The sequence below is a fragment of the Pseudomonas sp. B35(2017) genome, assembly GCF_002113645.1.
GTDB classification, from domain to species: domain Bacteria; phylum Pseudomonadota; class Gammaproteobacteria; order Pseudomonadales; family Pseudomonadaceae; genus Aquipseudomonas; species Aquipseudomonas ekonensis.
Map to the genome: position 1 here is coordinate 1 of NZ_NEIZ01000022.1, position 81,649 is coordinate 81,649.

General features: G+C 66.1%; 81 protein-coding genes, 1 pseudogene and 1 riboswitch. Of the genes and pseudogenes, 41 read left to right on the forward strand and 41 right to left on the reverse strand.

Translation table 11 applies throughout. The annotated features are described in order from the left end of the window. From CAG41_RS28700 to CAG41_RS25415, 6 genes are all read right to left on the reverse strand, one after another. Positions 1–120: hypothetical protein (locus CAG41_RS28700; protein WP_170930301.1), on the reverse strand; the 120-nt coding region annotated here is incomplete at its 3' end. 186 nt (positions 121–306) lie between these two features. After that, on the reverse strand, positions 307–1,071 hold the full coding sequence (locus tag CAG41_RS25395; RefSeq protein WP_085583625.1) for an ABC transporter ATP-binding protein: 765 nt from the start codon (positions 1,069–1,071) through the stop codon (positions 307–309). 15 nt (positions 1,072–1,086) lie between these two features. After that, on the reverse strand, positions 1,087–1,797 hold the full coding sequence (locus CAG41_RS25400; protein WP_085657090.1) for an ABC transporter permease: 711 nt from the start codon (positions 1,795–1,797) through the stop codon (positions 1,087–1,089). Further along, on the reverse strand, positions 1,794–2,522 hold the full coding sequence (locus CAG41_RS25405) for an ABC transporter permease (protein WP_085633518.1): 729 nt from the start codon (positions 2,520–2,522) through the stop codon (positions 1,794–1,796). Before CAG41_RS25405 ends, CAG41_RS25400 begins: the two co-directional genes overlap by 4 nt. Before the next feature lie 355 nt (positions 2,523–2,877). Beyond that, the gene (locus tag CAG41_RS25410; protein WP_085583631.1) at positions 2,878–3,651 is read right to left on the reverse strand and encodes an ABC transporter substrate-binding protein; all 774 of its coding nucleotides are present in this window, start codon (positions 3,649–3,651) and stop codon (positions 2,878–2,880) included. Positions 3,652–3,752: 101 nt separating this feature from the next. Continuing rightward, positions 3,753–4,946, reverse strand: a complete 1,194-nt coding sequence (locus tag CAG41_RS25415) for a M20 aminoacylase family protein (protein ID WP_085583633.1) — start codon at positions 4,944–4,946, stop codon at positions 3,753–3,755. Positions 4,947–5,090: 144 nt separating this feature from the next. On the opposite strand from CAG41_RS25415, the gene CAG41_RS25420 reads away from it, so the two are divergent. Next, the gene (locus CAG41_RS25420) at positions 5,091–5,984 is read left to right on the forward strand and encodes a LysR substrate-binding domain-containing protein (protein ID WP_085633514.1); all 894 of its coding nucleotides are present in this window, start codon (positions 5,091–5,093) and stop codon (positions 5,982–5,984) included. Between the two features lie 13 nt (positions 5,985–5,997). On the opposite strand, the gene CAG41_RS25425 is transcribed toward CAG41_RS25420, so the two are convergent. After that, the gene (locus CAG41_RS25425; RefSeq protein ID WP_085583637.1) at positions 5,998–6,654 is read right to left on the reverse strand and encodes an O-methyltransferase; all 657 of its coding nucleotides are present in this window, start codon (positions 6,652–6,654) and stop codon (positions 5,998–6,000) included. A 138-nt stretch (positions 6,655–6,792) separates the two neighbouring features. Here CAG41_RS25425 and CAG41_RS25430 point away from each other — a divergent pair, with 138 nt between their 5' ends. Beyond that, positions 6,793–7,446, forward strand: coding sequence for a TetR family transcriptional regulator (locus tag CAG41_RS25430; RefSeq protein ID WP_085707620.1), 654 nt, complete (start codon positions 6,793–6,795; stop codon positions 7,444–7,446). Here the strand turns inward: CAG41_RS25430 and CAG41_RS25435 are convergent. From CAG41_RS25435 to CAG41_RS25460, 6 genes are all read right to left on the reverse strand, one after another. After that, positions 7,425–8,144: a DUF2182 domain-containing protein gene (locus CAG41_RS25435; protein WP_085707621.1), complete on the reverse strand. Its 720-nt coding sequence runs from the start codon at positions 8,142–8,144 to the stop codon at positions 7,425–7,427. The genes CAG41_RS25430 and CAG41_RS25435 overlap by 22 nt on opposite strands. A gap of 2 nt (positions 8,145–8,146) precedes the next feature. Beyond that, positions 8,147–9,721, reverse strand: a complete 1,575-nt coding sequence (locus CAG41_RS25440; protein WP_170930302.1) for a tyrosinase family protein — start codon at positions 9,719–9,721, stop codon at positions 8,147–8,149. A gap of 195 nt (positions 9,722–9,916) precedes the next feature. Beyond that, entirely contained in the window at positions 9,917–11,437 is a 1,521-nt protein-coding gene (locus tag CAG41_RS25445) for an amidohydrolase family protein (RefSeq protein ID WP_085707623.1), read from the reverse strand. A 62-nt stretch (positions 11,438–11,499) separates the two neighbouring features. Then, positions 11,500–12,756: a voltage-gated chloride channel family protein gene (locus tag CAG41_RS25450; RefSeq protein WP_085707624.1), complete on the reverse strand. Its 1,257-nt coding sequence runs from the start codon at positions 12,754–12,756 to the stop codon at positions 11,500–11,502. Positions 12,757–12,836: 80 nt separating this feature from the next. Next, positions 12,837–12,905: riboswitch (Fluoride riboswitch) on the reverse strand. Between the two features lie 51 nt (positions 12,906–12,956). Beyond that, on the reverse strand, positions 12,957–13,985 hold the full coding sequence (locus tag CAG41_RS25455) for an AbrB family transcriptional regulator (RefSeq protein ID WP_085583650.1): 1,029 nt from the start codon (positions 13,983–13,985) through the stop codon (positions 12,957–12,959). Beyond that, positions 13,985–15,172: an MFS transporter gene (locus CAG41_RS25460; RefSeq protein WP_085583972.1), complete on the reverse strand. Its 1,188-nt coding sequence runs from the start codon at positions 15,170–15,172 to the stop codon at positions 13,985–13,987. The genes CAG41_RS25455 and CAG41_RS25460 overlap by 1 nt, the downstream gene beginning before the upstream one ends. 93 nt (positions 15,173–15,265) lie before the next feature. Between CAG41_RS25460 and CAG41_RS25465 the strand changes: the two genes are divergently transcribed. Beyond that, entirely contained in the window at positions 15,266–16,153 is an 888-nt protein-coding gene (locus tag CAG41_RS25465) for a LysR family transcriptional regulator (protein WP_085583652.1), read from the forward strand. Here CAG41_RS25465 and CAG41_RS25470 read toward each other — a convergent pair whose 3' ends face one another. Next, positions 16,154–16,759: a glutathione S-transferase gene (locus tag CAG41_RS25470; RefSeq protein WP_085633501.1), complete on the reverse strand. Its 606-nt coding sequence runs from the start codon at positions 16,757–16,759 to the stop codon at positions 16,154–16,156. Between the two features lie 12 nt (positions 16,760–16,771). After that, entirely contained in the window at positions 16,772–17,041 is a 270-nt protein-coding gene (locus CAG41_RS25475) for a hypothetical protein (RefSeq protein ID WP_085633499.1), read from the reverse strand. Between the two features lie 106 nt (positions 17,042–17,147). Between CAG41_RS25475 and CAG41_RS25480 the strand changes: the two genes are divergently transcribed. The 3 genes from CAG41_RS25480 to CAG41_RS25490 all read left to right on the forward strand — a co-directional run bounded on the left by CAG41_RS25480 (position 17,148) and on the right by CAG41_RS25490 (position 19,974). Next, on the forward strand, positions 17,148–18,068 hold the full coding sequence (locus CAG41_RS25480; protein ID WP_085583658.1) for a LysR substrate-binding domain-containing protein: 921 nt from the start codon (positions 17,148–17,150) through the stop codon (positions 18,066–18,068). 103 nt (positions 18,069–18,171) lie between these two features. Further along, a complete protein-coding gene (locus tag CAG41_RS25485; RefSeq protein ID WP_085583660.1) occupies positions 18,172–18,945 on the forward strand; it encodes an SDR family oxidoreductase in 774 nt (257 codons plus the stop codon). Positions 18,946–19,038: 93 nt separating this feature from the next. After that, on the forward strand, positions 19,039–19,974 hold the full coding sequence (locus CAG41_RS25490; RefSeq protein WP_085640781.1) for a LysR family transcriptional regulator: 936 nt from the start codon (positions 19,039–19,041) through the stop codon (positions 19,972–19,974). Positions 19,975–19,995: 21 nt separating this feature from the next. Here CAG41_RS25490 and CAG41_RS25495 read toward each other — a convergent pair whose 3' ends face one another. Together CAG41_RS25495 and CAG41_RS25500 are read right to left on the reverse strand one after the other, a co-directional pair. Next, on the reverse strand, positions 19,996–20,574 hold the full coding sequence (locus CAG41_RS25495; RefSeq protein ID WP_085640779.1) for a GNAT family N-acetyltransferase: 579 nt from the start codon (positions 20,572–20,574) through the stop codon (positions 19,996–19,998). Then, entirely contained in the window at positions 20,571–21,101 is a 531-nt protein-coding gene (locus CAG41_RS25500) for an RNA polymerase sigma factor (protein ID WP_225927243.1), read from the reverse strand. The genes CAG41_RS25495 and CAG41_RS25500 overlap by 4 nt, the downstream gene beginning before the upstream one ends. Before the next feature lie 293 nt (positions 21,102–21,394). On the opposite strand from CAG41_RS25500, the gene sctW reads away from it, so the two are divergent. The 13 genes from sctW to CAG41_RS25565 all read left to right on the forward strand — a co-directional run bounded on the left by sctW (position 21,395) and on the right by CAG41_RS25565 (position 37,601). Next, positions 21,395–22,495: a type III secretion system gatekeeper subunit SctW gene (gene sctW, locus CAG41_RS25505; RefSeq protein WP_085583669.1), complete on the forward strand. Its 1,101-nt coding sequence runs from the start codon at positions 21,395–21,397 to the stop codon at positions 22,493–22,495. Next, positions 22,492–24,585 carry a type III secretion system export apparatus subunit SctV gene (gene sctV / locus CAG41_RS25510; protein WP_085633497.1) on the forward strand — a complete coding sequence of 698 codons (2,094 nt, stop codon included), beginning with the start codon at positions 22,492–22,494 and terminating at the stop codon, positions 24,583–24,585. The genes sctW and sctV overlap by 4 nt, the downstream gene beginning before the upstream one ends. Before the next feature lie 12 nt (positions 24,586–24,597). Beyond that, entirely contained in the window at positions 24,598–25,527 is a 930-nt protein-coding gene (locus tag CAG41_RS25515; RefSeq protein WP_170930303.1) for an FHA domain-containing protein, read from the forward strand. Continuing rightward, positions 25,527–26,882 carry a FliI/YscN family ATPase gene (locus tag CAG41_RS25520; RefSeq protein WP_085707626.1) on the forward strand — a complete coding sequence of 452 codons (1,356 nt, stop codon included), beginning with the start codon at positions 25,527–25,529 and terminating at the stop codon, positions 26,880–26,882. Before CAG41_RS25515 ends, CAG41_RS25520 begins: the two co-directional genes overlap by 1 nt. Further along, positions 26,869–27,321: a type III secretion protein gene (locus tag CAG41_RS25525; RefSeq protein ID WP_085633493.1), complete on the forward strand. Its 453-nt coding sequence runs from the start codon at positions 26,869–26,871 to the stop codon at positions 27,319–27,321. The genes CAG41_RS25520 and CAG41_RS25525 overlap by 14 nt, the downstream gene beginning before the upstream one ends. Beyond that, positions 27,318–27,884 (forward strand): type III secretion system HrpP C-terminal domain-containing protein, encoded by a 567-nt coding sequence (locus CAG41_RS25530; RefSeq protein WP_085589517.1) that lies wholly within the window; start codon positions 27,318–27,320, stop codon positions 27,882–27,884. The genes CAG41_RS25525 and CAG41_RS25530 overlap by 4 nt, the downstream gene beginning before the upstream one ends. 1 nt (position 27,885) lies before the next feature. After that, positions 27,886–28,920, forward strand: coding sequence for a FliM/FliN family flagellar motor switch protein (locus CAG41_RS25535; RefSeq protein WP_085707627.1), 1,035 nt, complete (start codon positions 27,886–27,888; stop codon positions 28,918–28,920). Beyond that, a complete protein-coding gene (gene sctR, locus CAG41_RS25540) occupies positions 28,917–29,570 on the forward strand; it encodes a type III secretion system export apparatus subunit SctR (protein WP_085633489.1) in 654 nt (217 codons plus the stop codon). The genes CAG41_RS25535 and sctR overlap by 4 nt, the downstream gene beginning before the upstream one ends. 7 nt (positions 29,571–29,577) lie before the next feature. Next, on the forward strand, positions 29,578–29,838 hold the full coding sequence (gene sctS / locus CAG41_RS25545; protein ID WP_085583685.1) for a type III secretion system export apparatus subunit SctS: 261 nt from the start codon (positions 29,578–29,580) through the stop codon (positions 29,836–29,838). A gap of 1 nt (position 29,839) precedes the next feature. Next, positions 29,840–30,640, forward strand: coding sequence for a type III secretion system export apparatus subunit SctT (sctT, locus tag CAG41_RS25550; protein ID WP_085707628.1), 801 nt, complete (start codon positions 29,840–29,842; stop codon positions 30,638–30,640). A 47-nt stretch (positions 30,641–30,687) separates the two neighbouring features. Next, positions 30,688–31,779, forward strand: coding sequence for a type III secretion system export apparatus subunit SctU (sctU, locus tag CAG41_RS25555; RefSeq protein WP_085640765.1), 1,092 nt, complete (start codon positions 30,688–30,690; stop codon positions 31,777–31,779). Positions 31,780–31,896: 117 nt separating this feature from the next. Beyond that, on the forward strand, positions 31,897–36,930 hold the full coding sequence (locus tag CAG41_RS25560) for an AvrE-family type 3 secretion system effector (RefSeq protein WP_085707629.1): 5,034 nt from the start codon (positions 31,897–31,899) through the stop codon (positions 36,928–36,930). Positions 36,931–36,989: 59 nt separating this feature from the next. Then, complete coding sequence (locus CAG41_RS25565) at positions 36,990–37,601, forward strand: aspartyl/asparaginyl beta-hydroxylase domain-containing protein (RefSeq protein WP_085583694.1); 612 nt, start codon at positions 36,990–36,992, stop codon at positions 37,599–37,601. A gap of 72 nt (positions 37,602–37,673) precedes the next feature. Here CAG41_RS25565 and CAG41_RS25570 read toward each other — a convergent pair whose 3' ends face one another. From CAG41_RS25570 to CAG41_RS25630, 14 genes and pseudogenes are all read right to left on the reverse strand, one after another. Next, complete coding sequence (locus CAG41_RS25570; protein ID WP_085583696.1) at positions 37,674–38,072, reverse strand: type III secretion system chaperone; 399 nt, start codon at positions 38,070–38,072, stop codon at positions 37,674–37,676. A 101-nt stretch (positions 38,073–38,173) separates the two neighbouring features. Continuing rightward, positions 38,174–38,524, reverse strand: a complete 351-nt coding sequence (locus tag CAG41_RS25575; RefSeq protein WP_085583698.1) for a negative regulator of hrp expression HrpV — start codon at positions 38,522–38,524, stop codon at positions 38,174–38,176. 291 nt (positions 38,525–38,815) lie between these two features. Next, positions 38,816–40,837: a type III secretion system outer membrane ring subunit SctC gene (sctC, locus tag CAG41_RS25580; RefSeq protein WP_085695325.1), complete on the reverse strand. Its 2,022-nt coding sequence runs from the start codon at positions 40,835–40,837 to the stop codon at positions 38,816–38,818. After that, complete coding sequence (locus CAG41_RS25585; protein ID WP_085583702.1) at positions 40,830–41,252, reverse strand: type III secretion system chaperone; 423 nt, start codon at positions 41,250–41,252, stop codon at positions 40,830–40,832. Before CAG41_RS25585 ends, sctC begins: the two co-directional genes overlap by 8 nt. Further along, the gene (locus CAG41_RS25590; RefSeq protein ID WP_085583704.1) at positions 41,239–41,460 is read right to left on the reverse strand and encodes a serine kinase; all 222 of its coding nucleotides are present in this window, start codon (positions 41,458–41,460) and stop codon (positions 41,239–41,241) included. Before CAG41_RS25590 ends, CAG41_RS25585 begins: the two co-directional genes overlap by 14 nt. A gap of 85 nt (positions 41,461–41,545) precedes the next feature. Further along, positions 41,546–42,142 carry a type III secretion system stator protein SctL gene (sctL, locus tag CAG41_RS25595; protein ID WP_085583706.1) on the reverse strand — a complete coding sequence of 199 codons (597 nt, stop codon included), beginning with the start codon at positions 42,140–42,142 and terminating at the stop codon, positions 41,546–41,548. After that, positions 42,093–42,674, reverse strand: a complete 582-nt coding sequence (locus CAG41_RS25600) for a hypothetical protein (protein ID WP_085583709.1) — start codon at positions 42,672–42,674, stop codon at positions 42,093–42,095. Before CAG41_RS25600 ends, sctL begins: the two co-directional genes overlap by 50 nt. Then, positions 42,671–43,465, reverse strand: a complete 795-nt coding sequence (gene sctJ / locus CAG41_RS25605; RefSeq protein ID WP_085583711.1) for a type III secretion system inner membrane ring lipoprotein SctJ — start codon at positions 43,463–43,465, stop codon at positions 42,671–42,673. Before sctJ ends, CAG41_RS25600 begins: the two co-directional genes overlap by 4 nt. Positions 43,466–43,474: 9 nt before the next feature. Continuing rightward, positions 43,475–43,831 carry a type III secretion system inner rod subunit SctI gene (sctI, locus tag CAG41_RS25610; protein WP_085707630.1) on the reverse strand — a complete coding sequence of 119 codons (357 nt, stop codon included), beginning with the start codon at positions 43,829–43,831 and terminating at the stop codon, positions 43,475–43,477. 32 nt (positions 43,832–43,863) lie between these two features. Next, positions 43,864–44,847, reverse strand: coding sequence for a DNA-binding protein (locus CAG41_RS25615; RefSeq protein ID WP_085583715.1), 984 nt, complete (start codon positions 44,845–44,847; stop codon positions 43,864–43,866). A 69-nt stretch (positions 44,848–44,916) separates the two neighbouring features. Next, positions 44,917–45,177: pseudogene (locus CAG41_RS25620) on the reverse strand (hypothetical protein); the annotation flags it as partial. Positions 45,178–45,267: 90 nt separating this feature from the next. Beyond that, positions 45,268–46,209 (reverse strand): sigma 54-interacting transcriptional regulator, encoded by a 942-nt coding sequence (locus CAG41_RS25625; protein WP_085583719.1) that lies wholly within the window; start codon positions 46,207–46,209, stop codon positions 45,268–45,270. Then, a complete protein-coding gene (locus tag CAG41_RS28440) occupies positions 46,163–46,423 on the reverse strand; it encodes a hypothetical protein (protein ID WP_139831397.1) in 261 nt (86 codons plus the stop codon). The genes CAG41_RS25625 and CAG41_RS28440 overlap by 47 nt, the downstream gene beginning before the upstream one ends. Before the next feature lie 130 nt (positions 46,424–46,553). Further along, positions 46,554–47,477, reverse strand: coding sequence for a LysR family transcriptional regulator (locus tag CAG41_RS25630; protein WP_085583721.1), 924 nt, complete (start codon positions 47,475–47,477; stop codon positions 46,554–46,556). Positions 47,478–47,598: 121 nt separating this feature from the next. Here CAG41_RS25630 and lysA point away from each other — a divergent pair, with 121 nt between their 5' ends. Next, positions 47,599–48,837: a diaminopimelate decarboxylase gene (lysA, locus tag CAG41_RS25635; RefSeq protein ID WP_085583723.1), complete on the forward strand. Its 1,239-nt coding sequence runs from the start codon at positions 47,599–47,601 to the stop codon at positions 48,835–48,837. A gap of 3 nt (positions 48,838–48,840) precedes the next feature. Here the strand turns inward: lysA and CAG41_RS25640 are convergent, their stop codons facing one another. Further along, positions 48,841–49,731 carry a LysR family transcriptional regulator gene (locus tag CAG41_RS25640; RefSeq protein WP_085583725.1) on the reverse strand — a complete coding sequence of 297 codons (891 nt, stop codon included), beginning with the start codon at positions 49,729–49,731 and terminating at the stop codon, positions 48,841–48,843. A 136-nt stretch (positions 49,732–49,867) separates the two neighbouring features. On the opposite strand from CAG41_RS25640, the gene CAG41_RS25645 reads away from it, so the two are divergent. The 3 genes from CAG41_RS25645 (at position 49,868) to CAG41_RS25655 (ending at position 52,644) form a co-directional block, all read left to right on the forward strand. After that, positions 49,868–50,857: a zinc-dependent alcohol dehydrogenase family protein gene (locus CAG41_RS25645; protein WP_085707631.1), complete on the forward strand. Its 990-nt coding sequence runs from the start codon at positions 49,868–49,870 to the stop codon at positions 50,855–50,857. 170 nt (positions 50,858–51,027) lie between these two features. Next, positions 51,028–51,648 carry a LysE family translocator gene (locus CAG41_RS25650; RefSeq protein WP_085583729.1) on the forward strand — a complete coding sequence of 207 codons (621 nt, stop codon included), beginning with the start codon at positions 51,028–51,030 and terminating at the stop codon, positions 51,646–51,648. 9 nt (positions 51,649–51,657) lie between these two features. After that, positions 51,658–52,644 carry a quinone oxidoreductase gene (locus CAG41_RS25655; RefSeq protein WP_256576470.1) on the forward strand — a complete coding sequence of 329 codons (987 nt, stop codon included), beginning with the start codon at positions 51,658–51,660 and terminating at the stop codon, positions 52,642–52,644. Positions 52,645–52,663: 19 nt separating this feature from the next. Here CAG41_RS25655 and CAG41_RS25660 read toward each other — a convergent pair whose 3' ends face one another. Continuing rightward, positions 52,664–53,545 carry a LysR family transcriptional regulator gene (locus CAG41_RS25660; RefSeq protein ID WP_085695326.1) on the reverse strand — a complete coding sequence of 294 codons (882 nt, stop codon included), beginning with the start codon at positions 53,543–53,545 and terminating at the stop codon, positions 52,664–52,666. Between the two features lie 111 nt (positions 53,546–53,656). On the opposite strand from CAG41_RS25660, the gene CAG41_RS25665 reads away from it, so the two are divergent. The 3 genes from CAG41_RS25665 to CAG41_RS25675 are packed head-to-tail and all read left to right on the forward strand — an operon-like array spanning position 53,657 to position 56,499. Next, complete coding sequence (locus tag CAG41_RS25665; RefSeq protein WP_170930304.1) at positions 53,657–54,793, forward strand: fatty acid desaturase; 1,137 nt, start codon at positions 53,657–53,659, stop codon at positions 54,791–54,793. A gap of 2 nt (positions 54,794–54,795) precedes the next feature. Next, the gene (locus CAG41_RS25670; protein WP_085583733.1) at positions 54,796–55,251 is read left to right on the forward strand and encodes a cobalamin B12-binding domain-containing protein; all 456 of its coding nucleotides are present in this window, start codon (positions 54,796–54,798) and stop codon (positions 55,249–55,251) included. A 42-nt stretch (positions 55,252–55,293) separates the two neighbouring features. After that, positions 55,294–56,499, forward strand: coding sequence for a methylaspartate mutase (locus CAG41_RS25675; protein WP_085583735.1), 1,206 nt, complete (start codon positions 55,294–55,296; stop codon positions 56,497–56,499). Positions 56,500–56,554: 55 nt separating this feature from the next. On the opposite strand, the gene CAG41_RS25680 is transcribed toward CAG41_RS25675, so the two are convergent. After that, the gene (locus CAG41_RS25680; RefSeq protein WP_085707632.1) at positions 56,555–58,123 is read right to left on the reverse strand and encodes a winged helix-turn-helix domain-containing protein; all 1,569 of its coding nucleotides are present in this window, start codon (positions 58,121–58,123) and stop codon (positions 56,555–56,557) included. Between the two features lie 253 nt (positions 58,124–58,376). Between CAG41_RS25680 and CAG41_RS25685 the strand changes: the two genes are divergently transcribed. The 4 genes from CAG41_RS25685 (at position 58,377) to CAG41_RS25700 (ending at position 62,328) form a co-directional block, all read left to right on the forward strand. Continuing rightward, entirely contained in the window at positions 58,377–59,141 is a 765-nt protein-coding gene (locus CAG41_RS25685) for an SDR family oxidoreductase (protein WP_085633469.1), read from the forward strand. 34 nt (positions 59,142–59,175) lie between these two features. Next, positions 59,176–59,598 carry a cupin domain-containing protein gene (locus tag CAG41_RS25690; RefSeq protein WP_085583741.1) on the forward strand — a complete coding sequence of 141 codons (423 nt, stop codon included), beginning with the start codon at positions 59,176–59,178 and terminating at the stop codon, positions 59,596–59,598. 73 nt (positions 59,599–59,671) lie between these two features. Further along, positions 59,672–60,754: an HlyD family secretion protein gene (locus CAG41_RS25695; protein WP_085707633.1), complete on the forward strand. Its 1,083-nt coding sequence runs from the start codon at positions 59,672–59,674 to the stop codon at positions 60,752–60,754. Continuing rightward, positions 60,751–62,328: an MFS transporter gene (locus CAG41_RS25700; protein WP_085707634.1), complete on the forward strand. Its 1,578-nt coding sequence runs from the start codon at positions 60,751–60,753 to the stop codon at positions 62,326–62,328. The genes CAG41_RS25695 and CAG41_RS25700 overlap by 4 nt, the downstream gene beginning before the upstream one ends. A gap of 34 nt (positions 62,329–62,362) precedes the next feature. Here the strand turns inward: CAG41_RS25700 and CAG41_RS25705 are convergent, their stop codons facing one another. The 4 genes from CAG41_RS25705 to CAG41_RS25720 form a co-directional block, all read right to left on the reverse strand. Beyond that, positions 62,363–63,601: a DUF2599 domain-containing protein gene (locus CAG41_RS25705; RefSeq protein WP_085707635.1), complete on the reverse strand. Its 1,239-nt coding sequence runs from the start codon at positions 63,599–63,601 to the stop codon at positions 62,363–62,365. A gap of 30 nt (positions 63,602–63,631) precedes the next feature. Continuing rightward, the gene (locus CAG41_RS25710; protein WP_085633460.1) at positions 63,632–65,323 is read right to left on the reverse strand and encodes a DUF2599 domain-containing protein; all 1,692 of its coding nucleotides are present in this window, start codon (positions 65,321–65,323) and stop codon (positions 63,632–63,634) included. Positions 65,324–65,422: 99 nt separating this feature from the next. Next, on the reverse strand, positions 65,423–65,878 hold the full coding sequence (locus tag CAG41_RS25715) for an SLATT domain-containing protein (RefSeq protein WP_085657075.1): 456 nt from the start codon (positions 65,876–65,878) through the stop codon (positions 65,423–65,425). Positions 65,879–65,983: 105 nt separating this feature from the next. Further along, a complete protein-coding gene (locus CAG41_RS25720; RefSeq protein WP_085707636.1) occupies positions 65,984–68,161 on the reverse strand; it encodes a tetratricopeptide repeat protein in 2,178 nt (725 codons plus the stop codon). 145 nt (positions 68,162–68,306) lie between these two features. On the opposite strand from CAG41_RS25720, the gene CAG41_RS25725 reads away from it, so the two are divergent. The 7 genes from CAG41_RS25725 to fusA all read left to right on the forward strand — a co-directional run bounded on the left by CAG41_RS25725 (position 68,307) and on the right by fusA (position 75,680). Beyond that, positions 68,307–69,215 (forward strand): hypothetical protein, encoded by a 909-nt coding sequence (locus tag CAG41_RS25725; protein WP_085657073.1) that lies wholly within the window; start codon positions 68,307–68,309, stop codon positions 69,213–69,215. Between the two features lie 146 nt (positions 69,216–69,361). Next, on the forward strand, positions 69,362–70,195 hold the full coding sequence (locus tag CAG41_RS25730) for an oxidoreductase (RefSeq protein ID WP_085707637.1): 834 nt from the start codon (positions 69,362–69,364) through the stop codon (positions 70,193–70,195). Between the two features lie 22 nt (positions 70,196–70,217). After that, a complete protein-coding gene (locus tag CAG41_RS25735; RefSeq protein WP_085707638.1) occupies positions 70,218–71,156 on the forward strand; it encodes an AraC family transcriptional regulator in 939 nt (312 codons plus the stop codon). Between the two features lie 99 nt (positions 71,157–71,255). Next, positions 71,256–72,131: an AraC family transcriptional regulator gene (locus CAG41_RS25740; protein ID WP_085707639.1), complete on the forward strand. Its 876-nt coding sequence runs from the start codon at positions 71,256–71,258 to the stop codon at positions 72,129–72,131. A gap of 32 nt (positions 72,132–72,163) precedes the next feature. Continuing rightward, the gene (locus tag CAG41_RS25745) at positions 72,164–72,571 is read left to right on the forward strand and encodes a DUF2000 family protein (protein ID WP_085633448.1); all 408 of its coding nucleotides are present in this window, start codon (positions 72,164–72,166) and stop codon (positions 72,569–72,571) included. Between the two features lie 107 nt (positions 72,572–72,678). After that, on the forward strand, positions 72,679–73,302 hold the full coding sequence (locus CAG41_RS25750; RefSeq protein ID WP_085633446.1) for a LysE family translocator: 624 nt from the start codon (positions 72,679–72,681) through the stop codon (positions 73,300–73,302). Between the two features lie 242 nt (positions 73,303–73,544). Then, entirely contained in the window at positions 73,545–75,680 is a 2,136-nt protein-coding gene (fusA, locus tag CAG41_RS25755; protein ID WP_085583767.1) for an elongation factor G, read from the forward strand. 60 nt (positions 75,681–75,740) lie between these two features. Here the strand turns inward: fusA and CAG41_RS25760 are convergent, their stop codons facing one another. Beyond that, a complete protein-coding gene (locus tag CAG41_RS25760) occupies positions 75,741–76,202 on the reverse strand; it encodes a VOC family protein (protein ID WP_085583769.1) in 462 nt (153 codons plus the stop codon). Between the two features lie 146 nt (positions 76,203–76,348). Here CAG41_RS25760 and CAG41_RS25765 point away from each other — a divergent pair, with 146 nt between their 5' ends. Both CAG41_RS25765 and CAG41_RS25770 read left to right on the forward strand, forming a co-directional pair. After that, positions 76,349–76,624 (forward strand): hypothetical protein, encoded by a 276-nt coding sequence (locus CAG41_RS25765; protein WP_085583772.1) that lies wholly within the window; start codon positions 76,349–76,351, stop codon positions 76,622–76,624. Positions 76,625–76,729: 105 nt separating this feature from the next. Next, the gene (locus CAG41_RS25770) at positions 76,730–78,856 is read left to right on the forward strand and encodes a TonB-dependent receptor domain-containing protein (protein WP_085707640.1); all 2,127 of its coding nucleotides are present in this window, start codon (positions 76,730–76,732) and stop codon (positions 78,854–78,856) included. Positions 78,857–78,885: 29 nt separating this feature from the next. Here CAG41_RS25770 and CAG41_RS25775 read toward each other — a convergent pair whose 3' ends face one another. Together CAG41_RS25775 and CAG41_RS25780 are read right to left on the reverse strand one after the other, a co-directional pair. Beyond that, positions 78,886–79,566 (reverse strand): phytanoyl-CoA dioxygenase family protein, encoded by a 681-nt coding sequence (locus CAG41_RS25775; RefSeq protein WP_085707641.1) that lies wholly within the window; start codon positions 79,564–79,566, stop codon positions 78,886–78,888. A gap of 76 nt (positions 79,567–79,642) precedes the next feature. Further along, positions 79,643–80,338 carry a tRNA (adenine(22)-N(1))-methyltransferase TrmK gene (locus CAG41_RS25780; RefSeq protein ID WP_256582659.1) on the reverse strand — a complete coding sequence of 232 codons (696 nt, stop codon included), beginning with the start codon at positions 80,336–80,338 and terminating at the stop codon, positions 79,643–79,645. A 154-nt stretch (positions 80,339–80,492) separates the two neighbouring features. Between CAG41_RS25780 and CAG41_RS25785 the strand changes: the two genes are divergently transcribed. Both CAG41_RS25785 and CAG41_RS25790 read left to right on the forward strand, forming a co-directional pair. Continuing rightward, entirely contained in the window at positions 80,493–80,921 is a 429-nt protein-coding gene (locus tag CAG41_RS25785; protein WP_085640747.1) for an anti-virulence regulator CigR family protein, read from the forward strand. A gap of 164 nt (positions 80,922–81,085) precedes the next feature. After that, positions 81,086–81,646 (forward strand): TetR/AcrR family transcriptional regulator, encoded by a 561-nt coding sequence (locus CAG41_RS25790; protein WP_085707642.1) that lies wholly within the window; start codon positions 81,086–81,088, stop codon positions 81,644–81,646. Positions 81,647–81,649: the final 3 nt, after the last annotated feature.

Below are 81,649 nucleotides of genomic sequence, written 5' to 3' on the forward strand. Positions count from 1 at the left end.
CGGGTCGAGGTTGTTCATCAGCATGCGCAGCGGCGCTTCGGTCAGCCAGCTCTTGGCGGTCAGCTGGTTGCCGCGGGGGGCGCGGATTTCGACGTCGCGAAAACAGGTTGGCTTGCTCACCGTGAATCCTCTTGAATCGGCAGTCGTGCCGTTTTGTTGTTGTGGATTGGAGTAAATACAAACATGTATATACAGGCTCAATCAAGCGAAATTTGACGACCTGTGCGTTACCTGTCGCTTAGGGTGAAAGGAATGGGCTAACGATGGAAAACGAGCGGCCGGACGGCCGCTCAAAGGGGCAGAACGTTACTTCAGGTTGCCGCTGAGGAACTGCTGCAGGCGCTCGCTCTTGGGGTTGCCCAGCACATCCTCGGGCGCGCCCTGCTCTTCCACCCGTCCCTGATGCAGGAACAGCACCTGGTTCGATACCTTGCGGGCGAAGCTCATTTCGTGGGTGACCATGATCATGGTGCGCCCCTCTTCGGCCAACCCCTGGATTACCTTGAGCACCTCGCCCACCAGTTCCGGGTCCAGCGCTGAGGTCGGCTCATCGAACAGCATGATTTCCGGCTCCATGCTCAGGGCCCGGGCGATGGCGACCCGCTGCTGCTGGCCGCCCGAGAGAAACGCCGGGTACTGGTCCGCGACCCGCGCCGGCAGGCCGACCTTGTCCAGGTAGCGCCGGGCCCGCTCCTCGGCGTCCTTCTTGCTGACGCCCAGCACCCGGCGCGGGGCCAGGGTGATGTTCTCCAGCACCGTCATGTGGCTCCACAGGTTGAAGTGCTGGAACACCATCGCCAAACGCGTGCGCAGGCGTTGCAGTTCGTCGGCGTCGGCCACGCGCATGCCGTGTCGGTCGTGGACCATGCGGATCGGCTGGTTGTCCAGGCTCATGGCGCCGTCGTTGGGCGTTTCCAGGAAGTTGATGCAGCGCAGGAACGTGCTCTTGCCCGAGCCGCTGGCGCCGATCAGGCTGATCACGTCGCCGGTCTTGGCGCTCAGCGAAACGCCCTTCAGGACTTCGTGGTTGCCGTAGCTTTTGTGCAGGTTTTCAACGGTCAGTTTGTACATGGCAAACCTCCTGAATTAATGGGCCGGGCCAAGGAAGGACAACCAGCGCCGTTCCGCCAGGCGGAACAGGCTGACCAGCGAGAACGTGACGGCCAGGTAAATCGCGGCCGCGATGCCGAAGGACTGGAAGGTCAGGAACGTCGCCGAGTTGGCGTCCCGCGCGACCTTGAGGATGTCCGGCACGGTGGCGGTGAACGCCACGGTGGTCGAGTGCAGCATCAGGATCACTTCGTTGCTGTAGTACGGCAGCGAGCGGCGCAGGGCCGACGGAATGATCAGGTAGACATACAGCTTCCAGCCGCGCAGGCCGTAGGCCTTGGCGGCCTCGACTTCGCCGTGGTTCATGCTGCGGATCGCCCCGGCGAAGATCTCCGTGGTGTAGGCGCAGGTGTTCAGGGCGAAAGCCAGGATGGTGCAGTTCATCGCGTCGCGAAAGAACGCGTCAAGCATCGGCTGGGCGCGTACCGCCGCGATGCTGTAGATCCCCGTGTAGCAGATCAACAACTGTATATACAGCGGCGTGCCGCGGAACAGGTAGGTGTAGAACTGCACCGGCCAACGCACCAGTGGATTGGACGAGACCCGGGCGATGGACAGCGGCACCGACAGCACGAAACCGATGAAGATCGAGGCGCTGAGCAGCCACAGGGTCATGGCCAGGCCGGTGATGTGGTAGCCGTCGTGGAACAGGAACGGTTTCCAGTATTCCTGAAGGAGCTCGATCATCGTACGGCCTCCCGGGTGCCGGCGGCGTAGAAGATCTCCAGCCGACGCAAGACGTAGTTGGAAACGGTGGTGACCAGCAGGTAGATCAGGGCCGCCAGCAGCAGGAAGAAGAACAGCTGATACGAACTCTTGCCCGCGTCCTGGGCCACCTTGACCAGGTCGGCCAGGCCGATGATCGACACCAGCGCCGTGGCCTTGAGGATGACCATCCAGTTGTTGCCGATGCCCGGCAAGGCGAAACGCATCATCTGCGGGAACACCACCAGGCGAAAGCGCTGCATGCGGGTCAGGCCGTAGGCGGTGGCGGCTTCCATCTGCCCGCGGGGCACGGCGAGGATGGCGCCGCGGAAGGTTTCGGTGAAGTACGCCCCGTAGATGAAGCCCAGGGTGATAACCCCGGCGCTGAACGGGTCGATCTCGATGTACTCCCAGCCCATCGCTTCGGTCAGGTTGGTCAGCCAGGTCTGCAGGCTGTAGAAGATCAGCAGCATCAGCACAAGGTCCGGCACGCCGCGGATCAGCGTGGTGTAGGCCTGCGCCGGCATGCGCAGCAGGGCCGTGCGCGACAGCTTGGCGCTGGCGCCGATCAGGCCCAGCAGCACGCTCACCAGCAGGCACAGAAAGGACAGTTTGACCGTCATCCAGGCGCCTTCCAGCAGCAACGGGCCGAAGCCTTTCAGGCTGAAGCCCGACAGCCCCAGCAGCTGCAGCAGTTCATCGAACATCGCGCACCTCCAGGGCAGAGGCGCCAGGCACGCAGGGGGCTTGAGGGCAGCGTTGCGGGAAAGGCAGTGGAGCAAGGATCAGAAATGTTTTTTTCATTGTTATTTCCTGAAGACCGACAAGGGCGCTTGCGGCGCACGGGTACTGTTCATGGAACGCAGATGAGGCGATGACACGCAGACACCCCGACCGGGTCTCGAACCGATCCGTGTGTCGAGGTGTGCGGCCGACTCTAATGCACCTATATTTACTTGTACAGACAGGCTTAAGCATTTGGTCGGTTTGTTCGTCATCCTGTCGGGAACCGTGCAAGGCACCCTCCCCGACAGGCCCGATCGCGCCCCGTCTGCCGTCGGATCAGCCGTTGTCGATATCGAAGTCGAAGTACTTCGCCCGGATCTTCTCGTAGGTGCCGTTGCGGCGGATCTCGGCCAGGGCGGCGTTGATGGCCTGCTTCAGCTCGGTGTCATCCTTGCGCAGGCCGATGGACGCGCCGACGCCCAGGGTCTGGGTGTCGTGCACCGCCTCGCCGGCGAAGCCGAAGTCATGGCCTCGATCGGTTTTGAGGAACCCCATGTCCGACTGCACCGTGTCTTGCAGCGCGGCATCCAGTCGCCCCGAGAGCAGATCCTGATACACCAGGTCCTGATTCTGGTAGGACAACACGTCGACACCGTTCGGCGCCCAGTGGGCCTTGGCGTAGGCTTCCTGGGTCGAGCCCATCTCCACGCCGATGTGCTTGCCTTTGAGCGACTCGATCGCAGGCTTGATGTCCGAGCCTTTGCGGGCCACCAGGCTGGACGGGGTGTGGTAGATCTTGTCCGAGAAGTCGATCTGCTGAAGGCGCTTCTCGGTCACGCTCATCGACGACAGGATGCCGTCGAACTTTTTTGCCTTGAGCCCCGGGATCACGCTGTCCCAAGGGCTTTCGACCCACACGCACTTGGCCTTGAGCTGCTCGCAGATGGCGTTGCCGATGTCGATGTCGAAGCCCACCAGCGTGCCGTCGGGCGCCTTCGATTCGAACGGCGCATAGCTGGGATCGACGCCGAAGCGGATGACGGTCCAGTCTTTGGCGTGGACGCCGCCGGCAGCCAGGAACAGGACGAGCGAGAGGATGATTTTGTTCATGTCGGTCTCCGAGGACACATTCGTTCAAAGCGGGGCTTTGAGGTAAGGCCAGCCTGGGTAGTTGGACTCATTGTCAGAGGCTGGTCGGGGGAAGCATCAGGTCAGGGCTGCGCCAGAAACCGCTCGACCAGGCGCGCCCAATAGGCGGCCCCGACCGGCAGGTTGCTGTCGTTGAAGTCGTAACCGGGGTTGTGCACCATGCAGCCGTCCGCGCCGACGCCGTTGCCCAGGCGCAGGAAGCAGCCAGGACGGGCCTGGAGCATGTAGGCGAAGTCTTCGCTGCCCATCAGCAGGTCGGTGTGCGGCACGACCCGGTCGGTGCCGAGCAGCTCTTGCGCCACCTCAATCGCGAAGTCGGTTTCGCGGTCGCTGTTGATCACCACCGGATAGCCCATGCGGTAGTCGATCTCGACTTCGGCGCCGTAGCTGGCGGCCTGCTGCTGCACCAGTTCGGTGATGCGCGACTTGAGCAAGGCACGCACCTGGGCGCTGAACGAACGCACGCTCAACTCAAGCCGGGCGGTGCCGGGGATGACGTTGTTGGCGGTGCCGGCCTGCAATACGCCGACCGTCACCACCGCAGGTTGGGTGGGCTCGACGTTGCGCGCCACGACGGTCTGCAACGCCATCACGATGCTGGAGGCCACCACCACCGGATCCACCGTCAGATGGGGCCGCGCCGCATGGCCGCCGTTGCCCTTGACGGTGATGTAGACGTTGTCGCCCGCCGCCTGCAGCGGCCCGCGACGGAACAGCATGGTGCCGGCCGGCGCGCCCGGATGGTTGTGCAGGCCGAACACCGCGTCGCAGGGAAAACGCTCGAACAGGCCGTCCTTGATCATGCTCAGCGCGCCGCTGTCGATGCCGTGTTCCTCGGCCGGCTGGAAGTACAGGTGCACGGTGCCGGAGAAGTTGCGCGTCTGCGCCAGGTGACGGGCGGCGCCCAGCAGCATGGTGGTGTGGCCGTCATGGCCGCAGGCGTGCATCTTGCCGTGATGCCGGCTGGCGTAGGGCAAGCCGGTCTGCTCCAGGATCGGCAAGGCGTCCATGTCGGCGCGGATGCCGATGCTGCGCGGGCCGTCGCCGACCTTCAGCGTACCGACCACGCCGGTTCTCCCGACGCCGGTGGTCACGGCGTAGCCCCACGCCTCCAGCTTCTTGGCCACCAGCCCGGCCGTCTCCAATTCCTCGTAGGCCAGCTCGGGGTGCTGATGCAGGTGATGGCGTATCGCACGCAGATCGTCGGTCGATTCGGCAAGGTCGGCGACCTCGCAATAACGTCGGGTAGTGTCCATATCGCTTGGCTTCTCTTTGTGATTCCCCCCGTCTGACGGGGGTGTGAAGCCACAGTAGAGATTGCCGGGTGCGCTGAGAAGATGTAATTTTTTTGCCAATGATCAGCTTTATTTATCACCAGAAACCCGTGGAAGGCAGTGCCCGTGAAGATCAACCAACTCCAGGTGTTCGTGACCGTCGCCGAAGAAAAGAGCCTGCGCGCCGCCGCCCGCTGCCTGAACCTGACGCAGCCCGCCGTCACCCGCAGCGTGCAGGAACTGGAAAGCGACCTGGGCGTGGTCCTGATGACCCGCAATGTGCAGGGCATCACGCTGACCGAATGCGGCAAGGCGTTGCAGATCCGCGCGCACCAGATCCTTGAGGATGTGCGGCGAGCCCGGGAAGAGCTCGACCAGATCACTCACAACATGCGCGGCAAGGTCACGGTCAGCGCCACCTCCACCATCGCGCTGAGCCTGCTGCCCAAGGCCCTGGAGCAATTCCAGAAGACGGCCCCCGATGCCGAAATGACGTTCATGGAGGTCAAGTTCCCGCTCGCGGCCCAGCACCTGCGCGACGGCTCGCTGGATTTCGTGGTCTCCCACGAACTGCCCGACATGCTCGGGGACGACCTGATCAGCCTGCCGCTGTTCTCGACCGACTTCGTCGTGATGGCGCGGGCCGGGCACCCGTTGGCGAACGCGCGCCACCTGCGCGAACTGACCGACGCGCAATGGCTGAGCACGGTGCCGTCCGGCGGTTTCCAGCACAGCGTGATGGAGACCATGTTCGGCCACGCCGGGCTGCCCCTGCCCCGGCGCATCGTCCATTGCTCATCGTTCGCCATCGCGCTGGGCCTGGTCACCGGCACGGATTCCCTGGTGCTGTTCTCGCGGCTGCTGGCCGACAGCATCGCCAGCTTCGGGCTGCAGCGGATTCCGCTGGAGCAGAAACTGCCGGCGCTGGAGATGAGCATCATCCTGCGCAAGGGCACCCTGCTCACACCGGTGGCCCAGCGTTTCATGGAGTGTTTGCGGGCCGTCGTCAAACACCGTTGAGGGCGGCCCCTCTTCAGGCCAAGCGCATCGACACCTCGATGTCATCGGCAAACGGCACCGAAACGTAACCGTTCTGCGGCGAACGCACGTGGGCCACGAACTCGGGGCAGTAATCGGTGTTGTCCGCCACCACCAGCGCGCCTGGCCGCAGGTGTTTCTCCACCAGGCCCAGCACGTCACCGTACAGCGCCTTGGCGCCGTCGAGCAGCAGCAGGTCGACCGATCCGGGCAGGTTGCTCGCCAGCGTGACCAGCGCATCGCCTTCGCGGATCTCCACCAGGTCGCTGACCCCGCCTTCCTCGAAGTGATGCCGCGCCAAAGCGATCTTCGACGGCTCGAATTCGCTGCCGATCAGCACACCGCCGCCGTTGTCCCGCAGGGCCGCCGCCAGGTGCAGGGTGGACAGCCCGAACGAGGTGCCGAACTCGACGATGGCTTTGGCCTTCGTGCTGCGGGCGAGCATGTACAGCAGCTTGCCGGTGTCGCGGGACACCGGCAGCCACAGGTCCTTGAGCATGGCGTAGAGCTGGCGGTACTCGGTCTTGCTGTGCATCAGGCGCTCGCGCTCATCGCGCGACAACGTCTCCAGCACCGGGCTGGTGGCGGTGCTGGCCTGGGTGTAGAGGCGTTCGATCAGGGGCGCCAATGGCGCAGAGGTCAGGGTCGTCATGATTGCTTTCCGTCGGTTGCTTTGTGTGGGTTCGGCGCTAGAGTTGCGAACCAAACGCGAGTGATTCATCGCATTCAAATGATGCGAGCGATTCGCGCCCGCCGCTATTCGCGTTCTCCACCCACCGTTGGGGCTCTCATGACAAACCGCCAGACCGCCCGTATTTCCTCACGCAAACAGCCGCAGCAGGTGCGCTCCACTGAGCTTGTGGGCGCCATCCTGGAGGCGGCTGTTCAGGTTTTGGCCAAGGAAGGCGCCGCCCGCTTCACCACCGCACGGGTGGCGGAAAAGGCCGGCGTGAGCATCGGCTCGCTGTACCAGTACTTTCCCAACAAGGCGGCGATCCTGTTCCGCCTGCAGAGCGACGAGTGGCAGCAGACCACTCAGATGCTGCAGCGGATCCTGGAAAGCCAGGCGCAGCCGCCGCTGGAGCGCCTGCGCGCCTTGGTGCATGCGTTCATCCGTTCGGAATGCGAGGAAGCGCAGATGCGCGGCGCCCTGAACGACGCCGCCCCGCTCTACCGCGACGCCCCCGAGGCTCAGGAAGTGCGCGCGGCCGGCAAACGGATCTTCGACGCCTTCATGCTGGAGCTGCTGCCCGACGCCGCAGAGGACGTCCGCGCCCAGGCCTGCGACCTGATGCTCAGGACGTTGAGTTCGGTGGGCAAGGACTTTTCCGGCACCCCGCGCAGCGAGGCGGACATCAGCGTGTGCGCCGACGGCATGGCGGACATGTTTTGCGCTTATGTGGGGATGCTCAGGGCGCCGGCTCAGCCAGCGACCCAGGCTTGAGGCGCCGGCGGTCTCGTCCGTTCGTGGGCCACCCATATGGCGGCGAACAGCATGAACGGCAGATGCCCCGCCGGCAGGCAGAGCGGCAGCAGCATCAGCGCCCAGCAGGTGCAGACGCACCAAAAGCCGTGGATTGCGCCGAAGCGCAGCGGGTCGGCCAGCGCCGGCCAACCGAACACCGACAAGCGCGGGCGCAGGTGACAACGCGCCAGACAACGCCGGCGCGCCCTGCTCACCTGCCACAGCAGACCGCCGGCCAGCACGATCGATGCCGCCGCCAACGCCGCCCCCGTACGGGAAACCAGCACCAGCGCGATCATGAACAACAGAGCGCAGGCCGCCAGCCACACCAGAAAGTACGCCAACAGAAACAGCGCCACTGCACGCCAGCGGTGACGCGTCAGCGAGCGGAACCAGAGGTGCAGCAAGGGGCCGGCCAATGCCGGCACCATCATGGCGACCAGCATCGTCAGCATCCCGCCGGTCAGGGCGGCGGCATCCACCGTTGCCCCGGCCAGCCGCAGATAGGCGATCCCTTCGGCGAGCACCGGCCTTGAGCCGTCCACGCACAGTTGCATCAGTTCGGCATGAACCCTGTCGTTGACGGCCATCAAGGCGAAGGCCGACAGGCTGATCCCCCACAACAAGCTGGCGAGGGGATCACCCCCCGCGTCCCTCAGGCGTTGAGCCAGGGCCATGGTCAGGTCGACTGGCGGTAAATGCTGACCCGCTGGATCGAAACCCCTTCCGTGCAATGGACCGGCACGAACAGCACCGGCAGTTTGCTCAGGTCGCTCTGGCCGGTCAGGTGCAGCCGGTCGATGGTGGCGGTGATTTCGATCACTTTGCTCAAGCCCGCGCCGCCATGGGGTTTGGCGAGGCTGCTGGCTTCGCCGACGCCGAACAGCGACACCACGCCGGCCAGGTTCTCCGGATGTTCGGCCGGATCCTGGCCTTCGGCCAGACCGACATAGACGTCGAAGATCGCCGCATCGTTGGCCCCGGTGATGTTCTCCAGGTTGAGGAACACCCGGTCGGGTTCCGAGGGCGCCTGCAGCGCGAAGCTGGCCATGCTGAAGCTTTGGGTGAGTTTGGCGGTGGTGGGCTTGTCTGTCTTGACGAGCGTCGCGGACGGGGCGCTCCCCAAGGTCAGCGCCTTGCTGTTGGCGCCGAGCAGCTCGACCGTGGGTTTTCTGGGCACGTCAGCGACCTCCGCAAAGGTGAACGTTACGGGGGCGTCCATCAGTGTCTTCAGCGAATCCATGCGCAGCGCCACACGCTGATGGCCGCCCAGAGGATCAGAAATGTCCTCGTACACATAGTCGAGCCCCGGTGCTTTGGTGTCCAGCATGTCTTTGGGGGCAAACGACTTGTGGCTGCCGTCGGCCTGCGGCAGCACGAAACGCTGCTTGCCGGAGGGGCCGTCGAGCCAGGACTTGAGCACCGGGTTGGTGAAGCGCGGATTGCGGTTGCGCCAGACCTCCCAGAGCCGGTCGATGTTGGCGTGGTGCAGCCAAAAGATCGGATCCAGCGCCGCCGTCAGCGGCATCGACATCAACCCGTAGTTCCTCCAGTCCTGCGGATCGGTGTTCTGCACCGCGCCCCCGACCAGGCCATGCACCGGATCGTGGGGCCCCTGCTCCAGCACGCCTTCGTTCGCCCGGTCGGCATTGTGCTGAAAGGGCGTGCGCACGCCGCCGAATCCCGGGGAGCCGTTGGGCAGGCCTTCGTAGTCGGGGTCGCTGAGCGCGGCGGTCAGGTCGACATCGATGGCGCGGATCACCACCACCCCATCGCCACGGCCGAAACGGCGTGCTTCAAAGAGCGGGTTGTCGCCGCCGTCGGGCCAACTGTTCTTGGCGAAGGCTTCCGGCAACTGGCGGGGGTTGGCGGCGGTGGCGTCGTTGTAGTTCCAGTAAGGCAAGGCCCAGTCGGACGGCGCGCCGGGCAAGGTGCGGATGGCGGCACGCACCATCGACTCGAACGCGGCCAGGTAGCCCCGGTGCCAAGGCAGGAAGTACCAGCTGTGATGTTGGCACTGGTTGCTGTCCTGCTTGAGGAACTGGGGTGTGGTCGGCAGTTTCTCGGTCGGCTTCAACCAACCGAACTGGCGCCAGACATCCTCGTTGACCCCGTGAATCGCCGCCTGGTAGCGCCAACTGGTGACGTCGGCGAAGGGCCGCGCCTTCATGATCTTGACCCCGCGCGCATACCAGAGCAGTTCGGGGGGCCACGGTTGCTTCAAACTCCAGACATTGCGCCGTGTGTACGTCATCGCCTGTACCTCCATGTCGTCGGGTTCGGATCCTTCACCGTCAAACGTCGGACGCTGTGTCACCAGACTATAGGCCCCCCTCTGGGGGCCGTTGCGCACGAGGCGGCGAATCCGATGAACGTACGCACTGCGCAGCGCCGGCGCCTTCGGCCTGGCCCGGCCCGGCCCGGCCCGGCCCGGCCGGCACGCTTGGGCTCATTCAGGGAGCTTCAAGTACCGGTAGGCGTTCTGCCAAAAGAACCTGTCGATGTACGTGCGATACGTCTCCCGGTTCATGATCTTCAAGAAAGCCTCGAAGTAGCGTCGGGTGTTGTCGACCATGTCTGGCATTTGCCAGTCGGTGCCGTAGGCGATCTTGTCCATCAGGTCATAGGGCCTGCCCGCCTTCGCGGCGGCCGCCCGGGCACGTTCCAGGTTCGCCGTGAAGGTGGCCCCGTTGTCCGGATCGAGCATCGGGAACATGTTGGCGACTTCGCAATACACATTCGGGTAGGTCGTGCACAGTTCCGTGACGATCCGGGCAAAGTTGTCCTTATCGTTCCATTCCTGTTCGTTCGCAGCCATCCACCCGGGCGAACGGGTGTCCTGGGTCACAACGCGCTCGCCACCGGCGTGCCCGAGGCAAAGCCGCAGATTGGCCCACCTTTTGTCCTCCAGAACCGTTTTCCAGTTGTCCGGGTGAGCGTTCCGCCCTTCCTTGAGACGGGTCTGAAACCCCTGCGGCGTGCAATGGGCAAAAATCGGATGGTCGCCCTTGACGCAGAAATCAAAGAAGTCATCGATGATCTTCTGAAGCTCGGGTGCGTTTCCCGAAGGCTTGTAGCCCAGGGGCGGATAGAACTTGAATCCGAGGAAACCCTTGCCGATGGCATCCTGGCAACGTGACCGCCAATCGCCCGGTCTGCGCGGATCGAAGGCACAAAAGCCGAACAGGTCATTGGGGTGCTTGCGCTGCAGGTTTTGCATGAACTCGACCTGAGTCGGAAAGAACGGGTAAAAAGGCGCCTTATCGCCCTTCCCGTAGGCCATCTGCATATCCATCATGAAGTGAACGGCCTGAAGCGGCGGCAGGCCCGCACCATAACCGCCCTTGAGCGCCTCAAGCATTTCCTCCTCCGATTTGAGCAGCGTCAGGAAAAACTCCAGGTAGTTTTCAGCCTTGCCCCATGCCATCGGATCCATCAGTTCCACCACGGACCGCAAGGCCTTCTTGACGGTCAGCTCTGCGTTGTCGAGGACAGAACCGAAGTCCAAGTCGAGGCTGAACACTGTCACGCCGGCGGCCGGCGGCGGGGTCGCCGGTTCCTCGTCAAGGCCTTCGGCCAGGTAATCGATGTTTGCCAGCTCATCGATGATCCCGGCGATGTCACTGGTGGGGATCCGGCTCAGGATCTGCGAATCGAAAGACAAATCCCGAAACGCCTGCGGCCCTTTTGCCATCGCCTGCTTCGATGCGGATCGGGACAGCAGTTCATGCTGGGTGATTTTCCATATCTGATCGATCAGGTAATCGTTCTTCGCGTCTTCGCTGCCCGCAAAGAACGTTTTTTGCGCCTTGTAGGAGGAGCCGGTGACGGCATACAGCAGACTGGCGACATGCTTGGCCAGCGCACTGTCTGGCTTGTTCATGGCGTCCGCGATGACGCTCTCCAGCGGCAGATAGCGGGCGTTGAACAGATGCGTATGCAGATCCACGATCCGGCGAGGGAGTTCCATGGGGCGGCTCCTTGTGTCGTCATACTGGCCAATGGGGTTTGCGAAAGCGTAGATGACCCGCCCTAAACCCGCGCCTGCGTGGCATCCGCCGCCTGCCGGTGATGCTTGGCGCTCACCCGCTGCGCCCGGTAGATGCCGGCATGCCCGGAAAACAGGTACGCCGTCACGCAGCCGACCGCCGCCAGCGGCCCGATGCCGGCGCCGAACAGCTCCATCGCCATCAGCGTCGTGGCGATGGGCGTGTTGGCGGCGCCGGCGAACACCGCCACGAAACCGATGCCCGCCATCAGGGCGAACGGCATGTCCAGCAGCGGCCCCAGCACGTTGCCGAGGGTCGCGCCGATGTAGAACAGCGGCGTCACTTCGCCGCCCTTGAAGCCGCTGCCCAACGAGGCGACGGTGAAGGCCAGCTTGCCCGCGAAGTCGTAGGCCGGCATCGGTTCCTGGAACGAGCGGACGATGCCGTCGAGGCCCAGGCCGATGTAGGGCTGAGCGTCCAACCCCCACACCGCCAACGCGATGACGGTGCCGCCCAGCAGCGGACGCAGCGGCGCGTAGGCGATCCGCCGTTTCATCAGCGCGCCGAGCCGGTGGGTGGCGCCGGCGAACAGCATACCGACCAGACCGAACACCACGCCCGCGATGACGACGGCCATGACGCTGCCGGCGCTGACCGGCACCAATTCGCCGATGGCGTAAGGCGTGTGATGCACGCCCCAGGCCAGGCAGACCCGGTCCGCCACCAGGCTGGCGGCGATGCAGGGAAACAGCGCGTCGTAGCGCAGACGCCCGATGGCCAGCACCTCCAGGCCGAACACCGCCCCGGCCAACGGCGTGCCGAACACCGACGAGAACCCGGCGGCGATGCCGGCCATCAGCAGCACGCGCCGGTCGACGCGATCCAGCTTGAACAGGTGCGTGAGCTGATCGGCCAGCGCCCCGCCCATCTGCACCGCCGTGCCTTCACGGCCCACCGAGGCGCCGAACAGGTGCGAAACCACCGTGCCGCCCAGCACCAGCGGCACCATGCGCAGGGGGATCACGCGTTGGGGATCGTGGATCTCGTCGATGATCAGGTTGTTGCCGGCGTCGACGGCCTTGCCGAACCGGTGATAGATCAGGCCCACCGCGAAACCCGCCAGCGGCAGCAGCCAGATGATCCAGGGATGGCCCTCGCGCCAAGCCGTGGCCTGATCAAGCGAAAGCAGGAAAAACGCCGACGCGCTGCCGGCCAGCACCGCCACGGCAGAGGCGATGGCCAGCCACTTGGCCAGGTAAGGCAGCATCCGGAACGGTTCGAAACGATTGAGGATTGGCATGGGTCATGAGCTCGAAAGGATTCGGGCTGACCGACGGAGGGGAACGTGACGCGAACGCCTACAGCCCCGACGTTGGTCAGGTCTCTGTAGGCGTCATCAGCCGCGTGCGATGCGGCGGTTCAAGGAGGAACACCATCTCCTGCGGGCGATGCTAACCGGACCCAGGGGATGAGGCCACGGCTTTTTTGCGCCAGGGCGCCTCAGGTCTGCGGCCGTTCCTGCCACAAGCGCTTGGGCAGCACCGCCGGCGACGCATGGATGATCGACATCCGCACCACGTGGTTGAGCATCACGAAGGCCGGATCGAGCTTGAGCAGCAAGGCCGCCGCCGTCATCACCTCGACCCCGCCGGGCACCCAGGACATGAACAGCGCCAGGAACGGCCGCCCCGTCACCTGGCTGAACGCAGCGGCCACCAGCAGCGTGGCGCAGAACGTCAGGGTGGTGACCGCAAGGCCGGCGCGCACGTAACGCAGCACGTCCTTGAGGGTGATGTCCTTGAGGCGGATGCCGATCAGCCCGCCGAGCAGCACCAGAGCGACCACGGCCAGCGGATCCGGTACATGCAGCGCCGCCTGGGGGAACTCGACGTTGAACGCGGCGGTGTACAGCAGGCCGGTCAGCATGTACGGCGCCGGCATGTCGAGGCGTTCCAGCAGGTAGCCGGTGACGACGGCCGCGGATGCCGGCGCCAGCACCAAGAGGTAATCGTGCAGCGACCCGACCGTGGGCGCCGCGCCGCCGGGGTGCCCGCCGGCGATGAGCGTGACCACCAGCAGCAACGCCAGCAGACGGACGATGTGCACGAACGCAATGCGCCCGGAATCGGTTCCCTGCCCGCCCGTCACCGTCATGACCGCCGCCATGGCGCCGGGCACGGAGCCGAGCAGGCTTTCGACATGCCCCCATTTTTCCGCGCGCCGCAGCCAGTGGTAGCCGACCAGGATCTGCACGCTCATGCAGATGAGCAGACCGCCCAGGATGCTGACGTCGCCCAGCTCGCCGATCATCGAGACCGTGACGATGGAACCGACGCTGATCCCCAGCAGCAATTGCACGACGGCCACGAACGGATGCGGCATGCGCAGCGGCACGCCCAGCTTGCTCACGGCCGTGACGGTGCAGATCGCACCGATCAGCTCGCCGAGGGGCAGCCCGGTCAGGTGGCCGATCCAGGCCCCCAGCGCCGCCACCGGGATGGGCAACAGGCATTCGAACAGTGTTTTCATCAAGACTCCGGCGTATCGGTGGGCAAACGGGATTGAAGAGTGGCGTTGCCGGGCTTCCAGGACCGCTGGGCGATCAGCAGCGGCAACACTTGGAACAGCACGATCACGGCGGCGCATCCGGGCCAGCCCCAGCGCTCCCAGGCCGCGCCCGGCACAAAGGCTCCCAGGCTGCCGCCCAGGTAATAGCAGGTCAGGTACAGCCCCAGGGCAGCGGCCTTGTTGTGCCGAGCATTGGCGGTGATGAAGGCGTTGGCGGCGGCCTGGGCGAGGAACACCGCGGTGGAGCTCAACGCCAGGCCCGCCACGATCCAGCCCAGCGACGGCGACAGGGTCAGGGCCGTGCCCGCCACGCCCAGGCACGCGGCCACTTTCACCAGATCGACCTGGGGCCGGCCCTTGCCCAACCGTCCCGCCAGCGGCACCACCACCAGCGCCAGCAGGAACACCGCATAGATCGATCCGAGCGCTGCGCTGCCCAGCGAAAACGGCGCCCTTCCCAGGTGCAGGCCGATGTAGGTGAACATCGCCACTTGGGCGAACAGCACACAGAACCCCACCGCGCAGGCGCCCAGCAGCGGTGCGGAAAACAGGCTTGACCGAGCGGCCTGGACCGGCCGCTCCGGGGCTTTCGGATTGGCGGGCAATAACAAGGCAATCGCCAGCCCGGTCAACAGGCTCAGGCCCGCCAGCGAGGCCAGCCCCAGGCGCCAGTCGCCGACTTCCGTCAGCAGCCCGGTCAGGAAACGCCCGAGAAAGCCGCCCAGCACCGTGCCGGCGATGTACACGCTGGTGACCTCGGTGACGGCGCCGCCGCTCCAGCGCCCGCCGATGTAGGCGACGCTGGTGGCGAACACGAACGGAATCAGCAGCCCCTCGACCGAACGCCAGAACAGGAAAGCACCGAAACCGCCGGCCCACGCCGACATCGCCGCCGGCAGCGCCAGCAGCAGCGCGGCCACGACGATCACCTGCCGTTGCGGCCAACGGGCCGTCATCCGCCCTACAAAAGGGGCGCACACCGCCACGGCCAGGGTGGTGGCCGTGATGCTCCAGCTGGCCTGCCGGGCAGAGATCCGGAAAGCGGCCGACAGCTGATCGAGCAGCCCCTGGGTGGCGTACAGGTTGAGGAACGCCGCGCAACCGCAGAGGAACAAGGCGATTTTCGGGCAATGCAGGCGTGGCTTCATGGGAATGTTCGTCAGCGGACCGAACATTTTTATAAGATGGGCCGCCTTCAGGATCCAATACCGATTTCCGACCGATCGATACCAAGGACGAACATGCTCGACCTGCGCCGCCTGCGTTGCTTTCTGGTTGTCAGCGAAGAATTGCACTTCGGCCGCGCCGCGGCGCGCCTGCACCTGTCTCAGCCGCCGTTGACCCGGCAGATCTCGGCGCTGGAAGCGGAACTGGGCTTTCGCCTGTTCGACCGCAGCTCGCGCAACGTCACGCTCACCGCCGAAGGCCGGCACTTTCTGCCCTACGCGCGGGCGTTGCTGGAACAGGTCGAGCGCACGGCCGCCATCGGCCACAAGCTGGCCGCCGGCAGCGTCGGCCATCTGGCCCTGGGCTTCGCCAGTTCCATCGCCCTGTCCGACCTGTTCAGCCAGGCCGTCCGGGATTTCTGCTCGGCCCACCCGCAGGTGCAACTGACGGTCGAGGAAGGCGCGTCCACCGCGCAGTGGTCGCAGATCGCCGAGGGACGCCTGGACGTCGGCCTGGGCCGCCTGCATCCGCCGGCCGACCGCTCGGACATCGAAGTGACGTGCCTGGGCCAGGAACCGCTGATCGCCGCCGTGGCCAGCGACAGCCCCCTCGCCGCGCAGAAACGGGTGTCGCTCAGCGAATTGAGCGAACACCCATTGATCGCATTCCCGACGGACTACGGCTCCGGGCTCAACGAAAGCATCGAAACGCTGTACCGCCGCCACGGGCTCACGCCCCGCCGGGCGCCGACCGGCAAGCAGATCACCTCGCTCATCGCCCTGGTGGCAGCGGGCCGGGGCGTCGCCGTCGTGCCGCAGTGCGTGCAGACCCTGGCGCGGCACGGCGTCACCTACCGCCCCCTGGCGGAAGCCCACGCCACCGTGCCGCTGCTGGCGATGACCCGCCGAGAGGAGCGCAGCCCGCTGGTGCGCGCCTTCGTCGAGATCCTGCGCCGGAACTGATCAGAGCATCGGGTAACGCTTGAACAGCGCGGTCTGCTCCAGGCGCTCGGCATGGGCCTTCAGGGCCGGAAAGTCAGCGGCCTTCACCACTTCCGGCAGCACCAACTGGATGAACGACCACGCCACGGCGCTGGTCAGTGCGGCCTGATCGGGCCGTTCGTGCACCGGCCGCACCGCCAGCCGGCGATCCAGCTCCGCGCAGGCTGCGAGCAACTGCCGGGTGACGCGCTCCACCCACGGCTGATGGCGCTTTTCGGCCGGCCGCAGATTGTCCTCGTACACCCGCTGGACGGCCTTCTCGCAGGCCGCCAGCGCCAGCCCCAACGTGCTCAGCACTTCCACCAGCGCCTGCGGGTTCTGCGGCAGGCACCGGAAGGCCGGCGCCACGAGGGATCTGCCGTACTCGATGATCAGCGTCGAATCCATCAGCACGGTGCCGTCGTCCAGCAGCAGTGTCGGTGCCTTGACCACCGGGTTGACCGCGGAAAACGTCTCGAAGGCTCGGAACACCGACAGCGGCTCATGTTCGAACGGCACCCCCAGCAGGTCCAGGCTGATCGCCACCCGCCGCACGTAAGGCGAGTCCAGCATCCCTATCAGTTTCATGGCGTTCGCTCCCTAGTAGACATTGATTTTCAGTAGCCGCGAACGCCAAGGGCGCCCATCGATCCGGCGCCCCGCCGAACGCAGCTGCAACAGCCCCTCGCCGTCGATCAGGGCAAGCCCGGCCGAGAGCTTCAATTGTTCGCCGGGGCCGATCAGGTAATCGACGCCGTCGGCGCTGATCCAGTGCGTGCCGCTGACCGCCTGGGTGTACAGCGCCCGGTCGGCCTGCACCGACAGCAGTTGAGATTTGGCCAGTGCGACCTGAAGCCATTGCCGTTCCATAGCGTTGTGCCTCCTTAGGGCTGATGGTTTACTGTCCCTTACAGTAGAGAAACCGATGGCGCCAAAACATCGGTATTTATTACCAAAACGCGTAAGAAAAAGTGACATGTCGACCATTCCACCCATCACCTGCCTGCGCAGTTTCGAGGCCGTCGCGCGGCTGGGCAGCGTCACGGCGGCCGCCAAGGAGCTGCACGTCACCCATTCGGCGATCAGCCAGCAGATCAAAGTGCTGGAGGAACTGCTCGGCGCCACCCTGCTGGTGCGCGAGGGGCGCGGCGTCAGGGTCAGCGAAGACGGGCGGCTTTACGCGTTGCAGATCCGCGAATCCCTGGGCGGCATCGCCGAGGCCACCCGGCAGATCAAGACCCAGCCCAAGGCTTCCGAGCTGGTGGTGGCGGTGGTGCCGTCATTCGGCTGCCATTGGCTGTTGCCGCGCCTGACTAGCTTTCGGCAGGCGCACCCGAACGTCAGCGTGCGCCTGCAAGCGAGCCTGGCGGTGTCGAACCTGAACCGGGAATCGGTGGACGTCGGCATCCGCATGGGCAAGGGCGATTGGGAAGGCCTGGACAGCCATCTGCTGTTCCACGACGAAACCGTGGTGGTGGCGGCGCCGCACTTCAACGCCGGCGCCCTGCCGCAATCCCCCGAAGAGATCGTCGGCAGCCGGATCATCTTCAACATGGAATCCTGGCAGCCCTGGTGCCAGGCGGCGGGCCTGGACATCGACGTGCCACGCTCGGGCCTGTGCAGCAACGATTCCAACCTGGTGCTGCAAGCGGTGCGCCTGGGCCAAGGCATCGCGCTGGAGCGGCGCAGCCTGGTGCATGACGCGATCCGCCGGGGGGAGCTGGTGCAGCTCAGCGAATACACGGCCCCCTACCCCTTCCCCTACTGGCTGGTGGTGCCGGGCCGCGAGCGCTCGCCGGCCCGGCGGCAGGCGTTCTGCGGGTGGCTTTGCGACGAGGTCGAGGCCTACCTGAACGAGCTGAACCCCGGTGCGGCGGACAGCGAACCTGGCCTGTGATTGTTCGCGATCCCTGGATGCACCATCCAGAAAAGCGGCGCTGATCCGCCCCCCAAGCCTCCCTATCCTGAGCGCTCTCAACCCAGCCATCAGGAGTACACCCATGCCCAACCACAGCATCCAGGACAAAGTCGTGCTGATCACCGGCGGCGCCAAGAACCTGGGCGGCCTGCTCGCCCGCGATCTCGCCGCCCACGGCGCCCGTGCCGTGGCCATCCACTACAACAGCGACGCCAGCCGGGCGGCCGCCGAAGACACCGTGCAAGCCATCCGCGCCGCCGGCGCCCAGGCTCTGGCGATCCAGGCCGACCTCAGCGGCGCCGCCGCCATGGAAAGGCTGTTCGCCGAGGTGGTCGCCACCTTCGGCCGGCCGGACATCGCCATCAACACCGTGGGCAAGGTGCTGAAGAAGCCGATCGCCGAAGTCAGCGAGGCCGAGTACGACGAGATGGCGGCGGTCAACGCCAAGTCGGCGTTCTTCTTCCTGCGCGAGGCCGGCCGCCAGCTCAACGACAACGGCAAGGTCTGCACCCTCGTCACCTCGTTGCTCGGGGCGTTCACGCCGTTCTATGCGGCCTACGCCGGCACCAAGGCGCCGGTGGAGCACTTCACCCGCGCCGCGGCCAAGGAATTCGGCGAACGCGGGATTTCGGTCACCGCCGTAGGGCCGGGCCCGATGGACACGCCGTTCTTCTACCCCGCCGAAGGCGCCGACGCCGTGGCCTACCACAAGACCGCTGCGGCGCTCTCGGCCCTGTCGAGCACCGGCCTGACCGACATCGGCGACGTCGTGCCCTTCATCCGCCACCTGGTCAGCGACGGCTGGTGGATCACCGGCCAGACGATCCTGATCAACGGCGGCTACACCACCAAGTGATGCCCTCCGGGGCCCGGCGCAACCTGCGCCGGGCCTTTTTCTTTTCTGGCCGCCCTATACTCGGCACCACCGCCACCCCAGGAACGACAGGGTATGGACAAGCTTGAGCGCTACAGGATCTTTGTCCGCGTGGCGGAAATGGGCAGCTTCATCAAGGCCGCCAACCTGCTGGAGTTGCCGCGGGCGACCGTCTCCGCCGCCGTGCAGCGGCTGGAGAGCGAACTCGGCGCCCGCCTGCTGCACCGCACCACGCGCAACGTGCAACTGACCGCCGCCGGCACGCAACTCTTCGAACGGGCCGTGGAACTGCTGGCCAGCGCCGAGGCCATCGACCGGCTGTTCAAGGACCAGCAACGCCAGGTCAAGGGCCGCCTGCACGTCGACCTGCCCAGCCGCATCGCCCGCCGCGTGGTGGCCCCGGCGCTGCCGCAGCTGCTCGGCGAGTACCCCCATCTCCAATTGCTGCTCGGTTCCAGCGACCGCGCCGTGGACCTGGTGCGCGAAGGCATCGATTGCGTGCTGCGGGTCGGCCCGCTCACCGACAGCAGTCTGGCGGCCCGTCCGCTGGGGATGATCGAGCTGATCAACTGCGCCAGCCCCGACTACCTGCAACGCCACGGCACACCCGAAAGCGTCGAAGACCTGGCGCAGGGGCATCGGATGATCGGCTATGCCTCGCCGCTCTCCGGCCGGGAAATGCCCTGGGAACATGTCGATGCCCAGGGCCAGGCACACACGCTCACGTTGCCCAGCCAGGTGACGGTCAACAATGCCGAAAGCTACATCGCCTGTTGCCGGGCGGGCCTGGGGCTGATCCAGATCCCGCGCTACGACGTGCAGCACCTGCTCGATGCCGGCGACCTGTGCGAAGTGCTGACGGACGCGCGCCCGGCGCCGTTGCCGGCCACCCTGCTCTATCCGCACCGGCAGCAGCGTTCGGGGGTGTTGGAGGTGTTCGTGGACTGGTTGCAGGGGGTCTTGGCCCCCTGCTTGGTCAATCGGCAGCCAGGCCGCCGTCCATCGCCGTGAACGGTCGGCCCGGTGGCGGCGTCAGGCGCCGGGCGGGTGGTCGTCGGGTCGCTGGGGCAAGCCTTCGTACAGCGGCAGGCCGTACAGCAGCACGTCGGCCCGCTCCTCGCCGAAGCGCGCGATGTTCGGCAGGCGGGCCCACAGCACCGCGCCGATGGACTGCACGATCTGCTGGCTGGGCCGGTTGGCCGCCATGATCCACGCCACCAGGGTCTCCAGGCCGAACTGGCGGCCGAGGATCACCGTCGCATGGCCCAGGCGCACGCCGATGCCGCTGCCGTGGCGGTCGGCCCGCACGTAGATCGCGGTCTCGCCGGTGTGGCGGCAGGCCTGGGTGCCCCAGCTGAAGCGGTTGATCGACAGCCAGCCCACCACCTCGCCGCCGCGTTCGAGCACGTACACCGGCAGCCCGTCGCGCTTGTAGAGGTTGATGTAGAACGTCACTTCCTCCAGCGTCATCGGCCGGGTCACCGGCGAGTTGGCGCCGGTGCCGGCGGTTTCGTTGAAGATCTCCATCATCGCCGGCAGGTCGGCGTCGCAGGACTCGCGCACGCCGCGCGGCAGGGTCGCGGGCAAGGCCCGGCGGTTGAAACCGTTCATGCGCCGGCCTCCTCTGCGAAGACGCTCATCTTCAGTTGGCCCCGGGCCCGGGCCAGGCGCGAACGCACGGTGCCGATGGGCACCCCCAGCTGCACGGCGGCGTCCTGATAGCTGATGTCGGAATCAACCAGCAGGTCGATCACCGCGCGCATGTCCACCGACAACCCGTCGATGGCCTCCACCGCGCGGCTGAGCAGGCGCTGGTGTTCGCTGACGTGGCTAGGGTCGTGCCCGTGCTCCAGGCTTTCGATGCCCGACTCTTCCAGCACCGCGCATTGCGGGCGGCTGTACAGGCTCTTGAAATGGTTGCTGACCAGGTTGGAGGCGATGCCGAACAGCCAAGTCTCCGGCCGGGACGCGCCGGCGAACTTGTGCTGGTTGCGCCAGGCCTCCAGGTAAGTCATTTGCATCAGGTCATCGACGTCGGCCTGGTTGAACACCCGCTTATTGATGAAGCAGCGCAGTTTGCGTTCGCTGCTGCGAGCCAGGCCTCCCAGGTCCAGCTTGATCGCGCCAATCACTTTCATGTCCGTTTGAACGGTATTCGAATCCACGCTTGATCCCTCATGTCTCACGCTATGCCGACAGTGGCGGGAGAGACAGAGAGCAGCGAACGTACCAACCTCGATGCATTTTCAAGTTATTGATTCATAAGGATTTAATTTTCGAGAAACGCCGATTCGGGCAACTTGTTGCACTTTCGGAAAAATCCCCGTGCCAGTTCTTGCACGCCGTTTTCGCGCCAAAGAATGTCCAGGGAACCGGATGCCGCCGCGCGCCACTCAGAGCTCACCTGCACTGCGGTGGAAAGCGCGCCTCCATGAAAATCAACAGCTACAACGACGTCCTGCCCCTGGACCTGCCGGGCCGGTTTCCCTTCCCCGCCGACACGACCGTGGCCACGGCGAAAAACCCGCTGATCGACTCCATGGAAGAAGTCGCGCTCAAGTTCAGCGAAAGCGTCGAGCGGCACAGCAAGAGCCTGGACGAACGCCTGATCAGCGAATCGACGCGGGGCCAGCGGGTCGAGCGCATCGAGAAGCTCGCCGAGCTCTACCGCTTGCTCGACCACGGCGACCAACCGAGCCTGGAGCAACAGGCCCGGCGCATGCAGATGCAACTGCAGCAGCAACCGTCGCTGCAGACCGCGCTGGGGCTGGCCGAGCAGGATCCGGCGCGGGCCGACATCCTGTTGCAGCAGGCCTTGCGCCTGTCCTTGCAGGAAGGCCGGGAGACCGATGCGCAATCCACCCGCAGCCTGATCGACGAGCTGCGCCAGCTGCACGGCGACCGGATCCGCGCCGGGTTCAACACCGCCGGGGCCATCGCCCTGTTCACCCGCGACCCGCAGCAGCGCGCCGCGATGCGCCAGCTCTACTACAAGGCCATCGTCGGCCAGCAGCCGTTGGCCAACCTGCTCGAAGGGCTGCTCGAACAGTTCAGCGAAGAGCAGTTCGGCCGGGGCCTGCGCACCTTGCAGCGGGCACTGGCCGACGACATCGCCGCCCTGTCGCCGTCCCTGCCCGGTGGCGTGCTGGGCTCGATGCTGCGCGGGCTGGGTTCCTGCGGGCGGCTCAACAGCCTGCTCCAGGCCTGCCAGGCGTTGCTGGAGCGCCTGGGCCAGCGGCACGGCGGCATGACCTCGCTGGGCATGAGCAAACGGCTGCTGCGCTTTTGCGGCAACGGTTTCTTCGCCCGGGACCTGACGCTGCTGGGCGATGACACGTTGGGGCCGGCCTCCGACCGTCAGGCGTGGTTCTTCAATGCCCTGTATCCGTTGCTGCAACAGCTGCCGCTGGTGCTGTGGAAAGACCTCAAGACCCGCCAGAACGGCCTGCGCCTGCTGCAGGGCCTGATGGAAGAGATGGCCCGCCAGGAGCGTCAGGCCCTGGGCCTGGACGATGGCCGGAGCCCGCGATGAACCGACTGATCCAAAGCCTCAACCGCCTGGCGCTGGCGGTGATGCGGCGCACCGAGATCGTCGGCGCGGTGATGGTCATGGCCATCGTGTTCATGATGATCCTGCCCTTGCCCACGCCGCTGGTTGACGTGCTGATCGCCCTGAACATCTGCATTTCCTCACTGCTGATCGTGCTGGCCATGTACCTGCCCCGGCCCCTGGCGTTTTCCACGTTTCCGGCGGTGCTGCTGCTGACCACCATGTTCCGCCTGTCGCTGTCGATCGCCACCACCCGCCTGATCCTGCTGCAGCAGGACGCCGGGCACATCGTCGAGGCGTTCGGCAGCTTCGTGGTCGGCGGCAACCTGGCGGTGGGCCTGGTGATCTTCCTGATCCTGACCATCGTCAACTTCCTGGTGATCACCAAGGGGTCGGAACGGGTGGCCGAAGTGGCGGCGCGCTTCACCCTGGACGCCATGCCCGGCAAGCAGATGTCCATCGACAGCGACCTGCGGGCCAACCTGATCACCGTCCGCGAGGCGCGCCAGCGGCGCGAGCAGCTGTCCAAGGAAAGCCAGCTGTTCGGCGCCATGGACGGGGCCATGAAGTTCGTCAAGGGCGATGCCATCGCCGGCCTGGTGATCGTGTTCATCAACCTGATCGGCGGGTTCTCCATCGGCGTCCTGCAGAACGGCATGGAAGCCGCGGACGCCATGCACCTGTACTCGGTGCTGACCATCGGCGACGGCCTGATCGCGCAGATTCCGGCGCTGCTGATTTCCCTCACCGCCGGCATGATCATCACCCGCGTGGCGCCGGACAGTCAGGCCGGCGACGCCAACATCGGCCACGAAATCGCCGAGCAGCTGACCAGCCAGCCCAAGGCCTGGGTGTTCTCCTCCATCGGCATGCTGGGTTTTGCGGCCATCCCCGGCATGCCGGGCCTGGTGTTCGTCAGCATCAGCCTGGTGTGCCTGTCCGGCGGGCTGTTCCAGCTGTGGCGCATCCGCCGCCGGCAACTGTTGCAGGAACATGCCGGCGCCGCCCGCAACGCCGCGCCCGAGCTCAACGGCCGCGAGGACATCCGCCGCTTCAACCCCTCGCGCCCTTACCTGCTGCAATTTCACCCCGCTCACCAGGGCAGCGCCGAGGTCGAGCGGCTGGTGTCCGGCATCCGTCAGCGGCGCAACACCCTGGTGCACCGGTTTGGCCTGACCCTGCCCTCGTTCGAGCTGGAGTTCACCGAGCGCTGCGCCGAGGACGAATTCTGCTTCTGCGTCTACGAGGTGCCGCTGATCCGCGCCACCTTCGACAGCCGCCGGGTGGCGGTGCCGGTGCATCAGGTGGGCGAACTGCATGACGGCGAACGCGGCTCGGCGGAGCGCGACGAAGGCCAGTGGGTCTGGCTCGAACCGGAACACACGCTGCTGCGCATGACCAGCGTGGAGCCGGCGAGCGCCGAAGAACTGATCCTGGAACGCATGAGCCGCGCCTTCCAGGCCACCGGCCCGCGCTTCATCGGTTTGCAGGAAAGCAAGGCGATCCTCGGTTGGCTGGAAAGCGAACAGCCGGAACTGGCCCAGGAGCTGCAGCGTACCCTGCCGCTGGCCCGCTTCGCGGCGGTGCTGCAACGGCTGTCGGCGGAACTGGTGTCGCTACGCGCCGTGCGGCCGATCGCCGAGACCCTGATCGAGCAGGGCCAGCACGAACGCGACCTGAGCGCCCTCACCGACTACGTGCGCATCGCCCTCAAGGCGCAGATCTGCCATCAGCACGCCGACCAGGGTGCGCTGAACGCCTGGCTGCTGAACCCTGAGACCGAAGTGCTGCTGCGCGACGCCCTGCGCCAGAGTCAGAGCGAAGCCTATTTCGCCCTGGAGCCCGAGCTCGGCGGCGCCCTGCTGGAGCAACTGCGCGACGCGTTCCCGCTGCGGGCCCGGCCGGCCCCGGTGCTGCTGGTGGCCCAGGACCTGCGCAGCCCGCTGCACGGCCTGCTCAACGAGGAATTCAACCACGTCCCGGTGCTGTCCTTCGCCGAACTGCTGTCCAGCGTGCAGGTGCAGGTGCTGGGGCGTATCGATCTGCAAGAGGCACAGGCCATGCTGGCCTGACGGAGTGCGACCATGAAACCCCAGATGCTCTATGAACTGCGCGTGCTCACGGGCCTGCACCGTGGCGCGGCCCTGCCGCTGACCGGCGACGAGTGGAGCATCGGCTCCTCCAACGGCGCCGACCTGGCGCTCTACGATCCCGGCATCAAGGATCGCCATTGCCTGCTGCGGCTGGTGGACGACACCTGGTCGCTGTCGCGCAAGGACGGCGCAGTGACCGACAGCGAAGGGCACAAGGTCGACGCCATCGACACCCTGGAGCCGGGCACGCCCTTCTCGCTCAACGGCGTCTGGCTGTCGGTGGTCAGCGCCAACACCGAATGGCCCGAGGACGAGGAGCCCGTCGCCGACGCCTTCGCGCCCGAGGCCTTGCCGCTGAACGCCGAACCGGATGACACGCCCCGGCCGCAAGCGGTGGTGCAGTCCCGTCCGCTGCTCGGGCCGCTGCTGTTGCTGGGCGCGTTGGCGCTGTTTCTCGGGGCGCTGATCTGGGGGCTCAGCGCCGAGGATCCGGTGCCGCCGGTGCCGGTTGCGCCGGCCCGCACGCCGCTCAAGGATGCCGCCGCCGTGCGCGGGGTGCTGGAGGACATGCTCAAGGAACGGGAGCTGCAAAGCCGCATCAGCATCGTCGAGGAACAGGGCAAGCTGCTGCTCAAGGGCCGTTTCGAAGAGGACGACCTGCTGCAATCCACCGAACGCATGCTGCTGCGCTTCGAGCAACAGTACCGCAGCCCCCTGCCGGTGCAGAGCGCCCTGCCCCCAGCCACCGATGTCTTGCCGTTCACCGTGGTGCAGATCAGCAATGCGCGGTTGCCCAGCGTGCTGACCAGCGACGGCCGCCGGCTGTTCCTCGGTGACGAGGTCGCCGGGGTGCGGCTGGTGGACATCAGCGACCACACGGTGGTGTTCGAAGGCGACCAACGCGTCGAGCTGAGCTGGTGATGCAGGCCGCGCTCGAACGCCTGGCCCAGTGGCAAGGCCAGCACCAGGCCCGCCTCGGGCACTGCGCGGCGGTGGAGATCCGCGGGCGCATCGTCGGGGTCAGCGGCATCCTGCTGCACAGCCGCATGCCCCGGGCGCGGATCGGCGACCTGTGCCGGATCCGCCGGGCCGACGGCGGCGAGGTGATGGCCGAGATCGTCGGCTTCGACCGCGACCACACCCTGCTGGCGGCCCTCGGCCCGCTGGACGGCATTGCCGTCGGTGCGCCGGTCACGCCGCTGTTCCAGCCCCATGGCCTGGTGGTCAGCGACCGGCTGCTCGGCACCGTGCTCGACGGCTTCGGCCGCGCCCTCGGTGGCGAAGGCCCGGAAGCCTTCGCACCGGCCGGCACGCCCGGCGCCCTGCCGGTGATCCGCGATGCCCCGGCGGCAACCGAACGGCCGCGCATCGAGGCCCCGCTGCCCACCGGGCTGCGCGCCATCGACGGCCTGCTCACCCTGGGCGAAGGCCAGCGCGTCGGGGTGTTCGCCGGGGCCGGCTGCGGCAAGACCACCCTGCTCGCCGAACTGGCGCGCAACACGCCGTGCCAGGCCATCGTGTTCGGCCTGATCGGCGAACGGGGCCGCGAACTGCGTGAATTCCTCGACCATGAACTGGACGCCGAACTGCGCAGCCGCACCGTGCTGGTCTGCGCCACCTCGGACCGCAGCAGCATGGAGCGGGCCCGTGCCGCCTTCACCGCCACGGCCATCGCCGAGGGGTTCCGCGCACAGGGCCGCTCGACGCTGCTGATCATCGACTCGCTGACCCGCTTCGCCCGGGCCCAGCGTGAGATCGGCCTGGCGAGCGGCGAACCGGCCGGGCGCGGCGGCCTGCCGCCCTCGGTCTACAGCCTGCTGCCGCGCCTGGTGGAACGGGCCGGGCGCACCGGCGACGGGGCGATCACCGCGCTGTACTCGGTGCTGATCGAACAGGACTCGATGAACGACCCGGTGGCCGACGAGGTGCGCTCGCTGCTGGACGGCCACATCGTGCTGTCCCGGCGCCTGGCCGAGCGCGGGCACTACCCGGCGGTGGACGTGCTCGCCAGCCTGAGCCGGACGATGGGCAACGTCACGGGAACCGAACAGCTGCACGGCGCCACACAGTTGCGCCGGCTGATGGCGGCCTACCAGCAAGTGGAGATGCTCCTCAAGCTGGGCGAATACCAGCCGGGCAACGACCCGTTGACCGATTGCGCCGTGGATGCCCGGGCGCGGATCGACGCTTTTCTGCAGCAGTCGCTGCGCGAACCCGTGTCGCTCGACGACACCCTCGACCATCTCTTGCAGGTGACCGCCGATGTCCCACTCTGATTCCGACACCCTGTCGCCGGCCGGCGACGCGCTGCTGCCGACCCTCGACCTGCTGGCCCCGATCCGCCGCCACCGGCTGGCCATGGCCGAACAGGCCTGGCGCCGCCAGCGCGACGTGCTGGCGGCGTTGCAGACGCGCCTGACGCAAATGGCCGACGAGCTGCAACGGCTGCGCCAAAGCCAGCAGCAGGAGCGCCAGGAGCAGCGCGAGCAGCACAGCCACCGCCGCCTGCCGCTGCACGAAATGAACCGCTGGCTGGCCGGCGAGCAGCAGGCGATCCGCCGCATCGAGCGCTTCGAGCAGCACTACAAGGCCTTGCAGCAAGAGCACCGGCAACAGCAGCACTGGACCGACGACAGTCGCCAACAGCTGCGTCGGCGCCAGCGCGACCTGGAAAAGCTCGACTGCCTGCGCGACCTGTCCCGGGAGGCCTCATGAGCGCACGTCCTGCCTTGCTCAAGCCGCCGCCCCGGCCGGCGGAGCCGCCCCGTGCGCGCCAGGAGCCGCAAGCGCCCGGTGCCTGGCCGGCCCGGCACGGCGCCTCCCGTGAACTGCGCGGCGAAACCCACGACGACGGCGACCGCTTCGAACAACTGCTGGCAGGCATTGACGGCCCAAGTCCGGCAGACGTCGGCCAAGGTGCGGTGGCGGACTTCGGCGGCGGCGACCGCCAGCCCTCCGGCCAGGATCCGGAGCGATCCGCCGGCGCCCCCCTGCCCCCCGGGCCGTCGGCGGGCCTTTGGCAAACCCTATTGGCGCGCCTGGAGGAACGGCTCCAAGCGCTCGACGCAGGACCGCTCGACGTCCAGTTGCACATGCCGACCCTCGGCACGGTGTCGGCGCGGATCAGCCAACAGGGCGACGCGTTGGAGATCGCCCTGGGTTTCGCCAAGGACAGCGCCCGGCGCTATTGCGACGCCCGGCGCCAGGCCAGTGCCGATTGGCTCGGCCGGCAGTTGGGCCGCCGCGTGCGCCTGACCCTGCACAGTGAGGCGCACTGACATGCCGGCCCATGCCCTGCGCCTGCCTGGCCTGCCCGCCGCCGACGCCCAGGCCCGCCTGCAATTGGGCGCCGGCCTGGACCTGCGGCTCGCCGCGCCGTCCTCCGCCACGTTGACCCTGCGCCTGGCCCCCGAGCCCTTCGTCCGCGCACCGGGCAACGCCCTCGAAACCGCCTGCGGGCGGCTGTGGCTGGACGATGCCCAGCCGTTGCTCAGCCGACTGTCGCAGTGCCCGGCGATCCTGGATCCGGTGCAACCGGCGTCAGACGACAACGACTGGTACTGGCCGCTGTACAACCATTACCTCGCTGCCGAACTCCAGCCGCTGCTCAGCCCGTTGCGGACGGTGGCGGCAGTGCCGGATGGGGGCATCGATTGCCTGCTGGGGCTGCACGAGGACAGCGCGACCGCCCTCATCTGCCGTGCGCGGATACCCGCCGCCACGCTGCTGAACCTGATCCGTGGCGCGCCCTGGCAACGGCTATCGAGCCATGACGCAGCGCCGGACTGGCCGCTGCGCATCCCCCTGCCGCTGGGCCACTGCACGCTGAGCGCTGCGGAGCTGGCCAGCCTGCGGACGGGCGATGTGCTGCTCGCCGAACAGTCGCTGTTCACCCCCGAGGGCCTCGGCCACCTGCAACTCGGCGCCTGTCGCCTGCACCTGCGGCTCCTGCCTGCAACGGATCTGCGTTTTACCCTCACTGAACTGGAAGACCTGCCCATGAACGCCTCCCTTGACGCTTTCGCCCTGGCCGACAGCGAGCCGCTGTACGCCGCGTCCGAATCCTTCGACGCGCAGCCCGACCCGGGCCGTTTCGACGACCTGCCGCTGGCCCTGACCCTGCGCGCCGGCAGCGTGAGCCTGAGCCTGGGCCAGTTGCGTCACCTGAGCGTCGGTTCGGTGCTGGCCTTCAGCGGCTGCGCACCGGGCCAGGCCAGCCTGTTCCAGGGCGAACGCGCGCTGGCCCACGGCGACCTGGTGGACATCGACGGCCGGCTGGGCCTGCAGATCACCCGCCTGGAGCCGCGCCCGTGAACCTGCAGGATGTCGATCCGCTGACGCTCGCGCTGTTTCTCGGGGCGCTGTCGCTGGTGCCCCTGCTGATGATGATCTGCACCGCGTTCCTGAAGATCTCCATGGTGCTGCTGATCACCCGCAACGCCATCGGCGTCCAGCAGGCGCCGCCGAACATGGCGCTGTACGGCATCGCGTTGGCGGCGACGCTGTTCATCATGGCCCCGGTGTTCAGCGACATGGGCCAACGCTTCAGACAACTGCCCCAGCGCATGGCCGACTACCCCGCGATGGAGAGCGCCGCCGGCCAAGTGGCCGAACCGCTGCGCAAGTTCATGTCGCGCAACGTCGACCCGGACATCCAGACCCACCTGCTGGAAAACACCCAGCGCATGTGGCCGGCGGCGATGGCGGCCAAGGCCAGCCGCGACGACCTGCTGCTGGTCATCCCGGCGTTCGTGCTCTCGGAGTTGCAGGCGGGTTTCCAGATCGGTTTTCTGATCTACGTGCCGTTCATCGTCATCGACCTGATCGTCTCCAACATTCTGCTGGCCCTGGGCATGCAGATGGTGGCGCCGATGACCATCTCGCTGCCGCTCAAGATCCTGCTGTTCGTGCTGGTGGACGGCTGGACGCGGCTGCTCGACGGCCTGTTCTACAGCTACCTGTGAGGACGCCATGGAAACCTTGACCCTGTTCAAGCAGGCCATGTTGCTGGTGGTGGTGCTGTCGGCGCCGCCGCTGATCGTGGCGGTGATCGTCGGCGTGCTGACCTCGCTGCTTCAGGCGGTGATGCAGCTACAGGACCAGACCCTGCCGTTCGCCGTGAAACTGGTGGCCGTGGGCATCGCCCTGGCGCTGACCGGGCGCTGGATCGGCGTGGAGCTGATCCAACTGGCGCAACTGGCCTTCGCCATGATCCCGCAGACGAGGGCCTGAGATGTTCCAGGCGGCCTTCAGCGACATCAGCGAATCGATCATCGCCCTGACCGTCGGCATGGCGCGCCTGTACCCGTGCCTGTTCCTGGTGCCGGCGTTCGCCTTCCGGGAGATCAAGGGCGCGCTGCGCCACGCGATCGTCCTGGCGCTGGCCCTGGTGCCGATGCCGGCGATCCGCGCCAGCCTGGCCGGGCGCGACCTCGGCTGGCTCGACCTGAGCGGGCTGATGCTCAAGGAAAGCCTGATCGGCCTGCTGCTGGGGCTGTTGCTGGCGATGCCGTTCTGGCTGTTCGAGTCGGTCGGCTGCCTGTTCGACAACCAGCGCGGCGCCCTGATCGGCGGGCAGATCAACCCGGCGCTGGGGGACAACACCTCGGAGCTGGGGCACATGTTCAAGCAGGTGCTGATCCTGCTGCTGATCCTGGGCGGCGGCTACGCCAGCCTCACCCAGGTGATCTGGGACAGCTACGGCCTGTGGCCCGCCAGCCAGTGGCTGCCGATGCCCGCCGTGGACGGCTGGGGCCTGTACCTCAAGCTGCTGGCCAGTACCTTTCGCTTCATGGTGCTGTTCGCCGCGCCGCTGGTGGGCCTGTTGCTGCTGATCGAGTTCGGCATGGCGATCCTCAGCCTGTACAGCCCGCAGTTGCAGGTCTCGACCCTGGCGATGCCGGCCAAGAGCCTGATCGGCCTGGGCTTCCTGGTCCTCTATCTGCCGATGCTGTGCTGGCTGGGCAACGGCCGGCTGGCGGAACTGGCCGACCTCAGGCACCTGCTGCCCTTGCTGCTGCGCCCTACCCCCTGAGGCCTGCCCCCTGACCTCTCTGCCATGAAACCTGACGAGCACCGCCCGTGAGCGAAAAGACCGAACAGCCCACCCCCAAGAAACTCGCCGACGCCCGCAAGAAAGGCCAGGTCGGCCAGAGTCAGGACGTGCCCAAGCTGCTGATCTTCGCGGCGCTGCTGGAGCTGATCCTGGGCCTGGCCGGCGGCGGCATCGGCAAGCTCGAAGGTCTGGTGATGCTGCCGCTGCGCCAACTGGACCGACCCTTCGCCGCGGCGGTCGGCGAGGTGCTGACCAAGGCCGGCTGGGACCTGCTGCTGTTCATGCTGCCGGTACTGGGCATCGCCGTGGCCATGCGCCTGGCCGGCGGCTGGGTGCAGTTCGGCCCGCTGTTCGCCACCGAGAGCCTGAAGCTCGATTTTGAGCGGCTCAACCCGCTGAACCAGTTCAAGCAGATGTTCTCCTCGCGCCAACTGTTCAACCTGCTCAACAGCCTGTGCAAGGCCCTGCTGATCGGTGCGGTGCTGTATTGGGTGCTGCCGCCGGCCCTCAACGACCTGATCGGCTTGGCCAACACCGACCTGGACACCTACTGGCAGGCGATGATCGCCCTGTTCAGCCGGCTGTCGCGCACCTGCCTGGGCGTGCTGCTGGTGCTGGCGGTGGCCGACTTCGCCTTGCAGAAGTACTTCTTCATCAAGGGCCAGCGCATGAGCCACGAGGACGTGCGCAAGGAATACAAGGAGATGGAGGGCGACCCGCACATGAAGTCGCACCGCAAGTCCCTGGCCCGCGAACTCACCCAGCAGCCGGCCGGCGCCGCGCCGGCCAAGGCGCCGGTGGAAGACGCCGACCTGCTGCTGGTGAACCCGACCCACTACGCCGTCGCGCTGTTCTACCGCCCGCAGCAGACGCCGTTGCCGCGGATCATCTGCAAAGGGCACGACGCCGAGGCCCGGGCGCTGATCGAGCGCGCCCGCCAGGCCGGCGTGCCGGTGATCCGCTTCGTCTGGCTGGCCCGCACGCTGTACCGCAGCGAGGTGGGTCACTTCGTCCCGCGCGAGACCTTGCAGGCGGTGGCCCAGGTCTATCGCCTGCTGCGCGAACTGGACGACGCCGCCCACGGCGAACTGATCGAGATGCCCGGCGTGCCGTACTGACGCCCCAGAGCTGGAACCAGGCCGCGAGCGCTGCCACTCAGGGCAAAGGAATCTTTCCTGAACGCCCCCGGCGAGCCTAACGAACTCGCCCTGTCAGTCCATGACACGGAGAACAGCATGCCGTCACCGGTTCACGCCAACTTCAGCGCGGTCACTACCCCGATCACCGCGCCGGTCACCGCCCCTGCCGGGCAAAACCCCCAGGGCCTGGAACAGCGCCCCCAGGAGCCGACCCAACGCAGCGCCCATTCCTTGCGCCACATGGGCCAGCGGCTGATGCGCAACATCGGCCAACTGTCCCAGGACCTGCGGGCCCTGCCGCGCCCCTGGGGGCGCAGCCAGAACACGGCCCCGACGGGCAACCTGGCCCCGGCCACCGGCGCACCGCTACAGCGCGGGGCGGCGCCGGCGAGCGAGACGATCGAACTGCAGGAACACCCCAGCGAGGCCGCCGAGGCGTCCGGCTCCACCCCGCGCCTGAACCGCAGCAACGCCGGGCGCTTCGACAGCCACAGCGAACGCATCCAGCGCCAACCCACGCCCGAACCGCCCTCGGCGGGTATCCGCCTCGACGCCAAGGGCAAGCCCGAGTTCCAGCACTTCCAGCCGTCGGCGGTGGGCGACCTGCTGCAAAACGCATTGGGCCAGTCCGGCCAACGCTATCAGGCGCAACACAGCGCCGGCGACGGTCGGAACCATTTGCTGCTGGACCGCCAAGGCCACTTGCTGCACGTGAAACAGACCCCGACAGCCTTGGTCACGGTGCGCAGCAGCCGGGCCGAAGGGCCGGTGGCGGACAAAGCGGCGGCCGCGCCGGGCCTGACGCTTGAGGGCAACGCCGCCAAGGTCGGCGACGGCGCGCCGCTGCCCACCCTCGGGCGGGCGCAGTTGGGGCACCTCACCGGCATCCACGAGGACGACGCAGGCCAGACGCTGCGCCTGCACGACGGCAAACTGTATGAGCTCGACCGCGCCAGCGCGACCTGGCAGCAGCCGGCCACGGAGGCCGAGCCGGCGATGTTCAGCCAGCTCTCCCGGCAGGGCAACGGCCATCTCTACGGCCAGAGCGGCGACAACCTGGTGAACCTGACCGACCACGATGCCGTACCGCTCACGGTGGCGGACCTCAAGGCCTTCTCCGTGAACAACGAGGGCATCGCCGCCAGCCTGAGCGGCGAAAAGAGCCAGACCCTGCAGTTCACGCAACTCGCGGACCACACCGCCAAGTCCATGACCCTGGAGCTGAACGGCGGCTCGGCCGAACCCAAGCACATCGGCCTGACAGAGGACCGGCTGTTCGTCAGCGACACCGAAGGCCGGCTGTACAGCGTCGGGCGCGAAGAGATCGACGACGACGCGACCACCCTCAAGCTCCAGCCCGACCGCCGCTTCCAGCCGCCGGGCGAACCCCTGGGCGGCAGCCGTCAGGTCAGCGGTTTCCTCCCTGGCGACGACGGCAGCCTGCATGTGCTGGTCGGCGACAAGGCCGGGCACGCCCATTCCCATCCCCTGGACGAGCAACACCCTGCGCTGGAGCACGGCTGGAACCTCAGCGACGCACTGGTGCTGGACAACCGCCGCGGCCTGCCCGGCGCCGAGGCGCCGACACCGGCCGCCACGTTCGACCTGGAGCGTTCGGGCCGGATCGGCCTGAGCGACGGCCGCGTGCAGAGCTGGGATTCAGCCCGCCAGGACTGGAAGGACACCGGCATCAAGGACGTCACGCAGCTGCAACGGGGCACCGACAGCAAGGCCTACCTGCTGCAGGACGGCAAGCTGCACAAGCTGGACGTCAGCGCCAAGTTCGAGTCGGTGGCGGTCAGCGACGGCCATGCGCTCAACCGGCCGCCGCGCAGCACCGACGTGGCCCTGGGCGATGCGCTGCCGGGCCTGACCGACCGCCACATCACCGCATTCGCCATGCTCAACGACAAGCAGTTCGTGGCGCTGGACGACCACAACCGCTTCACCGCCCACCACAAGAACGGCGAAACCAGCGAACTCAGCCGCCTGGACCTCGAAGGCACGGTGGCCTCGCTGGCGCTCGACGAGAACCACAACCTGCATGCCCTGACCACCGAAGGCAAACTGTTCACCCTGGCCAAGGACGACTGGCAGGCGCCCCCGGACAACCCGCGTCCGCAGGCCAAATGGAAACCCGTGGCGCTGCCCGAGGGCAAGACGCTGGCCAGCATCCGCACCTCCGACGACAACCGCTTGAGCGCCACCCTGCACGGCAGCCAGGATCACTCGCAGGTACAGCTCAAGGGCAACGCCTGGCAACCGCTGACGCCGCGCCCCGCCGACCACAACGCCCTGGACAATCTGTTCGACCGGCTCAAGGGCGGCGTCAAGACCGCGAAGATCCCCGGCACCGGCCTCACGGCCCGGTTCAACTACAACCTGATGGGCCGCGGCGCGATGGAAACGGGCAACCAGGCCAGCGTCGGCGACTACTTCCGCGCGCACATCTTCAAGCCGACCCTGGAAATGCCGCGGCCGCTGAAGAACGTCGGCTATCACCTCCAGCACCGCTATCAGGGGCGCGAAGGCCTGAGGCCGCTCTACGCCTCCGAAGGCCGCGAGTTCAAGCGCCTGGAACTGCTGAGCGAGAAACCGCCGCGGACCGGCGCCGGCCAGGATCTGCAGTCGCGCATCGCCGCGCTGGGCTCCCGCCCCGGCCTGCAGGGCACCGGACTGGTCGAGGCGCTGGAAGCGTTCCGCAAGGAGCTGGAAGACAACAGCCTGCGCGCCACCCAGCACCTGGGCCGGCACGCCGGCAAGTCAACGCTGCTGCAGCAGAAGGAAGGCCTGCTCAACGTCCACGGCGAGCTGTCGGCGCCCTCCAAGCGCAGTCAGTTGAGCCTGAAGCTGGACCGGCTTTCGCAGAACTTCAACTTCGCCAGCTCCGGCCATGATTTCCTCAAGGAACTGAACGGCGCCCTCGCGCATCTGGCGCCCTCGGCGCAGAACCGCACCGGCGCCCTGCTCACGGAACTGCGCAACAACGGCTTGCGGGTGTCCCACCAGAAAGCCGACATCCCCCTCGGCCAACAGCGCGACGCCAGCGACAGCCTGGGCCTGATCAAAGCGCGTCTGGCGCTGGACGTGGGCACGATGGAAGAGTTCGACCAGGTGCTCAAAGGCGCCGAGAAACTGGCCGGGGCCTCCAACACCGAGGCCGGGGTCGAGGCCTTGAAAAAGGAACTGGGCGAACTGAAGGACAAGAAATACGGCGAGCATCCGCTCAAGCAGATCACCGACATGGGCTTCGCCGACCACGCCAGCCTGGAAGGCGCCTACGACGGCATCAAGGGCTTCCTCAACGGCTTCAAGAAGGAAGACCACGCCACCAGCGTCAGCCTGCGCGCCGCCACCGGCAGCAAGACCCAGCCGGAGATGGCGCAGACCCTCAAAGAGGCGCTCAAGCAACTGCATCACCCCGACGACGAGATCGCCGTGCAGCGCGGCTACGGCATGAGCGTGAGCACGCCGTTCGTGTCCCTGGCCAACAAGGGCCTGGGGCCGTGGCCCAGCGGCGCCGTCAGCGGCGCACGCAACTACAGCTTCAGCGCCGAACGCGGCGAGAAAGGCGTGACCGTCTACCTGCAGCGCGAAGGCTCGGGCACCGCCAGCGGGGGCGTCGGCGGCGGCAAAGACTATTGGCCGGGGTTCTTCAGGGGCGAAGACGCCGACCGTTTCACCAAGGTCGACATCGGCAACGACCGCCGCCTGACCCCGGCCCTGCGCCTGGGGGCGGACGTCACCGGCACCGCCGCCACCACCTGGCGAGACGGCGTGGTGTTCACGTTGCCCGACGAGGAAATCGATCCGTTCATCGACAAGCTGGTCGACGGCAAGCTCGATCCGCTGGAACTGATGAAGAAAGGCGTCGACCACGAAGCCCAGAAGAGCCTGCGCTTCAACTTCGACCTCAATGCCAGCGCCACCGCGGAATTCCGGGTGGGGTTCGGCCTGACCGACAAGGACAGCACGCCGCTGTCGGCGGCGGCGCGGGTCGGCGTGGGCGGCACGGTCAACGTCAACCTGCTCAACTACAGCAACTATTCGCTCGAGCAGCACAGCAACAAGGGCGAGCTGCAGGAAAGCAGCCGCAACCGGCCCCGCCTGCTCAACAACTTCGGCGTGTCGGGATTCGCCCGTGCCCAGTTCGCCGGCAGCCGCACCCCGGCCTCGGACGCCGCGACGCCCGCCAACCAGGGCATCACCGCCCCGCTGGGCGTCAGCGCCGGCGTTTCGGTGGACAACAAGACCAGCAAGCGGATCAAGTTCACCTTCAAGGAGGCAGAACCGCTGACCGCCGAGAACCTGGACAAGCTCGGCAAAAGCCTGGGCAAGGCGTTCAAGGATCCGGAATCGGAGCGGGTGCTGGGCCGCCTGGCCGACGCCGACGACGCGCAGTACGCAGGCCTGGACGCCACAGAGCGGCTGCAGCGCCACCTGGAGGGCTTGCAGGCGCACTTCGCCAGCAAGCCCAAGGACAACGACGAGCAATACGCCGCCCTGCGCGCCCTCACCCGCGCCGGCGTCCAGCACCAGGCGGCCGAGGCCCGCCACAGCCTGCTCGACAGCGGCCGGTTCGAATCGACCTACACCAACCTCTCGCGCATCGACGGCAAAAGCGCGGTCGCCAGTGTCATGGCGAAAATCAATCCCCACCATTCGCCGAGCAACGCCGAACGCATCACCGCGCTGATCGAGCGGGATCCGGACCTCAAGGCCTTGGTCAAGCAACTGCAAGCCACCCCCGGCACCCAGGCGCGGGTGCGCCTGGAACTGAAGGACGATGTGCAAGACCTCATCGACCAGCGCAGCCGCGACGGCACCCTCTCGCAGAAGGAACTCGGCGCGCTGCTGTCGGACCGCAACAACATGCGGATCAAGGCGATCACCGTGTCCCACAGCGTCAACCAACCGGAAAACTTCACCTCGCCGCTGCCGGTGCTGAGCTACAGCAGCAACGCGTCGGTCAACCTCAGCAAGGCGTTGGGCAAGATCAACTTCAGCTACGGCCAGGATCAGGACACGCCCAAGAGCTACTTCCTCGACGGCATGATCGCCAAGCCGGGCGAAGCGTTGAAGGCCACGCTCGGCGCGCTGAAACAGGAGGGCCTGCAACTCAAGGGCTGACGCCCGCCCCACGGCCCCGTCCGCCCGGGCGGGGCCTTTACCCCCGACAAGGAGTTCACATGGATCCTGCCTTCTACCCGCTCGACACCTTCCCGGCCCTGGCCGCCCTGGCCGACCGCTGGACGGTGATGCGCCAGGAACTGCTGGCGCTGCACGCGCCGCTGCTGGACATCGACCGCACCGACAAGCCCCACCAAGCGGTGCACGACGAAGTCAGCGCCCATCTGCGACAGGGCGGCACCTACGGCTGGCTCAAGGGCTGGGGCGAATCGGGCGGCAATCGCGACTGGGTGCAATACCCGCTGCTGTTCCGGGATGAGCCCATCGCCCCGGCGCTGGCGGCCCTGCCCCAGACCCTGGCCATGCTCGGCGAAGTCGGCGGACTCAAGGTCGCGGCGCTCGCACGGTTGGCGCCCCAGGCGTTCCTGCCTCGCCACCGGCACCCGGAGATCCGCGCCGAAGGCCTGTTGCAGATGCACTTGACCCTCGATGCCGCGCACGAGCGCAACGATGCCTACCTGAACGTGGCCGGCGAATTCCATCGGCACCGCTGCGGTGCGGCGGCGGTGTTCGACGGCTCGCTGGACCATTTCGTGGTCAACGCCAGCGAGGCGCCGCGCACCCTGCTCTATCTGGAGTTCGACCGGGCGCGCCTCGCACGCCCGACGTGAGGCGCGCCGCCGGGCGCACAAAAAGAAACGGGCGCATGATGCATGCGCCCGTTTTTTATTTGTCCGGGTATGTCAGTGCAAGACCCGACCCAGCCCCGAGCGGGTCTCGCGTACCTGGGCGACGAAGCCGCCGACCACGTCGCTGAAGCTGTCCTCGTCCAGCCGGGCCAGTTCGCGCTGGGTGCACAGCCGCACATCGCCCTTGTCCAGGGCCAGCCAGCAACCGCGCAAGGCCGCGATGTCGAAGTTCATGGTCAGCAGGCGTTGCAGGTTGTCCGGGCCTGGCCGCAAGGCGCCGAGCCGGCAGTGGATGATCACGTTTTCGCTGTGTTCGGGCCACTCGATGACGGCGGCCTGGATCTGTTCGCGGTCGTACAGCGCGCAGACGCCGTTCTGCCAGGTCAGGGGGGTGCCCAACCGATCGGCCAGATGGGCGATGAAACGCTGGATGGCCGGTGTGGAGTTCGCCATTTGTTTTTCCTCTTAAGTTGAATGGCCTTGGGGTTGGCCGTTTCGCAACTTGAGTGGAAAAACAATGGCGAATAGTTCCAGCCGGAACAAATATTCCGGACTCAGTGCTTCAATCCCGCCAACGACAGGAGTTGTCCGAGCAAGGCCTGTAGTTGTTCGCCCTGATCGTCGTTGTGCAGTTCATGCCAGACCACGAAAGTGTGCTGGCTATCGAGACATATGTAGTAACCCTCATAGGATTCGACATTGTCGAAACGCCGCTTGAGAGTCTCGGAAAACAGATCCGGGCGCTGGGCCTGGCGCTGGATGTTCAGGGAAAGTCCCCAGCCCAGGCTCTCCTGGCGGCAGACGAATTCGACGCCCGGAGCCCACTGCCAGACGCTTGCCCGCTTCTGGGCGATGCGCTGGAGGAAGTCCTGCTGATCGGTGCTTTGAAAAATCGTTTCAGTCATTCAGAGGCACCGTACTGTATTGGCCACCGCCGTCACGCAGTGCCGGGGACCACCAGACGTTCAACTCGGAGTTGTTGGCGTCAAGTTGCTGACAATTCCCTATGTGACAGGAAGTTTCAGGTACTGACGTACAAGCGCTCAATATAAGTAAACACAACCACGCAATACCGGCACGACACCACTTCATCTCTTCACCTTCCTTGTCGGACTCTACAGATTATCGCCTCAAAGCCTAGCTGCTTAAGGGCACCGCGACAGGCAAAAGCCATGTCCAGATGATTGAGTCTTCTCTTATAACCCGCGCGAAAGCGGGGGCAACATCGATACCCGTGCCGGCGCCGCCGCAGGCGACGCTGTCGCTGCGGGCCGCAAGGCCACGAACACCTCCGTTGATTCACCAGGTTGCAACAGGAACCGCGGTGCGGCCGTCACTGCCAATGTCGCGCCGCCGGAACAGGCCTCGGGGTTGAAACGCTGCGGTTTGACACCGACGTTCTTGACCACGCCGACCGCCACCGAGTAGTCCGTTGCGCTGAACCACTGCATCCGCCCGCGGTCCAGCGCGAACGGGCCGTCCACTTTACACAGGTCGCCCAAGGCCACACCAGATGATGTTCGTTTGATATCACCGGGTATCCGCCCGCGCACCAGCTCGGCGAAGGTAGCGCCGATCGATGCCCGCAACACCGCAGGCCCCCCCGGTTGGCGGCCGGACGCCAGGGCCTGGCCCAGCTGCGCGCGGTTTTCGCTGGCCACGTAGCGGGCCGGGTCGACCTGATCGCCGATCAGGCGCGGGGTCAGGATGAACAGGCGCTCGCGGCGCGACAGCTCGCGGCGGGTCGAGGAAAACATCGGCCCGACCCACGGCAGCTTGCCCAGCACCGGCACGCGGTCGCTCTGGTCGCCCTGCTCGTCCACGTGGAAACCGCCGATCACCAGCGAACGGTTTTCGCTGATCACCGCCTGGGTGCTGACCGTGCCGCGCTTGACCGTCGGCGTCTGCTGGTCACGCTGCTGCTCCAGCTGGCCGTCCTCGATGTCGACGATCAACTGGAAGCGGTTGTTCGGCCCGCCCCCGATGGTGCGCGGCACTACTTGCAGGCTGGTGCCGGCGGTGACCGGCTGGATCGTCGCCACCCGCTCGCCCGTAGCGGTGATGAACTGGGTGCGGCTGAAGTCGATCACCGCCGGCTGGTTCTCCAGGGTCAGCACCGAGGGCCGGGCGATCATCGAGGCCATGCCCTGCCCCTCCAGCGCCTGGATCTCGGCGAAGAACCGCTCGAAGTCGCTGATGAACAGCGTCGATGAACCGCTGTTGAGCAACGAACTGCCGAAGCCGACCTTGCCCGCCCTCGCCGACCAGCGCGACTCCAGGTTGGCCAGTTGGCTGCGGTCGATGTCGAGGATGATCGCGTCGATCTCCACCAGATTGCCCGGCAGGTCCAACTGCTCGATCAGTTGCTGGTAGGTGGCGCGCTTGTCCGGGTTGTCGTAGATCAGCACGGCGTTGTTGCGCACGTCGGCCGCCACCCGGCGCTGGCCTGCGGCGGACTGGGGCCGGTGGCCGCTGCGCCCGGCGGTGCGTTCGCTGGCCAAGTTGAGGATCTTGCCCCGGGCCATGTCCGCCATGCCTTGCAGGGCGTCGATGTTGGCCTTGGGATCCTGGGGCGACGGCTGCGTCGGGCGCTGGCTGTCGAGCATGTCCTCCAGGATGCTGGCCACGCCGGGGATGCGCAGGCTCTGGTCGCGGTAATTGACCTGGCGGTCGGCCACCGCCGCGTAGCGCAGGGGGAACATCATCACCTGCTGCTTTTCGTCGGGCTTGGCCTTCTCCTTGCTGAACCCGCGGATCAGCTCGACGTAGCGCACAGGACCGCTGACCAGCACCACGCCTTCGTCGGGCAGCTCGCCCCAACCGAAACGCTTGTCCAGCAGGCCGATGTCGGTCAACGCCTGCTTCAGGTCCGGCGCGGCGTCGGAGGACACCTCCAGCCGCTGCGAGACCTGGGCCGACTGCGGACTGACGTACAGCTTGCCGTTGTAGACGAACCACTGGAACTGATGCTCCAGCGCCAAGCGGTCGAGGAATTCCTCGGCCGTCGCCGCCCGCAGCTTGGCGTCCACCGTGCCGCTGACGCCGCTCAGGCTCAGGCCCACACCATAGGCGTTGGCGAAATCCTTGAGCACGGTCTCCAGCGGCGTGCGCGAGGCCTCGTAGGCGTAGGCCGATTGCCGCCAGTCATCGGGCACCACGGCCAGCGCCGGGCAGGACGCGGCCAACAGCAGGGTCAGGCCGCACAGTCGCTTAAACATAGGTTCTTCCCAGAGGCAGAGGACGGTTCACAGGGCGGGGCAAAGAACGGGAAACCGCGGCGCTGCGTTCAAGCATCGCCTCCCACACGTCCCGTTGGTTGGCCAGCGATTCGATGGCGGCGATCAGCGCCGGGATGCCCTGCAACGGCAGGTAGCGCATCAGGCACAGGCGACGCTCGGCCGGATCCAGCGCCAGCGCCCCGCCGAATCGCCCGAGGCTGGGGCCGGACAGGCGCAGCGCCGCTTCAAGGCTGGCGTCGTCGCCGCGCCAGGCTGCGCTGAGCATGGCCAGGCACAGCACGCCGCCGGGCCGCCGTTGCAGGCGCAGCGGCGCGCCGTCGATCAGCAGCCCCAGTTCGCCGTCGCCGCCGTCCAGCCAGCGTTGCGCGGCGAGCGCCAGTTCAGCGGATTTCATTGATGATCGCCTTGGCCAGGTTGTGCTTGACCACGATTTCCTGGTTCGCCGCCCAGCTGGCGGTGGAGGACTGGCGGATCGCCGAGTTGAAGGCATGCCAGTCGTCCGGGGAAAACGCATCCATGTCCAGCGCCGCGGCGTCCAGATCCTGTTGCGCGTTTTCGAAGTTGTTGTCCAGGCGGCGGCGCAGTGCATCGGGAGAAAGCATGGTGAGGCTCCAGGTCGATAACTGCCCATTGAGTGGCACGTTCCCGACGTTGGTTCCCTGCCCGCCTGCGCTCATTGCGCCAGCTTCATGGCTGCGCGCTGTCCGGCAGCGGCCCGAGCGCGCTGCCCAGGGCCTGCCAGTCGATCGCGAAGTCGCCGTGCTCGGTGCGCAGGCACAGGCTGTCCGGCGCCTGCTGCGGATCGGCGCGCAGGCTCCACACGGCCTGGGCCTGCTGCAGGTGGTTCGCGGCCAGGTCCAGCCGGTCAGGGTGGCAATGCAGCACGCCGGGTTCGTCCGCCGGCCGGGCAGCGCTCAGCTGCCGGCACAGGGCGGCGATCCGTGCCGCATCGCCCTGCTCGCCCAGCAGTCGCTGCCAGGCTTGGCCCAACAGCGATTCGGCGCTCTGGAGAATGGCGTCCCACATCTGTTGGCGTTGCGCCTGCCATTGGGCGAGCAGCGCATCGGCCTGCTGCCAGACCTCGGCCAAGGCTTGTTCCTGCGCCGCTTGGCGCAGGCGCTCGGCCTCTTCGCGGGCGTCGGCCAGCAACGTGTCGGCCTGGGCGCGGGCATGCGCCAGCAGTTGCCCGGCCAGCAGGCTGTCTTCGAAGACTTCTCGGCGCAGGACGGGGCCGTCAGGCAACGCCTGGGGATGGCTCAGGCTCAGTCGGCGACGGGTCAGCATGGGGAGATCCTTGTGTAGTGAACGTGAGGGCGTACCAGCCGACCGCCTGCCAGAGTGAGGCCAGCCGTGCGTGGGGCAACCCCTGGAGCGGCGCGTCTTCGATGGATGTGCAGGCGAACTCCAGGCGCAGGCGTTGCCACACCGGTTCGCCGACCCAGGCCCGCAGCAGCCTCAGGCCTTGGCTCTGCGTGTCGCCCTCGCGCCAGCGGGCCGGCAGCCAATGGCCCGGCTGCAGCGCCCGGCCCAGGCGGCGGCACCAGCGCAGCCCCGCGTCATCGAGCCCCGGCGGCGGTTCGCCCTGGCTGCCGGCGCAGACCGCCACCGCCAGGCTCAGCACCTTCGCCCACTGCTGCGCGTCCAGCACCAGCAACGGCAACAGTCCGCCGTTGGGCGGCGCGGGCCGCGTGGCGCCCATGCCCGCATGACGGGCCCGCCACTCAGCCGGCCATGGGGTGTTCGATGGCGGAGCGGCGTCGGCCCACCAGCGCACCCAGGCAAGCGCCTGCGGCGGCGTGACCTCCTGGGGCTTCATGCCGGCCCGGACGGCGCGTTCTTGCCGCCGCCTGCCGCGTTGCCCAGGCGTTGGCGCCAGTGCGGATTGAGGGCGAACAGGCCGGCGACCAGCAGCACGCCGGCCACCGCGCACAGCCCCAGCAGCCATTGCCAGAACCGCCAGCGCTCGCGGGTCAGGGTGAACGGACCGACCGTCACCGTCTCCACGGTCTCGCGGTAACCCTGGGCCGGCACGAACACCACCGCGAGCTTCTTGTCGTCGGCGCCGCCGATCCCCGGAATGCTGCTGGCCACCATGCGTCGGATGCGCGGCAGCACGCTGTCCGGATCCAGCTCGGCGCGGTGCTTGATGAACACCGCCGCCGACGCCGGCTGCACCGGCTCGCCCGGCGCGATGCGTTCGGGCAGCACCACGTGCACCCGCGCCACCACCACGCCGTCGATCTGCGACAGGGTCTGCTCAAGTTCCTGGGACAGCGCATAGAGATAGCGCGCCCGTTCTTCCAGGGGCGATGAGATCACCCCTTCCTTGCGGAACACCTCGCCCAGGCTCGAACGCGAGCGCCGGGGCAAACCCACCGCCTCCAGCGCCCGCACCGCCCGGGAAATGTCGCGGTTGGCCACCAGCACCGCCACGCCGTTCTTGTCCAGACGCTTCTGCGCGTCGATGTCCTTGCCGGCCAGTTCCGCCAGCACTTCGTTGGCGTCCTGTTCAGAGAGGTCGCGGTGCAGTTCCATGCGCTCGCCGCAACCGGCCAGCAGCAGAACCGTCAGCACCGCCGCGAGCGGCCCGAATACCTTGGGATGCATGGCTGCGCCTCATTGAAGACTGGTGAGTTTTTCCACGCTCTGGGCGGCCTTGCTCACCAGTTTGGCGCTGAGCAGGCTTTGCAGATAAAACGACGACAGCGACCGGTTGGCCTGCAGCGCCTGCTGCGGGTCCACCGAGCGCGCGGCGCGCTGCAGTTCGCGGGTCGCCTTGTCGGCGTCTTTGTGCAACGCCGTCGAGGCCTGGGAAATCGCCGTCACCGACGGTTCGTTGCCGGCGGCGCGCGTCGCCGCCTGCTGCATCTGCGCATTGAACCAGGCGATGTCCGCCTCGGCAGGCGGCCTGGCCGGCAATGCCTCGGGCGCGGCTGCACCCGAATGCCCGGTTGTTACCCCTGTAATCGCCATTCACGCTCTCCTGCCAGGACGAAGGTTTACATTCAGCCGAAGAGGCTGCCGGTGCTTTGCTGCGTCAGCACCGAGAGCACGTTGCCGGCGGTGATCCGGGCATCGGTCTGCAGCGTGTTGCCGGCGCCGCCGTTGAGGAAGTTCTGCTCGGCGTTGGGGAACAGTCCGCCCATCGAGTGGCCCTGGGCACTGCCCTTGACCTCGCCCTTGATCATGTCGATCGCCTTCTGGAACTGCTTGCTCTCATCGCGGGACATGTATTGATCGCCCTCGGACAGCTCGCCCATCCAGTCCTTGGACTTGCCGTCCGGCTTGCCGAACTCTTCAGGGTGCATGTCCATGAAGCGTGCGATTTCCTTGAGCACGTCCTTGTCATCGTTGGAGAACGCCATCTCGCCGCGGGCATCGCGGGCCGGGTTGCCGGTGGGCTTGAGCAGGTTGTCGAGCTTCTCCTCGCCCAGGCTGCCCAGCAGCGACGACAGCAGGTCCTGCACGCCGCCACCGCCGCCGATGCCGCCGGGCATGGGGTTCCAGCCGCCCCCGCCGTTTCCGCCTGGCATCGGGTTCCAGCCTCCGCCGCCGTTGCCGCCCGGCATCGGGTTCCAGCCGCCGCCGTTGCCGCCGCCGAACTGGCCGCCGTTCTGCAGGCCGCCGCCCAGCATGTCCTTGATCATGCCTTCGAGGCCTTTGGTGAACGCGGCCTTCTCTTCGCTGTTGAGGTAGTTGTCCTCGGTCAGCTCGTCGCGCCAGCTGCGCACCTTGCCGTTGGCGTCGTCGGGCTTGCCGAACTTGCCGGGGTTCTTGTCCATGTAGTCGGCGATCATGCCCAGCAACGGGTTTTTCGCGTCGCGGATGTTGGCGCCGCTGCCGGATTTCTCGAACAGCGCCTGGCTCAACAGCTCGGCGATCTGCCCGGCGCTGTTGCCCGAGCCGCCCTGGGACCCGCCCATGCCCGGCAGGCTGAAGCCGCCCTGGAACGAGCCGCCTGGAGGGAGTGTCAACGCAGTGGAAAACATAAGGTGCTCCTTGCCTGGATTGCCCAAGTCACGGCCCTTCCGGCCAAGGCCGGAAGGGCCTGTGACCACTTAGTAGTTGATCGCCTTGCCGGTCTGCTGGGCGGCGTTCTGCGCCTTGGTGGCGGAGTCCTGGTAGGCGCTGGCGATACCGTTGACGGTATCGGTCATCATCTTGTTGGACTGAGCCTGGGCGTTCATGGTGGTGGTGGCTGCTGCAGTGGCGTCCATTTGTTGCATGGCAGCCATCGAAGCGCCAAGGGATGCGGTACCGGCCATAGTGTCTACTCCTGATAATCGATTGTTGTTTGAGCACCGGATGGTGTTCGAACAATGAGTGGTCGATTCTCGGCAGCGGTTCCATGGCGAACGCGAATTGGCCGGTGCGGCAGGTTCCGGGCGTCGGGGGACGGACCGCGGGCGTCAGAGTTCCGGGGAGTCGATGCTCAGGCTTTTCATGCGGTGATAGAGAGTCCGGCGCGGAATGCCCAGCTCGCTGACCACCGAGTCGATGCATTTGGCGTGGCGCGACAGGCAATCCATGATCAGGGTCTTTTCGAACAGGCGCAGGTGGCTCTTGAGCGGTGCGGCCTGCCGGCACGGGGGCGAAGGATCGTCGGTCTGCAAGGCCGGCATGCCCAGCACGAAGCGCTCGGCGGCGCACTTGAGTTCACGGATGTTGCCCGGCCAGCGGTGGTTGAGCAGGCACTTGAGCAGGTGCGGGTCAGGGGCCGGCATCGGCTGGCGGTGGCGTTCGGCGGCCTCGCAGACGAAGCGCTGGAACAGCGGCTGGATGTTTTGCAGGCGCGAACGCAGGGTCGGCAGCTGGATCTTGATCACATTGAGGCGAAAGAACAGGTCGCGGCGGAACTTGCCCTCGTCCACCAGTTTCTCCAGCGGCGTCTGGGTGGCGACGATCACCCGCAGGTCCAGCGGCACGAAACGGGTCGAGCCCAGGCGTTCGATGCCGCGCATCTCCAGCACCCGCAGCAGCTTGGCCTGCAGCAGCAAGGGCATGCTGTCGATCTCATCGAGGTAGAGGGTGCCGCGGTCGGACGCTTCGATGTAGCCGGCCCGGGACTTGGAGGCGCCGGTGTAGGCCCCGGCCATGACCCCGAACAGTTCGCTCTCGGCCAGCTGTTCCGGCACCGCCGCGCAGTTGAGGGCCACCAGCTGACCTTCGCGTCCGGACAGTTCGTGGATGCGCCGGGCCAGGGTGTCCTTGCCGGTGCCGGTCTCCCCCTCCAGCACCATGTCGACCTTCAACGGTGCGGCCTTTCTGATAAACGCTTGCAAGGTGCCCACTGTGTCGAGAACTTCATGTTCCCATTGCACGGAGTGGTTGTTCGAAAAGCCCCCAGTCATCTTGTTCCCTCACGATGATGATCACTTCTGTCGGGATCGAGGAATACAGAAACGCCGCGCCTTCTTTCAATCCGAGCATCGGAAGGTCGATGGACGTCAGAAACTCAAGCGTATGCCTGCGACACCATTGTTTTTGTTCAGGGCGATATTGATAGCAGCAGATTTCCATCACCAGCCTGCGTTCATTCCCCCGATGGTTCAGTGCGATTTCCAAGGCCGGACGCCGCTGCGGGTGCGCCGGCCGCTCTCCTGCGGCAAGGCCGCAGTCTAGCGTCGCACAGGTGCGGGGCGAAATTGAAATTCGCCGCAAAGGCCATAGAAACGCTCAATTCCGGAACCGCGCCTCATGGCCGTCGCAAGGCGGCCCTCACCCCCTCGGCCATCGACTGCGCCTCTTCGCGCAGCGCCTGGCAGAACGCATCGGCGCTGACCGACGCCGGTCGGTGCTCCGGCCGGATCAGCATGACCCGGTACGGCAGCGACACCGCCAGCGGACGCATCACCAGGTCGCGCCCCGCCTCCGTCAATGCGGTCAGCGGGTTGATGATCGCCACCCCCAGGCCCTGCCTGACCATGGCGCAGACCGATGCGGCGTTGTCCGTTTCGATCACCGTGCGCCGGTCGACCTGCGCCTGGCGGAAACACTCGTCCAGGCGCTGGCGGTAAACGTCCAGGCTGGACAGGTTGATGAAGTCGACCCGGTGAAAGTCCGCCAGCGACAGCACCGGTTTGGCCAAAAGCGGATGCCCCGGCGCCAGGACGCAAATCATGTCTGCGCTGAACAGCGGCTCGCCCCGGGTGCCGCGCGGCACTTGCTCGACTTCGGTCAGGCCCAGATCGTGCTGCTGGGTGACCAGCGACTCTTCGAGCATCGGCGACTCCTGCGCCACGATGCTCACGCTGACGCCCGGTCGGGAGCGGTAGAAGCGCCGGCACACCCGGGGCAGCAGGGTCTGGGAAAACAGCGGCAAACAGGTCAGGGCCAGCCGGCCGTGCTCGAAATTGCGGATCGACTGCGCGCAGCGCTCGATGCGCTCAAGCCCTACATAACTGCGCTCGACCTCATCGAACAGCATCAGGGCCTGGTCCGTCGGCAGCAGGCGCCCGCCGGCGCGCTCGAACAGGCGCAGTCCGGAGACTTGTTCGAGCCGGGCCAGTTCGCGGCTGACCGTCGGCTGCGAGGTGAACAGCAACCGCGCCGCGCCCGTGACGCTGCCGGCCTGCATGATGGAACGGAACACTTCGATCTGACGCAGCGAGATCTTCACTGGGATTTTCCGGTGACAACAAGAAGGCCATATCAGATATGAATGGGTAGCGAATAAAAAGCTATTTTTTTGATGAGCGAGGCACGGCATGCTGCGCCGATCCTTTCGATGAGCATGCGCCATGTCCCCTACGCTTCCCTTCACCCTGTTGGCCGACAGCGCCCGTACCCACGGCACCCCGCTATGGAGCTACGACGCCGCGACAATCCTTGAGCGCATCGGGCGCCTGCGCGCGTTCGACACCGTCCGCTACGCGCAGAAGGCCTGCTCCAACCTGCACATCCTGCGCCTGATGCGCGAGCACGGCCTGCACGTGGATGCCGTCTCCCTGGGTGAGATCGAACGCGCCCTGCTCGCCGGTTTCCAGGTCGGCGGCGCGCCGGCGGGCATCGTGTTCACCTGCGACCTGTTCGACCGCAAGACCCTTGAGCGCGTGGTCGAGCTGGGGGTGGAGGTCAACGCCGGTTCCATCGACATGCTGCGCCAACTGGGCGAGCGTTCGCCGGGGCACCGCGTATGGCTGCGGATCAACCCCGGTTTCGGTCACGGCCACAGCCGCAAGACCAACACCGGCGGCGAGAACAGCAAGCACGGCATCTGGCACGAAGACCTGCACGAGGCCCTGGCGGTGATCCGTGAGTTCGGCCTGAAACTGGTGGGCGTGCACATGCACATCGGCTCCGGCGTGGACTACTCGCACCTGGAAGAGGTGGCGCGGTCGATGGTGCAACTGATCGCTGGCCTGGGCCAGGACATCGAAGCCTTCTCCATCGGCGGCGGCCTCTCCACGCCCTACCGTCCGGGCGAGGCCGCCGTGGACGTCGAGCGCTATGCGCGCACCTGGGCGGTGGCCAGGAAGGAAATCGAAGCGCTGCTGGGCCATCCGGTGCACATGGAGATCGAACCGGGCCGCTTCCTGATGGCCGAGTCGGGCCGGCTGGTGAGCGAAGTGCGGGCAGTCAAGCGCATGGGCAACCGCCGCTACGTGCTGGTCGACGCCGGCTTCAACGACCTGATGCGCCCGGCCATGTACGGTGCCTACCACCACATGACGCTGCTGGACGCCGAAGGCCGCCCGGTGGACCGGCCGCTGGTGGACACCGTCGTCGGCGGCCCGTTGTGCGAGTCCGGCGACATCTTCACCCAGGACGACCAGGAACTGCGCCCGCAACCGCTGCCTGAAGCCAAGGTCGGCGACTTGCTGGTGTTCCATGACACCGGCGCCTACGGCGCGTCAATGTCGTCCAACTACAACAGCCGGCCGCTGCTGCCGGAGGTGCTGTTCAGCGACGGCCAGGCCCGCTTGATCCGCCGCCGGCAGACCCTGGACGCCCTGTTCGAGCAAGAACAGGAGCTCTGAGCCTCACGCACCCGGACCGAACGCGGCCCTGACGAACTCCATGAAGCTTTGCAGCTTGGGCGTCAGCCGCCGGTCCGGGGCGTACAGCAGGTTCATCGGCGAGACCGGCACCTTGTACTGCGGCAACAGCCGCACCAGCGTGCCTGCGCGCAAGGCATCCTTGACCAGCTCCAGCGGCAGCATCACCACCCCCAGCCCGGCCACGGCGGCGGCCAGCAACGGGTCGCCCTGGTTGATCGTCAGCCGGCTCTTGATCGGCACATCGACGACGCCTTCCGGTCCCTCAAGGCGAATGTGCGAACGTCCGTCCGAATAGGCGAACGCCAGGCACTCATGGGCCTGCAGGTCCTGCGGCGTCGCGATGGCCGGGCGCCGGGCCAGGTATGCCGGCGCGGCGCACAGCACCATGGGGTACGGCTTGAGCGGCAAGGCCTTCATGCCGCTGTCGGCCAGTTCGCCGATTCGAAACACGGCGTCATAGCCGCCCTCCACCAGATCCACCAGTTCGTTCGACAGGGTCAGGTCCACCGACACCTGCGGAAAACGCACCATGTACTCCAGCAGGCGCGGCGACAATGTGCTCACGCCGAAGGTCACCGGCGCGTTGATCCGCAGCCGCCCGCTGGGCACGCCACGGGTGACGGCGGCCATTTCCTCGGCGGCGTCCACGTCGGCCAGGATCAGCTTGGCCCGCTCGTAGAAGGTGCGGCCGAAGTCGGTCAGGCTTTGCTTGCGGGTGGTGCGGTTGAGCAAGGAAACGCCCAAATGCTGTTCGAGCATTTTCACCTGCTTGCCGACCAGTTGCGGCGACAGGTTGAGCTCGTCGGCCACGGCGCTGAACGAACCCAGCTCCACCGAACGGACGAAAGTGGCCATCAACGTGAGGCGATCCATTGGAAACCCTGTGTTTCTAGTGTCGCGCCATCGTAGGGCTTTATCCGGCCCAGGCCAAAGACTAAATTGGGCGCCACGACACGCACGCACCGGGACTGCCCCGGTGCGTCGCTCCATTGATACAGCAGAGGTGCACATGGCCCGGATTGTCAGGATTCACGAATACGGCGACGCAAGCGTCTTGAAACTGGAAGCGGTGGACGTGCCCGCCCCCGCGCCCGGCGAGGTGCAGATCCAGGTCAAGGCCTTCGGCCTGAACCGCGCGGAAGTGATGTTCCGCAACCACGCCTACCTGCAGGAAGCCGAATTCCCCAGCCGTCTGGGCTACGAAGCGGCCGGCGTGGTGGCGGCGGTCGGCGAAGGCGTCAGCGGCTTCAATGTCAGCGACGCGGTCAGCCTGATCCCGCCGCTGGACATCGCCCGCTGGGGCACCTACGGCGAAGTGGCGAACGTGCCCGCTCACCTCACCGTCAAGCACCCGGCCAACCTGTCCTTCGAACAGGCCGCCGCGTCCTGGATGCAGTACGTCACCGCGTGGGGCGCGCTGATCGAGCAGGCGAAACTGACCCAGGGCGACGTGGTGCTGATCACCGCCGCCTCCAGCAGCGTCGGCCTGGCCGCGTTCCAGATCGCCCGCAGCGTTGGCGCGGTGCCGGTGGCCATCACCCGCACCCAGGCGAAAAAGCAGGCCCTGCTGGACGCCGGCGCCGCCCATGTGATCGTCAGCGACGAAGAAGACATCGTGGCGCGGGTCATGGCCCTCACCGACGGCCAGGGCGCCCGGGTGGTGTTCGACCCGGTCGGCGGCCCGGCCTTCGAAACGCTCACCCAGAGCATGGCCCGCGGCGGCATCCTGCTCGAATACGGCGCCCTGAGCCCGGAACCCACGCCGTTCCCGCTGTTCACCGTGCTGGGCAAATGCCTGACGCTCAAAGGCTACCTGTACGCCGAGATCGTCGCCGACCCGGCCGCGCTGGAACGGGCCAAGGCGTTCATCCTCGACGGCCTGGCCTCGGGCGCGCTCAAGCCGGTGATCGCCAAGACATTCGCGCTGGAAGAGATCCAGCAGGCCCACCGTTTCCTTGAGGCCAACCAGCAGATCGGCAAGATCGTCGTCACAGTCTGAGCCCTTCCCTCCCCACCCTTCCAGACCGCCGCCCGATGCCTGCATCGGGCGGCGCGCAAGGCTTCCACCATTTCTGGGATATCGCCTTGCGCTCTTCGCTATAACCTTAGAAGCGGCCGCGAATTAGACTGGCGCGAAAGCAGTTCGCACCGCGATTTAAGGAAGAAAGCATGCAAGACATTTTCAGCATCAACTGGTTGCTCTGGCTGTCGACCATGGTGCCGCTCACCCTCAGCGCAGGCCCCGGCAACCTGATGGTCGCCACCTCCGGCGCGCAAAGCGGCGTGCGCCGCTCGGTCTGGTTCATCGCCGGCCTCGACATCACCTATTTCCTGATCGCCGTGCTGGTGGGCCTGGGGCTCTACCACACGCTGATGAACCACCCGACGCTGGTCTGGGGCCTGCAAGTGGCGGGCAGCCTGTACATCCTGTGGCTGGGCGTGCGCCTGCTGCGCCGTCCGCTCAAGGCACCCGGCGACAAGACCCTGCACCTGCAGTTTCGCGACGGCATCTTCGTGCAGTTGGGCAACGTGCAAGGGATCGTCATGCTGCTGGTGATGTTCTCGACCTTCCTGCCCGCCGGCGACACCAGCAGCACCGTGGTGCTGGTCCTCAGCGCCGCACTGATTTCGCTGAACTTCTTCTCCCACGTCATCTGGGTCTCGATGGGCTCGACCGTGCAGAAGCTGATCCGCTCGCGTCCCCGCTTGCTGGTGGCCCAGAACGCCGCGTTCGGCCTGATGCTGATTGCGGTCGCCGTGTGGATCTTCCTGCGCATCGGCCCGCTGTAAGGACTGCCCATGACTCACGCCCACGCCATCGTCTTCACCACCCCCGGCGCACCGGACGTCCTGGAACTGCGCGAACTCAAGCTGCGCGCCCCCGGCGCCGGCGAGATCACCGTCGCCGTCGAGGCGGCCGGGGTCAACTTCATCGATCTGCACCGCCGCTCCGGCGCGCTGGACGACGGCTCGCCGTTCCCCCGGGGCCTGGGCATGGAAGGCGCCGGCCGCGTCCTCGAATGCGGGCCGCAGGTGCAAGGCCTCGCCCCCGGCGACCGGGTCGCGTTCGTCGACAGTTCGACGGGGAGCTACGCCAGCCACGCCGTGCTGCCGGCCTCGCGGGCCATCCGCCTGCCCGGCGACATGCCCAGCGAAGTGGCCGCCGCCTTGATGTTCAAGGGGCTGACCGTCGAGTACCTGACGCACCGCTGCATACCCGTGGCACCCGGCGACTGGGTGGTCTGGCATGCCGCCGCCGGTGGCGTGGGCAGCATCGCCACGGCCTGGCTGAGCGCCCGGGGCCTGCACGTCATCGGCCTGGCGTCGAGCGAAGACAAACGACGTCAGGCGCTCGCCGCCGGCTGCGTGGCGGCCTTCGACGCCGAAGCGCCGGACACGCTCAGGCACATCCGCGAACTGACGGCGAACAAGGGCGTCCACACTGTGTTCGATTCCGTGGGGCGCGCGACGGTCGAACTGTCGCTGGCGTGCCTGCGCCAACGCGGGCATCTGGTGTCGTTCGGCAACGCCTCCGGCGACGTGACCGGATTCAACCTGTCCCGGTTGGGGCAGATGGGTTCGCTGCACGTGACCCGGCCGTCGCTCAAGCACTACATCGGCCAAGACAGCGAGCTCGCCGAGGCCGCTCAGCGGGTGCTGCGGGCCTTCTCCGACGGCGCCATCCGAGCGCCCGCCATCACCCGCCTGCCGCTGGCCGACGCCGCCGAAGCCCATCGCCGGGTGCAGGACCGGGAAACCCGCGGTTCCCTGATCCTCATGCCATGACCCGCCCGCAGAACGGCCGTCAGTGAATCGCGGCCGTTCTTTCGCTCAGCACTTGCGTCAGATAGTCCACCACCCGGTCGACACGGCCGATGCCCTGGGTCGCCTGGTTGCGCAGCAGCCAGACCTCGGAGCTGTGCGAAGGGCCGTCCGCCAACACCCGGCACAAGCCTGACTGGTGCGCGACATAGACCGGCAACGCCGCGATGCCGAGATCCGCTTCGACGGCCTTGAGCTGACCGTTGAGGTTGGAGACGCGCATCCACGGTTTCTGTTCGCCGCTCATGTCGCTCAGCCACTGCGCGAGCGGCATGTACGCCATTTCCTCGGTCCAGCCGATCAGCCGGTGGCGCTTCAGGTCATCGACCGCCGCCGGCAGCCCGTGGGCGGCGGCATAGCCTTCGGAACAGAACAGCGCCTGGGTCAGCGTGCCGACCCGGCGCATGGTGAAGTTGCCGTTCTCGGGCCGGCGCAGGCGGACGATGATGTCGCTGTGGCTCTGGGTGAGCTTGGACGACACGGCCGAATTGAAGAAGTCGAAGCTGATCTCCGGGTACTGCTCACGGAACTGCGCCAGCGCGGGAATGATCAGGTGCGTGCCCATCAGTTCCGGGCAGTCGATGCGCACCTGCCCGGCCATCCGTTCCCCCGGCTGCGACATCTGCCGCTCGATGAGTTTGAAGCGCTCTTCCGTCTCCAGCGCCAGCGGCAGCAACGCCCGGCCGGCCTCGGTCAGGAAGTAGCCGTTGGTCTTCTTCAGGAACAGAGCGGCGCCGAGGGATTCCTCCAGCGCCGCGATTTTGCGGGACACCGTCGAAGCCGACACTTTGAGCGAGGCGCCGGCCTCGGTCACGTTGTTCGATTTGGCGACGAAGATAAAAACTTTCAGATCATCCCAATCCATGTCGATGATTTACCCAAAAATGAAAAATCGATCCCCATGTATTTCTGTTCGAAATAACCAGAGGTCACGTTAAAGTTTTTTGCATGGAGCAAAACCCTAGAGGAAACATGGATGATACGTAACTCGATGCGCCCGCTTCCAGGGTTCATGCAGCCGTTCTTGAGTTGGCTGACCGCCAAGCCCCTGCCCGAGGACCTCGACCGGGTCCGGCCCCTCAAACCGATGCACCATATCATCGTCTCCGCCGGATTGATCGGCATCGGCGCGTCGCTGGCCGGCGCCGGCTACCTGCAAGGCAGCGTCTGGCTCTGGCTGCTGGGCTTCGTGCTGGCGACCGGCGGCATCAAACAGATGCAGGTGATGATCTGCCACAACTGCGCCCACGACATGGTCTTCAAGGACCGCGAGCGCAACCTGAGGGTCGGCCGGATCATTTCCGGCGTGCTGATGCTCAAGCCCTTCGACGTCTACAAGCATGAACACACGCTCCACCACAGTTCCAGGGCCCTTTTGACCGACGATGACGACACCCTGTCCTATCTCCAGGAAGTGGTGAAACTCAAGCCGTCCGACAGCATCTCCACCATGTGGACCAAGCTTGTGACCACCGCGCTGTCGCCGCTGGCCATCCTGCGGTCGTTCTGGGGCCGCGTGAAAGCCACCGCCGTGGCCGACAACCGCCGCGTCGCCCAATGGACGCTGATGTTCTGGGTCGCCCTCGCCCTGCTCTCCGCTGCCCTGGGGCATTTCGACCTGTTCGTCATGGCCTGGGTGGTGCCGGTGTTCGCCGGCTATCACATCAGCACCACGTTCCGCCTGGCCGCCGAGCACACCTGGCCCAGCGTGGATGTGCTGGAGCGCCGCGGCATCGACTTCATCTGCGAAAGCACCACCGGCGTGTTCATCGGCGAAGAACTGCGCCTGCCGCAAGACGCCGGTTTCATCCGCCGCCAGGCCCTGATCGCCCTGTGGCTGGTGAAGATGCTGTGCTTCCACCTGTTCGTGCGCCTGTTCGTGATGGTCGGCGACACGCCCTGCCATGACTTCCATCACCGCCGCCCGCGCTCCGCCGACTGGCCCAACTACATCACCGCCCGCGAGCGGGACATGCTTGAAGGCTCCAAGCCCTTCCCGACCAACTACAGCGAAAACTGGGGCTACATCAACGCGGTGACCGCCAACTTCCGCAACTTTCAACGAGCACTTCCGTACTACGCCAACAGGACTGCAACCCAAAAAGGACTTTAAGGATGATGTTCAACAAAACCGCTCTGCTCGCCACCGTACCTTCCGACTCCCACAGCTGGAACCTGGTGTTCATGGAATTCCTGCTCAACGACCTGGGCTACAAGGTCGAGAACCTGGGGCCCAACACGCCCATGGACGAGGTGATCGACCGCCTCAACCGCAAAGGCAACGCGATCGTCGTGGTCAGCACCGTCAACGGCCACGGCTACCTTGAGGGCGCGGAACTGGCCAAGCGCGTGCGCAGCGAGACCCGTCACCAGGGCGGGCTGTACATCGGCGGCAAGATCTGCACCGAGAACGACAGCCAGACCATCGCCCGGCACAGCGAAACCCTGCGCACGGCCGGTTTCGATGAAGTGTTCGACGACAGCGTGGCCAACAGCTTCGATACCTTTCAGGAACTGGTGACCGCGCAACTGAACTCGACGCACTTCCTGGAGAAACGGGTCGCCCGCTGACCCGTCCGCGCCACCTACCGGTTTGATGAAAAGGTTTACCGCATGATCGACTTCAACACGCATGTCCTTGAACGGTTCGCCGAGCAAGGTCCGGTGCTCCAGCCGCGCATGGGCTTCAGCGACCCGGCCCGGATGCAGGCGGGGCTTGAGGGCGTGGCCGCCAGCCGCGCCAACACCGTCTGCACCATCACCCTCGATGCGTTCACCCGGGTGAACAACCTCGCGGCGGCGCAGCGGGCCATCGACAGTGGGTCGATGCTCAACGGCTATCCGATCGTCAACCACCCCGGCGAAGACACCCGCGCGATGCTGGAGCAGATCTACGCCCGCCACCGCCTGCCGGTGCAGATCCGGCATGGCTCGCCCGATCCGCTGCACATTTTCGAGCGGATGGTCGAGATCGGCCTGCCCACCACCGAAGGCGGACCGATCTCTTACTGCCTGCCCTACAGCCGCACACCGCTGCGCGAGGCGTTCGGCCATTGGGAGAAAGCGTGCCGGGTGCTGGCCGACGGTGTGGAGCACAGCCACATCGAGAGCTTCGCCGGCTGCATGATGGGCCAGATGTGCGATCCGGCGATCCTGGTGGCGCTGAACATTCTCGAAGGCCTGTTCCTGCGTTCCCACGGCATCCAGACCCTGTCGTTCTCCTACGCACAAGGCACTTCGCCGGTACAGGACCGGGCAGCGGTGACGGCGTTGCAGCAGTTGGCCAGCGAGTACTTCGCGCCGGGCAGCTACCACTTTGTCGGCTATGTGTTCATGGGCTTCTTCCCGCGCTCGTTGGGCGGGTTCTGCCGGATCACCAGCGATGCGCTGGCGATGATCCGCGCCACCGGCGTGCAGCGGGTGATCATGAAGACCCCGGTGGAATCGCGCCGCATCCCCCGCATCGAGGAGAACATCGCGGCGCTGGAGTACGCCGACTTCTGCCTGAACACCGACGGCGAACTGCCGGACATCCCGTTCGATGCGCAAGAGCACGCCCGCGTCCTCGGCGCCGCCCGAAAGCTGATCGAAGGCACCCTCGCCCGCGACAGCGACCTGTCCGAGGCGATCCTAGATGCCTTCGCCGGCGGCTTCCTGTCGATCCCGTACTGCCTGCACCCGGACAACCGACGCAACGCCGGCACCGTGGTGACGGCCCAGAACTACTACCAAGGGTTCGACGGCGAGCGCGTCGAGAATGCGTTCTCGTTCCTGGCGGCGCTGCGGCACAACATCCAGACCTACGACCGCGTGGCCTGACGGCGCAGCGCTTTGCCTCCCCCCACAAACGCCCGATGCCCGCATCGGGCGTTTTCTATTCGGGCAACCCGGCCAGGCGCAGCCCTTCGATGAAGAGGGCGACGTCTTCGGGGCGCTGGATCGGCAACCACTCCTTGAGCCTGGACACCCGCAGGGTGGGATCCAACTCAAGCAGGCGCGCCATGACCGGCCCGGCCTTGTCCATCCGCCCGCCCAGCGCGTGGCTGGCGGCCATCAGCGCCACCGCCGGCAGCAGGCTGGGCAGATTGCCGACCGACTGTTCGGCATAACCGGCCGCGATCTCGAAGCGACCGGCGAAGAAGTGGGCGATAGCCATGCCCACCTGCATGCGGAACATCTCCGGATCCAAAGGGCTGAGGCGTACCGCGTGCTCCAGGTTCTGGATGGCGGCATCGGTCTCGCCGCGCATGGCCCGCAAGATCCCGCCCAGGTACCAGGCCGGCGCCAGGTTGGGATTGAGCAGCCGGGCCCGGTCGAGCAAGGCGATGCCGCCGTCGACGTCGCCGGTCAGGTGGGCCAGCGCGTGGCCGCTGCGGGTCAGGGCCACGGCGTCGTCGCGGCCCAGCTCCACCGCCATCCGCGCCAGCCGTGCGCCTTCGACGATTTCCCGCGGCCGGTCGGTCATCCAACCGTTGAGCTTGCGCCAGAAGTGGCACCAGGCGGCCATGCCGTAGGCGGAGGCGAACTCCGGATCCAGTTCGATGGCGCGGTAGAACAGCGCGAGCGATTCGTCGATGGCCTCGCGGGTGGCGATGTGCAGTTTGGCCGTGGCGCGCAGGTAATAGTCGTAGGCATCGAGGCTGTCGGTGGGCTTGCGCTTGGCCCGTTCGATTTCCGCGCGCTCCAGTTGCGGCGCAATGGCGCCGACCACGCTTTCGGCGATCCGGTCCTGCAGCTCGAAGATGTCGTCGAGCTGGCCCTCGAAGCGCTCGGCCCACAAATGCATGCCGCTGCTGGCGTCGATCAGCTGGCCGGTGATGCGCACCTTGTTGCCGCACTTGCGCACGCTGCCTTCGAGCACGTAGCGCACGCCCAGTTCCTGGCCGACGCTGCGGGTGTCCACCGCCCTGCCCTTGTAGGTGAAACTGGAGTTGCGGGCGATGACGAACAGCCAGCGCAGGCGCGACAGCGCGGTGATGATGTCCTCGGCCATGCCGTCGGCGAAGTAGTCCTGTTCGGGGTCGCCGCTGAGGTTCTGGAACGGCAGCACGGTGATCGAAGGCTTGTCCGGCAGCAGGAGCGCCGGGCGCGGCGGCGCCGTCGGCTGCGTTGCGGCGGGAGGCTCGGGATCGTCGCTCGGTTGGACCTCGCCGACGAAACGGTAGCCCTTGCGCGGCACGGTGCGCACCAGGCGCTGGTGCTCGCCGGTGTCGCCGATGGCCTTGCGCACGGCGTTGATGTGGCTGGTGATGGTGGATTCGGAGACGACCCGGCCGCTCCACACGGCATCGAGCAGTTCGTCCTTGCTCACCACCCGGTCGCGGTGGCTGATCAGTTGCAGCAGCAGATCGAAGACTTGCGGCCCGACGGTCACGGTCTGGCCGCGTTGGGTCAGGTCCCGGCGCTCTGGGTCGAGCACGAAGTCTTCAAACTTGAATGGCACGCTGGCGGTTCCCTGATCGGACGCCCCCGGCGCGGAATCCGGGGTGGCAGTGGGTTGGGCCCTCAATGGTACGGCAGAGTGTGCGCCGCCGCACCGGTCTGTGCGCCGGCCACAGCAGTTTGGACGGTTTGGACGCAAATCCAAGCTCGGGCCAAGGCAAATCCAAGCCCCGGGCAAAGATTCGGATCCCCGCCGCAGGCATCCTCGAAGCACATCGACAGCAATGGTTGCGGTCGGCAAGCGGAGAGACGCCATGAAGATTGTCGTTATCGGAGGCACCGGCCTCATCGGATCGAAACTTGTGAAGAACCTGCGCGAGCGCGGCCATGATGCACTGGCGGCCTCGCCCAACACCGGCGTGAACAGCATCACCCGCGAAGGCCTCGCCCAAGCGATGGACGGCGCCCAGGTGGTGGTCGACGTGTCCAACGCGCCGTCCTGGGAAGACCAAGCGGTGCTGGAGTTCTTCGAGACCTCCACCCGCAACCTGCTGGCCGCCGAGGCCGCCGCCGGGGTCCGCCATCACGTGGCGCTGTCGGTGGTGGGCAGCGAGCGGCTGCCGGACAACGGCTACTTCCGCGCCAAAGTCGCCCAGGAAAACCTGATCAAGGCCTCCGGCATGCCCTACAGCCTGCTGCGGGCCACCCAGTTCTTCGAATTCGTCGGCGGCATCGCCCAGTCGGCCACGGTCGGCGACGAAGTGCGCCTGTCGCCTGCGCTGATCCAGCCCATGGCGTCGGACGACGTCGCCGCCGCGCTGACGGATGTGGCGCTGGCCGCGCCGAGCAACGGCACCCAGGAAGTCGCCGGCCCCGAGGCCTTGCCGCTGGATGAGCTGGTCCGGCGTTTCTTCCGCGTCACCGGCGACACCCGCAAGGTGATCCCGGACGTCCACGCCCGCTACTTCGGCGATGAACTGGACGACCAGTCGCTCACCCCCGGCAGCGCCAACCCGCGCCTGGGCCCGACCCGTTTCGAAGACTGGCTGGCGAAATCGACCGCGTCGGCTGCGCGCTGAACGCGCACTCACCCTCATCTATAGGAGCACTGCCATGTTTAGCCGAATCCTGTTGGCCGCCACCCTCGCGGCCGTGTCGGTCACCGCTGCCTCGACGGTCTCTGCGGCCGAGCCGCAGGCGGGCAAGGTCACCGTGGTGTTCGACCGCGCCCTGCCCAACGTGCCGGGCAAGACCATGAAGGGCGTGCTGGTGGAATACGCGCCGGGCGGGTCTTCGCCTGCGCACTTCCATCCGAAGTCGGCGTTCATCTACGCCACGGTGCTTGAAGGCGCCGTGCGCAGCAAGGTCGGCGATGCGCCGGAGAAGGTCTACAAGGCCGGGGAACACTTCGTCGAGCAGCCGGGCGACTTCCACGCCGTCAGCGCCAACGCCAGCACCACCGAGCCGTCCCGCCTGCTGGCGGTGTTCGTGCTCGACAGCACCGAGGGGGATCTGGTCCGGCCCGTGAAACCGTAACCGCCCCCTTCTACCGCCCGCCTCCGGCAGCCCCACGCTGCCGGAGGCGTTGGCCTTGCGCAGGATCCTGAACATGAACGCCCTCCAGCACGAAGTACCCGATAGCCAGGCCGGCGAACCCTCGTCGTCCGCCGTGCCGCGGCGCAAGCGCAAAGTGGCGGGCGTGCTGTTGTGCGCGGTGGCGGCCGTGGTGGCGGGCGGCGGTGTCCTGCTGTTCGGCGACGGCGGCGTCAGCACCGACAATGCCTATGTTCGCGGCGATGTCACATCGCTGGCGGCCAAGGTGGCCGGCTACGTGACCGCAGTCGAGGTGCAGGACAACCAACCGGTGCGCAGCGGCGACGTGCTGTTTCGCATCGGTGACCAGGACTACCGCGCCCGTCTGGCGCTGGCGGAGGCCAATCTCCAGTCGGCGCAGGCGCGATTGAGCAACGTGGACGCCCAGACCGAACTGCAGCATGCCCAGATCCGTCAGGCCGAGGCTCAGCGGCGCTCGGCCGCCGCGCAGCTGAACCTGGCCAGCAAGACCCACGAACGCAACCGCAAGCTGATCGTCAGCAATGCGGTGAGCCAGGCGCTGGTCGATGAAACCGCCGCCGCCCAGACCCGGGCGTCCGCGACGGTGGAAGCGGCATCCGCATCGGTGCAAGCGCAACAGCAACGCATCGCCGTGCTGTCGGCCCAGCGCGCCGCGGCGCTGGCCAGCGTGGCCCAGGCCCAGGCTTCTCGGGACCTGGCCCGGATCGACCTCGACAGCACCGTGGTGCGCGCGCCGGTGAACGGCGTGGTCGGCAACCGTCAGGTGCGTGTCGGCCGCTTCGTCACGCCCGGGGGCGCCCTGCTCGACATCGTTCCGGTCCAGGACGTCTGGGTCGTGGCCAACTTCAAGGAAACCCAGCTCGAACGGATCAACCCCGGCCAACCGGTACGCATCACGGTCGACGGCTACCCCGACGATGCCCTGCACGGCGTGGTCGACAGTTTCGCCCCCGGCAGCGGTTCGGCCTTCAGCCTGTTGCCCACCGACAACGCCACCGGCAACTTCGTCCGGGTGGTGCAGCGGGTGCCGGTGAAGATCCGCCTGGCCCATAACCCGCTGCCCGGCCGCATCGTGCCCGGCCTGTCGGCCCGGGTCGACGTGGAGCCCGGGTCATGAAACGGCTGGCCGGCACGTGGAGCGGTGCCCTGCTCCTGGCCGGCGTCCTGCTGGCCAGCCTGACCGAAGCGATCGCCGGCAGCGCCCTGGTACTGGGACGCAACGGCATCATCGGCGACACCTACGCCACGCCCGACGAATTTGCCTGGCTGGACATCGGCTACACCGCGCTCAAGCTGATCGGCTTCATCAGCGCCTCGGCCTTGCTGACCCGCTTCGCACCCCGCACCGTGATCGTCGGCGCCACATTGGCCATGGGCCTGACCTGCGCCCTGGCCGCCGCCGGCACCCGGCTTGAGCTGCTGGTGCCGTTGCGCATGGTTCAGGGCTTCGCCGGCGGCACCCTGCTGGTGGCGGGCCAGGCCTTGATCTTCCGTGCCTTTGGGCGCGAACGGCAACCGTTGCTGCAGGCGCTGTTCGCCATCGGCGCCGTGGTTGCCTCCGCCACCTTGACCCCGGCCCTGCAAGGGTGGCTGGTGGACAGCCGCTCCTGGGGCTGGATTTTCTTCAGCGCCGTGCCGTTGGCGCTGGCGGGCTGCGGCCTGATGCTGTGGGCGGAGCTGCCCCGGCCGGCCAAGGCAGACCGACGGCCCTTCGACTGGATCGGCTGGGGGCTGATCAGCGCCGCCCTGCTGTGCTTCACCTACGTGTTCAGTCAGGGCGAGCGTTGGGACTGGTTCGAAGAGCCGCGCATCGTTTGGCTGACACTGGCGGGCACCGCCGCCCTGCTGGGGTTCCTGGCCAGGCAGTTGCTTTCCAGGCGCCCGCCGCTGCTGGACTTCGATCTGTTCGGATCGAGCGATTTCGCCTTTGCCTTCATCGTCAGTTTTGTCGCCGGGGCGGCGTTGTTCGGCAGCGCCTACCTGATACCGGCCTTCGCCGTGTCGGTGCTCGGCTTCACCCTCACTGAGGCCGGCCTGCTGCTGTTGCCCAGCGGCGCCGTGTTCATCGCCGCCCTGCTCGTTTCGGCCTGGCTGATGCAGGCGCGGGGCGTGGCGCCGTTCGCCACGGTGCCGCTCGGCATCGGGCTGATCGCCCTCGCCATGTGGATGCTGTCCGGTTCCACCCTCGAGAGCGGCAGCGACGACATGATGGCGGCGATCCTGCTGCGCGGTCTGGGCCTCGGTTTCCTGTTCCTGTCCATCACGCTGATCGCGTTCAGCCGCCTGACCAGCCGTCACCTGGCCGCCGGCATCGGCCTGTTCAACACCGGCCGGCAATTGGGCGGGCTGATCGGCGTGGCCGCGCTGCAGACGCTGATCGAACACGGCCATGCGCACAATGCCGTGGTCCTCGGCACCCATGTCACACCGGGCGGCCCGGCCGTCATCGAGCGGTTGGCGAAACTGTCGGCGATGCTGACCGACAAAGGCCTGGACGTGCCGGCAACCGGCCGCGCCGCAGCGAATCTGCTGGGCCGCACGGTTTCCGGGCAATCGATGGTGATCGCCTTCGACAGCGCCTTCATGGCGGTGGTCCTGCTGTTCGCGTTCGCCGCCCCGCTGCTGGTGGCGGTCAAGATCGCATTCGCCAGGCGCGCCAAAGCACAGGCAGCGACGGCCGGCACCCGTTAGCGGGTCCGGCCGTCCGGCGCCCTCTCAGACAGCCTCAGTAAGGGTTGCACTGTTGCGCCACCGCGGTGGCCTGGTCGACATAGGGCCGCGCCGGCTCCAGGTTCCACTCCGGCTTGTTGCGCACGGGCCTGCCGTCGAAGGTGGCCGCCAGGTGGCAAACCAATTGACGACGCAGCGATCCGCCGTTGACGCTGTACTGGCGCCACTGGTCGTCGTTTTTGTGCTTGTTGTACAGCTCGGCGAACATCCGGTCGGTCTGGTCGTCCTTGATCGCCCGGCCGCACGCGGTGGGCACCACCTGCAGCGACCAGGTGTCGGGGCCGAGCTTGGGATCTGGGCGCTTCACCCACGTGCTGGACTCGATGTACTTGTCGCAGTACTTGGGCTCAGACGTCGATGCGGTCTGTATGCAGGAGAACGTCGCCTTGGCCACCGGGGTTTTCGGGAAGTCGATCTTGATGATGTTGCGATCCTTGCCGGTCTTGTTCTTGTAATCCTTCTGATTGGCCAACGCATCGTTGAGGCCGCGCTGGTCGCTGTAGAAGAAGGCCAGGATCGGCAGTTCGTCGGTCTTCGGGTTACCCAGGCGCAGCTCGGTCTGTGTCTGGAACTCACGGCTGTTGATCACCCGCCGCGAGCCCATGAAGTTCTGGAACGCGGTGACCCGCTCCTGGCTGCTCATGGGGTTGCGCATGTTGAAGCCGCACTGCAGTTGATCCTGCTGGCGGTTGTTGTTGAACTGGGTGAAGTGCGCGACCCACGCATTGACGTTGCTGATCGGCGGCGCCATGGACTGGCACACTGCTTCGGTCTGGGTGGTGTTCTTGTTGTTGCCGCAGCCCCGGTCGTCGCGAAAATCGGTCCAGGCGTCGTTGGGGAACGCGCAGTAGATGTGCACCGGGTTCTCGGGGTCGCGCACCAGATCCACCGGCGTGATGAGGTAGCCGTTCTGGGTGCTCATGCCGGGGTCTTCGTAGCTGATGCCGTCGGCGCGCATCCACGACGCGGCGAACGTGCCCAGTTCCTGGGCCTTGGGGCTGGGGTTCCAGACATCCCACTGCTGCCCCTTCGCCGGATCCGCCCGGTGGGTGCCCCGGACCAGCAGCCCCGAACAGTCCGACGCCGGATCCCTGCCGCAACTGTCGACGGTGTTGTTGTACAGCGTTTCGACTTTCTTCAGCGTTTCCGCGCATGACTCGGCATAAGCCGAGGCCATGTGCAGGCATAGCGGCAACACGCACAGCGGCGCGATCCTGTTCCAGCGAGTCTTCATGACGACTGTCTCCTTGCCTTCTTGCAAAACCTAGCGCGCCACCGGATTGCAGCCCGCCGCGCGGGTGTCGCTGTCCGACAGCGCGGGCCTGAACGGCTCAAGATTCCATGGCGTCTTGCTGCGGTAGTTGACCAGCACGCAGTTCAGTTGCCCGCGCATGCTGCCGGCGGACTTTTCGTTGTCGCGCCAGTTGCCGTCGCCGCCGCGCAGGGCGAACAGCTGGTCGTACAGGGCGCCGAGCTGGTCGGGGGGCAAGGCGCGCCCGGCCGCAGTCGGCACCACACTCAAGGTCCATTCGTCCTGGCGGGTGCCCGGGTCATAGCGTTTGACCCAATCGGCGGACGCAATGTACTGCACCGCTTTGGCCGGCACCGGATTGCACCCGGCCTTGGCCGCTTCCTGCGGCGTGACGACGGGGCGGAACGGTTCAAGGTTCCATTCGGTCTTGCCCGGGTAATGCTGCACCAGGCAACTCAGTTGCTGGCGCATGCTGCCGGCGGCCTTCTCGTTGTCGCGCCACTGGCGGTCGGTGCCGCGCAGCTCGAACAACTCCTTGTAGACCGCCTCCTGGTCGCTCGCCTGGCTCGCCTTGCCCTCGGCGGTGGGGACGACGTTGAGGGTCCATTCGTTTTTCCCGGTGCCGGGGTCATGGCGCTCGACCCAAGTGGCCGAGGCGATGTACCGGGCGGTCGGCGGCACCGGCGTCGGCTGGCCGTTGCCGGCCGCCGTCAGGTCGATCGCCTGGTCGGCGGCGACATAGCTGAAACGCTGCTCCGGCGGCTTGGTGAAATCCAGCCGCAGGATCGGCACGCTGTAGCCCTGGGCCTGAAGCTTTTTCTGGAAATTGCGGGCGCTGTTGAGGCCGTTCTCCGGCTTCGGCGGTGCCTGGTCGCCGCGGGTGGCGAAGTTCTGTGTGCTGTTGACGTTGTAGATGAAAGCGTCGATGTACTTCATGTTTTCGCTGCCGTCGTTGCTGGCCGAGGCGTTCTTCAACATGAATTCGTTGACCTGCGCGCTGAAGGCGAAAGGGTCCTTGTTGGTGGTCTTCACCCGCGATTCGTGGACGCGGATCATGGCGTTCCAGTCGTCGGGCCGTTCGGCGTTCCAGGAGCACTGGTCGTACTGGATCGGCCCCTTGAACAGGCCGGTGTAGCGGGCCGTCCACTGGGCGGCGGTGCTGACCCCGGCTTCGGCGCAGGTGCCGTAGGCCAGCGCCGCGTTGCGGTTGTCCATCGCGGCCTGGGCCTTGCGCGGCGGTTCCTTGCTGTCGAAGAAGCCGCAGCCGTACCACTTGCGCTCCGGCCCCGTGCCGCCGTCGAACGCGTAGATGCACGTCCAGCCCTGCTCCTTGACCGGCAGCTGCAAGGCCCGCGAATCGATGGGCGTGCGCAGGATGAACCCGGCCGGATGGATGAGGATGCGCGTGCTCAGGTCCTTGCGGATCCACGAATAGGACGTCGCGCCGATCTTGATTGCGTAAGGGCTGTAGTCCCACGGGTTGAACGGCCCGTCGTTGACCATGCGCAAGGTCACGCCGCTGCAGTAGTAATGCCCGCGGGCGGCGCCGGTGTCGGGCTCCTGGCAGGCGTCCTTGAGGGTGTTGTAGTTGCGGTTGATGCGGTTCAGCGTCTCGACCGGATCGAGCACCGTCTGGGCCGCCGCGCCGAAGGCCAGGGTAAGGGAACACACGAGAGCGAAAGACGAACGCAGAGCTGCGCGCATGGCCGACGACTCCTTGTCGTGGGAGGTGAAACGTCCTTGGGGATGAGCGTAGATAGGGCTGTGATTCCGGTCAAACCAGTGATCCGGAAATGCCGTCCACTATGGCTTTGCAGGAATTTCCTTTTCGCGCTCCTGCTCCACCAGAGCTTTGGTGTACGCCTTTATGGCCTGGTACTTGGGAAACAGCTTGTCCCGAAGCACCGTCTCCAGATCGGATCGCTGATGGTCGAAATAGAAGACGAACTCGCTTCTGACCTCTCTCAGTTCGACGAGCATCAACCGGTACGTATTCTTTTTGGTCTCGACCCCGAACAATGTGTCCATCGCGGTGATGACAGTCGTCACGACACCCAACACCAGCAGCCATTTCAAGGCCAGAGCATCAGCCTCGGCGCCAGTCCAGCCGGACACCAGCGTCACGGCGGACGCCACAAGGATCAGACAGATTCGGAATGAGTAATAGACCAGCCTATAGGTGTCAGCCTTGCTGTCGACCCTGTCTATGTCCTGTTGCAGTTGCGCATAGAACGCGTGGTCTATCGACGGATTTTTCATGTCTCAGGTCCTTTGATCAGTTTCGGCGCGGTGTCGAATCCAGCCCAGGCTGAAGCATAGGTCAGGTTTGAGCCGTCTCTGCGCAGCGATGCTCCGATCAAATGGCTAATTGATGCTCGCGGTGCACGATCTGAGCGGAGGCTCGACGGCGCCTTCAAGAATCTGCTTGGCCTCGGCGTCTCCCTCGACCGCTGCCTTCACCAAATAGTTCTGGCTCTTGACCAGATCCTTGGTGACGTACTTTCCGTCCCTGTAGATCCGCGCCAGATAGACTCGGCTCTCATTGCTTCCCAGATCGGCGGCATCGTTCAGGTACTTCAGGCCGCGCGGAGTGTCTTGAGCAGTCAACTCTCCTGTGACATAAATCACCCCCAAGTTGAATCCTGCATTCGGTCGCCCACCAGCAAAGCCTTTCTCCAGCCAATGTAGGGCCCCCGGCACATCTTTGTTCACTTGATCGCCTTTCAATAGCGCCAGTCCGTAATCGACACTGGCGCACGGTTGCCCGTTCCTGGCGGAAAGCTCCAGCCAATGCATCGCCTTATTCGGATCCTGATAACGTGGGCTGCGGTAAATCTTGTACATCCGGTACTGTGCCCATTTGTCATCTTTCTCAGCAAACTTCAGAACCGCAGCAACAGCCGCATCCTTCTCCGGCATGGATTCGAGCAGCAAGAAATTAGAGTACTGAACATCTACGTCATAGGTTGGATCAGACGGATCAAGTTCCTTGGCCTTAACGTAATATCGGCTAGCCGCAGCCATGTCCGGAGAAACCGCTGTGCCTTCTTCATAGATTGTGCCCAAGACATTGGCTGCCTCAGCGCTTCCGAGACTGACTGCTTTTTCAAGCATCTCAATACCTTTGGCACCACTTGAGTCTTCGAAGATAAAATACCCCGCAACGAAAGTCAGATGCGCATCCTGGGTGGCAACCCCTAGATCAACCCACTTACGGGCTTCGACCTTGTCAACGGGCACCCCCAGGCCGTAACGGTAAATATTGAAAAGCCTTTCAATGGCGTATACGTCGTTATCCTTGGCAGCCTCGACATAGTACTCAATTGCCGTGCTGATATTTTTTGCGACCGCTACCCCTTGCTCATAGAGCATGCCAAGAGAAGACTTCGCTGATGCACTGCCAGCCTTGGCCGATTTCTCGAACCATTTGAGCGCTTCCGACTCATCTTTATTGCCTCCCCTACCGTACAGCAATGTCAGGCCATAGCTGTTCATTGCGTTCGGGCTGCCATATTCCGCGCCGTTCTTGTAAAGACTCCGCGCTTTGGCCAAGTCCTTCGGATATCCCTCAGCGCCCAGTTCGTAATAGGTTCCGAGCAGACCAAACGACTCTGGATTAGTGTCCACCAGCGAGTCCTCAAGCAGATGCCTTGCCTTCTCGTTATCACGAGGCACCAGCGATCCTGCACGGTACACAATCGACAACTCGGTTTGCGCTTCCGGCCGACGACGCCCTGCGGACTGGGTGAGATAGTCCAGGTATTTTCCATCATCCTCACTCTGATACGACTGCGCCAACAAATACAATGCAAAGCTATTCCCGAGCCCCGCAGCTTTCCTCAGCCAGATTCTTGCAATTTCCTTGTTGCCCTCGACCCCCTCTCCATCGAGATACATTGATCCCAAAAAATTGTAGGCGCGTTGATAGCCTCGATCAGCGGAAAACTTGATGAACTGAAATGCCTTTTTCTGATCCGCACCGACAAACACACCTGTGTCGTACATTTCTCCCAAGTAAAAGCATGCCGCCACCACTTGACTCTCATCGCACCATTTCTGCAACGCCGGAAATGATTTCTGCGCAAGACCAACAGCCCGGGCGGTATCCTTCCTGACACCGGCATCGTTGAAAAGCCTGTCGCTCAGATAAGCTTCCGCGAATGGATTCTCATCCTTAACCAGTTCATCGAGCAGACTGTATATCTTCTCGGAGTCCCGCCCGGTGTAGTGGAGACGTTCAACTTGCTTTAGCCGTTCATCTTCGGAAAACGCCTTGATCCTGGCTGACGGGTCATTGGTTCCATCCGGTTTTGCATTGTTCGCATAAACACTCACCAACCACGCGACAATCCCTGCAACCGCCACCGCCCCGACCCAGTTCACGACCAGACGCAGCAAGCGAAACACTTGCATCGGACGCATCACCCGGATCAAGCCACTCGATATCAACTTCATCAGAACAAACAGAAAAACAACGACTGCAATGCCGCCGATACCGGCGGTCTTTCCGACCGCCTCGAACACTTCCGCATTAATATCCATGGCGATACCTGCGCCGCATTTTTCAGGGATACAGCCCCACACCGACTATAGTTCACACCTGAGACGCCGGAGCGCAGCCCCTAGAACATGCCCCACTCCAGCACAACGACGGATCGCTAAGGCTCACACCATCAGGAACCCCACGATGAAGGACGCATCAACGGATCTTGGAAGACAAATCGACACCGCGATGAAACTGCTGTCCCTGTCGGCCAAAGTCGGCCTGCTGGTCGGCGGCGGTTCGATCGTGGGTTATCTGCTGATGAACGGACACTACCCGCAAGGCGTCTCCCTGGGCGATGGATTGCTGTTTCTGGTGTCGGCGTTTTCCTTCGGAATCGTCTGCCTGTACTTCTCGATCTCCATCACGGCGGTCGGGATTCTGCTGTCGCCGATCCTCGCGCCCGCCGTAAGGCTGGCCGTCCGGGTCGTGAACCGATTCAAGGAACAGAAGATCGCTTCGCCCGTCACGCAGCAGAAGATCGGTTTCCCGGCGGTGTTCTTCGGGATCTGCGGACTGGCCATCATCTATTTGCTGGCGCGCAGAAGCCTGATCGATCACCTGCCCCTGATCGTGCTGCCTGTGTTCCAATGCGTCATGTATGCGGCGCTCGTGGAGCAGAACGAGAAGATGCGGCTGGCAAAACTTCGGGCCGAGTCTGATCCGCAAGAAACCACCGACTTGCACCCCATCAGAAAGTCCAGGGCCATCCTGGCGGGCATCATTCTGATAGTCCCGATTTTGATGGGCGGCGTGACATCCGATCTGTTGCAGCTGGCCATGAGCTTCGCAAAAATCCGCATCGACCACGCGACCATCCTGGTGAAGGCGCCCTACGCCAACCTGCTGCCGAACCCGAAAGAGTCAAAGATCGACAACTTCAAGACCTTCGAAAAGGCCACCGTGATTTTCAGGGGCGTGGGCAACACGACGCTCATCGAAATGCGTACCCCCGACACGGCGACCCGGCTGGAGATCCCGAACGACTCGATCATCATCGAACGCACGGCGAAGATCGCGCCGGACGCCAAAATCGCCGAAGGCAATCTTTAGCGTTCCTGATCCCGGCGAGGTGGCATGTCCTGCCCTGCCGATGCCGGCCCCTGATAGGAATAGGCAACCCTCAAAGACGAACCGGCATAGGTCGACCCGGCCTGATTCCCTACCATGGGCTCCACGCCAACACACCGGAGCCCACCATGCCAGCCACCAAAACCCTCTTCATCACCGGCGCCAGCAGCGGCTTCGGCCATGCCCTGGCCAAGGAAGCGCTCGCCGCCGGCCACCGTGTCATCGGCACCGTGCGCCGCGAGGCGGACTTGCAGGCCTTCGAGGCCCTGTCGCCGGGCAATGCCCATGGCGTGATCCTGGATGTCACCGACTTCGACCGGATCGACGCCGCCGTCGCCGAAACCGAGGCCGCTTTCGGCCCGGTCGATGTGCTGGTCAACAACGCCGGCTACGGCCACGAAGGCGTCTTCGAGGAGTCGCCGCTGGAGGAGATGCGCCGTCAGTTCGACGTCAACGTGTTCGGCGCCGTGGCCGTGACCAAGGCGTTCCTGCCCTACTTCCGCCAACGCCGCGCCGGGCACATCCTCAACGTCACCTCCATGGGCGGCACGATCACGATGCCGGGCATCGCCTATTACTGCGCCAGCAAGTTTGCGCTCGAAGGCATCTCCGATACCCTGAGCCAGGAACTGCGCCCGTTCGGCATTTTCGTCACCGCCGTGGCGCCCGGTTCGTTCCGCACGGACTGGGCCGGCCGCTCGATGCGGCGCACCCCGCGCAGCATCGCCGACTACGACGCCAGCTTCGACCCGATCCGCAAGGCCCGCGAGGACAAAAGCGGCAAGCAGCTCGGCGACCCGCAGAAGGCCGCGCAAGCGATGTTGCAGGTCATCGCCGACCCGACGCCGCCGGCCCACCTGCTGCTGGGCAGCGACGCCCTGAACCTGGTGCGCGACAAGCTCAAGCGCACCGCCGACGAGATCGACCGATGGGAAGCCCTGACCCGCTCGACCGACCATTGACCCCACGGCAGGAGATGCACCCATGAACCCGCACGATGCAGACACCCGGCGCATGGTGCGGCTCATGGAGAAGCTGGCCCCGGTGGAGGGCTACAACCTCAGCGCGTTGGATGACGTGCGCTTCCTGCGCTCGAACCGGCCGCTGACCCGCACGCCGGTGCTGTACGACCCCGGCATCGTGATCCTGTGCCAGGGGCGCAAGCGCGGGTATCTGGGCGATGAGGTGTATGTCTACGACGCCAGCCACTATCTGGTCGTGTCCGTGCCGGTGCCCTTCACCATGGAGACCGACGCCAGCGAAGAGGAACCGATGCTGGCGGTCTACATGCGCCTGGACCTGCGCCTGGCCAGCGAGCTGATGCAGCAGGTGGACGAGGTGCACGGCCCGAGCCAGGCGCCGCCCAAAGGCATGTACGCCTCGCCGATGGACGATTCGCTGCGTGCCTCGACGCTGCGTTTCCTGGAGGCCATGAGCGTCCCGGGCGAGGCGCAGATCCTGGGGCCGTCGCTGATGCGGGAGATCTACTACCGCATCCTCACCGGTGCCCAAGGCGGCTCGATGCGGGCGGCGCTTGATCGGCAAGGGCATTTCGGCAAGGTGACCCGTGCGATCCGCATGATCCATACCTGCTACCCGCAGCATCTGGACGTCGAGCGACTCGCCCGGGAAGCGAGCATGAGCGTGCCCAACTTCCACCTGCACTTTCGCAACGTCACGGACGCCTCGCCCATGCAGTACCTCAAGTCCACGCGCCTGCATCAGGCACGGCTGCTGATGCTGCGCCACACCATGACCGCGTCGTCGGCGGCGTTCGCCGTCGGCTACGAAAGCGCCTCGCAGTTCAACCGCGAGTTCAAGCGCTTCTTCGGCAGGACGCCGCTGGCCGAGATCGAATGGATGAAAGCGACGTATGCGCTGCCGGCACCCGCATCGCCTTCGATCTATGTGTCGTCGCATTAGCGACCGGATCCGCGAAATGCCTGCCTGCGCGCGCAACGGACTTGCAACCTCGCCGGATTCTCATCAAGGTGGAGCGTCCGGCAATCAGGCAGTTTCGCGATGACCTCTTCCACCCACGACCCGACCGCCAACGACTGGATCAACATCCGTCGCGACCGGGACACCGGCATCGAAAGCGTGCATGCGCACTTTCAGGGCCACGCCTACGAGCCCCACGATCATGACGAGATGCTGGTGGGCGTCACCCAGCAAGGCGTGCAGCGTTTCAGTTGCCACCGTTCGCTGCACACCAGCACGCCGGGACGTTCGATCCTCATCGAGCCGGGCGCGGTGCATGACGGCCATGCGCCGGAGCCGGAAGGCTTCACCTACGCGATGCTGTACCTGCCGCAGACGTGGGTCGCGGGCATGACCGACCGCCTCGGATTGGGCGATGCGTCGGCGCTGGAGGCGGCGTTCCGCAGCACCCTGGCGGACGACTCGCAGCTCAGCGCCTCGATCCAGCAAGCGTTCCTCGCCATCCACAACGAGGAAGGCCGGCTGGCCCGGGACCAAAGCCTGGATCACCTGATCGGCCTGCTGGCCCGGCACATCTACCGGCCGACGCCTTCCGGCAAGGCCGACGCCGACTTCGAAATGCAGCGGGCCCGGGAATACCTGCACGCCCATCTGTCCGACGACATTGGCCTGGATGACTTGGCGATGCATTCGGGGATCGACCGTTTCCGCCTCACCCGCCAGTTCAAGCGCGCCTTCGGCCAGACGCCCCACGCCTACCTGGTGCGGCTGCGCCTGCGGGCCGCGCGCATTCTCTTGGCCAGCGGCCAGGCGCCGGTGGACGTGGCCGCCGCCGTGGGCTTCGCTGACCAAAGCCATTTGGGGCTGTGGTTCCGCCGCGCCTACCGGCTCACCCCGGCCGGCTATCAGCGACAGTGCACAAACCTTACAGACCGGGAATCCGCCCGCCTTCCATGATGCAGGCTCCAGACTGACGGAGCCTTCCACTCATGTTCGATACCAAAATCGCCTTCATCGTGCGCAACGACCTGGCCACCTGGCAGCGGATGAACGTCGTGGCGTTTCTCGCCACCGGCATCGCCTCGGCTGCCCCCGACATCATGGGCGAGCCCTACATCGACGCCAACGGCCACCGCTACGGCAACATGGCCGGCCAGCCGATGCTGGTGTTCGAAGGGGATCTGGCCGGCCTGCAAAAGGCCCACCGGATCGGCCTTGAGCGCGAACTCACCCTGCTCCCCTACGTGTTCCCGATGTTCTCCACCGGTTTCGACGAAGCCAACCGCGAGGTGTTCCGGGCACAGGATCCGGACAACCTGGACTTGGTCGGGATCGTCCTGCGCGGCTCGAAAAAGGCCGTGGACAAGGCAACCAAAGGCCTGTCGCTGCACGCGTGAGCCTTTCCCTTCCCACCTTTCAAGCGGTGTTCGACGATGTTCGATTCTTTTGTTGCGGCGGGCCGACGCTCCGCCTCCTTCAACCCCTGCCGACAGGGTGCACACCGATGAGCGCCTCGACCCTGCTCGGTTTCTGGGCCTTTGCCCTGGTGTTCGTGATCGTGCCCGGCGCCGACTGGGCCTATGCGATTTCCGCCGGGGTGCGCGGCCAAGGCGTCATTCCCGCCGTACTCGGCCTCCTGACCGGCTACACCGTGCTGACCGTGGTGGTGGCCGCCGGCCTGGGCGTGCTGGTGGCAGCCAACCCCAGCCTGCTGATGGGCCTGTCCATCGCCGGCGCCCTGTACCTGTGCTGGCTGGGGGTCGGCATGCTGCGCAGCCCGCCGGCGTCGATCAAGGCGGACGACGCGACCGGCGCACTGCGCGGGATGGACTGGTACGTCAAAGGCACGTTGGTCAGCGGCCTCAATCCCAAAGGCCTGCTGTTTTTCGTCGCGTTCCTGCCGCCGTGGACGTCCGCCCAGGCCAGTTGGGGCATCCCCGCGCAGTTGCTGGCCCTGGGCCTGGTCTACACCGCCAGTTGCTCGGTCATCTACACGCTGGTGGGGTTGGGCGCGGAACGCACGCTGCGGACGCGGCCCGATGCGGCGCGGCTGATCGGCCGGGTGTCCGGGGTGATCATGCTGGTGCTGGCCGCTTCGCTGCTGTACCGGGAGCTGCCGATGGGCTGATCGCGATCCTTGTGCGACCTGTCCGGCCGACCGCTGGTCAGGCCCGCCCGCTGCGCCCGTCGGGCGGGCCGCTTTTTTGCCCGCCGGTGTTGGCAGCCGTCCGTTCCGGATCTATACCAGCCAATGAGCGAGGGCCCTTGCAATTTGTGCGATGACCCTCCATCTGGGGGTGGTTGCTTGCTCGTCGAGCTTCTAAGATCGAGCAACCGGTATCCCATGAACATTGTTTCGAGGAGAACACCATGGCACGCACGACCCCCATCAACCGCTACCGCAACCTGGGCATCGTCGCCCACGTTGACGCGGGCAAGACCACCACCACAGAGCGGATCCTGTTCTACACGGGTCTGAGCCACAAGATGGGTGAGGTGCACGACGGTGCCGCCACCACCGACTGGATGGTGCAGGAACAGGAACGCGGCATCACCATCACGTCCGCCGCCGTGACCACGTTCTGGAAAGGTTCGCGCGGCCAGTACGACAACTACCGCGTCAACATCATCGACACCCCCGGCCACGTGGACTTCACCATCGAAGTGGAGCGTTCGCTGCGGGTACTCGACGGCGCGGTCGTGGTGTTCTGCGGCACCTCCGGCGTCGAGCCGCAATCCGAGACCGTGTGGCGCCAGGCCAACAAGTACCACGTGCCCCGTGTGGTCTACGTGAACAAGATGGATCGCGCCGGCGCGGACTTCCTGCGCGTCGTCGCCCAGATCAAGAACCGCCTGGGCCACACCCCGGTGCCGGTGCAGCTGGCCATCGGCGCGGAAGAGAACTTCCAGGGCCAGATCGACCTGATCAAGATGAAGGCCATCTACTGGAACGATGACGACAAGGGCACCACCTACCGCGAGGAAGAGATTCCGGCCGACCTGCTGGCGCTGGCCAACGAGTGGCGCAACAACATGGTCGAGGCCGCCGCCGAAGCCAACGAAGAGCTGATGAACAAGTACCTGGACGAAGGCGACCTGTCCCCCGAGGAGATCAAGGCCGGCCTGCGCGCCCGTACCCTGGCCAGCGAAATCGTGCCGGCGGTCTGCGGCTCGTCGTTCAAGAACAAGGGCGTTCCGCTGGTGCTCGACGCGGTGATCGACTATTTGCCGGCGCCCATCGAGATTCCGTCGATCAAGGGCCATCACCCGGACAGCACCGACGACAACGAGATCATCGACGAACGCCACGCGGACGACGACGAGCCGTTCTCGGCGCTGGCGTTCAAGATCGCCACCGACCCGTTCGTGGGCACGCTGACGTTCGTGCGGGTCTACTCGGGCTTCTTGAGTTCGGGCGACTCGGTGATCAACTCGGTCAAGGGCAAGAAAGAACGCGTGGGCCGGATGGTGCAGATGCACGCCAACCAGCGCGACGAGATCAAGGAAGTGCGCGCCGGCGACATCGCCGCGCTGATCGGCATGAAGGACGTCACCACCGGGGACACCCTGTGCGACATCGACAAGCCGATCATCCTGGAGCGCATGGACTTCCCTGAGCCGGTGATTTCCGTGGCCGTGGAGCCCAAGACCAAGCAGGACCAGGAAAAGATGGGCATCGCCCTGGGCAAGCTGGCCCAGGAAGACCCGTCGTTCCGCGTCAAGACCGACGAAGAGACCGGCCAGACGATCATCTCCGGCATGGGCGAGCTGCACCTGGACATCCTCGTCGACCGCATGAAGCGCGAGTTCAACGTCGAGGCCAACATCGGCAAGCCGCAGGTGTCGTACCGCGAGAAAATCACCAAGAACAACGTCGAGATCGAAGGCAAGTTCGTCCGCCAATCCGGCGGCCGCGGTCAGTTCGGTCACTGCTGGATCCGCTTCTCGCAGCCGGACGTGGACGAGAAAGGCAACATCACCGAAGGCCTGGCGTTCACCAACGAGGTGGTCGGCGGCGTGGTGCCGAAGGAGTACATCCCGGCGATCCAGAAAGGCATCGAGGAGCAGATGAAGAACGGCGTCGTTGCCGGCTATCCGCTGATCGGCCTGAAGGCCACCGTGTTCGACGGCTCCTACCACGACGTCGACTCCAACGAGATGGCGTTCAAGGTCGCGGCCTCCATGGCCACCAAGCAACTGGCCCAGAAAGGCGGCGGCGTGGTGCTGGAGCCGATCATGAAGGTGGAGGTGGTCACCCCCGAGGACTACATGGGTGACGTGATGGGCGACCTGAACCGCCGCCGCGGCCTGATCCAGGGCATGGAAGACTCGGTGTCCGGCAAGATCATCCGCGCCGAGGTGCCGCTGGGCGAGATGTTCGGCTATGCGACGGACGTGCGCTCGATGTCCCAGGGGCGTGCGAGCTACTCGATGGAGTTCTCCAAGTACGCCGAAGCGCCGCCGAACATCGTCGAAACGCTGGTGAAGAAACAAGGCGGAGCCTGATGTGACCGAAGCCGGAGCCTCCTGAAAGGGAGCTCCGGCTTTTTCATGCCCGGCCTTCTCTCATGGCTCGGCGAACGCCTGCTCGATGAACGCCTCCAGTTCCCTCTCCTCCAGCAGCTCAATCGAAAACTGCCCGAAGCGTTTCGGCAGCCAAAGGATCCGCGTCCCGCTCGGCGACTGGAGGTTGTCGCGGGTCAGCGGCCGGCCGTTCTCGTCTTCCGGCTGCACGCCGCTGGCCACCAGTTCGTCGTAGGCCGCCTCGATGTCCGGGGTGGAATAGCAATGGCGGTAGATCGTGCCTTCGCCCTTGGCGTCCATCAGGTCCTTGAGGTTGCCGGCGAACGGCTGCACCAGCATCAGGCGTTCGCTGCCGAACCGCACGACCGCGTAACGCACGTGCAGGCCGCCGCGCTGCCAGTCGAGGGTCTTGGAGATGCGGGCGTTGAAGACCTTGGCGTAATAGCGGCAGGCTTCGTCGAGGTCGGCGACGAGCACATCGATGTGGCTGAACGTAAGATCCAAGGGCTGCTCCCTGCGCAGTGGCGTGAAGCTGACGTTGTACACAATCCCGGCGCACGGATCCACGGTCCGGCGCAACAGCCACTATGCTCACAGAACCCCACCCTGCATGGACGCCGTCAGCCTCTTGCCCCAGGAGCCGGCCGTCCATGAACACCGCCACTCTGCTGACCCTGTTCGCCGTCACGCTCGCGCTGGCCGCCGGCTGCTCCGACAAGAAGGCCAACATTCGCTACGCCGCCGCCCAGACCGGCTCCAACTGCTACGCCAAGGCCCTGCCCACACTGGGCGAAGGCGGTCTGGCCTGGGGCGACACCTTGAGTGCGGCCCGGCAGAAATCCATGGCCAACTGCATGCGCTACGCCGGCCGCTCCGGCGGCACGCCGGACACCTGCCAAGTGGTGCTGGCCGGGTGCAAGGACTGAACGCCCGCGCCATCTGACCGAAAAAGCAAAATCCCCATGTGTTTCCTTCGTTCTTAAGGGCGTCGCACTGTTCCCTGCCCGTTCGTCTTGCCTGGAGTTGCCCCGATGCCCTCGCCCAAATCCCTGCCCACCGCTTTGCTGGGCCTGGCCCTCGTCTGTCCGGCCATGGCCGACGCCGAGGGGCTGGAACTGGGCCAGGTGGTGATCGGCGCCGAAGACCGCAGCGGCGAGGACCAATCGGTGGAGGACGCCAAGGCCCGGCTGGCCGAGGTGCCCGGCGGCACCAACGTCATCGATGCGCGTCGCCCGTTGCAGGGCCGGGTGGCCAGCAACCAGGACGTGCTGGCCTATCAGCCGGGGATCTACGCCCAGTCTTCGGGCAACGAAGGGGTCAAGGTGTCGATCCGCGGCTCCGGCATCAACCGCGCACCGGGGGCCCATGCCTCGGGGCTGTACGCGATGCTCGACGGCCTGCCGCTGACCGGCCCCGGCGGCACGCCCTATGAGTTGCTGGAACCGCTGTGGCTCGATCATGTGGAAGTGCTGCGCGGCGCCAACGGGTTCGACCGGGGCGCCCTGGCGCTGGGCGGCGCCATCGATTACGTCAGCCACACCGGCTACGACTCGCCGCTGCTGCAGGTGCGCTACGCCATGGGCAGCCATGGCTACATCCAGCGCCAGGTCAGCTCCGGGCAGGTGCTGGGTAACCTCGATTACTACATGGCGGTGACCGGCGCGCAGTCCGACGGCTACCAAGACCACACCGCCAGCAAGAGCCAGGGTGTCATCGCCAACGTCGGCTACCGGTTCAACCCGAACCTGGAAACCCGCTTCTACCTGCGCCACCGCGAGACCGACAACGACCTCGCCGGACGGGTGACCAAGCATTCCATCGAACACGACCCGCGCGCCGCCAACCCGGCCTACGTGACCCGCAACGACAGCCGCGACGAGCCCGGCAGCACGTTCTTCGGCAACAAGACCACGTGGTACATCGACGACGATTCGAGCCTGCAGACCGGCCTGGCCTACCACGACTACCCGATGGACCTGCGCGAAGGCCCCAACCGCCTGAAGGTGGCGTACACCGACGTCAGCGGCACCCTGGACTACAAGCGCCGCGACACCCTCTGGGGCCTGGAAAGCCGCAGCAACGTGGGCCTGCGCGTGACCAAGCACCTGCCCAACGCCGGTGCCACTGAGCTGGTGCGCATCCCCACCGGCAACACCGCCGGCTACGCGCCGGGCACCCACATCCGCGACTTCACCTACCAAGGCTCGGACACCGTGCTGCACGCCGGCAACGACCTGGAGATCGCCGACGACCTGTGGCTGACCACGGGCCTGGCCGCCATCTACACCCGCCGCGAAAGCGCCGTGACCTACCCCGACGGCGGCGGCAAGACCAGCCTCGGCGACTGGGACTACGCCCCGCGCATCGGCCTGCGCTACCAGCTGACGCCGGATCTGCAACTGTTCGGCAACCTCAGCCGCTCGGTCGAGGCACCGCACCCGTGGTCGCTGATCTACAGCTCCAATGTGCGTTTCCCCGCCGGCAGCGGCGTGGCCACCGGCGCCCAGCGCGACCCGATCAAGCTGCAGAACCAGACCGCCACCACCCTGGAACTGGGCGGCCGGGGCGACGCCGCCATCGGCCAGTGGAGCCTGGCCTGGTACTACGCCCAGGTGCGTCATGAATTGCTGTCGGTGCTCCCGGACGCCAACGCCACCACCCCGTACGAACTCAACGCCAGCCCCACCGTGCACCAAGGAGTGGAAGCCGGCCTGCTGAGCGACCTGTGGACCGCCACCGACGGTGGCCGCTTGAGCCTGCGCCAGAGCTACACCTTCAGCGACTTCCACTACCGCGACGACGACCGCTTCGGCGACAACCGCCTGCCGGGCCTGCCGATGCACTTCTACCAGGGCGAACTGCGCTACGACTGGCCCCAGGGCTTCTTCGCCGGCGTCAACACCCAGTGGGCCTCGAAGGTCGCCGTGGACTACGCCAACAGCTATTACGCCGACCCGTACGCGATCTTCGGCGCCACCGTGGGCTACAACGCGCCCAAGGGCAACTGGCAGACCTGGCTGGATCTGCGCAACCTGACCGACAAGCGCTACGCCGCCACCGTCACGCCGGGTTACGACGACAAGGGGCTGGACGTGGCGCGCTCCACGCCGGGCGAAGGGATGGCGATGTACGTCGGGGTGTCGTGGAGCCTGCGCTGAGGTTCGGTGGGGCCCCGCAATGCCTAGGGCTAGCGGCTCGCCGCCGCACAACCCGCGGGCTCGAAGCGCTCCGAGGTGTCCATGCGGACATTGCGCAAGGGCGCCGTGGCGAGGTGGGACGCGTAGAGGCCTTCGGCGCAATAGCCGATCAACAGTGTCCGGCGACGTCCGCCGACAACGTTCAGGCTGCCGGCGTGCACCAGGTCGGCATCGAACAGCAGAATGTCGCCGGCGGTGCCGCACAGCTGCACGGATCGCGACTCGTCGCTGAAGTCGAACGGCGCCTCGCCCGGCTCGGGCCGGTGGCTGCCGGGGACGATCCGGGTCGCACCGTTCTCCTGCCCGTAGTCATCCAGGAAGGCCAGCGCGTTCACCCGATCCCCCGGCCTCTGCGCCGACAGGTCGCGGTGCAGCACTTGGTGGCCGCCGCCGGCCAGCGGCTCGCGCCCCTCCACCTGCGAAATGAAGAACCGCTCGGCGATCAACGCCCCCGCCGCCGCCAGCACCGACGGCAAACGGCACACGGCCAGAACCGTCGGATCGTTATCGAGCAGCGAATGCCGCCAGTCCCAGCCTCGGGGCACGGGCCATTGGTCCGAGGGTTTCACCTGAGCGTCGAAGGTCGCGCGCAGTCCATCCAGCCATTGGGCGGGGATCGCCCGACGGAGCAGCACAAAACCGTTTTGGTGGAGTTGCTCGCGGTCGGTCATGGCGTGCTCGAATCCTTTCGCTCAATGGGTTCAATGAACCAGAGTAGCTGCGCCATCCCTCACGTCGAGCGCCAGCCTATGCCAGCAGTTCGGTAATCCAGCGCGCCTGCCGCTCGATTTCCCCGGTCTTCTCTTCGGGCACCGACTGGCGGGCCCGGGCGAAGTGGCTCAGGGTCTGCTGACGGCGGCGCAGCGTGCGCTGCCATTTGTCGAGGAAGGCCGGGCTGCGGGCCTGCATCTGCAACGGGCCGAAGTACAGTTCCCGGTCGCTGTAGGCCGGCGCCTCGCCGCGTTCGGCGACGATGATCTCGTAGTCGAAGCGGTTTTCCCGCAGCACTTCTTCGTGAAGGATCCGGTAGCCGTTTTCCATCAGCCACAGGCGCAACGGCTCTTCGCCGCCGTTGGGCTGCAGGATCAGGCGCTCCCGGCCGTTCAGGCGCGCCTTGCCGCTGTCGAGGATGTCGCGGATCGTCTCCCCGCCCATGCCGCACAGGCTGACTGCGGTGATGCCGTCGTCCGGCTCGATGGCCTCCAGGCCGTTGGCCAGGCGCACGGTGATGGATTCGTCCAGGCCGTTTTCGCGCACGGTGCGCTCGGCGGCATGGAACGGCGTGCGCGCCACTTCGCCGGCCACCGCCGCCGCAATCGCGCCACGGCGCATCAGCGCCACCGGCAGGTAGCCGTGGTCCGAGCCGATGTCAGCCAAGCGTGCGCCCTGCGGCACTTGGGCGGCGACGCGCTCAAGGCGCATGGACAATGTCTGTTCGTTCAACGGCGGTTCCTGTTCACCAGCGGAATCGGCCCGGCGGCCGGATCGGGACGCGATTGTGTCGGGCTGCGTCGCACATTTCAAATCCCGGCGACGGAACCGTGCCCCGGCTGGGCTACACTCGCCAACGTCAGGACTTTTCCAAGGAGCGTGCCCGATGTCGATCAACAAGACCCTGCTGGCCATCGTCGCCGGCCTCACCTTTGCGGCCACCGCCCCGGCCCTGTTGGCCGATCCGGGCAACGGCAAGGGCAATGGCAAGGGCCACGACAAGGGCGCCCAGCACGGAAACCAGGCCCACGGCGGATACGGCCAACCCACCGTCGACATCGGCGGCGTGCGGGTGATTCTCAACGACAACCGCGGCTACTGGAGCCCCGGCCCGTCGCTGCCGCCGGGCATCCAGAAAAACCTGGCCCGGGGCAAGCCGCTGCCGCCGGGCATCGCCAAGAAACTCGACAGCCGCTTAAGCGGCCGCCTGCCCCACTACGAAGGCTATGAATGGCAACAGGCAGGCACCGACCTGCTGCTGGTGACGATTGCCACGGGGCTGATCTACGAGGTGCTGCACGACGTGCTGGACTGAGCGTCGGCCACAAAAAGGCTTATGGCTGCGGATCGGCCATCGCATTTGCAATGCCTGTGCTCCCCTTCGCGCACATGACAACGCATTCGCGATGGCCCTTTTCATTGAACCCCCGCGCTTTTTCTGCACAATGGCAGGCATTCGAAACACCACCGAGACTCCTGATGTCCCTGACTCCTCACGACGAACGACTCATCAAGGCGCTGGCACTGGCCATCGTCGATCGCCCGCGGGCGACGCTCAAGGAGCTGGCCGAGGCCGCTGGCGTCAGCAAGGCCACCCTGCACCGCTTCTGCGGCACCCGCGACAACCTGGTGCTGATCATGGAAAACCACGGCCAGACCGTGCTCAACCAGATCGTCGGCACCACCGACCTCGTGCATGGCGAGCCCCTGGCGGCGCTGCGTAGCCTGATCAACGAACACCTGGCCCATCGCGAGATGCTGGCGTTCCTGCTGTTCCAGTACCGCCCCGATACCCTCAACGGCGGCGACGAGCGCTGGCAGCCCTACGCTGACGCGCTGGATGCGTTTTTCCTGCGCGGCCAGCAACTGGGCGCGTTCCGCATCGACGTCACGGCGGCGGTGTTCACCGAACTGTTCCTGACCATGATCTTCGGCATGGTCGACGCCGAACGACGCGGGCGCGCCGCCAGCGCCAACTCGGCCCATGTGATGGAACTGATGTTCCTGCAAGGCGCCGCCGCCACCCCCCGCCCGGAATAACCC

What these genes read in the sequence shown, in the direction of transcription:
- CAG41_RS25440 (WP_170930302.1), bottom strand. Translation starts at nt 9,721, where the DNA reads ATGACGTACACACGGCGCAATGTCTGGAGTTTGAAGCAACCGTGGCCC.
- CAG41_RS25745 (WP_085633448.1), top strand. Translation starts at nt 72,164, where the DNA reads ATGTTCGATACCAAAATCGCCTTCATCGTGCGCAACGACCTGGCCACC.
- CAG41_RS25530 (WP_085589517.1), top strand. Translation starts at nt 27,318, where the DNA reads ATGAGCGCACGTCCTGCCTTGCTCAAGCCGCCGCCCCGGCCGGCGGAG.
- CAG41_RS25715 (WP_085657075.1), bottom strand. Translation starts at nt 65,878, where the DNA reads ATGAAAAATCCGTCGATAGACCACGCGTTCTATGCGCAACTGCAACAG.
- sctW (WP_085583669.1), top strand. Translation starts at nt 21,395, where the DNA reads ATGAAAATCAACAGCTACAACGACGTCCTGCCCCTGGACCTGCCGGGC.
- CAG41_RS25435 (WP_085707621.1), bottom strand. Translation starts at nt 8,144, where the DNA reads ATGGCCCTGGCTCAACGCCTGAGGGACGCGGGGGGTGATCCCCTCGCC.
- CAG41_RS25615 (WP_085583715.1), bottom strand. Translation starts at nt 44,847, where the DNA reads ATGTTTTCCACTGCGTTGACACTCCCTCCAGGCGGCTCGTTCCAGGGC.
- CAG41_RS25415 (WP_085583633.1), bottom strand. Translation starts at nt 4,946, where the DNA reads ATGGACACTACCCGACGTTATTGCGAGGTCGCCGACCTTGCCGAATCG.
- CAG41_RS25455 (WP_085583650.1), bottom strand. Translation starts at nt 13,985, where the DNA reads ATGAAAACACTGTTCGAATGCCTGTTGCCCATCCCGGTGGCGGCGCTG.
- CAG41_RS25740 (WP_085707639.1), top strand. Translation starts at nt 71,256, where the DNA reads ATGACCTCTTCCACCCACGACCCGACCGCCAACGACTGGATCAACATC.
- CAG41_RS25430 (WP_085707620.1), top strand. Translation starts at nt 6,793, where the DNA reads ATGACAAACCGCCAGACCGCCCGTATTTCCTCACGCAAACAGCCGCAG.
- sctI (WP_085707630.1), bottom strand. Translation starts at nt 43,831, where the DNA reads ATGGCGATTACAGGGGTAACAACCGGGCATTCGGGTGCAGCCGCGCCC.
- CAG41_RS25655 (WP_256576470.1), top strand. Translation starts at nt 51,658, where the DNA reads ATGACTCACGCCCACGCCATCGTCTTCACCACCCCCGGCGCACCGGAC.
- CAG41_RS25565 (WP_085583694.1), top strand. Translation starts at nt 36,990, where the DNA reads ATGGATCCTGCCTTCTACCCGCTCGACACCTTCCCGGCCCTGGCCGCC.
- CAG41_RS25695 (WP_085707633.1), top strand. Translation starts at nt 59,672, where the DNA reads ATGAACGCCCTCCAGCACGAAGTACCCGATAGCCAGGCCGGCGAACCC.
- CAG41_RS25750 (WP_085633446.1), top strand. Translation starts at nt 72,679, where the DNA reads ATGAGCGCCTCGACCCTGCTCGGTTTCTGGGCCTTTGCCCTGGTGTTC.
- CAG41_RS25400 (WP_085657090.1), bottom strand. Translation starts at nt 1,797, where the DNA reads ATGATCGAGCTCCTTCAGGAATACTGGAAACCGTTCCTGTTCCACGAC.
- CAG41_RS25790 (WP_085707642.1), top strand. Translation starts at nt 81,086, where the DNA reads ATGTCCCTGACTCCTCACGACGAACGACTCATCAAGGCGCTGGCACTG.
- CAG41_RS25520 (WP_085707626.1), top strand. Translation starts at nt 25,527, where the DNA reads ATGCAGGCCGCGCTCGAACGCCTGGCCCAGTGGCAAGGCCAGCACCAG.
- lysA (WP_085583723.1), top strand. Translation starts at nt 47,599, where the DNA reads ATGTCCCCTACGCTTCCCTTCACCCTGTTGGCCGACAGCGCCCGTACC.
- CAG41_RS25710 (WP_085633460.1), bottom strand. Translation starts at nt 65,323, where the DNA reads ATGCGCGCAGCTCTGCGTTCGTCTTTCGCTCTCGTGTGTTCCCTTACC.
- CAG41_RS25590 (WP_085583704.1), bottom strand. Translation starts at nt 41,460, where the DNA reads ATGCTTTCTCCCGATGCACTGCGCCGCCGCCTGGACAACAACTTCGAA.
- CAG41_RS25445 (WP_085707623.1), bottom strand. Translation starts at nt 11,437, where the DNA reads ATGGAACTCCCTCGCCGGATCGTGGATCTGCATACGCATCTGTTCAAC.
- CAG41_RS25515 (WP_170930303.1), top strand. Translation starts at nt 24,598, where the DNA reads ATGAAACCCCAGATGCTCTATGAACTGCGCGTGCTCACGGGCCTGCAC.
- sctC (WP_085695325.1), bottom strand. Translation starts at nt 40,837, where the DNA reads ATGTTTAAGCGACTGTGCGGCCTGACCCTGCTGTTGGCCGCGTCCTGC.
- CAG41_RS25395 (WP_085583625.1), bottom strand. Translation starts at nt 1,071, where the DNA reads ATGTACAAACTGACCGTTGAAAACCTGCACAAAAGCTACGGCAACCAC.
- CAG41_RS25690 (WP_085583741.1), top strand. Translation starts at nt 59,176, where the DNA reads ATGTTTAGCCGAATCCTGTTGGCCGCCACCCTCGCGGCCGTGTCGGTC.
- CAG41_RS25640 (WP_085583725.1), bottom strand. Translation starts at nt 49,731, where the DNA reads ATGGATCGCCTCACGTTGATGGCCACTTTCGTCCGTTCGGTGGAGCTG.
- CAG41_RS25570 (WP_085583696.1), bottom strand. Translation starts at nt 38,072, where the DNA reads ATGGCGAACTCCACACCGGCCATCCAGCGTTTCATCGCCCATCTGGCC.
- sctV (WP_085633497.1), top strand. Translation starts at nt 22,492, where the DNA reads ATGAACCGACTGATCCAAAGCCTCAACCGCCTGGCGCTGGCGGTGATG.
- CAG41_RS25480 (WP_085583658.1), top strand. Translation starts at nt 17,148, where the DNA reads ATGTCGACCATTCCACCCATCACCTGCCTGCGCAGTTTCGAGGCCGTC.
- CAG41_RS25425 (WP_085583637.1), bottom strand. Translation starts at nt 6,654, where the DNA reads ATGACGACCCTGACCTCTGCGCCATTGGCGCCCCTGATCGAACGCCTC.
- CAG41_RS25490 (WP_085640781.1), top strand. Translation starts at nt 19,039, where the DNA reads ATGGACAAGCTTGAGCGCTACAGGATCTTTGTCCGCGTGGCGGAAATG.
- CAG41_RS25575 (WP_085583698.1), bottom strand. Translation starts at nt 38,524, where the DNA reads ATGACTGAAACGATTTTTCAAAGCACCGATCAGCAGGACTTCCTCCAG.
- CAG41_RS25535 (WP_085707627.1), top strand. Translation starts at nt 27,886, where the DNA reads ATGCCGGCCCATGCCCTGCGCCTGCCTGGCCTGCCCGCCGCCGACGCC.
- CAG41_RS25465 (WP_085583652.1), top strand. Translation starts at nt 15,266, where the DNA reads ATGCTCGACCTGCGCCGCCTGCGTTGCTTTCTGGTTGTCAGCGAAGAA.
- CAG41_RS25405 (WP_085633518.1), bottom strand. Translation starts at nt 2,522, where the DNA reads ATGTTCGATGAACTGCTGCAGCTGCTGGGGCTGTCGGGCTTCAGCCTG.
- CAG41_RS25720 (WP_085707636.1), bottom strand. Translation starts at nt 68,161, where the DNA reads ATGGATATTAATGCGGAAGTGTTCGAGGCGGTCGGAAAGACCGCCGGT.
- CAG41_RS25525 (WP_085633493.1), top strand. Translation starts at nt 26,869, where the DNA reads ATGTCCCACTCTGATTCCGACACCCTGTCGCCGGCCGGCGACGCGCTG.
- CAG41_RS25625 (WP_085583719.1), bottom strand. Translation starts at nt 46,209, where the DNA reads ATGACTGGGGGCTTTTCGAACAACCACTCCGTGCAATGGGAACATGAA.
- sctT (WP_085707628.1), top strand. Translation starts at nt 29,840, where the DNA reads ATGTTCCAGGCGGCCTTCAGCGACATCAGCGAATCGATCATCGCCCTG.
- CAG41_RS25460 (WP_085583972.1), bottom strand. Translation starts at nt 15,172, where the DNA reads ATGAAGCCACGCCTGCATTGCCCGAAAATCGCCTTGTTCCTCTGCGGT.
- CAG41_RS25650 (WP_085583729.1), top strand. Translation starts at nt 51,028, where the DNA reads ATGCAAGACATTTTCAGCATCAACTGGTTGCTCTGGCTGTCGACCATG.
- CAG41_RS25500 (WP_225927243.1), bottom strand. Translation starts at nt 21,101, where the DNA reads ATGAAAGTGATTGGCGCGATCAAGCTGGACCTGGGAGGCCTGGCTCGC.
- sctS (WP_085583685.1), top strand. Translation starts at nt 29,578, where the DNA reads ATGGAAACCTTGACCCTGTTCAAGCAGGCCATGTTGCTGGTGGTGGTG.
- CAG41_RS25495 (WP_085640779.1), bottom strand. Translation starts at nt 20,574, where the DNA reads ATGAACGGTTTCAACCGCCGGGCCTTGCCCGCGACCCTGCCGCGCGGC.
- CAG41_RS25475 (WP_085633499.1), bottom strand. Translation starts at nt 17,041, where the DNA reads ATGGAACGGCAATGGCTTCAGGTCGCACTGGCCAAATCTCAACTGCTG.
- CAG41_RS25775 (WP_085707641.1), bottom strand. Translation starts at nt 79,566, where the DNA reads ATGACCGACCGCGAGCAACTCCACCAAAACGGTTTTGTGCTGCTCCGT.
- CAG41_RS25765 (WP_085583772.1), top strand. Translation starts at nt 76,349, where the DNA reads ATGAACACCGCCACTCTGCTGACCCTGTTCGCCGTCACGCTCGCGCTG.
- CAG41_RS25705 (WP_085707635.1), bottom strand. Translation starts at nt 63,601, where the DNA reads ATGAAGACTCGCTGGAACAGGATCGCGCCGCTGTGCGTGTTGCCGCTA.
- CAG41_RS25645 (WP_085707631.1), top strand. Translation starts at nt 49,868, where the DNA reads ATGGCCCGGATTGTCAGGATTCACGAATACGGCGACGCAAGCGTCTTG.
- CAG41_RS25730 (WP_085707637.1), top strand. Translation starts at nt 69,362, where the DNA reads ATGCCAGCCACCAAAACCCTCTTCATCACCGGCGCCAGCAGCGGCTTC.
- sctJ (WP_085583711.1), bottom strand. Translation starts at nt 43,465, where the DNA reads ATGCATCCCAAGGTATTCGGGCCGCTCGCGGCGGTGCTGACGGTTCTG.
- CAG41_RS25700 (WP_085707634.1), top strand. Translation starts at nt 60,751, where the DNA reads ATGAAACGGCTGGCCGGCACGTGGAGCGGTGCCCTGCTCCTGGCCGGC.
- CAG41_RS25665 (WP_170930304.1), top strand. Translation starts at nt 53,657, where the DNA reads ATGATACGTAACTCGATGCGCCCGCTTCCAGGGTTCATGCAGCCGTTC.
- CAG41_RS25585 (WP_085583702.1), bottom strand. Translation starts at nt 41,252, where the DNA reads ATGAAATCCGCTGAACTGGCGCTCGCCGCGCAACGCTGGCTGGACGGC.
- CAG41_RS25560 (WP_085707629.1), top strand. Translation starts at nt 31,897, where the DNA reads ATGCCGTCACCGGTTCACGCCAACTTCAGCGCGGTCACTACCCCGATC.
- fusA (WP_085583767.1), top strand. Translation starts at nt 73,545, where the DNA reads ATGGCACGCACGACCCCCATCAACCGCTACCGCAACCTGGGCATCGTC.
- CAG41_RS25660 (WP_085695326.1), bottom strand. Translation starts at nt 53,545, where the DNA reads ATGGATTGGGATGATCTGAAAGTTTTTATCTTCGTCGCCAAATCGAAC.
- CAG41_RS25785 (WP_085640747.1), top strand. Translation starts at nt 80,493, where the DNA reads ATGTCGATCAACAAGACCCTGCTGGCCATCGTCGCCGGCCTCACCTTT.
- CAG41_RS25725 (WP_085657073.1), top strand. Translation starts at nt 68,307, where the DNA reads ATGAAGGACGCATCAACGGATCTTGGAAGACAAATCGACACCGCGATG.
- CAG41_RS25450 (WP_085707624.1), bottom strand. Translation starts at nt 12,756, where the DNA reads ATGCCAATCCTCAATCGTTTCGAACCGTTCCGGATGCTGCCTTACCTG.
- CAG41_RS25675 (WP_085583735.1), top strand. Translation starts at nt 55,294, where the DNA reads ATGATCGACTTCAACACGCATGTCCTTGAACGGTTCGCCGAGCAAGGT.
- CAG41_RS25410 (WP_085583631.1), bottom strand. Translation starts at nt 3,651, where the DNA reads ATGAACAAAATCATCCTCTCGCTCGTCCTGTTCCTGGCTGCCGGCGGC.
- CAG41_RS25735 (WP_085707638.1), top strand. Translation starts at nt 70,218, where the DNA reads ATGAACCCGCACGATGCAGACACCCGGCGCATGGTGCGGCTCATGGAG.
- CAG41_RS25770 (WP_085707640.1), top strand. Translation starts at nt 76,730, where the DNA reads ATGCCCTCGCCCAAATCCCTGCCCACCGCTTTGCTGGGCCTGGCCCTC.
- CAG41_RS25485 (WP_085583660.1), top strand. Translation starts at nt 18,172, where the DNA reads ATGCCCAACCACAGCATCCAGGACAAAGTCGTGCTGATCACCGGCGGC.
- sctL (WP_085583706.1), bottom strand. Translation starts at nt 42,142, where the DNA reads ATGCTGACCCGTCGCCGACTGAGCCTGAGCCATCCCCAGGCGTTGCCT.
- CAG41_RS25600 (WP_085583709.1), bottom strand. Translation starts at nt 42,674, where the DNA reads ATGAAGCCCCAGGAGGTCACGCCGCCGCAGGCGCTTGCCTGGGTGCGC.
- CAG41_RS25470 (WP_085633501.1), bottom strand. Translation starts at nt 16,759, where the DNA reads ATGAAACTGATAGGGATGCTGGACTCGCCTTACGTGCGGCGGGTGGCG.
- CAG41_RS25685 (WP_085633469.1), top strand. Translation starts at nt 58,377, where the DNA reads ATGAAGATTGTCGTTATCGGAGGCACCGGCCTCATCGGATCGAAACTT.
- CAG41_RS25670 (WP_085583733.1), top strand. Translation starts at nt 54,796, where the DNA reads ATGATGTTCAACAAAACCGCTCTGCTCGCCACCGTACCTTCCGACTCC.